The following is a 115,343-nucleotide window of genomic DNA, read 5'->3' as shown; positions in this document are numbered from 1 at the left end:
CTGGTCGTCATTGAGGGTGCGCCGGGGCTGGCCGTTACTCGGGTCGACCGGGACAAAGGGCGAGTAGAGGACCAGAGGACTCCCGCTGCTGTCGAAGAGGAGCAGGAGGTAGTGCACGGGGCGATCGCTGAAGTTCAAGATGCGGAACTGGAGCCGACTTCCGGCAGCCACCACGGGCATGGCAGGCCCCGCTTCGGACAGGGTTTTGGCCGGAGGAAGGGACCAGGGCGATCGCCGCGGTGTCTGCGTGGCCAAGAGCTGCGGTCCCGGCGTCACAATTTCGAGGGACGCCTGCACCCCGAGGCGCGATGAGCCTTCATTGCAGGTCATGCGCAGCAGCTTCGCCGCCAAGAGCGATCGCAGATTGGGCCGCAAGCGCTGGACCGCCGTCTTGACCGCTTCTCCCCCTTCTCCCACCGTGCCGGGGATGGGCACTCGGCCCAGAGACAGCAGGCCGTAGCCGCCCGCTGGCGTAGCGCCCAAGCGGGCTACATCTTTGCTTGCGCTTGGCGGGGGGGCCAGGCAGCCAAACAGGCAATCTGCTGGCTGCTCCCCCGCGTTGACCGAGGTGGTGTGGGGCATGGCCGAAAAGGCGCTGGTGGCGTCTACGCGCTCAATGCGCTCCAGGTTGGCATCCATGGCCACCACCAGGTTGACCTGGCGCGGCAAGACCCGCACGGTTTCGTGAATCATTTGTCCCGCCTGGAGCGGCTGCTCCGAGCGCGCCTCCAGGCAGCGAACTTTTGCCTTAAGGCCGCTGCGGGACTGCACCTGCAAAAGTTGCGACTTGGCTGGCAGCGGCGCCAGAGCGTCCGTCGGCTCCTCAGACACCAGGCTCACAAGAGAGCCTACCCCATAGTGCTCAATCACAGCGCCGGGCACTCCCCCCAACCAAACTTGACCGGCTTTGGCGTCTTCTTCCACCGCGACCACCACGCCATCTGCTCCCGTGGCAGGCTGGGGCGAACCGTAGGGAAGCGGCGCAACGGTGCGATCTTGCTGACCACTGATTTGGAGGGGGGGCGTCTGGCCAAGCCAGTACTCGAGGGTTTCCGCAGTGTGGGCCAGGCTCACTTGGAGCGTCGTGGCGGGCGTGGACCACCACAGTCGCTGGGTCAGCGCATAGGTAAACAGGCCTGCCGAGAAGCCGTCCCACTGACCTTCAAAGGCGATCGCCTGATTCAGCGGGCGGGCGCTCAAAGGACCACTGCTCACCGCCGTGGGGGGACTGGCCGCCGACAGCACCACGCCCGGCAGCTGACCAAATAAACGACGAACGCGGGTTTGGTCCCGCGAAGATTTTAGCTGTGACAGGAGGGAGTCTTGGAAGGCGATCGCCTCTGGACCGAGATAGCCCTGGATCACCTGGGAGCGCGCCCGCACCCGGAAGTTCCCCAGCAGTCCCGACGTATGGGCCCGGTAGCCGGTGTCTAGCACCGTCACCACCTGCTGGGTCGAGAGCGATCGCAGCAGCAGCAGCAGCGTTTCCTCCGTCAAATCATTGACCACCGGCAACGCCGCTGCTGGCAGCAGGCCATCGTAGGGAACCAAGCTCATTTGCAGGCGGCCATCGAGGCCATCGTCAGAGCTCTCCGCCGGGGCGATCGCCTCCGCCAAAGACTCCACCAGCCGCACCTGGCCGCCATAGCCGCTGAAGTGGAAAAGCACCACATCTCCCGGCCGAGCTTGCTCCGTCAAGTGGGACAAAAACGCCGCTTCGATATTGGCGCGGGTCGCCTGCTGATTTGTCAGCGTCAAAACATCCGCCGGCAAAAAGCCGAACCGCGAACACAGCAGATCCTTCTGCATCTCCACATCCGTCAAGCAGCCGCTCAGGGCCGCCTTGGCCACCGAGCGATCGTAGACCTCCGGAGAATACTGATTGATCCCGACCAAAAGCGCCAGCTTCCGGCTGGTGGGCTTCGCCAACACCTCATAGGAGCGCTGCCATCCAGGCACGAGCCCCATCAGGTCACTGGCTCCCAAAACCGCCAGGGCCAAACCCGATCGCCGGAGAAAGCTTCGCCGTTTTAGTCCCACTAAACCTCCTAGGCCTCCACCGTTTCTCGCATAGCTCGAATGAGTTCCGCAGCAACTTCCGGACGAGAGAACTCCGGCGGCGGTAGCTGACCGCTGCGCAGCAGCTCTCGCACCTTTGTGCCGGACAGGTGAATGCGCTCAGCAGGCGAGCTAGGGCTGGTCTTGGTCGTCGCCATTGTCTGGGTGCGCGTGCAGTAGAACGCGTGCTCAAACTTCATCGGCACAATGCCCAGAGCCGCCGGATCAAACTCATCAAACAGATGCTGAGCGTCATAGGTGCCGTAGTAGTCGCCCACGCCCGCGTGGTCGCGGCCCACGATGAAGTGCGTACAGCCATAGTTCTTCCGGATCAGGGCGTGGAAGATCGCCTCCCGAGGACCAGCGTAGCGCATCGCCGAAGGATTAATCGCCAAGATCACGCGGTCTTTGGGGAAGTAGTTCTCCAGCATGATCTCGTAGCAGCGCATCCGCACATCCGCCGGGATGTCGTCACTCTTGGTAGCGCCGACCAAGGGGTGCAGGAACAGGCCATCCACCGTTTCGAGGGCACACTTTTGGATGTACTCGTGGGCTCGGTGAATGGGGTTGCGGGTTTGGAAGCCCACAATGGTCTTCCAGCCTTTTTCCTTGAACAGGGCGCGGGACTGGAGGGGATCCACCTGATAGCTGGGGAACAGAGGATGGGGCTCACGCTCGAGCAGCCAGATGGGGCCTGCCAAGTTGATGGGGCCTTGCTCATAGACGACCTTGACACCGGGGTGCTTCTCTTCGTCGGTGCGGTAGACGTTCGTGGCCTCGTGGACCTTGTTGTACCGGTACTTCTGGGTCAACTCCAGAACCCCGATAAAGCGCCCATTTTGGTCGTCTAGGCGCACCCAGCCGCCCTCTTTGAGCGGTTCTGCGGCTTCTTCGCTGACAGACAGGGTAATGGGGATGCTCCAGGGCAAGCCGTTTGCCAGGTGCATGTCGGTGACGACGGATTCGTAGTCGTCCTGCTCCATGAAGCCGTTGAGCGGGCTAAAGCCGCCAATGGCAATCATGACGAGGTCGGAGGTGGCTCGCTCATCGAGCTGCACTCGGGGCAGGCGATCGGCCTGCTGCAGGAATTCTTGACGCTCAGCGGCAGTGGCAACGCGCTGAACTAGGTGCCCTCCATGGGGAGAGATGCCATCGATGTGTTGACTCAAGGTCGTCCCTCTTTCGCCGTAACTTCAGTGCAAATCAATTCTCAGCCTTCGATCCTACCGTGGGAGGAGGACGCCCTGATAGGCTCGCAGGAGCGAAATTGCGGTCCCGATCGGCGCAAAAGCCTGTCTCTGGGGATTTGGCAAACTTTTGGGCTTAGGGAAATTTTTGTCTGAGATAGGGAGAACCCCGAAGGGCGATCGCCCTTCGGGGGTAGAGAATGTTTCGCAGCGCTTGCCAACCGGCGATCGCGCGCTCTGGTAGACTTGGCAGCCCAGACGCCCCTAAGTCACAGGGCTTTTTTCTTTCAGCTCGATGATGCCGCCGCCCAGGAGAACCTCGCCGTCATACCAAACAGCGGCCTGTCCCGGCGTGATGCTGAACTGGGGCTCATCAAAGACAATTCGGACGCGATCGCCCCCATCAAGAGGAATCACCGTCGCCGGAGTCGGCGGCGTCCGGTAGCGCACCTGCACCTCTGCCCGGATAGGGGCAGTGGGCGCGGTGATCGAGACCCAGTTGACCCGCTGGACGGTGCATTCTGGGTCGTGAGCGCTGGCGCGATCGCCCACGATCACCCGGTTGCGCGCCGGATCGAGAGCGATCACGTACAGGGGCTGCGCCGCCGCCACGCCCAAGCCTTTGCGCTGGCCGATGGTGTAGTGGTGGATGCCTTCGTGCTCTCCGAGCACCCGACCGTCCTGGTCGACGATTTCGCCTTTTTGGGGCGTGATGTACTTGTCCAAGAACGATCGCATGGAGCCGTGGCTCTCAATGAGGCACAAATCCTGGCTTTCGGGCTTTTGGGCCGTTTTTAGGCCAAATTCTGCCGCTAGCTGGCGCGTTTCAGCTTTGGTCAGCTCGCCCAGGGGGAAGCACGTCCCGGCCAAGATTTCCTGGCTGAGGTCGTAGAGAAAATAGGTTTGGTCTTTGCTGCGATCGACGGCTCGGTGCAGCTCTTGGCGGCCCGTTTCGGGGTTGTAGACAATGCGGGCATAGTGGCCTGTGGCGATCGTGTCGATGCCCAGGGTTTCCTTGGCGTAGGTCAGCATCGGGCCAAACTTGACCGCCTTGTTGCACTGAGAGCAGGGCAGCGGCGTCACGCCCGCTTCGTAGCCCGACACCAGATAGTCCACGATGTTGGCCGCAAAGACCTCGCGGGTGTCCACGATGTGGTGAGCCACGCCTAGCTGCTCACAGATAAAGGCCGCGTCCACCATTCCTTCCGAACAGCACTGGCCCTTGCCTTTCATCAACCACAGGGTCATCCCGACCACCTCCCGCCCCTGACGATGGAGCAGGGCCGCGGCCACGGAACTATCAACACCACCCGAGAGACCAACAACGACCTTATTCATGGAGCATTTGACAAAAATTGAACGGAAGCAGGTCTACTCTCGCGCTTCCCGTAGAATGAGCAGCAGAGTGCCCAACATACGGATTAGTCGGAGGCGATCGCCCCTCCTTACCATGGTAAATCAGCGTTCCAGTTTGCCCAGGGTCGGAGTCAACCATGACCCTTGATCAGCGGCCTGCCGTTCGCCGGGTTTTGATTATAACCCTCCTGCTCAACCTGTTTGTGATGGGCCTTAAGGCATTCTTGGGCTGGAAAACTGGCTCTTTGAGCTTGCTGGCTGACGCCCTCCACAGCGTCACCGACAGCGCCAACAATATTTTGGGTCTGCTGACCAGTCGGCTAGCCTCGCCCTATCCCGATCGCGACCATCCCTACGGTCACCAAAAATTTGATGCGGTGGGGGCCTTGGCGATCGCCGCTTTCTTGGGCATTGCCTGCTTCGAAATCCTCCAAAGCGCCATCGGCCGGCTGCTGCGACCGGGCCGACCTGTCCGGCTCGACGGGCCAGAGCTCTGGCTGCTGCTGGTCGTTTTGGGAGTGAATATTTTTGTGGCGTTTTATGAGCGGCGCGAAGGCATCCGCGTGGGCAGCCAAATCCTGATCGCTGACGCCAAGCACACCATGAGCGACATCTGGGTGACGATCCTGGTGCTGGCGGGCCTGATCGGGGTCTGGAGCGGCTGGCAGTGGCTGGATGTGGCGCTGTCATTCCCGGTGGCGCTCTTGGTGTTTGTGAGCGCGTGGTCCGTGCTGCGATCGAATCTACCCTGGCTGGTGGACGAAATGGCGATCGCCCCCGAAGCCATTCACAGCGCAGTCATGGAGGTTCCAGGCGTCCTGAACTGCCACAGCATCGCCTCCCGGGGCCTGATCGGCCGCCAAGTCTTTATTGAAATGCACTTGGTCACCCAGGCCCAGGACGTCGAAACCGCCCACGGGATCACCGAAGCCATCGAGGCCAAACTCCAAGAGCGCTACGGCCCCTCGCGGGTGCTGATCCACGTCGAGCCTCCGGCCTACAAATCCGCTGAAATTAGCTACGGCAGCGAGGATTCTGACGCTTAGGGTCTATTTTGTAAAAAAAATCGGGCGATCGTGCGCAATTTGCCCCCTGGAGCCTGATTTCAAGCACTAGTCCTGCGTCTTGAACGAGTCTCCCCATGTTGGCATCCTGGAAACGGCCCATTCGCAACGCTCTAAAGCACAGCAAGGCCCTGGTCAAGGGCTATCCCTTCTACTACGCGGGCCAGCAAGAGCCCCAGCCCCAGGAGCCCTACCCCCATCTGTGGCACGAGGCGACCACACCGATTCCCGATCGCGGCACCCCCGAGATTCGCCAAAATCGCCTGTGGAATTTGCACCTAGCGGCTCAGAAGCTGGACTATTTGCAGATTCCGCCCGGGCGCATCGTCAGTTTTTGTCATCGCGTCGGCGAGCCGACCCTCCGCAATGGGTTTCGGGCGGGGCCGGTGTTTGTGCAGGGTCAGGTGCGTACCGACGTGGGGGGCGGTCTGTGTCTGCTGGCCACCAGCCTGTTTCAAGCTTTTTTGTGGGCGGGATGGGAGATATTGGAGCGCCACTGCCACAGCATCGACGCCTACGGCGAAGGGCGATTTTATCCCCTGGGTCAGGACGCGGCGGTGGCCTACGGCTACAAAGACCTGATGGTGCGCAATGTCTGGGCAGTGCCGCTCCAGCTGCGTTTGCAGGTTTTGCCAGCCCAGGGGGTCGTGGCCTCGAGCGTGTGGGGGCGATCGCCCTGCCCGGTGGCGGTGAAAGTGGAATCCCAGGTTTTGGCTCGGCTCGCCCCCAGCAGTGAAGCGGGAGTGCCAGGCTGGCAGGTGGAGACGCGGCGGTACCTGCGCGATCGCCTCTCAGAGCGGGAACAGGGCTGGACCCTGGACTACCAAACCACCAGCCTGTACCATCCCTGCGATCGCCCCTAAACGCCCCAGTACTCCCCAGAACGGGCGATCGCCTAGGCGCTGCTGCGCACCCAGACTCCCGGGCTGAGGCTGACGCCACCGAAGGGACTGGGGTACAGTTGCCTTGACGGCCAATCGCAGAAATTTGCCTCTGCCAGCGGCGATCGCGCCCGCAGCCACGCATGTCAGAGAGGGGCGATCGCCCTCGAATTGGCCCCTTGTGCTTCGTTTCGCCTCCGTTTCATGACCCAGCCTCCGATGGCCCAGCCTTCGACTCTTCCTCCCGGCCTCAGCGCGGCCGATGTGATTGCCCAGCGGGCGGCGGGCTTGGGCAACAATGTCCACTTGCCCACCAGCCGCTCCTATCTCCAAATTTTTCAAGAAAATCTTTTTACCTTTATCAATGCGGCGTTTTTCACCCTGAGCTTGGTCATGCTGCTGCTAGGGCGCTATGGCGACAGCATTCTCGTTGTGGTGGTGATTTTCGGCGGGGTGCTGATCAACCTGTACCAGGAAATCTGGGCCAAGCGGAAGCTCGACGAAATCGCCTTGCTGATGCGGCCCAAGGCGACGGTGATTCGGGAGGGGGTCGAGCAGTCGATCGACCCGAGCGAGCTGGTGCTGGGGGATGTGCTGACGGTCCAGGCCGGGGACCAAGTGGTCGTCGATGGGGCCGTGATCGGGCCAGGACGCATCGACGTAGACGAGTCGCTGCTGACGGGCGAGTCCGATCTGATTCCCAAGCAAGCCGGCGATCGGTTGTATTCGGGCAGCTTTTGCGTCAGCGGCCGGGCCTGCTACGTGGCGGAGCAGGTGGGGGCCAGCACCGTTGCTTTTCGGCTGACCACCGGGGCGCGGGCCTTTCGCCAAATCCTGACACCGCTCCAGCGCGAGATTAATTTGGTGATTCGGGTGTTTTTGCTGATCGCCTGCTTCATGTGGATTTTGGTGGGCATCAGCTTTTTGAGTCAGGTCAATTCCCTAAACGAGCTGGTGCAGCGGGCAGCGGTGATCGCGGGGCTGGTGCCAGCGGGGCTGCTGCTGGCGATCACGCTGGCCTACGGCCTGGGGGCCGTGCGCATGGTGGGCCGCAGGGTCTTGATCCAGCAGGCCAACGCGGTGGAGTCCCTGAGCAATGTGAATATCCTGTGCCTGGACAAGACGGGGACGCTGACGACCAACCAGCTCCAGCTTCAGCGGGTGGTGCCCGTGGGAATGTCTGAGGCGGCCCTGCGATCGCGCTTGGGGTGCTACGGAGCGAGCGTGACCAGCGGCACCAAGACCAGCGAGGCGATCGCAGCGGCCTGTCCCGGCGATCCGGTGGCCATCGGGGCAGAGGTGCCTTTCAACTCCGCTCGCAAGTGGAGCGCGATCGCCCTCGAGCCAGCCGAGGATACCGGCGATCGCGACTGTCCGGCCGGAGTCTACGTCTTGGGAGCGCCGGAGGTGCTGGCCGAGGCCCTCCCACTATCGCCGGACATCCAGCAAAGCATCGTGGCAACGGCCAAGCAGGGCCTGCGGGTGGTGCTGTTTGCCTACAGCCCAGACCGCGCGGCCCTGGGAGGCGACACAGACCCCAAGCTGCCGCAGGACCTGGTTTTGCTGGGCGTGCTGCACCTGAGCGATGAGCTGCGCCCCGAGGCGAAGGGAACCCTGGACCGGTTTGCTCGGGCGGGCATCGCGGTGAAAATTATTTCTGGGGATCATCCCGAAACGGTGGCGGCCCTGGCGCGGCAGGCGGGGGTGCGCGACAGCCGGGTGATTTCGGGGAGCGAATTGGCCCAGATGAGCCCGGCTGCCCGAGTCCACGCTGCGCGATCGCACCATGTTTTTGGGCGGGTGACGCCAGAGCAGAAGGCGGAGCTGATCCAGGCGCTGCGCCAGCAGGGGGACTACGTGGCCATGATCGGCGATGGAGTCAACGACGTGCTGTCCCTAAAGCAGGCCAATTTGGCGATCGCCATGGAGAGCGGCAGCAAGGCGACTCGCTCGGTGGCTGACATCGTGCTGCTCAAGGATTCCTTTGGCAGCTTGCCCCGCGCGTTTTTGGAGGGTCAGCGCATCCGCAACGGCATCCAGGACGTGATGAAGCTGTTCATGATTCGCACCTTTTGCGTGACGCTGCTGATTTTCGCGACGGCGATCGCCACCGACTCCTTTCCCATGGCCAACAAGCAAAGCGCCGTGGTCACGCTGCTGGGCGTTGGGTTTCCCAGCATGGCCCTCCCCATCTGGGCCAAACCGGGCGCTCTGCCCCAGCGCAGCCTGATGCGATCGATTTTGCACTTCACGGTCCCCGCCACCTTGACCCTGACCCTGGTGGCGCTGATGGTCTACTTGTTTTATTTGGTGGTGGCGATTTTGGACCTGTCGCCCTACCGGGAGCTAGCGGACGTGGACTACCAGGTTCCCCGCAGCGCCCTGGTGACGATCTTGGTCATGGGCGAGCTGCTGCTGATTCCGTTCCTCAAGCCGCCCACGCGGGCCTGGGTGGGCGGGGAGCCGCTGTGCGGGGACTGGCGCTATACCTGGGTTGCCCTGGGCCTGTTGGGGCTGTATTTCCTGATCGTGGCCCTGCCGCCGGTGGCCAACTTTTTCGAGCTGCTGCCTTTGCCCTGGCCAAACTACGGCTTTATCGGCTTTATTGCCCTGGAGTGGTGCTTTGTTTTACGAGCGATCTGGCGCAGCCGCTTTCTCGATCGCTTTTTGGGCGTGGATTTGAGTTGAGGGGATAGGGGGCCATGGTGGAGCGAGAAAATCGGCGTGGAGCCAGCAAGCTCGATATTCCGGGCGTGAGTCCCTGGGAGGTGATGGCGATCGCCACGGGAGCGGTTGCCATCGTGACCCTGGGCCTGCTCGGGCTCAGCCTCAAGGCCATCACCAACGCCTTCGACCCGACGCGCGCCCAGGCGATCGCCCAAAACCTGGTGGACTACACGATTCCCGGGGGCTCGACCGGCGGCTTCGGCCTCAACCTCGGCGGGATCAAAGTTGCCCTGGTCGGCTCCTCTGCCCTCGTCTCCACCCTCACCGCGCCGGAACAGGTCACCCAGCAGCTCCCAGACGGCGTCATGCTGCGGGTCACCCGGCTCCCCATCGATCGCCTGGCCCGCCCCGAAGACTTCGAAGCGGTCAACTTCTCCAACCATTTCGGGATCACCTTTGCCCACGAAAACCTAGAGATTTACCGCAGCTATCAAGAAGACAAGGTACTGTGCGGTTTCACCGTTCCCATCACCATCCAAACCGGCAGCTTGACCCTCACCGAGGCCGCGCCCGCCACCCCCGCCGTTCAGTACGAAGTCAACCTCACCTTTGGCAACTACCAGCGGCTGTTTGTGATCACCGGTTTCGGGCGGAACGCCCAGGCCGAGGTGGAGCAGGTTTTTCAGTCGCTCCGCTGCAATCGCTAGTCAAAGATTCTTCGCCGCTTGTCGCCCAGCCCATTGCTTAGACCCAGGGAAACACCATGCTTCAGCCAGCTCTCAAGGAATGGGCCGTGACCGTCGAGGCCCTCGCCGCCGGAAACACGATCCTGCTGCTGCGAAAAGGCGGGATTCAAGAAGAAACCGGGAGCTTTGCCCTTCAGCATCAGCAGTTTTGGCTGTATCCGACCTACGAGCACCAAAAACCAGAGTTGCTGAAGCCGGACTATGCCGCCCAGGTGCAGCCCGTCCCCTCAGGCTGGCACCCAGAGACAGTCGAGATCCAGGCGTGGGCAGAGGTCCAGGGGCAGTTTACGTTTCACGATCAGGCCACGCTCGCAGCGGTGACGCCCTTTCACGTCGGCAATGACCGGTTCGCGGCAGAGCGGCTGCGCTGGAAGGCGCGATCGCCCCTCCAGGGGCTGATTCTGCGGGTGTATCGCCTGCCGCGCCCCGAGAGCCTGCCTTACAAGAGCGAGTACGGCGGCTGTCGGTCCTGGCTGACGCTGCCCCTGACGGCGGAAATGGCGCGATCGCACCCCGCCCTGAGCGACGAGGCCTTTGAGCAGCAAGCGGCCCAGCTGCAGCAGGCCCTCCAGTCGGTGGCCCCGGCCTGACGGCCCCATCCCCGAGATGCTTTGGGGGAGATCCCGCCACACCGTAAGATAAGGGGAGTCAATGCTGATGCTGAAATCATTGTGAAAGCAATTACTCTCCTTGGCTCCACAGGCTCGATCGGCACCCAAACCCTCGACATTGTGTCCGAGCACCCCGATCAGTTTCGGGTGGTGGGAATGGCCGCAGGGCGCAACGTCGCGATGCTGGCGCAACAGATTCGGCAATTTCGGCCTGAAATTGTGGCGATTTGGGACAAAGACAAGCTGCCTGAGCTAAAAGCGGCGATCGCCGACCTCGAGCCCCAGCCCATCGTGCTGGCCGGCGAAGAAGGCGTGATCGAGGTGGCCCGCTACGGCGACTCGGAGGCCGTGGTCACAGGGATCGTCGGCTGCGCTGGCTTGCTGCCCACGATCGCCGCCATCGAGGCCGGCAAAGACATTGCCCTCGCCAACAAGGAGACCCTGATTGCGGGTGGTCCGGTGGTTCTGCCGCTGATCGAGAAATACGGCGTCAAACTGCTGCCCGCAGACTCGGAGCACTCGGCGATTTTCCAGTGCTTGCAGGGAGTCCCCCAGGGAGGACTGCGGCGGATCATCCTGACGGCGTCCGGGGGCGCTTTCCGGGACTGGCCCGTCGAGAAGCTGGCTGAGGTGACCGTCGCCGACGCCCTCAAGCACCCCAACTGGTCCATGGGCCGCAAGATCACCGTGGATTCGGCCACGCTGATGAACAAGGGCCTTGAGGTGATCGAAGCCCACTATTTGTTCGGCATGGATTACGACCACATTGATATCGTGATCCATCCCCAAAGCATTATTCACTCGCTGATCGAGCTGCAAGACACGTCGGTTCTTGCCCAGCTCGGCTGGCCCGACATGCGGCTGCCGCTGCTCTACGCCATGTCGTGGCCTGAGCGCATCGCCACGAGCTGGGAGCCGCTAGACCTAGTGAAGGCGGGAGATCTGACCTTCCGGGCGCCGGATCACCAAAAGTATCCCTGTATGCAGCTGGCCTACGCGGCGGGTCGGGCCGCGGGCTCGATGCCGGCGGTGCTAAACGCGGCCAATGAGCAGGCGGTCGCGCTATTTTTAGAGGAGAAAATCCAGTTCCTGGAGATTCCGCGCCTGATCGAGGCGGTCTGCGATCGCCACCAGGCAGACAACCGCCAGCAGCCGACCCTGGACGATATCTTGCAGGCCGATGCTTGGGCTCGCCAAGCGGTGCTCCAGGCCTGCGAACAGCTGCATCAAGGCGATCGCATTGTTTCTTTGCGCTAGCCGCCGAGGGGGCTGGGGGCGATCGCGCCTTGCCAAGGTCAATCAGCACACAATGGAGGATGAGGGATGCCGTTTCAAGAGCTGATCTTGGGTTTGGCAGCCTTGGTAGTAGCGTGGCTGATTTTTACCTGGCTGCTCAAGGTCGTCAAAACCACCCTGAGTACGGCCCTTTTCATCGCTTTGGTGGTGCTGGGTTTGCTGTTTGTGGGCATTGGTCCCCAGGAGCTGCTCCAGCAAGTCCTTCAGATTCCCCAGCAGCTCTGGCAGTGGGGAACTGGCTCTGGTCAGCGCTGAAGTTGGCCAATTTTGTCTCCATTAATCCTGTCTCGTTTTCGCTGAGTTGGTAGCCATGCAAATCCGCCGTCGTCCGCCCGTTTCCAGTGTGACCGTTATCAATTTGACCTACAAAATCAAGACGGACGAGGATCAGCCCAACAACATCCTCGAAGAAATCGTGTGGCACAAGGAAACGGAGGTCGATCAGCTGCGCGATCGCCGGCCCCTCGTTGAGCTAAAGCGCCAGCTAGCCAGCGCGCCCCCGGTCCGCAACTTCGCTGAGGCCCTGCGCCAGAGCAAGACGCAGCCTGCCCTGATCGCGGAGGTCAAGAAAGCCTCTCCCAGCAAGGGCGTGCTGCGCGAAGATTTTGATCCAGTGGCGATCGCCCAGGCCTACGAGCAGGGCGGCGCGACCTGTTTGTCGGTTCTGACCGACCAGCGATTTTTCCAGGGCAGCTTTGAGAACCTCCAGCGGGTTCGCCAAGCGGTGGATCTGCCCCTCCTGTGCAAAGACTTCATTCTGTATCCCTACCAGCTTTATCAGGCGCGGATTCACGGCGCTGATGCGGCTCTGCTGATCGCGGCAATTTTGTCGGATCAAGATTTGCAGTATTTCCTGAAGGTGATCAAAACCCTCGGCATGACTGCCCTGGTGGAGGTGCACACCCTAGAGGAGCTCGACCGGGTGCTGGCCCTCGACGGCGTGGAGCTGATCGGCATCAACAATCGCGATCTGCAAACCTTCAAGGTAGATCTGCAAACGACCTGTGATCTACTGACAGCGCGGCAGCAGCCGCTGAGCGATCGGTCTATCCTAGTGGTCAGTGAGTCGGGTCTGTTTGTGCCGGCGGATCTGCGCCGGGTAGCAGAGGCAGGCGCCGCGGCGGTTTTGGTGGGCGAATCCTTGGTCAAGCAGCCCGATCCCGCCCAGGCGACCGCTGCCCTCTTGAGCGAAGCCTAGAGATTCGCCGGTCCAGCGCTGCCTTTCCCAAAGAGCGCGATCGCCCGTGGCTGTCTAATTTTTGATTTCTGATTAATGAGGTGAGTTTGCTTTCATGGAGCCTATTCCTCTGCCGTCGCACATTCACTACGAGCTGCTTTTGCAGCTTCTAGAGCGCCAAACCCTTTTTGCCGTTGGCCAGCGATCGCCCCAGCGAGAGCAGGTCACTGAGCTGATTATGACGCTGCGCAAGGCTCTCTCCCACCAAAAGCGGCTCGAAGAAAGCTGCGATCGCGCTCATTTACCCGTGGACTACCGCTGGTCCCTCAACGCGAATGCGGGGCCCTCGGCGCCTGACACGCTGATGCCCCCTGAGCGATCGCCGCTGCCCTGATTTTTGGGAGATTCTGGCAGGGCTCGCGGCTGCAACTAGGCTGGGCCAAGGCTGCGACCAGAACTAGCCGGAACAGTCCGCAATTTCCCCGATTGAGCTAAACTGATTGCAACTTCGCAGCAATGCTTATCCAAGTGCTTGCTAGGTCTGGGATTGAGGCAACAGAAAGCCACCAGACCGCAGCACCAGAGGGACGCAACAAATTGCTGCGCCCCCGACTTTGGAAGGTCGCTGTCTCACTTCAGGAGGTCCTGCGTGTCAGAGCTGGATGAATGCCTCAGCCACCAAGAATCCCCCGATGATCGGCAGGGAGGCCTCGAGCCTCTCGGGGAGCAGGCTGCTCTCCCGACGCTGTGGGAGGAAGTACAGGCACTGCGATCGCGCGATCGCCACCAAAACGAGCGCATCCGCCATCTCGAGCAAGCCCTCGACCAGTCGGTCCACTCCATCGGCGAACTGAAACAGCAAATTGCCGATCGCATGTTTCTCGAATCGCTGCTGGCCGCCACCGAGGAGTTTGCCCGCATTCAGCAGCAAGCGATCAACGAGCTCAAGGCTCAGCTGCAAGCCCAGCAAGCGGTCCTCGCCCAGCAGATCAATGAGATTCAGGGGCGCGATCAGGCCGTTCATTCCCTCATCAACGCGACCGAAAGCATCGCTCACGCCCAGCGGGACGAGCTCGAGCGCCTGCGATCGCAAATGGTCCACGAGCAGGCAGAGATGGCCCGCTCCCACGACGCCTTGCAGCAGCAGATCACCGCTCACAAGCAGACCATCACCAGCCAGCAAAATCAGCTCCTGAAGCTAGAGGCTCAGCGCCGCTCGGCCCTCGAAACTACGACCGACCTCGAGCAAAAACTGGCCGACGCAGAGGCCCAGATTGAGGTACGCCAAAAATCCCTAGAGGACTACCTCCAGCTGATCGGCGAATTTGAAGAGCGGCAGGCCAAAGCCGAAGCCACGATCGCCCAGCAGCAGGGTCTGGCCGCCCAGCTACACGACGCCCAAGAGACGGTCAGCCAGCAAAACAGCACCATTGTGGCGCTGCAGCGGGATCTCGCCGTCGCCCACGGCAAACTGGAGGCCCTAGAGACCCAGATCGCCAACCAAACGCGCATCCAGGCCCGACTCCAGCAGAACAAGCAAGAACTGCAAGCCGAGCGCGATCGCCATCTGAACCGCGTCAACGCCCTCGAAAGCCAAGTCACCGAGCTCCAAGAGCAGGTGCTCAAGCAGGCGCGCCAAACCAGCGAGTACGAGGCCGCCATTCAGCACTGGAAGGACCGCTACCAAGAGAACCAGCAGCAGCTAAGCCAGCTCCGAGACATGCTAGAGCAGCTGCCGGAGTGCCCAGAGGAAGTCGTGGATTTGCTGGCGACCCTCACCCCAGCCTCCGACGCCAAGCTCACCGAGAAGGCGGCTGAGGCCGAGGTTCCCCCTGCCCCCCGCTTCACCAAGGGGCTCACCGTCGATCTGCCCACCTTTTTGGCCCGTCGCCGCAGCTATCGGACACAGCAGTCCACTTCGTGACAAACTCCTTCACTGACGCTGATACCTACAGACCGTTGGCACTCATGCCAACACCGTGGATCTTCCAAGCCGCGTGATGTTGTGAGTGCTCAGGTCATCAGAAATAGGGCCGTGGGGCGCACGGTTCTGCAAAATGCTTGTGGAGACGGTCTGACGGGGACGGGCAACCGTCTAGCAAAGAGTCGATGAATCAAGAATCTCCGCCTATACCCGAAGGGTTAGGGGAAGAGCGTCAATGCAAGTTTGACAGTCTGTCTTTTGACAGAGGCTGACATCTGCCTTAAAAGTGCAAACAGCTTCACTGAACCGCTATTTGAGGCCATAGCTGGCATTGATTTAGCAAGACGTGAGCTGGTGTGAGCAGTGTTTTAGCCATCTTTTTCATGAAACGTCTTATTGCGCAGCCTAGCTTCAACTTGACAGTTTGGAGCCTGATTTCAGCTAATTGTCTCCATCCCGCGATCGCCTCTTCTCCCCCTCTCGACGACCTTTCTTCGCCTTTCATCCAGACAGAAAGCTCGTCGCTACCAACGCTTGAATCGAGCAGTCAACTCACTTTCCCCGATGGGCAACGCATCCTACAAGTTGCAGATCTTGCACAATCAGAAACTTCCGAGAACGACGTCATTCGCATCATCGTTGAAGAGAAGAAAGAAGAAGAGAAAGTAGAACCAGCTTCTACGCCTGTTTATACCATCGAGGCAGAAGAAATCCGTCAGCAGGAAGCCGATAGCGTGGCCGAAATTCTGCGGACTTCACCAGGCTTTGCGGTCAATGACGCCGGATTTGGAGCAGACATTCACACCGGAACTTATTACAGAGGAGCGTCCATTAATCAGTCTGTTTTTCTCTTAAACGGCAGACCGATTGGTAGCAACATCAATACCTACCACGGCAGCACTGACCTTAACAGCATCCCGACCGGAGCGATTGAAAAAGTTGAGCTATCTAGCGGCACCTCAGCAACGCTCTATGGCTCAGAAGCATTTGGCGGAGTTGTCAATATTGTTACGAAACAGGGTGAAGATACCCCGACTCGCTTCAATGGCTTAGTTCAATTTGGCTCCTACGATCACTCCAATGTTCAAGGTCAGCTCAGTGGCTCGGTCGGGGATGTAAACTATATTTTCAATTATCAAAACTTTGAAGCTGAAAATAACTACCGAGTCCCCATAGGCGCTGCCAACCGGGGGCCTGATGGTCGTTTATTTAATGGCGATACTGCAGTTACTAACTATTACGGCAAAGTAGGCTTTGACCTCAACGATCGCAACTCACTGAGTCTGGATGTCTCTAAGGTCAGCAGTCGACGGGGATTACTTTACTTCGGGTTTCCGCTACAGCGCGATCGCCTCGACCATGATCTCCTAAACGCTGGGCTATCTTGGCAGGCCAAATTGGGAGAAGGGGATGACTCGACTTTGAATACCACTGTCTCCTTTAACCAAGACTACTTCAGCACCTACGGACCGACCCAACAAACGCGCTATCGCACCGGCAGCCTCGATTCTCGGACCTTCAACGCCAGAGTAGATCATGACTGGCAAACTGGCGCCAACCATAACCTCCGCTGGGGACTGGATCTGCAAAATTCTTTGTTGACGGGGGAAGTGGAGAGTAACGTGCCTCAGCTCGTTGCTTTGAACGGCACCGAAGACCGCGATCGCCTCCATACGGCCCTATTCGCCCTCAACACCTGGAAGCTCAATCAAGACCTACAAGTAGAGCTTGGCCTCCGCCAAAACTTTAATAGTGAATTTGGCAGTTATCTAAATCCCAGCGTGGGCGGGCGCTGGGAGGTTTCGCCCACTGTGGCCATGCGGGGCAGCTGGGTATCGGTGCAGCGCAACCCAGGACTAGACCAGCTATATGTATTTGACACGGTCCACAACTGGCTGCCCAACCCTAACTTGGATCCTGAAACGGGTTCTTCCTGGACTGCCGGAGTGGATTTGCAACTCGCTAGCAACCTCAATGCGCAGATGACTTACTTTGGCAGTCGCCTAGATAATCGCCTGGGAATTCAGGCAGGCCGCTGGGAAAATATCGGCTTAGTCAACACGAACGGCCTAGAAGCTGCGCTCCGGTGGCAAATCACTCCTCAGTGGTCCAGCTTTGTCAACTACACCTACACCGATGCTGAAATCCAGACGGGTCCAGAGCGAGGGCTCCAGTTAGGCCTCATCCCTTATTCCGTTGGTCAACTAGGCATTGGTTATGAGTCCGCAGGTTGGCAAGTCAACTTGTATGCCAACTATTTCAGCGGGGCTCGACGGGCATTATTTAATACTCCCGGCGATTCAAGTGAGGATTTTTCGCCTGATTGGTTACGGCTTGACCTTGGCTTGCGGGTACCTATCACTCGCAATCTAGGGTTCACTGCTTTTCTTGAAAATCTGACTGACCAAACTTACGAAAGAGCCAATCGTATTTATCAGCCCGGTCTGACTGTGCGAGTTGGCTTACAGTCCTACTAGGGATCCTCTGATCGTCCGGAGCATTTCGGCGGGTTGGTAGAGGTTTTGCCTCTTTCAAGCCAAAAGGCGCGGAGGTCCGCGCCTTTTAGCCTTTTAGGCTTTAGCTAGCAGTCTAGAGGGCTCTAGAAGCGAGCGATCGCCTCTGCCCGGCTCACGGAGCCCAGAGCTTCCACCAGGCTTTGGACCGCAGCCACCATGGCGATTTCGCTGTTGAGGCGGTTGATCGCAGAGCCAACGCCAACGCCCGCAGCACCCGCCGCGATCGCCAGGGGAGCCGTCACGCTAGAGATACCCGAAGCGCACAGCACCGGCACCGACACCGCGCGAGAAATCTCGGTCGCGGCGGCCAGAGCAGGCGCAGCCTTCTCGATCAGGCCCAGGGTACCGGGGTGAGCCGGACGGCTGCTGGTGCCGCCCTCGGTTTGGATGATGTCTGCTCCCGCAGTCACGAGGGCTTCAGCCAGAGCCACCTGCTGATCGAGCTCCAGAATGTGAGGCACCGTCACAGATAGCATGATGTCCGGCAGGACTTCGCGGGTCCGGCGGGTCAGGTCGAGGACTTCCGCAGCTTCGAAGCGAATGCCGTGGGCGTAGAACGCGTCAAAGTTACCAATTTCGATCAGATCCGCACCGGCTTTGACGGCTGCGACAAACTTTTCGGGCTCCACCGCCGACACGCAGATCGGCAGAGAGGTGACGGCACGGGCACGCTCGACCAGTCGGGGATCAGCCGCGATGTCTACGAAGGTAGCGCCGCCGCGATCTGCTGCTTTAACGACAGCTTCAACGCGATCGGCGTCGAAGTTCATCAGACCGCTGATAACCTTCAGGACCCGACTTTGGGCGAAGGCTGGCTGAAGTGTGGGATGCATGGTCATGATTCTTCGCAATCAGGTTAAACAATACAAGTCATTTGGAACATTGTTGCACCCCGTGCGGCCTGCGACTAGGGTGTTCCTGCCCGAGATACGCCCAAGGGGCCGATCGCCATAGCCCCAAACGCACGGAGGCAAATTTGGGGAGGTCAGCATAGCTCATCCGCGCTGAGGCGATCGCCCACGAACCCAGCTCAAGGGACTCTCTACACCCTTGGTCACAAGCGACAATTTTTGTGCAGACAAATTGGTGCTCGCAAGCTTGCGTTTAGCCGATGATTGGGCGGCTGGGTGCGTTAACCTATTCATCAAAAACATTAAATAATTATTAACTTTTTATTAATAAAATCGATGTTTTTCCACAGAAAAGCTTTGTTTTCCACAGAAAATCCCGCATTTTCCACAGAGGCCCCCAACAAAAAGTAGCGGAGATCACGCTTGAGGCGATCGCTCCGCTACTCGTTTCAATCTGATTTAAAGGAGCGATCGCCTGAGCAACCAGCCCTTCAAAGGGTTATTCCCACTCGATGGTTCCAGGCGGCTTCGAGGTGATGTCATAGACCACCCGGTTAACCCCCTCAACCTCGTTGACGATGCGGTTGGAAATCGTCTCCAGCAGATCGTAGGGAGCGCGAGACCAGTCCGCCGTCATGCCGTCCTCGCTGCTGACCAGGCGCAGCACAATCGGATAGGCATAGGTGCGGCGATCGCCCATCACGCCGACGCTGCGAATCGGCAGCAGCACCGCAAAGGCCTGCCAGAAATCGTGGTAGATGCCGCGCTGATTGATTTCTTGGCGCACGATCAGGTCCGCATCTCGCAGGATATCCAGCTTCTCCGCCGTCACCTCGCCCAAGATCCGAATCGCTAGACCCGGTCCCGGGAAGGGATGGCGACGCACGATTTCTTCCGGCAAGCCGATCGCCCGGCCGACCTTACGCACCTCGTCCTTGAAGAGTTTGCGCAGGGGCTCCACCAGCTTGAAGCGCAGATCCTTCGGCAGGCCGCCCACGTTGTGATGGCTCTTGATCTTCACAGCGACCCGCTCGCCCGTCTTCGGATCGACATTGGTATCTGCCGACTCGATCACGTCCGGATACAGCGTGCCCTGGGCCAGATAGTCAAAGGGACCCAGGCGCCGAGACTCTTCTTCAAAGACCTGGATGAACTCGTGGCCGATCCGCTTGCGCTTTTCTTCGGGATCGGTGATCCCTTCCAACCTGGCCAAAAAGCGCTCCCGAGCGTTCACGTACTCAACGTGGATGTGGAACTGTTCCTGGAACAGCTTCAGCAGGCGCTCGGGCTCCCCTTTGCGCATGAAGCCCTGGTCGATGAACATGCAGGTGAGGTTATCGCCGATCGCCTTGTGGAGCAAGAAGGCAAGGGTCGAGGAGTCCACACCCCCCGAAAGGGCCAGCAAAACGCGCTTGTCGCCGACTTTGGCCCGCACTTCGCGAATCGCTTCTTCGACAAATGCTTCCGTTGTCCAGGTGGGCTCGCAATCGCAAATGTGGTAGACAAAGTTGCGAATCAGGGCCAAGCCGCCCTGGGAGTGCACCACTTCCGGGTGGAACTGGACGCCATAGAGCTTGCGATCGTGGTGGGCGATCGCCGCGCAGGGGGTATTGTTCGTGTGGGCCAAGAGCTCGAAGCCCTCGGGCATTTGCTTGACCGAGTCTCCGTGGCTCATCCACATCGTGGTGCCATCTTCGACGTTGGTCAGCAGGTCTGTGGGATCGTCGATAAACAGCGATGCTTTGCCGTACTCGCCGCGCTCAGCCCGCTCGACGCCACCGCCGAGCTGCTGCACCATCAGCTGCATGCCGTAGCACACGCCCAGCACCGGCAAGCCCAAGTCCCAGATAGCGGGGTCGCAGTGCGGCGCGTGGGCGTCGTACACCGAGCTGGGACCACCTGAGAAGATGATGCCTTTGGGGTTGAGCTGTTTGAGCTGCTCCGCGGTAGTGCGATAGGACAAGACCTCAGAGTACACCTGGGTCTCGCGAATGCGACGAGCAATCAGCTCGGAGTACTGGGAGCCGAAATCCAGGATGACAATCATCTGGCGATTGATCGGCTCTAGAGACGCGGTTTGAGGCGGTTGTTCAGTCTGTAGAGTCACGGAGAATTCCTGGCACTAATTCAGGGAAACAGAACGAGAACGTTTAAAAAATGAGAGAGAAATAGCAAAACTGGCTTCGTAGCCAGTTCTTAATAAAGCTTTTTAGAAATGCTTTTTGAGCGGATAAATCTAGCGCTGATTCCAGCTAGCTTAACACAATTTAGCGAGGCATTTCTCCCCAAAATCACTGGTTACGATGATTTGGCGCTGGCGATCGAATAGTAGCGAGCCGACAGCAACAGCGCGATCGCTGTGGTGCTGGATATAGCGCTGGGCGCGGGCGTCAATCTGCTGGGCGATCGCCCCGTAGATCTGAGCGGTCCAGGCAGTCTGGCGCTGAGCGTCGAGCTGGCGCAGGCTCTGCAAGGCGGACTCCAGGGTCGGGCTGTCCAGCAGCGTTGCCAAGACTTCGGTGGGCAGCCCCTGCGCTCCGGCGATCGCCGTCAGGATCTCTTGGCGACCATCGGCGACGTGGTGATGGGTGTGGAAAATGCCGCCCGCCAGCTTGATCAGCTTGCCGTGGTAGCCAAACAGCAGCAGGGACGTCACGCCCAGCAAACCGGCCTCCACCAGCAGCGGCCCGATCCAGTTAGCGGTTTTGACGAGACGGGCCTCCGGCACCCCGAGCTGTCGCGCCAGGTCCAGGCCATTTTCGCCCACGCAAAAGACCAGCGTGTCTGAGCCCTGCGCTTTTTGGGTGAGCTCGGCTCGGTAGGCGTCGAGCTGACCGGGGGCACTCAGGGGCTGGGAAATCCCGGTGGTGCCCAGGAGCGAGAGGCCCTCAACAACGCCGAAAGCGGCATTGGAGGTGCGGGTGGCCAGAGCCTGGCCCTCCGGCAGAATGATCGTCACCTGGAGCTTGCGATCGCCCGGTAGATAGGCCGCGAGGTTGTGGCGCAGCAGGCGCTGGGCATACTGATAGATGGCGGCAGGCCCCTGCCCCTGGTCTTGGCGGCCGATTCCTTCGCCGCCCGCGAGGGCGATCGCCTCGGGCTGATCGGATGCCCCCCAGCGCACCCAGGCCCACACCGGCGTGTCGCGGGTCAGGTCCAGGTTGTCGCCGGGATCGCTGCGGGCGATCGCCAAGGCGCTGTCCGCCGACAGCAGAGCGACCTGTTCTAGGGCGATCGTCGCTGGCTGAGGTGGCTCTAGCAGATCAAGGGTGACGGAGGTGGCAGCTGACTGTCCCAGCAGGCGCTGGAGAGCGGCGATCGCCGCCGCGCAGGCAAACACCGGCAGCGTATATCCCGCCCGAGGCAATGCAGTCATCGGTGGGCAACTCTCCGGGCGAAGGGGACACATTCCCAGGGCAACAGGGACGAAAAGTCAATCCACCCTGAAACAGACGACAAAGTCCGTAACATTACTCAAAGATAGAATTCGGTAAACTTTAAGCTTTTGCGTGTAGGAACTGGATAAAGCACAGTCTATTGCTTTTTCATCGCCAATATTCCGTAGATCTAGGGTTGACTCGCGGGGATTGGCTTCCTGGAAATCGTCACGTGCGCGTTCGGAGAACCCTATGGAATCCGCTGCTGACTCTAGGCCTCCTGTTTTTGCCCCAAGCCATTGGGCTAGCTCTGAGCAACAATCCTCTCAACCCTCGGGGATTGTGCTGCAGTTTCAGGGCGTGCTCGACGCTACGACGGCCAGCGATGCGCGGCAGCAGATCGAACAGGCGCTCCACTGCGCAGCCCATGCGGTGATTGTAGACCTACTTTGGGTCTCGGCTGTCACCCAGGAGGGCTTTGAGGCGCTGCAAGCGGGCATTGCGCGATCGCTGGTTTTGAAAAAGTCGCTGTCCTTTGAGTCGGCAGGCTCCACCCTCCAGCAGCAGCTCGACGGCGCCTGGACCGAGCAGCGGCGGCAGACCTTCGGCCCGTGGGAGCACAGCGTCGATCAGGGGTTCGAGTCTTTTTTACAGGATCATCCCCACACGAAATTTCGTCCATCCAAGGCAGACTACACGGTGGGATCCCTCGAGCCGTGGTCGCGGCGGCCCTGCAAATCAACGTCTGCTTGAGATGCTGGCGTGGGAAACTGAGGGCGATCGCCCGCCCCTCCCCGTGATCATCCGCTCTGCCAGAAGCAGGAGGCGATGATCCAAAATAAAGAGTATGAACCCAATCAACTACCTCCGCATCAGCCTGATCGATCGCTGTAACTTCCGCTGTCTTTACTGCATGCCCGAAGAGGCCGAGATCAGCTATGCCTTGCAGGAGCACTGGCTGACCAACGAAGAAATTTTGACGCTGCTGCAAGAGGTTTTTATTCCTCTGGGGTTTTCGCGCTTTCGGTTGACGGGGGGCGAGCCGCTGCTGCGGCCGGGCCTGGTGGATCTGGTGCGGGCGATCGCCCAGCTACCGGGCACCGAGGATTTGGCGATGACCACCAACGGGTTTCATCTGGCAGCAGTTGCCGAAGATCTCTACGCAGCGGGCCTACGGCGGATCAATATCAGCCTAGATTCCCTGGATGCGGCAGTTTTTGACCAGATTATTGGTCATCGCGGGCGATCGCGCTGGCAAGCGGTCTGGCAGGGCATCCAGGCAGCCCATCAAGTCGGCTTTGACCCCCTGAAGCTCAATGTTGTGGTGATTCCGGGGGTGAACGATCACGAAGTGCTGGACTTGGCGGCGCTCACCCGCGATCGCGCTTGGCATGTTCGCTTTATTGAATTTATGCCCATCGGCAACGACGCCCTCTTTTCGGATCGGGGCTGGATCGCCTCGGAGGAGCTGCGCCAGCAAATTCGCGATCGCTGGGGCCTCACCGAAGGCCGCGTCACGGGCAACGGCCCCGCCGATATTTTCCAGATTCCCGGTGCCAAGGGCACGCTGGGCTTTATTAGCCAGATGTCTGAGTGCTTCTGCGATCGCTGCAACCGGATGCGCCTCTCCGCCGACGGCTGGCTCCGGCCCTGCCTGCTGAACGAAACCGGTCAGCTCGACCTGCGCACCGCCCTGCGCACCAGCACACCGCTCGACGAGCTGCGCGATCGCGTGGCCACCCTCTTGAACCTCAAGCCCGAGATCAACTACAAGCTGCGAGAGTCGGGCACCACTGGCCGCTATGCCCGCACCATGTCGCAAATCGGCGGCTAGGCAAAATAAAACCCCCTAGACTGACGGTTCCAGGGGGTTGTATTCGAAATAAATGCCGCGGTGAATAGAGAGAAAACGAAAAATTGGGTTTTCTCGGAGCGTTAGACTTTCCGAGAGTAAAATTCAACGATCAACAGTTCGTTGACCTGAAGCGCAACCCATTCCCGCTCAATCACGCTATTCACCTTGCCTTCCATCTTGTTCTTGTCGAACTCGAGGTGGCTGGGAACGTGGGCGAGACCAGGAGACTGGAGGTTTTGCTCAGCCAATTTGCGGGAGCTTTCCCGATTGCGGATGGCGATCGCGTCGCCGGGGCGGCAGTTGTAGCTAGGAATGCTAACGACTCTGCCGTTGACCATCACGTGGCCGTGGTTGACGAGCTGACGTGCTGCGGGGATGGTGGGAGCCAAGCCCATGCGGAAGATGGTGTTATCCAACCGCATTTCCAGCAGCTGCAGCAGCACCTGACCGGTGGAACCCGAGACGCTCCGTGCTTTGCGCACGTAGCGAACCAGCTGACGCTCGGTGATGCCGTAGTTGTAGCGAAGCTTCTGCTTTTCCTCTAGACGGATGGCGTACTCTGACTTCTTCTTACGGTTTTGACCGTGCTGTCCAGGCGGATAGGCCCGACGAGCTGACTTGCGGGTCAGACCGGGCAGGTCACCCAAACGACGAACAATTCTTAGGCGTGGGCCTCTGTAACGCGACATGGAGTTTCCTCTCTATACAAGCGTGGCAAAGCCATCATTGTACAATAAAAGCCAATATGAAAACAGTTTTATTGCTGCTGATTCGGGGCTATCGCGCCCTGATTTCACCGCTGTTCCCGCCGGTGTGCCGCTTTCATCCGACGTGCTCTCAGTACGCCCTCGAGGCGATCGCCCGCCATGGATCCTTGGGCGGGAGCTGGCTGGCGGTCCGGCGAATTTTTCGCTGCCATCCGTTTTGTGAAGGCGGCTACGATCCGGTACCGATGAATTTGTCGGATTCGCTGCCGTTTCGGCGACCCCGCTCCTAGGGACTGGGCCCAACTCAAATCGGGACGCCCTTCTTGGGAGCCATTTTTGTTGAAACCTTGACGAGCCGAGGCGCTGTGAAACCCTATCAAACGATGCCAATCCGCGAGTGCGGTGAGCCGCTGACGCCGATTCCGGGCGATCGCCTGCGGCTAGTGTCTCCCCATCCCTACCAGGCGCTGGGCGCGCCCTACGGGGAGCGATCGCCGTTTTGGGTGCGGCAGGGGGTGGTCGAAGCGCTGGTTTTGGCCCAAGAGCTCCTAGAACAGCAGCGTCCCGGTTGGCACCTGCAAATTTTTGACGCTTACCGGCCCATCCCGGTCCAGCAATTCATGGTGGACTACGCCTTTGCCGAATTGGCGGCGGCGCGGGGCCTGGTCGTCTCGCAGCTCCAGGCCAGGGAACGGAAGGCCCTCCAAGCGGAAGTCATGCAGTTTTGGGCTGTGCCCAGCGCCGATCCGGCGACGCCGCCGCCCCACAGCACCGGAGCCGCTGTAGACGTGACCCTGCTGGACGCCGAGGGGCAGCCGGTGGACATGGGCTCTCCCATTGACGAGATTTCGCCGCGATCGCTGCCTGACCATTTCGCCCAGGCCTCGGACCCAGCGGGTCGCCAGGCCCACGCCCATCGCCAGCAGCTCTACGGCGTGATGGCCCAGGCCGGGTTTCGGCGGCATCCCAACGAGTGGTGGCACTTTTCCCTCGGGGACCAGTTCTGGGCGTGGCTAGAGCAGGAGGCCACCGGGAAGGCGGCGATCGCCCGCTATGGCCGCGCCGAATAGGCAAACTGGGGGCGAAAATTCCTCAGCGGCAGCGATACAGGCGATAGCGGTACTCGCCCGCCGTGCCGCGATAGTCTGGGTCCGGCAGGCAGTTTTGCTGCTCCGGCTGGACCGGCCCCCGAAAGTCGACCAGCCACAGGTCAAAGGGGCGAGGCAGGGTTTGCAGCGCCTCAGCGAGGACGGCGATCGCCGGACCGTAGCTGCGGGTGGCGTTGTCTCGGCGGGCTAGCAAAAACTGGGGCAGCACTTCGTCAGGCGCAGCTTGGGTGCGCCGCATTTCCCAGGCAATGGACATCAGCCGGCCTGTCTCGCCGTGGTGCTTGTGGGTCGCGGCAACCAGGGCGGGGGCCTGGGTCCCCTGGCGCAAAATCGGCACCAGTAGGTCCGATCGCCGGTTTTCCAGATAGCCCAAGTTGGCCGCCACCACGCCGGCTCCCAGCAGGCCCACCAGGAGCACCCCAACCACGAGCGATCGCCCGGACCCTTGCCAGAACGGCCCAGGCATCATCGCCTTTGGCGCGCGCCAGTGCGTCCAGAGCGCCCCGCTCAGGACCAGCAGCAGCGCCGGAAAGTAGAAGAACTGAAACCGAGCCGCCAGGGTCAAATCCAGGCCCAGGACGTAGGTCAGGCCCAGGCAAAGGGCGATCGCGCTGGCGAGATAGAGCCCCAGGGGCCGAACCACTGCCCGCGTTGCAGGATCGCGCTGGGAGCGGCGCCAGCCCCGCCAGAGCCCCGGCCCAATCCAAAGGGCGATCGCCACGCTCCCGAGGCCAAACAAAATCAGCAGCGGCACCGGCAGGACGGTCGCCGAGCTGGGCAGCAAGAACACCATGCTCAGCAGCCACATGGCAAGGCGCAAGAGGGGCTCTAAAACATCCTCCAGGGGGCTGCCGTCGTAGATCCAGCGGGTGGGCGCGCTGGCGTGGGCCGCCAGCACGATGGGCAGCCAGGGCAGGCCGCTAGCCACCGTCGCCGCAATCACGCCATAGAGCGATCGCCAGGACGGCTGCATCAGAGCCTTGGGGTCTCGGCGGCCCTGACGGTAGGCCTCAGCAACCAAAACCAGGAACTGGGCCGCCAGCACGAGGGCGAAAAAATAGTGGGTGGCAATCCCTATGGCATTGGCCAGAACCCAGGCGATCGCCCTGGGCCAGGGCAGAGGCTGGCGTCGCCGCAGGGCCTGCCACGCCCAGACAAAGGCCACCGTAGACGCCAGCACCAGCAGCATCGTGAGGGTGTAGTGCCGCGCCTGTCGGGCCAAAAAAAGCCCAAAGGGCGACACCGCCATCAGCAGCGCCGACAGATGGGCGATCGCCCGCGAGCGAAACAGCAGCCAGCTCGCCCCAAACATCGCCGGAATCAGCGCCACCCCAAAGATCACCGACAGCGATCGCGCCCCCCAAACCGACACCAGGCCCTCTTGAGACCCAAACAGCTGTAGCCAGCCGTGAGTCAGCAAAAAGTACAGCGGCGGGTGGGTGCTCTCGGTCAGCAGCGTCGCCACCACGTCTTGGGGGCCAGCCTCCGGGCGGACCTGGAGGGGAGACAGCAGCGTCTCAGCGCTGATCACCTGGTCGAGGGGCACCGAGCCGAACCCATTGCCCAAGCTAAAGGCCAAGGTGGCAAATTCATCGGTCCAGGGCGGCAGAGAGCCCAGATTAACCAGGCGCAGGGCTGCCCCCACCACAGTCCACAGCCCCAGAAGGTAGGCGGGATGAATTTCTCGCTGATGCGTCAAGGCGCGATCGCGCTCCAAGGTAGATGGCTGCCGCATGGGAAAAAATTAGATTGTCTATTTTGGGCCTCAGGCCCGGATTTGGTGTTGTTGGATTTGGGTGTGCAGCTGCTCCAGGCTGCGAGCAGGCTCCTGGCAGCTGAGGCCCTGGCACACCAGGCCCACAGCCCCCTCCGGCAGCTCATCCGCCACCTTGTAGACGGCGGTGGGGCAGTAGCGCGCCGCCAGGGTTTGCAAGACGTCCGGCGTGGCGCGAATCAGCAGGTGATTGCGGTAAAGATCCAGGGCGCCAAACATTGACGGGCAGGCCTGAGGCGATCGCGCCATGGGCGCACTAAACGACTGCAGCGCCTTTTCGGCCCGATCGAGATAGCTCAGGTCTTCGGTCAACAAGGCAAGGCGCACCAAATTGGCGATCGCAATGCTGTTGGGCGCAGGGGTCGCGTTGTCCGCGTAGCTGCGCTCTCGGATCACCAGATCCTGACTGCGATCGCGCGCCGCATTGTAGTAGCCGCCTTCCTCAGCTCCCAGCAGCGCATCGAATTCTCTCTGCACCTTCACCGCCTGCTCGATCCAGTCCTCCGCGCCGGGCCGCGCCTGGTCCAGGTCGATCAGCGCCTTGATAAACAGCGCATAGTCCTCGGACTGGGCCAGCACCGACGCCTCTCCGTCGTAGTTCAGCCGATGAAAGCGCCCCTCCACCCACTGATGGGCCAGCAAAAATCGCGCCGCCCCCGCCGCCAGCTGGTAGTACTCTTCGCGCTGCCAGACCGCCGCCGCCCGCGCCAGACCCGAGATCATCAGGCTATTCCAGGCTGCGATCATCTTGGTGTCGGTCACCGGCGGAATCCGGCCCGGCCAGGTCTGGGTCTTGGCCACCTGAGCGCTGGGCGCAGGCGGAAACGTCGGCACCGCCACCGGTGGCGCCCCGTAGCGCACCGCAAAGAGCTTGGCCAGGGCAGCTTCGGCGACTTCGCTCAGGCTGCCTTCGCGCGATCGCTGCAAGACATTGCGCCCCTCGAAGTTCCCCGACGGCGTCACCGTAAATTCCTCTTGCAGGGCCGCCAGTTCTGCTGGAGTCAGCAGCGCCGCCAGCTCATCGTAGCGCCACACATAAAAGTCCCCTTCTTCCGGCTCTAGGGCCTCGGGACTCGTGAAATTATCGGCATCCTGGGCTGCATAAAAATAGCCCTGGGCGTCCGTCATCTCCCGCTTCAGCCAGGTCACCGTCCCGGCGATCGCCCGCTCAAAGGCCGGTTCCGTGACGCCCCGCGCCCACTCATTAGCCAGATACTCCAAGATCTGACCGTTGTCGTAGAGCATTTTCTCGAAGTGGGGGACCGTCCAGGTCGGGTCGACAGTGTAGCGATGGAAGCCACCCGCCACATGGTCGTAGATGCCTCCCAGGGCCAAGTGCTCTCCCCGCTGCTGGCAGATCGTCCCAGCGTCGTAGCGCTCCAGGCTCAGGCGGGTCGCGCGCTGGGCCGCCTCGCCGTAAGGAATCATCGGGAAACTCGGGCCGGGGCCGCGGGCAGACAAGATGCCGGTGCTGTACTCCAGGCTCTTGGCCAGGAGGTCATGGGTCAGATCGGAGCCCTGGCCCGGCTCCAGGCTGCCTGCCTCTTGGAGATGCTCCAGAATCTCTTGCTTGACAGCGCTGACTTTGTCCTTTTCGGTGTCGAAGTGGCGGCGAATCGCCTGCAACACCTGCAAAAAGCCCGGTCGCCCGTAGCGCGGATCCACCGGAAAGTAGGTGCCGCCGTAGAAGGGCACCAAATCATCTGGAGCTAGAAAAACGTTGAGGGGCCAACCGCCTTGACCCACCATCAGCTGTAGCGATTGCATGTAGATGCTGTCGAGGTCGGGTCGCTCTTCCCGATCGACCTTGATGGGAACAAAAAAATCGTTCATGTAAGCGGCGATCGCCCCATTGGAGAAGGCTTCCCCCTCCATCACCGTGCACCAGTGGCAGCTCGAATAGCCAATGGACAAAAAGATGGGTTTATTCTCTTGCCGAGCCTTGGCGATCGCCTCGTCGCACCAAGGCCACCAATCAATGGGGTTTTCTGCGTGTTTGCGCAGGTACAGGCTTTTGGCGTGAGCAAGGCGGTTGGTCATGGGGCTAATGCAAACTCTGTCTGAGAGCGTCTCTCCCCTAGCAGTCTACCGTGCCCCTTTTGGATTCCTGCTTCCCCAGACCAGCAAACTAGCCCCGGTTAAGGTAGCGCAGCCGAATATTAATCTGGGTATTTTGGCCCGCCACCAAAAAAGCGGCTTCCTGGAACTTGGCAGCGCGGGCCTGGAGCGGCGGATTATTAGAAAATCCATAGCCCTCGCGGGGAATCCCTAAGCCGTTGCGGTTGAGCTGGCGATCGCGGTTGCTGTCGTGGTAGGCCGCCACCGCATAGTTGCCAGCCGGCAAGTTATCAAAGGTCACCGTCATCGGCGTTTGGGTGATGGCGTAGCACCTACCCCGGACCGCCTTGGTCGCATCCCCTGGGAATCCCTGGCTGCGGTTAAACACCTGCAAGCAGACATCCCCAGTGGTACTGGCTAGGCCATCAATCTGGACCGTGAGCCGGCCCGTGCGCTGGGCGTTGGCAGCACTCATCAGGACACCGCTCCCGACAAACGTCAGGGCAGCAATCATCAGTCGCGTTTGGAGGTTGAACCGTGGCATAACTCGTCTTGGGTAGTTGGAACGAAAAGACAAACGAGAACAACAGCTCAGGGCTGGCCGAGGCTGAGCAAAACCCAGGCGATCGCCTAGGAGCCGCCAACACCCGTCGTCAGGACACCTGACTCTCTAGTCTCCCCCTTTGTTTCTATGTGTGTAGAAATGATACGGATAGCTTCATAAATTCTTGACCGACGGGCTGCGCTCATCCCCAGGGTGACGGGTGGCAAGTGCCCCCTCACAAAGGCGATCGCCCCTGGAACGCCTCAAGGCGCGATCGCTCCACTTGCAGATGCCGCAGCGGAATCTCCACAATGAACTCCGCCCCCTGGCCCAGTTCCGACAGGCAGTCCAGACGCCCCCCGTGCTGCTGCACCACGATCTGATAGCTAATTGACAGGCCCAGCCCGGTCCCCTGGCCCACCGGCTTGGTGGTGAAGAAGGGGTCAAAGAGCTTGGTCTTGGTGGCAGGCCCCATCCCCTGGCCATTGTCGAGAATGCGGATCGTCACGGCGTCCGGGCGCTCCACATCCGTGCGAATCGTGATCAGGCCGCGGTATTCATGGCGATCTTCTCGGGCAGCGCGACTGTCAATCGAGTCAATGGCATTGCTCAAGATGTTCATAAACACCTGGTTCATCTGGCCGGCGTAGCACTCCACCAGCGGCAGCTCGCCGTAGTCCTTGACCACCCGAATGCCGCTGTGATTGCTTTTGCTCTTGAGGCGATTGTGCAGGATCAGCAGGGTGCTCTCGATGCCTTCATGGATGTCCACCAGCTTCATCTCTGCCTCGTCCAGGCGAGAAAAGTTGCGCAGCGACAGAACAATTTTGTGAATGCGCTCGGCCCCCACCTTCATCGAAAACATCAGCTTGGGCAGATCCTCAGCCAAAAACTCCAGATCAATGTCCTGGATCTTGGCCTGGATGACCGGGGGCGGCTCCACGTGGTGCTGATAGGCCTCGACGAGGGCCAGAAGGTCCTGGACATAGCCGTCGGCGTGGGCGAGGTTGCCGTAGATGAAGTTAATGGGGTTGTTGATTTCGTGGGCGACTCCGGCGACGAGCTGACCTAGGCCCGACATTTTCTCGCTCTGGATGAGCTGGGTTTGGGTTTGGCGAAGCTGCTGGAGGGTGTCGCTGAGCTGCTGGGCCTGGGCTTGGGCCTCGGCCGCGACGGCGATCGACTGGTTGTAGAGATCGGCTTGGTCAATGGCGATCGCCAGCTGAGAGGTGACGGCCTGCAACAGCTCCACTTCTTCGTCGCTCCAGGCGCGCGGCTCGCTGACGGTGCCGCAGCCCACCACGCCGATTTCTCCCTGGTGGGTCTGGAGGGGCAGGGCCAGGATCGCTCGGTGGCGCGATCGCCGGAAAAAGGCCCGCAGCGCTTTTTGGTCGCGGTAGGCCGCCTGCTGGATATCCTCCACCCGCAAGACCTCGAGGTTGCACAGCGTCTCGGCGACCACCCCCAGCCGGTCCGACGGATAGCGGCCAGCCAGACTCACCAGGCCGATCTGCTTGCTTTCTTGGACCACCTCCCAGGTGGGCTGCCCCTCTCCTCGCCGATACCAGATGAAGCAGCAGCGATCGACTTCCAGCAGACCCTGAATCGCCTGCACCGCTGTCCGCAAAATCGTGTCTAGGTCGAGGGAATTGCGAATCTGGTTGGTGAGGCGATGGAGCAAGTCTTGGCGCAGGGCGGCCTCCCGCATCGCTTGCTGACTCAGCTGCACCTGCTCGGCCATCTGGTCAAAGGCAGCCGAAATCTGGGCCAGTTCGTCGGAGCCCCGGAGCTGCGCCCGCACCGCCACGTCCCCCGTCGCCAAGCGGTGGCTGGCGTCCACCAGCTTGGCAGCTCGGGAGGTCAAGGTGCGGTTGAAAAAGACCCACAGGCCCAAGCACAGCAGGCCCATGATGCCCGACAGAGAGAGCGATCGCTGGAGGGCATCCTGAAAGGCCTGATCCTTGGAATCCGAAAGGTCGTAAACCAAGACCAGCACGCCGAGCTGGCGATCGCCGTCTTGCTCGAGGGGCGGCGTGAGGACCGGATAGGCTGCGTACACCGTCCGGCGATCGCCCGACAGCTGCACATTGCCAATGCGCTGCTGAGCCACCCACGCTAGCAGCTGGTCGCCCTCAGTGGCCAAGTGATCAACGGCCCGTTGGCGGACTAGCTCAGCGCTCGTCGACAGCTCGATTTCCTGACGGGCGTTGGTCAACATGGCTAGCTGCAATTTGCTGCTCCCTCCCAGCAGCATATTGATCACCAAGTTGGCCCCCGCCATGTCCTCTTGACGGTAGAGATGGTCCAAAATTACAGCCGTTTTTTGCCCAGCCACCTTGGCTTGACGGTACAGATCCTCTTCGGCTCGGTGGCGTGCCAAATCAACGGCTCGCTGGAAAGACAGCAGACTCAAAGCACTGCCAAAGACCAGCAGAATGAGAGGGACCGAAAAGCGCAGAGAAAAAGGAAAATGCTTCATCAAACCAGGAAAAGTAGAGAGGCAAGCAGCGGCGATCGCCGCCTGTAGAAATCACTGGAGTTAGCACTATGTTTTTTGTGCTTATTGTGACTTTCGTTTTGCTCGAGAGCTTCAGCTCAGTCAGCAGCCTTTCCCTATGGAGATCAGGAATACCGACAGAATTCCCAAAAGATCCTCCGTTATACCCGGAAAACTACGGATGGGCCATTTTGCTAAGAAACCCTCAGCTTGTCGGCGGTCTTCTCAAAGCGGTAAGCTCAGACCTTTAAGCGCTAAGGGAAAAACTGTGTCCACTGCTGAGCATTCCATTGCCGTTGGCTCTTTAACTTGGTTTTATCGAGAGGCGGTCCCCGCCCAGCCGCTGGATCGCCCCCCAGTGGTGCTGCTCCACGGCCTAGTCTCCCAGAGCTACGGCTGGCGAAATATCTTGCCAGCCCTAGCGAATCAGGGCTTTCGAGCGATCGCCCCTGACTGGATCGGAGGCGGGCGATCGGATAAGCCCGATCGGCGAGACTTCGCCTACACGCCCGACGCCTTTGTGGAGGCGATCGCGGCCTGGCTGGATGCCCTCGAGATCCCGACCTGCACGCTGGTTGCCCAGGGCTTTTTGGGCTCAGCCGGAATTCAGTTTGCCCTGCGCCATCGCGATCGCGTCCAGCGCCTAGCCATCCTCAACGCCCCGATCGCCACCGCTGCCCAGCTGCCCTGGCGGATCCGCCAGCTCGGGCTTCCCCTGGCGGGCGACATGTTTACCCAGGATCCCCTCCTAGTCGATCGCACCCTTGAGGGGGGCGGGCGCTACGAGGTCGCCGACGAAGACCTGGACGTCTACCGGCGTCCTTTCCTCAAGAGCTCAGACGCCGGGCGATCGCTCTTGGCCACCGTGCGCAACTTGCAGCTGCCCAAGGTCACTGCCGAAATCGAAGCAGGCCTGGCCGAGTGGTCCCAGCCCGGTCTCTTGATCTGGGGACGCCAAGATCCGTGGCTGCCTCTGGCGATCGCCGAAGCCGCCGTTCAGCGAAACTCCAACCTAGAGCTAGTTTCCCTCGACGAGGTTGGTCACTATCCTCAAGAAGATTGGCACGAAAAGGTGACCGAAGCGCTGCTGCCATTTCTGCGGCGTCAGGATTTCTAGCCCCCTTGAGGCCGGCAATTCGCCCAAAAGTTGCCTTTCAGGCAGGAATTCATTACATTCTGCCGACGCTCTGGTATATGGTTCTTAACAAGGACTGTCCCAAGGGCGTCCTGAATCGCTAGAAATTTGAGGCGCTGAAGACAATAGACGCGGACATGGCCGGATGCAGCCCGACGCAGGGCGATCGCGGGCTTCTCCGCCGCCTTCTAGCGTCCAACCTTGGCCGCCCTTCTAGGGCACGGCCTTTGTGACCCAAAAGCATTGGTGATACGGAGGAGATCTTATGAAAAAGAGTCGATCGATTTTGGCCCTGTTGCTGGCCTGGGTGGCGACCTGCCTAGTCGCCTGTGGCGGCCCTAGCGCGACGCTGCCGCCGCCAACCTACACTCCTGACATGATTGCTCAAATCCAGCGCTTCACGCCTGGTGTGCAGCAAGTGCGCGATCGCCTGCCCGAGCTGGGATCTGCGATCGCTACTCAAAACTGGAGCAATATCAAGAGCCTGCTGCGCGGTCCCTTTGGAGATCTGCGTCGGGGCATGACGCTGATCTCGCGGGGCCTGCTGCCCGCCGACCAGCCCAAGGCCGATGAGCTAGCCCAAGAGGTGTTCCGCCACCTCATCCAGATTGACAAGGCAGTAGACGAGCGCAATCTAGCCCAGGCCCAGCGCAACTATCAGGAAGTCCTGCAAGACTTCGATGCTTTCTTGCAGCTGATTCCGTCTTAGGCCCGCTAGAGCGCGCCTGACCTCCCAAAAAGCCTCCGGGCAACCCGCAAGCCGCCTCTCGCAAGGGAGCGGCTTTGTTGTTGGTGCCGCTGGGAAAGGCGATCGCGCTAAAATCGCTGACGCACGGAGCGGAGACGGCCTATGACTCGGGTGGCGGTGATTGGATGTGGGGTTGTGGGGGCGGCGATCGCCTACGAGCTGAGCCTGGTGCCGGGGCTAAAGGTGAGCGTCCTGGACCGCCAGGCGCCCGCCCAGGCCTCGACGGGGGCAGCTCTGGGGGTCCTCATGGGCATCATCAGCAAAAAAACGAAAGGGCGGGCGTGGCAGCTGCGACGCCAAAGCCTAGAGCGCTACGAAACCTTGATTCCGGAGCTGCGATCGCGCACGGGCCTGGACATTCCCTGGAATCAGCAAGGCATTTTGAAGCTGTGCTTTGATGCTGGGGAGCTGCCCACCTGGCGATCGCTGGCCGAGCAGCGTCAGGCCCAGGGCTGGCCCCTAGAAATCCTCGACGCCCCGGACCTGGCCCGCCAGTATTCCTATCTAGCCCAGCAGGACGTCGCCGCGGCCATCTACTCCCCCCGCGATCGCCAAATCCAGCCCGTCGCCCTCACCCAGGCCCTGGTTGCCGCCGCCCAGCAAAACGGCGTGACCTTCCAGTTCGATCAGGCCGTGGAATCGCTGACTATTGCGTCTGAGAGGAGCGAGGCAGGCGGCCCGCAGGTTTGCCAAGCGCTCCGGACTGGCGCGGGGGCGATCGCTGCGGATTGGTTTGTGATCGCCGCGGGCCTGGGGTCCACGCCGCTCACCGCCCACCTGCACACCCCAATCCCTCTAGGAGGCATCCTGGGGCAGGCAGTGCGGCTGCGCCTCCCTGCACCCCTCGCTCAGACGCCTCAGCCCGTTGTGACCGGCGATGACGTCCACCTGGTCCCCCTCAGCGATGCGGAGTACTGGCTCGGGGCCACGGTAGAGTTTCCGGCGGATGCCGAGCACGACCCGATTCCTGAAGGCGATCGCCTCCAATCGGTCATCCAGCGAGCCACCGAATTTTGTCCGGCCCTAGCAAAGGCTGAGATCCTGCAAACCTGGTCTGGCCTGCGGCCTAGGCCGAGCGATCGCCCCGCCCCCGTCATTGGCCCTCTAGCTGGCTACCAAAACGTTCTGCTCGCCACCGGCCACTACCGCAACGGCGTTTTGCTCGCGCCCGCCACCGCTTTGGCCATCCGAGCGGCGATCGCTCCCCTCTAGCCGCCTCAACCTTTTCGTCACAAAAAAAGGGGGCCTCAACCGAGACCCCCAAATCACTCAATACGTTATATCCAATTAGACACTAGCGGTCTTCTTGCTGACCTGAGTGAGTTCGCCCTTCTTGTACTTCACGGCGAACAGTTCGCAAGATTCTTGCTTGATCTTGCTTGCGTTGCCAGCGGTGCCGAACTGCTGATAGCGGTCCGCGCAAACCTTCTGCATGTACTTGATAGAAGGCTTGAGGAAGTGACGGGGGTCAAACTCCTTGGAGTTCTTCGCCAAAGCTTCCCGCACAGCAGCGGTGATAGCCAGACGGTTGTCGGTGTCGATGTTCACTTTACGAACACCGCTCTTGATACCCTTTTGGATCTCTTCAACGGGCACGCCGTAGGTCTCGGGGATGGTGCCACCGAACTCGTTGATCAGGGCGATCAGGTCCTCAGGAACCGAAGAAGAACCGTGCATCACCAGGTGGGTGTTGGGCAGACGGCTGTGGATCTCTTCGATGCGGCTGATGGCCAGGATTTCGCCGGTCGGCTTGCGGGTGAACTTGTAGGCGCCGTGGCTGGTGCCGATAGCCACTGCCAGAGCGTCCACTTGGGTGCGCTCAACGAAGTCAACGGCTTGGTCAGGATCAGTCAGCAGCTGGGAGTGGTCAAGCTTGCCCTCAAAGCCGTGGCCGTCTTCAGCTTCGCCCATGCCGGTCTCCAGGGAGCCCAGGCAGCCCAGCTCACCCTCAACGGAAGCGCCGATCGCGTGAGCGACCTTCACCACTTCGCTGGTCACAGCCACGTTGTACTCGTAGCTAGCGGGGGTCTTGGCGTCAGCTTCCAGGGAGCCGTCCATCATGACGCTGGTAAACCCGTTCTTGATTGCTGAGTAGCAGGTAGCGGGCTCGTTACCGTGATCTTGGTGCATCACGATGGGGATGTGGGGGTAGGTCTCAACCGCAGCCAAAACCAGGTGACGGAGGAAGTTTTCCCCAGCGTAGTTACGAGCACCGCGGGAAGCTTGCAGGATCACGGGGCTGTCGGTTTCATGGGCAGCCTGCATGATCGCTTGGATCTGCTCCATGTTGTTGACGTTAAAGGCGGGAATCCCGTAACCGTGTTCCGCTGCGTGGTCTAGCAGCAGTCGCATGGGTACAAGCGCCATAAGGGTCCTCCTAGGTGTTCTTAAGCTGTCAGCTAACTAAAATTTGACGTTGTCAATTCTTACGTCAATATTAAAATACTTCGTAACCTCGCGCGAACAAATAAACCAGAGTCGTTTATAAACTCTGGTTATCTTCTCTATCAAAGAGGTTGATGACTTGTTCGTCGCATGGGTCGCCCGGGATTCGAACCCGGGACCAATCGGTTAAAAGCCGAGTGCTCTACCGCTGAGCTAGCGACCCGTTTTTCGTGCGCTGGGCACGGTTAATAACATTAGCACAACGAACTTGAAAGTCAACACTTTTTTCTAATTTTCTCAAGATTGGGTGGAGCGGGCCGTCAATCGCACTTCGGTGGTGAGGGGAATGGCGGGCTCGAGGTGCAGCAGGCGATCGCCCGTCACCAGGGCATAGCGCGGCGCGGTCCAGGGCTCCACACAGCAAAAATCCTTGCCCTGCTGGGTCCAGAAAACAAACACCGAGTAGTTTGGGTCCGCTTCCATCGTGATCTCGAGCTGGCGCTGGGGGTCTGTCATGGAAGCGCGCTGGCCCAATAGCTCCGGAAAGGCCACATCGATTTCGGGCATCGAGAAGTCAAAGCGCCCCTCGAAGGGCTCGGTGTACCAGGTGATCTGGTTAATGAGGCTCTTGGCCGGAATATCGAAGGTCAGGGCTGATTTGTCTGCGACCTGGAAGTAGGGATGGAGCCCGGTGGAAAAGGGCATGGGGTCGCCGGACTGGTTGAGATAGCGCTGGCGAATCGTCAGGGTGTCTCCCCGGAGGATGTAGGTAAAGTCCAGCCGGAAGTCGAAGGGATAGACAGCTCGGGTGGCTTCGCTGCTCACAAGGGTGAGGGTGAGGCTGGCGCCGTCCTCGGTGCTGCGATCGCTCACTTGCCAGGGCAGATCGCGGGCAAACCCGTGCTGCTTGAGGGTGTAGGTTTGGCCGTTGAGGGTGTAGGTGTTATCCGGCAGGTTGCCGCAGATGGGAAACAGGATCGGGATGCCGCCGCGGACAGAGAGCTCGGGGTTGGCGAAGCGATCGCTGTCTAGGTACAGCACCTCCTGGCCTCGGACCTGCCAGCGAGTGACAATGCCGCCCCGCTCCGGCACGATTTCCAGGCAGCTCGCGTGGCCCTCATCGCGCAAAACATAGGTCTTGTACTGTCGTTGTTCTTCGGCGATCGCAAACACAGGCACCTCTCCAGAAAAATCTTGGCTCATCATGATGACTAATCCATGAGCCGTGTTTGCCTAGAGCCTAGCAGCGATCGCCCCTAACGCGCGATCCGCACCAGCAGCAGCCCCCCAGCCCCCAAGCCAAAGAACGTCGGCAGCCACGCCGCCATAAACGGCGACAGCGCTCCCAAAATCCCCAGAGAGCTGCAAATGAAGCCCGCCAGGTAGTACAGAAAAATAATCAAAATACTGATACCAAAGCCCGTCGCCTTACTCGTGCGGCGTTGGGGCCTCGTTCCCAAAGTCGCCCCCACCAAGCCAAACACCACGCACACAAAGGGGAACGAATACTTCTGCTGAATCCTCACCTTCAGCTTGCGAATCTTTTGCTCATCTCCGCTGCTCTCAATCAGCTTTAGCTGCTCCTGAGCCTGGACAATATTCATCTCCCCGTAGTCCCGCCCCCGTTCCGCCAAATCGAGCGGCGTCCGAGGCAGCGACAGCTTCTGCTGCTCAAAGCGCGCAATGCTGCGGTAGGAGCCCGCCGGGTCGACCACATACACCGTCCCGTCAAAAAAGTCCCAGGTGCTCTCTTGGGGATTCCACGTCGCCGCCTGAGCCGTCACAATCTGGTTCAGGCCCTCCTGGGAAAAATCCAAAATCGTCAGCCCGCGCATTTGCTGCCCGTCGAACTGACGCGCATAGAACAGCCGCGAGAGGCGATCGACTTTGCGGCCATCGATCATTTCATCCTGAAACTCTTGGTACAGGATATTCTCTTGTCGAAATGTCGGTCGCTCTCGATTGAGCGCCTTTTCCAGGGTGATGGCGGCCCGGTAGTTCGCCGCTGGCACCACCAGCTCATTGAACACAAAAGTAATCCCCGTCACCAGCAGGCTACAGAGCACCGCCGGCACCACCAGTCGGTAAATGCTCACCCCACAGCTGCGCAGAGCCGTCAGCTCACTGTCGCTAGAAAAGCGGCTGTAGGCCATCAGAGTCGCCAGCAGCGTGGACATGGGCAGCGCCAGCGAAATGAAGTACGGCAGCTGTAGGGCAAACACTTCCGCCGCGATCGAAAAGGGCAACCCCGACTCCGTGACCCGGCGCACCAGCTCAAACAGCGCGCCCACCGCAATGCCCACCGACGAAAATGCCCCCACCCCAAACAGGAAAGGCATAATCATCTCGGCCACTAGATAGCGGTCCATGACCGACATCCAGCCAGCCAGCAAGTGCCAAAGATTGAATTTGGGCCTGAGGGTATCTGGGAAAGTAGATCGCATGGTAGTCGTATGCGTTGGGCTACGAACGGTGGCGCTGCGAGGGGCGCAGGCGTACAGGGACCCCAGCCAATGGCCTAGAGGCAGACCTCTCCACCCGCTTTGACACCTCCAGTGTAGGGTCCTCAGGGAACCCTAGCATCCCACCGAGCATTTTCTGGGCTGAACTGGCAGGGCTCTCTGCCAGTTCAACCACACCAGAAGTGAGTCACAGATTCCGATTGCGGGCAGGCGATCGGCCTGTAGACTTCCCTAGCGCTGCTCTGGGCCAGAGCGTATTGCTTGACCGCGAGCCTAGACTTGGAAGTTGTCGCCCAGGTAATACTGGCGCACCAGGGGGTTGCCGTAGAGCTCCTCTGTGCTCCCTGCCGCCAAAATCTGGCCGTCGCGCATGATGTAAGCCCGGTCCGTGATGGCCAGGGTTTCTCGCACGTTGTGGTCGGTGATCAAGATGCCCATGCCGCGATCGCGCAAATTCGCAATGATCTCCTGAATTTCGGCCACCGCGATCGGGTCCACCCCCGCAAAGGGCTCATCTAGCAGCAAAAATTTGGGGCCTTCTACCCCCGAGGCCAGGGCGCGGGCCAGCTCGGTGCGCCGCCGCTCTCCCCCCGATACCTGAATGCCCAGGGTGTTGACGACCTTTTCCAGCCGGAATTCTTTGATCAGGGTGCGCAGGCGCTGATTCCACTCTCGGCGGGGGACATTGGTCTGCTCCAGCACCAGCATGATGTTGTCCCGGACGCTCAGGTTGCGAAACACGCTCGGCTCCTGGGCCAGATAGCCAATGCCAAGGCGCGCACGCTTGTGCATCGACAGGGAGGTTATATCCAGCTCATCGAGCCATACTTTGCCCGTGTCGGGTTTCTCAAGGCCCGTGGTGATGTAAAAAGTCGTGGTCTTGCCGGCACCGTTAGGCCCGAGGAGCCCCACTACCTCGCCTTGGGCAACGGAGAGGCTGACGCGGCTAACAATTTCTCGCTTCCCGTAGGATTTATGAATATTTTCGAGCGCAATCTTCAAAGCCTAGCTCCCACTGATGCTGCACCGATGCGTTGGTTTGGGTTGATAGCTGCGATCGCCCCCTGGATTTTCTAGAGATCCCTGGGGGAGCGTCGGTCCAGTTCATCGGTTGGTCGAGGTCGCTCCGCTCGGCGCAAACACCGGGTCTGGGCTAAACACTGGGGGCGGCGCTTGGACTTCGGGTGGGGGCGCGCTGGGGCCTGGGTCGACCTCCAGGTTGGCGTCGTTGACCAAATAAATGGACTCTACCTGGCGGCTCTGATCGGGCAGCGCCACAAAGCGGCCTTCGTCGATCAGGTAGGTCACGGTCTCGCCGCGCAGGCTGTTGCCCTCTTGGAGGATGTAGACATTCCCGCTCAGGACGATGCGCCGCTCCCGACTAAAGTACTGCGCCTGGGAAGCGGTCGCCTGAATTTGGCGGGCAGGGTAGTCGATTTGGACATTGCCCCGGGCGGTCACGACGCCGGTTTTGGCGTTGGCCTCCTGAATGTCCGAGCGGAGAGTGAGCGATCGCTGGGGTCCGGCGGCTTGGGCAATGGCGCGATCGGTCGTGCTGGGGAGGGTGATCAGGGCAGACAGAGCCGCAGGCAGCAAAAGAGCCAGTCCAGTCGGTCGCATGATGCGGGAAAGTAGAGTCGAGGAGAGCAGCATGGATAACGGGCTCGAGGGTAAAAGTGAAACAGCGCTGGGGGAGGGCGACAGTATAAGAAGGTTTGATCCAAGGCTAGTGTACCCCGTCTCCCTGAGGCGCAAACGTGGCAAAACAGCCTGGAAACCCCTGTCTCCCGAGTTCCAAGACCCGAGGATTTTGTAAAAAGTTTCCTGCTTGCCTAGACCCCTGATCCAGCCGAATGCTCCGAAAATCAGGAACGAGCCTTTTGGATTATCAGGAGTCTCTCCGCAGGACCGAAAATGAGGCCGCGATCGCCTGGGAGAGTCCCGCGCATTTGGGGAATCCTGAAATAGCAGGCGACATCCACCCTAGTGATCGATATCACTGGCTGACTAATTTCTCTAGGGCAATTTGATTAGGGACCGGGCAGTGCGATAGGGTAGCTGCCAGGGTCACAAAGTTCACTCGTTACCCAGGCGCACCTCAGGGCGTTCTGTCGCGCGGTACCTTGCTAGCATCTACCTTCCAAGCCTTTGCCAGCATCTGCCGCCCTCAAAGCTTTCAGGGTTATTTCACGCTCTATCAGGCCGCAATACAAAAGGCGATCGCCCGCTGAGCCAGAGAAGGTCCAAGTTCCCTGGTCTGCACGATCGCCCCTTGTAAGGCATCTGTTCGTTTTGGTCGTCTACCGCTCTGTCTGACGCAGACAGAGATGACCCAGGGGAACCACCAAGGAGTCGCAAACCTTTTGGTGATTTTCCCAAACGCTTCTATTGCCGCGTATTACCAACGGCTTCTTGTGAGGAGCAGTATTCCGAAAAGTCTGAGCGCGCTCTGGCAGAGCGTGCCTAGACCAATGGCGATCGCCCGAAACGCAGTCGCCATTCCCTAACCCGTCGGTCAATCCGGAGAAAGACGCAATTGGTCTCGCACGGAGATACTTTACTACCCAGGGTTTTTACGGAAGCACTACCAGTGTACAGACCGAAAATTGCCATGACAAGGACTGTGTCTGAACTTTAAACAGTCTTGATGGATCTGTATATTTACTTAATTTTGTAACGCGAGACCTTTGCTGCTTGCTCCGGGGCCATGGACCAGCAGCGGTGGCCGGGGACAGCCGGGCGCGATCGCCTGCTGATACCCCACCCAGAGTTCGGAACGGGACCGAGCCTCCTTCACCGCTGCGCTTTTCTTGACCCGCTACGGAGGTTTATTTCCATGAGTCTTGCTGACTTAGGCGTTACCCAAGCATTTTTCAACGAAGCCTACTACCTGGCCCAAAACCCCGATGTGCAGTCAGCCGTGAGCAGCGGCGCTTTCCAAAGCGGCTACCAGCACTTTTTGGCCTTTGGGGTCCGCGAAGGGCGCAACCCCAGCGCAGGCTTTGACGCCGCCTACTACCTGCTGCGCAATCCGGATGTGGCCCAAGCCGTCCAGATGGGCAGTTTTGAAGGTCCTTTTGCTCACTTTGCCCTGTTTGGGGTGGAGGAGGGCCGCAGCCCAGCCCCTGAGCTGGAGGGCACCAATCTGTCGCAGGTGTTTGAGGGGGGATGGGTCGATCGCAGCTACCGAAACTTGGTGCTGCTGCGGCAGCTCGACAGCTTGGTGGGAGAAGTGGGCACTAGCGTGACGGTCCCGACAGCCCCAGAGCCAGCACCGGTCTTGGTTGCGGCACCCGTGCCCCAGGAAACCGGCGCTGCCGCCGTGCCCCCTCCACCGCCCCTAGCTCAGTTCGCAGAAAGCACGCTGCGGCAGTTTTTTGATGAGGGGAGCTACCTGGCAGCCAATGGCGATGTGGCAGCCGCCGTGCAGAGCGGGACGTTCCAAAATGGTCTTCAGCATTTTCTGCTGTTTGGGGCGCGAGAAGGCCGCGACCCAGGACCCGCTTTTGACAATGCCTACTACCTCGCCCGCAATCCGGATGTGGCGGCCGCCATTCGCCAGAAAGCCTTTGAGAGTCCGCTGGAGCATTTCTTGCTGTTTGGGCGCTTTGAAGGGCGATCGCCCCTGCCGCCCCTGACCAACCCCGGCACGACCGCTCCCGTCGAGCCCGTTGTGCCGCCCATCAGCGGCCCCACACCCGTGCCCAGCAGCTTGGGCGCTCTGGCCGGCACTCGCACTCTGCGCGAGTCTGTGGGAGACAGCGCGCCCCAAGATGCCTACCAGTTCACCCTGGCCAGCGCCAGCAAGGTGAGCCTGGTCCTCGATGGCCTCAGCGCCAATGCCCGGGTGCAAATCCTCAACGGCAGCGGCGCTGTGGTGGCCACGTCGGATCAGCCGGGCAGCCTGGCCGAGGGGATCAATCAGCGGCTAGGCGCAGGGGCCTATCAAGTGCTGGTCTCCCAAGCAGCGGCTGGCCAGAACACAGGCTATAACCTGGTGATTTCGGGGGTGGCGGAGACGACCGGAGCCCTGACCAATCTGGAAGTGACAACGGCGACCTATCTGGGCACAGCGGGAACCGACAGCGCCAGCGCCGTGGAGATCTCGCCCAACCGCGAAATCATTGTGGCGGGGAATTTTAATGGGGTCGCTCAGCTACAGCGCCTGTCCCTGAGTGGTCAGCAGGTGCTGGCGACGGTGCCTCTGGGCGGCACGATGAATGATATGGACCTCAACCGCAGCAATGGCCAAATCGTGGCGGCGGGGAGCTTGGGGGTGAAAATCTACGACGATCGGGCCAATACCTTGGTGCGATCGCTCGCCATCGGGGCCGTGGATCGGGTGGCAGTGGCCAACAACGGCAACTTCGCAACCCTGAGCGATCGCACCATTACGCTGTGGAGCGCGGCGGGACAGGCGATCGCCCAAACCACCCTCGCTTCGCGCACCGACATCGCTGACATCGCCATCAGCCTGAACGGCACCCAGGTCTACGCCACCGGCTACACCCAGAAGTCCGCCGACCTTCAGGTTCCCTTTGTCACCGCCTTTGATGCGTCCCTCAAGCCCCTCTGGAACCAGTGGGACTACGGCGCTACCACCGCCCTCAACGGTGGCAAAGCAGCGGATTCGCGCGGCGTGCGCATCAGCATTGGCCAAGACGGCGGGCTGTACTTCTTGGGCCGCACCGACGGCGGCAATAGCGTGTTCACCTGGAACGGCTCTAGCACCAGCGCCCTGGGCAGTGGCCAGCTGATCCAAACCGACGCCTACAACACGCCCTACAACCTCCCGGGGGCGATCACGATGATCTATTACGCTCGCCTCGATCCCCTGAGCGGAGCGGTGGTGAAAAGCCAGTTTGCTCTGACCCGCAAAGGCAGCGGCGAAGGGAACAGTTTTGGGGGTGACTCCATCACGGCGGATACGGCGGGCAACGTCTACATTGGCGGCTACGCCTATGCCACGATCGCCAACCGAGACAGCACCGCCATCGCAGGCCAAACGGTGGGCAGCTACAGCGCCAATGAACCCGCCGTGCTGTCGGTCTCGGCAGACTTCAGCACGCGTCGATACTGGAACACGTTCAATGAAAGCGGCGCGAGCGGCACGGTCAACGGCTTTGCGGTGGGCTATGGCCGCGCCGCCGCCTTTGGCACTGTGAAAACGGGCGCCGTGATCACCACCGCCAGCGCGCCTAATCCGTCTGCGCTTGGCGGTCAGGATGCCTTCTTGGCCACCTGGTCCACCCTGTAGGCGATCGCCCTCTAGGATCTTTCGGGGAGCTGCGGTTCCCCGAAAGCCCTAGGGAGGCTTAGACCTGGTCGGTACAGGCTACCGATCAAGCTACTGACAAAGAAAAACTTGCTGCCGATCCTGGGCGTCCCCAAAAATTGCTGGCACACTGGGGATACCGCCACGGCCCGTTTTGGGGGCGGGCGATCGCTCGAAGTTTCGGGGCAGAGCCCGTGTCAACCCAACTTTCCCGCAGCTTCCTTCGGAGACTGGGCCACTGGCGCGAAGAAGTGGCCCAAGCGTGGCTTGCGATCGCGCCGGAGCTCTCGGAAGCGCAGCTGCGTCAAGGCGTGACCCGCTGGATTCAGCGACGGCTGTTTTTGGCCTTGGCCTATCGGCAGGGCTGGGAGACTGCGCCCGATCGGCTGAGACCTTGGCTGACGGAGGGACTGCCGATCCCAGAGCAGTTTGACCCCTTTTTCGACGAGCGATCGCTCTCTGCCTGGCTACAAACGGTGCCAGTGAGCAATCTTCCTTCGCCAGAAGCCTCGGCTGAGTGGCTGGGCTGGGTTTACGAGGCGAGTTTGCGCTATTGCCTGGTGCGAGAGGGCGATCGGGTGCGCGGGCAGCTGCGCGCCACCCACGGCGATCGCCAGCTTCGGGGGGCTTTTTACACGCCCCGAGAAACCGCAGACTACATGGCAGCCGCCGCCATCAATGCAGTCCAGAGCGCTACAGACTCGGTTTTGCCGCGGGTTCTCGATCCCGCCTGCGGCGCGGGGTCGCTGCTGCTGGCGGCCTATCGCCATCTGCGATCGCGCTTTGCCAAGCCTTTTCCCCCCGCCGATCCCCTGGCCTATCTGCAAGCGCTCCACGGCGTCGATCTCGATCCGGGCGCTGTCGAAACGACCCGTCTGGCGCTCATTCTGGAGGCGATCGCGGCAACGGGCGATCGCGGGTTGCGGGACTGGTGGCCCCTGTGGCAGCAGGCGGAGCAGCAAATTCACTGGGGCAACGCCCTGCGGCATCCTGCCGACACCAGCCCGTCCTGGCCGAGTTTTCCGGATTTTTCGTGGCAGCAAGCCTATCAGGAGGCGATCGCCAGCGGCGGATTCGAGGTGGTGCTGGGCAATCCGCCCTTTCTGGGCGCTGAGCACCTGAGCCTCCACCAGCCCACCTGGCGGCAGTACTGTACCCAGCATTATCAAACGGCCACCGGCAACTGGGACTTGTTCTGCATCTTTCTGGAGCAGGGGCTCAACCTGTGTCGAACAGGCGGCATCACCAGCCTGATCGTTCCCAACAAGCTGGGTTCTGCGGAGTACGCCGCCTCAGCCCGTCAATTGCTGACCCAGCAAAACCGCCTTTTGGTGCTGCGGGACTACGCCCACGCTTCGCCCTTTTCGGTTTCGATTTATCCGTGGGTGTATGTGGCGCAGAAAATTTCCCCCGCCGCCGCCCACAGCGTCCAGTACGAGCGCCTCGAGCGATCGCCCACCGGATCGCCCCGCCTCGTTCGCCAAACCCTCGACTATCAGGCCTGTTTCGGCAATCCCCAGCGGCCCTGGCTGGTGGGCATTCAGCAGTCGGCCCTGGCCCTAGCGGAGCGGCTGCAAGCCAGCAGCGCCCCCCTCCAGGCGATCGCCCAAATCTGGGGGGCCGCCACCGTCGCCGAGGCCTATCAGCTCCAGCCGCTCCTTCAGGAAATTCCGACGCCCCAGTCCGGCGATCTGCGCGTCATCAATAGCGGCACCATTGATCCTTACCGCTGCTGCTGGGGCGAAAAGCCCCTGCGCTACCTCGGCCAAACCTATACCCATCCCGGCATCGCCCAGTCCCGGGTGGCCCTGCTGCCGCCCAAGCGCCGTCAGCAGGCCTGCACCCCGAAGTTAGTTGTTGCCAGCATGACCCGGGCCCTCGAATGCGTAGCCGATTTTCAGGGCGACATCCTGGCGGGCAAGTCCACCACCATCGTGCTTCCCCGCGAAGACCTCCGCTATGGCCTGGCCCTGCTCAACAGCAAGCTTATGAACTTTTATGTCCAGCAGGTCTACGGCAGCAGCGGTCTGCGGGGCGGCTATCTGCGCCTAGGGCCGCCCCAGCTGCGCACCCTGCCCGTCCCAGGACTCAGTCGGGCGGGCGATCGCGCCCTCCAGCAGGCCGTGATTCGCCAGGTCGGCCAGTCTTTGGCAGGTTTGGCGATCGCCGACAGCTCCGTCCGCTCAGCCATCGACACCCTGGTCTATCAGCTCTACGGCCTCAGCGCCGACGATATTTCCCTGATCGAAGAGCACACTCGCAGCGTATCCTAGGGCGATCGCCTCCAAGCACTAGACCTTTCGACTCAAGGCATTGCAATGCTGTTACAAACTGCCTGAAATTGGGTACTTTATGGAGCAGCAACCTGATTGTTTTAGCAATACGCTTGACTCGGTGAAGAGTTTCCTTGGCGATCGCCCCATCGCTCCGGATGCTTTCCAAAGTGGCTCAACAGAGACCTATCCTAGACAATGGCGATCGCGTCTTTGCTGTTAGACACCACCACGCAAGCTATTCACCTCACACTGGAGCATCGCATGAGCCGGGAAGACAGGAGCAAGCTCAGATTAATGGTCGTAGATGATGAGCTGCACAACCTGGATCTGCTGTACCGAACCTTTCGCCGAGAGTTTCAGGTCTATAAAGCCAGCAGCGGCGTCGAGGCGCTGCAAGTCCTCGACGAAGTTGGTGAAATGGCCATCATCATCTCCGACCAGCGCATGCCCGGAATGAACGGCACCGAGCTACTCAGCAAAACCGTTGCCCAGTATCCCGACACCATCCGCATCGTGCTGACAGGCTACACCGACGTCGAAGACCTCGTCGAAGCCATCAACTCCGGCAAAGTCTTCAAGTACATCACCAAGCCTTGGGACTCCGACCAGCTCAAGATGACGGTGCAGCAAGCCGCCGAGACCTATCAGGTGATCAAGCAGCGCACCGACGAACTGCGGCGATCGCTGCGGCGAGAATCCATCTTCAACGCCGTCAACACGGCCATCCGGGAGTCCCTCGACTACCACAACATGCTGCAAACCATCGTCGAGACCCTCGGGCGGATCTTCGAAGCCGAGCAAGGCATCCTCTACCCCGTCGAAGACGATCACTTTGTCTCGCCCACCTACAGCTTCCCCAGTCAGCCCCCCGAGTCCGCCGATCCCCCTCCTGGCCGCGAGCCAGGGGCGATCGCCCAAAAAGTTCTCGAAACCCAAACCACCCACCGCTTTACCCAAACCGAAACCAGCACCCAGGACCAGCTCGCCGTCCCCCTGATCTACCAGCAGGCCCTGCTCGCCGTTCTGGTTCTCGGTCATCAAGGCGATCGCGTCTGGTCCGACGAAGACCTTCAGCTCCTCGAAGAAGTCGCCGGCCAAGCCGCCCTCGCCATCTCCCAAGCCATCCTCTACCGCCGGACCCAAGAACAAACCCAGCAAATGCGAGCCGAGCTCGCCGTCGCCCGCCAAATTCAGAGCAACCTTCTGCGCCAAAGCTGGCCCGACCTCGACAGCGTCAACATCCAAGCCTCCTGCTACCCCGCCCGCGAAGTCGGCGGCGACTTCTTCGAAGTCTATATCCATCCCCAAGGCGACATCTGGCTAGCCGTCGGCGACGTCTCCGGCAAAGGCGTCCCGGCCGCCCTCTTTATGGCCAGCAGCATCTCCGTCATGCGGCGAGAACTCGCCCAAGAAATCTCGCCCGAGCCAGACCTTGTCATGCAAAACCTCAACAGCATCCTCTCCGAGGATCTGGTGAGCAACAACTGCTTTATCACCATGGTGCTGGCACGCTACACCCCCGAAACTCGGCAGCTGGTGTACGCCAACGCTGGCCACATCTATCCCATGGTCTGGTCTCACAAGACCGTCATCCAACAACGGAGTGCCGGCGAAATCACAGTCGAGCCAAACTACCTTAAGGTTCGGGGTGTCCCCCTTGGAATTTTGCCCCTTTGGAAGGCACCCTCCGGCAGCCTTGTTCTCAGTCAAGGAGAGATTCTTTTGCTAATCAGTGATGGCATCACGGAAGTTACCGTGAACAATAGCAACGGACGTAGCAACCAGCCCCACGGCACCATGCTGCAGCAGGCTGGACTCTGGCACCTCCTAACCCAAGAAGAGAGTCCCTTTGAGCTGAACCACCTGCTATCTCGGATTCGAGAGCACAACCAAATCCAAGAGGATGACCAGACCATTCTTTCGCTGGAGGTTTTATAAGTCGATGAGGACTGAGCTACACATCCCGAGTGATCTCAAGTTTTTGTCAATCGTCGAGAACTGGCTGTTAGGAGCTTTGGAACTCGAACTGGGTGACCACGTGGACTGGCCTCGGCAGTCTAATCGACTTCGTTTAGCCCTGGTAGAAGCCTATTCCAACGTGGTTCGCCACGCCCATCGTGATAAACCCAATCTTCCTGTCTTGCTGCGCCTAGAGCTCAAAGATCGAGACATCGCGCTGGAGATTTGGGATCACGGTAAAGGGTTTGACCTATCAACCTACTTGCCTCCAGAGCCCGGAGACAAGCAAGAAGGCGGCTACGGCTGGCTCATCATGAACCGCCTCATGGATCGCGTCGAGTATCGTCTCCAGGTCAACGGCCTCAACTGTCTCAAACTAGAGGCCAGTTTGCCAGATGACTCCAAGGCAGCCCAGGCTCCATCGGCCTCTCCTGCCAGCAATTGACTCCAAATGAACGACCCCAGCCTAAGAGGCATGGGGTTTCTGTCGCTTCTTCGCCCCAAGTTGCCGCATACTTCCGCCCGCGGTAGCGCTTGGCGACGCCACAACGAAAGAGGCACGTTCCTTACCCGTGGCCCAAGCCAAGTTGACTGGGGCCGCGTTAACCTCCCGATTCTCAACGTCAAAGGGGACTGATGCGTGCATCAGTCCCCTTTTTGCTTTCGAGCTTGGAGTTTCCAGGTTGTTTTTTGCTTGCTAGCAAAAGCGCCTCTGAGGACTCAGAGGCGCGGAAAACGTCAACGGTTATTTGGACCAGTCAGCGTTGGCAGACTGCCGAGCACTAGCTCAGAGAAGCAGCGCTGCGGCCGTACATTGCCCGGAAAGTGGGATGCACTTTGCCCTGAATCCGGTTCCAGTAGTTCGAGATGCTTTCGCTGAGGCCAACTTCATTCGCAGAGCGGCTCAAGAGGGCCTGTTGGCGGTTCTTGATTTGGCGCTGCTGCTTCATCATCAGGGCGCGAGACCGATCAACAGCCGTAGCCAGAGCGGGCGCGGGTGCTGCGGTGGGCGCTACAGCGGGCTCAGCGACAGGTGCTTGGGCTGCTTCGCCGGGGCGGTAGGCGACGCCGCGATAGCGCAGCTCAAGGGTCGCTGGCATCACCATTGCTTTTTTGGGGTTGCGGAAACGCCAGTCTAGGCCGCGATATTTGCCGGTGCCGACGATTTCGCTGTTTTCGAAGGAAACTTCGGGGGGGGTGTATTCGTAGCTGGTGCCACGGTAAGTGAGTTTCATGTATCGCCTCCAATCGTTGGTTTTGAGGTGGTTGATAGAGGCGCGTTCCTTCGGGGTAATTCCCTACTTCCGTCCCTTACGGAGAAACTGACTTAGGTTTACGGATTTTCTCTAAAGGGATGAACGATTTGTTTCTGTATACATTGTTACGGTTAGGATGATTTTTTGTCAAATGCGGGAGTCGATTCTCAAAAAGGCTGAAGCTCTTTCCTGGCAAGTGTTTCATGATTTTTGTTCATGACGAACAATTGCTTTATTAACAAAACTTAACAAAATAGCCGATTTATGGGCGCAGGGAAAAGGTGCGGACGGGATGCCAGCGGCGATCGCGATGGAGGAGGAGGGTAAGGTGCTGGGCGGTGAACTGGTGGTTGAAGGGGCGATCGCGGAATTGGGGCCACGCAGCCTGAAACTGGTCGGGACGCAGGTCTTTGTAGGCGAGGGTGAGGTGGGGGGCGAAGGGTCGGGTTGAGGGGTCGGCGATCGCCAGCGTGGTTTCGAGGTGCGATCGCAGCGATCGCTGCAAGGCCAAAAGAGGCTCGCTCCGGTGGACGTGGAGATAGATCACTCGGGGCGGAAAAGCCCCAAAACCGCTGAGCTGAATCTCCAGGGGTGCTTGCTGGGCCGCAAAGTCCTGGAGCGTCGTTTCGAGGGTGGGGGCCTGGTCGGCTGGCCACTGAAAGGGCGGCTGCAGGGTGATGTGGGGCGGAGACTTGAGGGCGGCGCGGCTGTCGTAGTGGGCCGCGAAATGCTCTTTGAAGGCAGTCGCCTCGGCCTGGAGGGGTTCTGGAGGCAGCAGGGCGATGAAGTACAGCTGGGACGTTGGGCTCATGGTGCTCGAGCAAAAGGCGATCGCCCCTAGTTTAGCCAGACAGGCGATCACAGCTTGCGAGGCGATCGCCACCAAATTGCTAGAGTGGGAAATCGATACCTCCTGCCAGCCCTGCAAAGGCCTAGCGAGATCCAGACTCTAGAGATTTCCCTACAAAAAATCCATGCCTTGGTTTGTGAAAATCGAAACCGGAATTGTCGAGAAGTCAGTTTTTGACCAGTATGTGCCTGCACACAAGGTCTATGTGCAGCAGCTGATTGACCAGGGCCACGAGGCCAAAACGGGCTACTGGAAGGAGCGCGGCGGCGGTATGCTGCTTTTTCGCGCCGAGTCTCTAGAGCAGGCGCGCCAGATCGTGAAGCACGACCCGCTGGTCAAACATCAGTGCGTTTGCTACGAGCTGCACGAGTGGTGTATTGCACTCGGAGAGTGAGGGCGATCGCCTCTGATCGCGCTAGAAGCCGGAAATTCTCGATAAGCTAGACTCTAGGGCGCTCAAATGCCCTTCTTGATTGGTGAGCCGCACCCAACGTTTTATGGCCAAAGAAGACGACGGATACAAAGTTGTAAGCGACAATCGACAAGCTCGCTATCAATACGAAATTTTGGAGACCTACGAAGCGGGCATCCAGCTTCAGGGGACTGAGGTGAAGTCAATTCGGGAAGGCAGGGCCAATCTGCGCGACGGCTTCGCTCTGGTGCGCGGTGGCGAGGCCTGGCTGATGAATGTCCACGTGTCGCCCCACGAAAGCGCTGGGCAGTTTTTTCAGCACGATCCGCGCCGCAACCGCAAGCTGCTACTGCACCGCAAAGAAATCAACAAGCTGATCGGCAAGCTGGAGCAGCAGGGCCTGACCCTGGTACCCCTCAAGCTCTATCTCAAGCGTGGCAAGGTCAAGGTCAGTCTGGGCCTGGGACGCGGTAAGAAGCTCTACGACAAGCGGGAGACCCTAAAAGGCCGTCAGGCCAAGCGGGAAATCGAGCGGGCGCTCAAGCAGTACTAGAGAGGCTCACAAAACAGATTCACGCCGACTGCGCGGGCAGTTCGGCGTGAATTTGCGTTTATTGGCAAGTAGTGGAAGGGGGAAGCGGGATTCGCCCTCGCCGGTTGGTGCCCAGAGGCCTCAATCCGGCCCCCTGGACGCCAAAGCGGCCTCAGAGAGAACTTTCTGGCGTCTCATCGGCCATCCGAGAGCGAGGCAGGTAGAAGCTGGCGAGCAGGGCCAGGCAGAACCACCAGAGCGTGTTGACCTGGGGACGGTACCAGACGGTGTCTACCAGACCGTGAGCCAGCAGACCGGCGATCGCAGCGATCGCAGCGACCAGCCACAGCCCATCGCGATCGCCCACCAGTCGCAGCCGCTGAATGCTAGACCAGCCCTGATTAAACGCAACAAACAGCAGGCCCAAGAAGCTTGCCAAGCCCAAAAGACCCGCCTCAACCGTGACCTCCAGAAACACCGAGTAGGCGCTGAGGGCGCTAAAGCGAGGCCGCTGATAGGCCGGATAAATCAAGTTGAAGGCATCATTGCCGGGACCGATGCCCAGAATGGGGCGATCGCGGATCATCTCCAGCACCGACATCCACACGTTGATCCGGAAGTTATTGCTGCTGTCCTCGCGGCCGGCAAAAATGCTGAGCACTCGCTGCTGTAGCGGCTCAACAAACAGGACCGCCAGCACGCCCACGCTCACCATCGCGCCTAGCAGCACCGGCAGCGCCCACACCCGCCAGAACGGCGAAAAGCGAATACTCCACCATTGCACCATCAGCACCGACAGCACAAAGGCTAAAGCCAAAAAGCCAATCCAGCCCCCACGGCTATAGGTCAAAATCAGACACGCCGTGTTGAGGCCAAACATGGTAACCGCCAGCAGTTTGGGTACCCAGCCGCGCCAGTGAAAAATCGCCACGGCGCTTAGGGCGATCGCCGGCAGCAGGTACGCCGCCAGCAAATTGGGGTTGCCCAAAAAGCTGTAGACCCGGATCGTGTTGGACAGTGGCGACTCCGGGTCGACCCAGGTCGCCAGCGCCGTCGCCCCAAAAAAGCGCTGACGAATTCCGTATACGCTCACGATCAGCGACGCGTGGAGGTACACCGTGATCAGCCAAGAGCGCCAGCGGGGCGATCGCAGCACCCGAGCCATTAGCAAAAAAAGCAGCACGTAGAGCGTCAGCTTCGTCCAGCCCTCAAACGCTGCTCGGCGCACCAGCGACAGCCCCATCGCCAGGGTCATCACGCCCCAAAAGAGCGTCACCATCCCGTGAATCGGCGTCAGGCCGCCCACTTCGCGATCGTCCGAGAGCGTCACAATCAACCAAAAAGCCCCGCAGGCCAGCAGCAGCAAGCCAATCAGCGCGTTCGTTACAAAAGGCGCAAGGCCAAAAACCGCGCTCAGCAGCCCAAAGCCAAGCGGCTCAGACCACTGCAAAAGCCAGCTACCCTGTCGCCAGCTGCGCAGCAGCCCCGCAAAGCGACCGACATAGCTGTACTGAAACCACTGGGTCAACACTGAGCCAGAAAGCGTCAGCTGTTGCCAAATTGAAGTCATCGAATTCCTCCGAGAGACCCTATCCGCCGAGCGGGGGAGAGACAAAAGCAGCGAGATCAGCAAGACTCGACGCCCCGAAAACAGACCTGTCCCAGCGCCAGATTAAATCATTGCGATTGGGAGACTATCTGTTTTGGCTCTTGCCATTATCCGCAAAAACGCCGCCAACGGAAGGGACCTCATCCGCGCAAAAATTCAGGAAATATCCAGCAAGTCTTCGCGCGAAGGCAGCTCAATGACGTAGCGATAGCCGGACTCCGGTGTCCCCTGCAAGGAAATTTGGCCGCCGTGAAGTTCGGTCAAATAGCAGCTCAGCAGCAGGCGAAGATTTTCGCGATCGTCCGTTTTCAGGTCCGCATTCGGTTCCTTGATCGCCTCAGGAGGCGTGCTGAGAGCCGTCACCGTCGTCTGACCGGCGATCGCCCCACTCGCCAAGCCGCCATTCTCAAACGCACTGCTCAAATTCGCCAGAGCGGCTGCCTCATTGATATACAGCTCACCATAGGGCAGCCCCTCCCCAAGCCACGGGTGAGTCACCCAAATTGCAATGTTCAGGCGATCGGCCTTGCGCGAGACGTGCACCCGGATGATGCTGCCCGCATTGGCCGCTTGGATCACGCTAAACAGCAGGTGATAAAGCACTTGCCGAACTTTTTCCTTGTCCAGAACCCAAATGCGATTGCCCGGCTCGATGGACAAGCTGACCTGCAATTCCTGGCGCTGAGCCGCCTGGGCCAAGCTGTTGATCGCCTGCTGGCACAGCATCTCAATATCCACCGACGTCAGGCTGAGGGGATGGCTGCCCTCACCCAGATTGCCCAGCTCCAAAATCTCATTCACCAAGGACAGCAGGTACTGGCCGCTGCAGTGAATAACATTCAGGTATTCCTTTTGCTTGCTGGTCAATGGGCCATAAATTTCCCGGTTGAGCACGCTGGTCATGCCCAAAACCGACGTCAGGGGTGTGCGCAGCTCCTGGGTCAGCTGATTGAGCAGCTGCACTTTGACCAGATTGGGGGAATGGGTGAGGGCGACGGGCTGGAGCGATCGCTCCAGATCACCGGCTAGCGATCGCTCTAGGGCCGGCGTCACGCGAGGGGGCCGACTTGTCTGGGCTGCATAGCGGCTGCGCTCGTACTCGCTCACGCTCCAGCGAGCGATCAGCTCCAAGCACTCCGCGTCGCGGCTGGTGAAAGTGCGGGGCGACAGATCAAAAATCGCCAACGTCCCCAGACAGTGTCCCGAGGAACTCATCAGCGGCGCTCCCAGGTAGGAGCGAATGCCATACTGCTGGACCAGCAAGCTCCGGGCGATCGCCCCATTGCTCAGGGTGTCATCGATCGCCAAAACCTGGTGACTGTCCACCACGTAGGTACACAAAGAATCTTCACGCAGCAGCTGCCGCGAGGTCGCCAGCTCATTCATCAAGCCCAGGTGAGACAGCCCCACCGCTGCGCGAAACCACTGATACTTCTGATCAATAATGCTCAGAACACAAATAGAAGCTTCAAGAAAACGTGCGGCGGTCTGAGTAGCCTCTTCAAAAATGGGGATACTGCCGGCTTCCGTAAGTTCCAGCTCAGTCAAGCGGGCGAGGCGCTGCTGCTCCCGGGCGGCGACCGTGAGGCCATCCAAGCGGCAAAATAATCTATTTTCTGGGCTTACCATTGCCTACCCTAACTCCAGTACAAACAGACCGTGCAATCAGCTCAATTCATCAACGAGATCTTGAAGGGTAGCTGACTATTCCCAGCATTCCCGGTCAAATCAGCGGATGAACACCTTAGATTACCGAAGTGTTGAATTTCGAACGATTGACGACTAAGTACTATTACGGTTGACGGCCAAATTCAAGAATTAATCTACTACCTGAGCTAGATGCGGTACCAGCTCAGAGGATTTTTGCTTCTCACAAAGAAGCAGGCCGAGGGGCGCTAGATTTTGGCGCTTACTGGCGAAAAAGTGAATGTTTCAAGGGCGATCGCCTCCAAAAAGCCAAAAATTTAGGCTAAGGCTCCTTTTTCTCCAGAAGCCATTTAGCCTATACGCCCTTTGAGGCTGTTTTAAAGATTACCTTTGTCTACGTAAAAATGCTTAAAGTTGAGGGTTTAGCCTAGGGCTGTCCCTCTGGCGAATTCAGCGCCGAGGCCCGCAAAAAATCGATGGCAGCCTCCAGACGCGAGGGATAGCGCTCAGCAAACTGGTTGAACCACAGTCCATCTGCCGACAGCGGATCGAGCTTGGACAGCCAGTCTTGGGCTTGCTGAGCGAAGGCAGCACGCTCTGCCGCCTCTTGCTCGCGCTGGCGCTGTCGCTCTGCGGCGAGGGCCTGCTGGCGATCGCGCTCTGCCGCTGCCTCTTGCTGCTGATACGTCGTCTTGAGCGAGCCCAGGAGCTCGTCTAGCCCCGGATCGCGCGGCGGCGTCAGGGGCGGTAAGGGGTCGGGCGTGGGCGGCGTGGGCGATCGCCCGCTTGGGGAGGCGATCGGCTGCGGAGTGCCCTGGATCTGGCCCAGCAGCTGATCCAGCGAAGCCTGACCAGAGCGACTCTCCGGCGGGGTCGGACTCGGAGTTGCTGGGGGCTTCGGCGGGGGCACGCTCTCCGCCTGCACCTCCGCTAGGAGCTTGTCAATGGGGTCGTTGGGGTCAAGGGGAAGCATGGGGCGATCGCAGTCAAGGGCAAACAGCAGCCAGCACCAGAGCACTTTTTCAGTCAGCGAGCCACGAACCTAGTCCAGGCCTAGTCCAGGCCTAGTCCAGACTTAGTCATTGATCGCGTTGATCAGCACCTCTGCCAAACTCAGCTCCTCCATATCGCCCAGGGTGATGGTGTCGCAGATATCGAACTTCGCGCCCACCGCCTGGAGCTGATCATCGAGAGCCTGGAGAAAACGGGTTGCCTGGGGGTCATTGCCCACCTGGATAAACGAAACCGCCAGCTCCTCGTCGCGCTCCAACTTCCGCGACGCAGTGACGATCACCTCCATCACCGCCTTGCGATCGTCCGGTTCACCGTCGGTCACCACCAGGATCGTCTCGCCCTCGGTGGCAGTCTGACCGGCTCCCTTGCGCTGGAAGTAGGAATTGAAAGCGTCCTGGAGCACCGCTGCCAGGTTCGTCGTGCCAACGGGGTCGTTTTCTAGGAAAATCTGCTCGACCTTGGCCGAGGTGACATTGTCGTAGCGCTTGAAGCGACCCGAAAACACGTAGACCGTGATGCCATCGGGATCAAACTCTTCACACTTGCGGGCCAAGGCCAGGGTCGACTCCTGGGCTTCTTGCCAGCGGCTGCGGCCGCCGCGCTGATCTTTGGTAGACATGCTGCCACTTTTGTCGAGGATCAGCGTATAGTCGCGATTTTGCAAGGGGCCTCCTTTCGGATCGAATCAGATCTGAACGTTAGATCAAACAACTCCAGCAGCTTGAGGCTGCTTTCAGACTAGGCGCGGGGCCTGCAATGCGCAGCGCCGCAACGGAAAGGGCGATCGCCCTTAATCCTGAATCGCGTTCGTCAGAACCTCCGCCAGACTCAGATCCTCCATATCGCCCAGGCTAATGGTGTCGCACAGATCGAACTTCGCGCCGACGCCCTGGAGCTGCTCGTCGAGAGCCTGGAGAAAGCGGGTTGCCTGGGGGTCATTGCCCACCTGAATAAACGACACCGCCAGCTCCTCGTCGCGCTCCATCTTCCGCGACGCATTAACGATCACCTCCATCACCGCCTTGCGATCGTCCGGTTCGCCATCGGTCACCACCAGGATCGTCTCGCCTTCAGAGGCAGTCTGGCCGGCCCCCTTGCGCTGGAAGTAGGAGTTAAAAGCGTCCTGGAGCACGGCCGCTAGGTTCGTCGTGCCCACGGGGTCGTTTTCCAGGAAAATTTGCTCGACCTTGGCCGCAGTGACGTTGTCGTAGCGCTTGAAGCGGCCCGAGAACACGTAGACCGTGATGCCATTGGGGTCAAACTGCTCGCACTTGCGAGCTAGGGCCAAGGTGGATTCCTGGACTTCTTGCCAGCGGCTGCGGCCAGCAGGCTGATCGGTTGTGGACATGCTGCCACTTTTGTCGAGGATCAGCGTGTAATCACGATTTTGCAAGGGGGGCCTCCTGTTGAGTTGAGGGGAGTTGATTTCAGTCTAGGCACGTCCTAGGGGAAGGGCCTGAAATATCTGCCTTCCTTTAACCTTGCCCTAAGGGGTTGGGCGATGGCTCATCACGGCCTGGCGCAGGTTGCCCTGGTGCTGCTCGAGCAAAACCTTTCCGGCGTGGCGATCGAGGCCAGTCCAGTGCATGAGCAGGGCCAGCTTGACGGAGCGATCGCTCTTTTCGAGCAGCAGAGCGCACTCTTCACGGCTCAGCTCCGTCAGATCTCGCAAAATCCGCAGGGCGCGATCGTGCAGTTTGCGGTTGGTCACGGCCACGTCGACCATGCGGTTGCCGTAGACCTTGCCCAGGCGGACCATCACGCTGGTAGAGAGGATATTCAGGGCCAGCTTGGTGACGGTGCCGGCCTTGAGGCGAGTCGAGCCAGCCAAAATCTCGGGGCCGACCAGCAGACGAATGTCGACATCGGCCTGGACGCCCACCTGATCGGCTGGCACGCAGGCAATGAAGACCGTCGTGGCGCCGCGCTGACGGGCGGCGTGAAGGGCACCGTGGACGTAGGGGGTGGTGCCGCCAGCGGTGATGCCCACCACGACATCAAGATCGTGAATTTGCCGGTGGGCGATCGCCTCTGCCCCGTCCTCTGCCCGATCTTCGAGATCTTCCGAGCTGCGAATCAGGGCACCCGCACCCCCGGCAATGATGCCCTGCACCAGCTCCGGCGGGGTGCAGAAGGTGGGCGGACACTCCGCCGCATCCAGCACGCCCAGGCGACCGCTGGTCCCCGCCCCCACATAAAACAAGCGTCCGCCCCGGCGCAGCGCTTCGGCAGCTCGGTCGATGGCTTCGGCCAGGGGCTTGCGGGCCTGGGCGATCGCGGCGAGAACCCGCTCATCTTCCCGATTAAACAGGTCCACTAGCTCCAGGGAAGACAGCTCATCGAGGTTTTGGCTGGCCGGATTGGCTTGCTCGGTCAGCAGGTGCCCACGCTCATGGGGCGCTTCAAACGAAACCTTTTCCACGCTGCTCACAGTAATCCTTCTAGGCGACGGCGAATTCGTTCAATCTCGTCCGATGACAGATCTGCTCCTGACTCGGCGGGAGCGCTGGTCGGGCCTTCTGGGCTCCAGTCTGTTTGGTCGACGTTGCTCTCGGGCGGCACCGCCAGCATTCCTTCGGACACCAGCTGGCAGTCGTAGCCAGCGCTCTCACAAAACTCCCGCACTTCTTGCTCGTCGATGCTCTCGACCGTTGCCGTCGGGAAATCCTGGGCTTCGAGCAACAGCCCAAAGCGCATTGCGTCGTCCTCCGATTCAAACATGAGGACCGTGTTGCGATCGCCCACTTTTAGGGTATGAATTCCCTCGTTTTCCTGGCGGGCATTAAAGAGCAAGACAAATACTTGCATGGGTTCAGAAGTCGGTTCAACCAATATTCTTTTTTATTGTAGGGGGTGGGCTAGGCGAGCCCTGGGTTAGGCCGCCTGCCCGTGGGCACTCGAGGTTGCCTGTGGTTCAATGGAGGGGAATTTTCGCGCTGCTCCCAGGCAAGTTTTTGTTCCCATGCACCTATTTGTTTACGGATGAAACAAAATTTTTGGGGCGATCGCCTTTAAGATCACGTTGTCTCCTGAGGTTTCATCGCCGACCTCTGTCGCGCGGTCAGCAGTCAAGGCCGTCACTGTTTGACCCCTCCGGGACAGCTCCTAAGACCCTGATCAGGCACAGCCTCAAAACTTTGTGTCAAAGTTCAAGGAAATTCAAGACTGTTGAACTTGTTAAACCTGCTGAATTTGTCGATTGAATCCAGTTCATCTTGTTGTGCTGGCGGAATGATCAATCCCCGTTCAACCTAGCGTTTCTGACCAAGGGCGATCGCCTTTGGCAGGGCACACCGTGATCGGAACCGTCGTCGTGCAGTAGGCCCACCCAGAACGCTGAGCGCCACAAGCGCCAGCCCTCTGGCTCCTGAGTCCTCACCGACGACTTGCTAAATGGGCGCTCCTCACACACCGCCGTTTTGGCCCTCACATTGTTGCCTTGGGTGTTTGGTCATCCTTAGAAACCGATGACAACTTCTCCGACTCCGCCACCACCTCCCAATCCCACTCCCAATCAACGCCTGTGGCTGCTGCTGCTGGGCCGAACCGGGATTGCTCTGGTTTTGATCTTGCTGACGGCGATCGCCGCTGGGGCTTGGTGGACCTGGCTCTTTATCCAGAACGAGCTAGCGCCCACCGTCGCCAAAGCCCTCTCTGAGACCCTCGATCGCCCCGTCGAAATCGGCGCTCTCGAAAGCGTGTCCTTTAGCGGATTGCGCTTCGGCTCTGCCTCGATCCCGCCCACCGCTACCGACCCCAACCAGGTGACCGTTGAGGCGGTCGATGTCGGCTTTAACCTGCTGTCGGTGCTGTGGAATCGGACGCTGCCTCTCGAGGTCACCCTGGTGCGTCCGACCGCCTATCTGGAGCAGACCGCCACGGGCCAGTGGGTCGACTTTTCGCTGGATACGGAGCAGCGCGAGCAGCAGATCAAGATCGAGCTCAAGACCCTGCAAATTGAGGACGCTACGATCACCGCGGTGTCTCGGCCAGCGCGCGATCGCGCCGTCTCGATTTTGTTTCCCCAAGTTGATGGTCAGGTGGACTTTCTCGACAACGCCCAGCGACTGCGCTTCAGCGTCGACGGGAAGCTCGCCACCCAGGGCCAAGTCAGCGTTCAGGGCGAGGCCCTGCTGCCCCAACAAGCCTACAACCTCGCCATCCAAGGCCAAAATCTGCGGGCCGTTGACGTCAGCAACCTGATCAAAGGCACCCTGAATCTGCCCATCGCCTTCCAGGCTGGGCAGGTCGGCGGTAACTTGGCCATCGAGCTGCGCCCCAACGCCCCCGTAAATCTCCTGGGAGACGCCCAGCTGCGCAACGTCACCGCCCAGGTCCAGCAGGTTCCCAAACCTTTTACGGCAGCCAACGGCCCCGTTCGCTTCCAAGGCCAAACCATCAGCCTCGAAAACGTGCGAGCTGTTTATGGCCAAGTGCCGCTCCAGGCCAAGGGCACCATTAACGTCGAGAAAGGCTTCAACGTGGTCGCCCAAGTCCCGGCACTAGACGCCGAAAAAATTCTCTCGACACTAGAAATCGAGGTTCCCTTCGAAACCGCTGGCGAAGTCCGGGGCGATCTCCAGCTCACTGGAGCGCTAGAGCGTCCAATTTTGACTGGGTCTGTAGAAACCACGACCCAGGCGCAGGTGGATCGGGTGGACTTTCGCAAGATCACGGCCGACTTCCGGATGGATGTGCCCAATCTCACGATTAGCAACATTCGCGGGGTGCCGGTGGCGGGGGGCCTGGTGACGGGCTCCGGCCAGATCAATGTCAGCGAAGACGGGGGCATTGTGCTGGATCTGCTGGCCCAGGATATCCCTGGGGACAGCATTGGGCGGCTCTACGGCTTCAATGCGGAGGCGATCGCCATTGGTCCGGTCTCGGCGCGCGCTCAGATCTTTGGTCCCTCGGCGGACCTGCAAACGGTGGTGCAGTGGGAAGCGCCCCGGGCGACCTATCCAGGCCGGGGCGAGGTGGTCGTCGCGGGGGAAAACGTGATCTTCCGCAACACCCAGCTGATGGTGGAAGGCGGCACCGTGCGCGGCCAGGGACAGATCGTGGGCGATCGCTGGCAGGCGGTGGTGCAGGGAGAGGGCGTCCAGCTCAACCGCTTTTCGCCGGACCTGCGGGGCCTCTTTAGCGGCAACTTGAACCTTGCTGGCACCCTGGACAACCTCAAGCCCGCAGGGGTGCGGGCCGAGGGCCAAGTGCGCTTCTCCCAAGGTCTCGCGCTGGTCGAGGACCCCCTGACCGCCCAGGTCCGCTGGGACGGCGAAAAAATCATTGTGGATCAGGCCAGCGCTCCGGGCTTTAGCGCGGACGGCTTTGTCTACGCTCAGCTCGAAGGGGAAGGGGCTCCCGCCATTAGCCGTCTGGATTTGAATGTGGCGGCTACCAACTACGAGCTCGCGAGCCTGCCCTTCCCGATTCCTGAGGCTCTCCAGCTTGCGGGTCTGGCCAATTTTGAGGGCCGCCTGGAGGGATCGCCCCTTTCGCCCCAGGTCCAGGGAAATCTGGAGCTGCTGCGCTTTGCCCTCAATGGCGTGCCCTTTGAGCCTCTGCTGACCGGTCGCCTCAGCGTGATCGGCGATCGCGGTCTGAGCGTTGACGTGAGTGGCGGCGAAGATGCGATCGCCCTGGTGCTGGGACCGACCTTTACCCCAGAGTCCTTTGATGTGCGGCGCGGAGAGGCGATCGCCACCGGCCGCGCCACCGGCCCCAACCAGCTGGCCGTCAACGTCGCTAACTTCCCCCTGACCGCCCTCAACCTCCAGCCCGCTCCCCAGCTTGGGCTCGGTGCCGTCACCGGCCTGATCTCCGGCGACCTCAGCGTCGATCTGGCCGCCGTTGCCGCCGCGGGCACCGTGACCATCGAGCAGCCCGGCCTGGGTCAGATCCTGGCCGATCGCTTCTCAGGCTCCTTCCGCTATGCCGACGGCGTCGCCACTCTCCAGGATGGTCGCCTGCTCCAGGGCGAGAGCACCTACCTGGCCAGCGGCACCTTTACCCAGGGGCCAGACCCCACCTTCGACGGCGAGATCGAAGCGATCAACGGTCGCGTCCAAGACATCCTGCTGGCCCTGCAATGGTTTGACATCGAGGATGTGGGTCGCGGCCTGCAAGCCCCCGACTTCCCCAACGAGCTCGCCCAGTCCCTGCTGGTGCCGGTGCCGGTCGGCCTACCCGACGCCAAGCTGATTACCCAGCTGCGGCGCTACTCCGAAATTGAGCAGCTCCTCAGCCAGCAGATTGCCCAGCGAGAAGCCGCTTCGCCCCTGCCAGAGCTGGGCGAGCTGGCCGGCACCTTCAACGGCAAAGTGGACGTGTCGGGCTCTCTTCAGCAAGGCGTCGCTCTAGATTTTGATTTCCGGGGCGAGGACTGGGTTTGGGGCCCCTACGAAGCCAATCAGGTGATCGTCGCGGGTAATTTCCGCGACGGCGCCCTGACGCTGCTGCCGCTGCGCATCGAGTCTGACCAAACCTTGCTGACCTTTGCTGGGCAGGTGGGCGGAGAGCAGCAGTCTGGTCAGCTGCGCATGGAGAAAGTCCCGGCGACGCTCCTGTCGGAGTTTGTGGCCCTGCCGGTGGACATCACCGGCGACCTGAGCGCCACCGCGACCCTGGCCGGCAACCTGGCTAATCCCGAGGCGCGGGGCGAGGTGCTGCTGGAAAATGGCACCCTCAATCAAACCCCCGTCCAAACGGCTCGCGGCAGCTTTAACTATGCCGACGCGCGGCTTCGCTTTGGCAGCACGATTGTGGTGACAGAGCCGGAGCCGGTGCGGATTCGCAATGGCAGCATTCCCTACAAGCTGCCCTTCGCGTCGGTGGAGCCAGACAGTAACGCCATCAGCCTGGACATCAATGTCAAAAATGAAGGCTTGGCGCTGCTGGATCTGCTGACGCGGCAGCAGGTGAGCTGGCAGGGCGGCGAGGGCGAGGTGAATGTGGCGGTGCGAGGCACCCTGACGCAGCCAGAAATCCAGGGGGCAGCAACGCTGACCAACGCCACGGTGACCGCCCAGGCCCTGCCCGAGCCGCTGACCAACTTGAACGGGACAATTCGGTTTGCCCAAGACCGCATCCTGGTGGAGGATGTGCGAGGCCAGTTTAGCCGCGGCCAGGTGACGGCCCAGGGGGTGCTGCCGATTGCGCGGCCCCTCGGGTTTGACGATCCGGATCTAGAGAACCCGCTGACGCTCAACCTGGATCAGCTGTCGCTGAACCTGACGGGCATCTATCGCGGGGGCGCTGACGGCCGGATCACGCTGACGGGCTACGCTCTGAGTCCGCGCATCGGCGGGGAAATCACGCTGTCCGATGGCCGGGTGTTTTTGCCCGAAAATCAGGCGGCGATCGCCCCTGCCGCAGCGCCTGACACCGGCGGATTGAGCTTTGCACCGCCGATTTTCAGCAACTTGATCCTGACCCTGGGCGATCGCGTCCAGATTATCAGTGAGCCGATTTTGAGCTTTGTAGCGACCGGCGACCTGACCCTCAACGGCACCCTCGAGGACCTCAAGCCCGACGGCACGATTCGCCTCCGCAGCGGTCAGGTGAACCTGTTCACCACCCAGTTCAACCTGGCGCGGGGCTATCCCCAAACCGCTGAGTTTACGCCCCAGCGCGGCACCGACCCGGTGCTGGATATTCGGCTGATTGCTTCGGTGACCGAGGTGACGCGCAATCGTCTACCCTACTTTGGCGTCACCGGGTCCGAGATCGAGGACGGCCCTGCGACCAACCTGGGCGCGCTGCAAACTGTGCGCATTCAGGCCCAAGTCGAAGGCCCAGCCAGCCAGATTTTCGAAAATCTGGAGCTCACGAGCAGCCCCTCGCGCAATCGCTCTGAGATTATTGCGCTGCTGGGCGGCAGCTTTATCGATACCCTGGGCCGGGGCGACGGCACCTTGGCGATCGCCAACCTAGCCGGATCGGCGCTGCTATCGAATATCCAAAATGCCATCGGTAACGCCCTCGGCCTCAGCGAGTTTCGCCTTTTCCCCACGACGGTGATCTCCGATGATGCTCGGACGTCGACCTTGGCCCTCGGCGCCGAAGCGGGCATCGACATCACCGATCGCCTCTCTTTCTCGGTTCTGCAAATTCTCACTGCGTCCCAGCCCACCCAGTACAACATTCGCTATCGCCTGAGCGATGAGCTGCTGCTGCGGGGCGGGACGGATTTCTCGGGCGATACGCGAGCCGTGATCGAGTTTGGCACTCGCTTCTAGGCGATCGCCTCCCCTACGTCCATCGCTCATTGACCCCCTATCTGAGTAACCAAGCCGTGAACTTTTTCTCCAACCGCATTCCTCCCGGTCCCGGCCAAGAGTCCGTTTGGGACTATCCCCGCCCGCCGCGCCTCGAAGCTTCGAGCGCCCACATTCGGGTGATTTTCAATCAGGTGGTGATCGCCGAAACCCAGCGATCGCAGCGGGTGCTCGAAACCAGCCATCCGCCGGTGTACTACATCCCGCCCGAGGACATCCTGCCGGGCTGCCTACACCCGACACCGCGCGGCAGCTGGTGCGAGTGGAAAGGCCAAGCGGGCTACTACACGGTGCGCGTGGGCGATCGCGAAGCGCCCAACGCCGCCTGGTTCTACGCCAATCCGACTCCCGCCTTTGAGGGCATTGCCCACTATGTCGCTTTCTACCCGCACCTGATGGACGCCTGCTGGGTCGACGAGGAAGCGGTCCAGGCCCAGGCCGGGGATTTTTATGGCGGCTGGATCACGTCCAATATCGTGGGGCCTTTTAAGGGAGGCCCTGGCACCTGGGGGTGGTAGGGAAAGCCTTCAGGAGCAGAATTCCAAAAATCTTTAGAATCACCCAGCTTACGTAACCAAAACTTAACCTCATCGCAAACTGCTGATTAAGTTTTCTTTACGTCGTGGCACTACTTTGAGGGTGAATTATGACAGAGTTGGACTGATTAAGTCTGTATGCTCCATTACTCCCCCCTTGAGGTCACCCTCCAACGCGATCTTCGAGATCTTCTCGAGGAACTGTACCAGGAGAAAACTCTGCATCCCTTTCGCGCAGGCCAGCCGATTCCTCTACAGGACAATCAGGTTTGGATTGTGTGTCGGGGAGTCGTACAGCTCAATACGTTCTACGCCAACGGCGAAGAAGCCCTTTTGGGGCTAGCGAGTCCCTCGATGCCTTTTGGCTTGCCGCTGACGCTGATTCACCCCTATCAGGCGATCGCCCTTTCAGACGTTGACCTAATGCCCTTGGCGATCGCCGAAATCGAGCAGTCCCCCGTCCTGAGCCAGAGCATCTTTCGGCAGCTCAACCGGCGTCTGCGCCAAACCGAAGCCCTCCTGGCCTTGGCGGGACACCGCCGCGTCGAGGAGCGCCTCCGGCAGCTGCTGCTGCTGCTCCAAGAAGAAGTCGGGCAGCCAGTTCCCCAGGGAACTCGCCTCGGCGTGCGCCTGACGCACCAGCACCTCGCCAGCGCCATCGGCACGACCCGCGTGACCGTGACCCGGCTTTTGGGCCAGTTTCGGCAAGACGGCTGGCTCACCATCGATCGCAGCCGTCACCTTGTTTTGACCTCTAAGCCAGTTGCTTAGCCAAAGCAGCAAAAGCCTCACGCCATCATCTTTGATTTGGCGTTGAGATGAATGCGAGCGAGCGAACGACACTCCTCTGACCTATGCCGCAGGCGCGAGGAGGGGAGAGGGAGGAAACGAGCAAACCTCTCATGATACAAAACGGGTGCGATACACTCAGGCTAAGGGTTTGAGCTAATCACCGCCCTGAAACTTGAACCTTGACAACCTGGAATATGGGGTTCTGCCTGGAAACAGACGATGCGTCGTCGCATCTGTGGGCAGGTAAAATTCCAGCAGTACAAAGGAGAGAACAACACTCTTTGTATTGTTCCGGTGCGGTGGGGCATCCCGTATCGTCAATAAAGCTCAGGAAACGCCCGATGGGATACCAGGGGTCACTGAGAAGCCTACGCTGCATACGTCAGTATCAGCGTAGGAGTATGTCACGGCGCGTTGAGAGCCACCCGGCGATCGCCTGGGTTCCCAGAAATGACTTGCCCCTCCTGGATCGGACCGGAGGGGCGCATGATCACGGCTTCGATGGGCACAACACCCGTTTTCTCGCTGTCAATGCGGCGGGCCGCCTCACGGGACAAATCCAGGGTGCGATTTTCAAAGTAGGGGCCGCGATCGTTGATGCGGACAATCACCGAATAGCCGTTTTTGAGATTCTTGACCTTGAGGTAGGTATCAAAGGGCAAGGAAGGATGGGCCGCCGTTAATTCACTCTGGTCAAAGATTTCCCCGGTGGCGGTCAAACGCCCATGAAAATAGGGACCATACACAAGATGCGATGCCTTCGATCTTGTTGGTGGTTTCTTCTAGGGCGTAGAGATGCTGCTGAGCTTCGACAAAGGACAGCGGGGTTCCTCCCAGAGCAATGCGCAGGTTGTTCACCCACTGGATGAGCAACACTTCGACGTCTTCTTGCAGACGCTGGGCCACAGCGGGCTCCACTTCAAACAAAACGCGATCGCCCACCTTGCCGACATAGCGATCGCTCACCAGCGCTGGCACCAGCTGAGCCGCGTCCAGCTTTGTGTTGCGCAAAAACAGATCCAGCCGGTCGCCCAGCGCCTTGGCTTCGGCCATCTCCGGGAAGGTAGCCACCAGACACCCCCGTACCCACACCTGAAATTCTTTGCGGCGGTGCTGGCCACCGATCAAGTTTTCGGTAAAGGGCATGGAGAATTTTTTGCGCTCTGGCAGCGTGCACTGGCCCAGGGGCGTGAAGGGGCGATCGCCCGGTGCCAAGTACTGCGTCCGAATACTCACCTCAGAAGCGCCCGCCTTACTGCTCTGGGCTACACCGGGCGTCCAGCGAAACACCGTCTGGATCAAGTGACTCACGCCCCGAGGCACGGTCGGCTCGACTGCCGCATCTCCCAAAACCACGGGCACAATGGCCGGAGGTTTCTCAGCCGCTGCTGCGGGCGCAGCCCACAGCGCGAGCTTTGGCAGGTCTGGCAGCGGCGAGTGCAAAGCCTCATTGAGCAGCCAGGAGCCCCTGAACACGAGGGCCTTGGGCAAGCGAGCCGAAGCGTCGCTGGCGGCGGCGATGGGCGAAAGGGGGGCGATCGCCGACAGGGGGCGTTTGCGGCTCCGCTGGCCTCGCTGGTGGAGGCTAGAGCCCGATCGCTGCAAGGGGATACTGAGGGCCGAAAGCACCTTCTGGGGAAGGGGCTGCGTAGGAAAGTAGGACGGCTTCAGGGAATGATGATGCAGTGAGACTAGGCATCCCAAGCAGGATGCAGCCCACATAATTCCGGAAAAAGTCATGTAGTTGCTTCAGAAAGATGCACAACAGACGCAGCAAACTGTGAGCAAGTATACCAACCAATAAAAAAATTAAATCTGCCTTAGGTTGGGTCGTAGCCGCTGTAGCTGCGGTTTGATGCTGGTTCAGTCTGAATCACCGTGCGATCGCACCGACGCTGATCCCTCGGCTCTGAGAGTCGCTTTGAGCGACTGATGCACTACCCTTTAGACTAAATTTAGTAGGCTGGGAAAAATCCCGCAAGACTTTATCTTTGCGCCAAAATACCCATGACCGGCCTTCCTTATTACGTTGTTGATGTCTTTGCTGAGACTAAGTATGCTGGCAATCCCTTAGCGGTTTTCGTGCTGAACAGGGCGCTAGACCCCTCGCAAATGCAGCAAATTGCTAAGGAAATCAACTATTCTGAAACGACGTTCATTACCCATACTCACCCACGTCAGGGTGGGTATGATGTGAGAATTTTTACGCCAGCTCAGGAGCTACCCTTTGCGGGACACCCAGCGCTGGGAACGGCCTATATTTTGCAACAAAAGGTTGTGGATCAGCCGGTAGCGCAGATCACCCTCAACTTAGCGGTTGGCCAGATTCCGGTGACGCTGAACTATGGGAATGGTGGGGATGGAGCCCCTGAGTACCTGTGGATGGAGCAAAAAGCGCCAACCTTTGGGCGATCGCTCTCCGTTGAAGCCGTGGCGGACGTGCTGGGGCTAGACCCCGAAGCGTTTGACGCCAGATTTCCCCTGGAGGAGGTGTCCACCGGCGTCCCCTTCCTCATGGCTCCGCTAAGAACATTGGCCGCGCTTCAGCAAATTCAGGTCAACCGCGATCGCTACTTCCAGCTGATTGAAAATCTCGATGCCAAAGCGATTCTGGCCTTTTGCCCAGAGACGCGATCCGCCGACAATCAGCTCAGCGCGCGGATGTTTGGGGAGGCCCTCGGGGTAATCGAGGACCCGGCCACGGGCAGCGCCAACGGCTGTCTGGCTGGCTACTTGGTGAAGCACCGCTACTTTGGGGGCGATCGCATTTCGGTGCGGGTGGAGCAGGGCTACGAAATCGGTCGTCCGTCTCTGCTGCTGCTGGAGGCCGAGGGCGGTGCTGACCCAATTCGAGTGTCGGTCGGGGGCAGGGTGATTTTGGTCGCCCGGGGGGAGTTTCTCTAGAGGCCAAGGCTGTGGCAACCGTGGACGTCGCGCTCAAAGACCGCTTGCAAGGACATCTAGCCGAGGTTGCGCGGGAGCGCGACCCCTACTTTGCGGCGGCGGGGCACCTCTACGTGGAAACCTATGTGCGCCAGCAGCTGGAGCAGTGGGGCACCGTGAGCGCCCATCGGTTTCGGGCCAATGGGCGAGAGCATCGCAACTGGGTCCTGGATTTGCCGGGGCGGGACTCCGGGCGATCGCCCATTTTGGTCGGCGCTCACTACGACGGCGTGCCCGGCTCCCCGGCGGCGGACGACAACGCTACCGGGGTTGCGGCTCTGCTGGAAATCGGCCGGGCGATCGCCCACCATCCGGCCCGGCATCCGGTCCGCTGCGTGGCCTTTGACCTGGAGGAGATGGGCCTAGTGGGCAGCGAGCAGTACGCCACGGCCCTTCGCGCTGACAAAGTCTCTTTGCGGCTGATGATTTCCCTGGAGATGCTGGGATACTGCGATCGCGCACCCGGTTCCCAGCGGTATCCCAGCATTTTGGACCGTTTTTATCCCAGTCAAGGCGACTTTATTGGTCTGATTGGCAATGTCGCCACCCTGGGCGATCTGCTGCACTTCCATCGCGCCATGCAGCGCGTCGGCGCTCGCAGCGAGTGGCTGCCAGCGGGACGCCGGGGCCTGATGGTTCCCCAGACGCGCCAGAGCGACCACGCCCCCTTTTGGGACCGGGGCTACCGCGCCCTGATGGTGACGGACACCGCTTTCTTGCGCAATCCGCACTACCACCAGCCCAGCGATCGCCTGGAAACCCTTGACCTGGATTTTCTGACGCTGGTGTGCCAGGGAATGATTTTGGGCCTGCAAACGCTGTAGCGACGACTCGCCCGCAGTAGGATTGCCAGCAAACCCAGAGACCCCAACTTCTGTGAACCAACGCCGCCAAAAAACGCTTTTATAGTGGTTTTTGCAATGCATTGGCACGGAGGCAACGGGCATGGCCAGCAATCTCGCGCAAGGGCAGTGGCGGTTTTGGATTGACCGGGGAGGGACGTTCACCGACATCGTGGCTCAGGGGCCTGACGGCCAGATTCGCCTGCACAAGCTGCTGTCCGAAAATCCTGAACGCTACAGCGACGCGCCGATTCAGGGAATCCGGGAGCTGATGGACCTGGGCAAAGAGGCCGCCCTGCCGGGGGAGGCGATCGCGGAGATCCGCATGGGCACCACCGTGGCCACCAATGCCTTGCTGGAGCGCAAAGGCGATCCGACGCTGCTGCTGATCACAGAAGGCTTTCGCGACGCCCTGCGCATCGGCTACCAAAATCGCCCAGACATCTTCGCGCGGCAGATCCTGCTGCCAGAGATGCTCTACGAGCGGGTGATCGAGGTGCGGGAGCGCCACAGCGCCCAGGGAGAAGTGCTGGTGGCCCTGAGCGAGGCGGAGGGCGATCGCCTGGGGCAGGCACTCCAGCAGGCCTACGACGAGGGATTTCGAGCCTGCGCGATCGCGTTTCTCCACGGCTACCGATATCCGGCTCACGAACAGGCGATCGCGGCGATCGCCCGCCAGGTCGGCTTTACCCAGGTTTCGACCTCCCACGAAGTCAGCCCTTTGATCAAGCTGGTCGGGCGCGGGGACACCACTGTTGTCGATGCCTATCTGTCGCCGATTTTGCGGCGCTACGTCGACCGGGTGGTGGGGCAGGTCGGCCAGACGCGCCTGCTGTTTATGCAGTCCAATGGCGGGCTGACGGACGCTCACTTTTTCCAGGGCAAAGACAGCATCCTGTCGGGGCCAGCGGGCGGTATCGTGGGAGCGGTGCAAAGCAGCCTGGCGGCGGACTTTGACAAGATTATTACCTTTGACATGGGGGGCACCTCGACGGACGTCGCCCACTACAGCGGCGAGTACGAGCGCACCTTCGAAGCGGAGGTGGCCGGTGTGCGGATGCGCGTGCCCATGATGGCCATTCACACCGTGGCGGCGGGGGGCGGCTCGGTGCTGTTCTTTGATGGGGCGCGCTACCGCGTGGGGCCGGAGTCGGCGGGGGCCAATCCAGGGCCTGCCTGCTATCGGCGCGGCGGACCCCTGGCGGTTACTGACTGCAATGTCATGCTGGGCAAAATTCAGCCAGACTTTTTCCCCCAAGTCTTCGGGCCGGAGGGCAATCTGCCCATTGATGGGGAGGTTGTGCGTCAGCGCTTTAGCGACCTCGCCGCCGAAATTCGTCAGGCCACGGGGGACGGGCGATCGCCAGAAGAAGTGGCTCAGGGCTTTTTGGCGATCGCCGTGGACAACATGGCCAACGCAATCCAAAAAATCTCGACCCAGCGGGGCTACGACGTATCGGAGTACACGCTGTGCTGCTTTGGGGCGGCGGGGGGTCAGCACGCGTGCCTGATCGCCGAGGCGCTGGGGATGGAGCGGGTGTTTGTGCATCCCTACGCGGGGGTCCTGTCGGCCTATGGGATGGGTTTAGCGGACGTGCGATCGCTGCGCGAGCAGTCGATCGAGGCGGAGCTCACCGCCGAGCTGCTGCCCCAGCTCACGGAGCAGCTCGCGGCGCTGGGCCAGGCGGCCCAAACCGAACTGATCGCCCAAGGCGTCCCCGAAACCCGCGAGATCCGCCTAGAGCAGCGCGTTCACCTGCGCTACGTGGGCACCGACTCGTCGCTGGTGGTGGCGTTTGGGGACTTGGCTACGATGCGCGAACGTTTTGAGCAGGCCCACCAGCAGCGCTACGGCTTCTTTACGCCCGAGAAGGCGCTGGTGGTGGCGGCCATTGCGGTGGAGGCGATCGCCCCGACCCAAGCCCCCGCGCCAGCCAGTTTGCCCGCTACGGCCAAGCCCCCAGTTCCCCTGCGATCGGTTGCCATGTACAGTCGAGCCGCCTGGCACGAAACGCCGGTGTACGCGCGATCTAGCCTGGGGGCGGGCGATCGCCTGGTGGGACCGGCCATCATTGTCGAGGCGACGGGCACAACGGTGCTGGAGGTCGGCTGGGAAGCTGCGGTCACGGGCCGGGGAGAGCTGCTGTTGACGCGATCGCGGGTGGCGGGGCAGCCAGCTAGCGACGCGCGCACCACTGACCTGACAAAAGCCGATCCGGTGCTGCTGGAAATTTTTAATAACCTGTTCATGGCGATCGCCGAGCAGATGGGCGTCACGCTGCAAAACACCAGCTACTCGGTCAACATTAAGGAGCGGCTGGATTTTTCCTGCGCTATCTTCGATCGCTGGGGCCAGCTAGTGGCCAACGCGCCCCACATTCCGGTGCACCTGGGCTCCATGGGCGAGAGTGTCCAAACCCTGATCGCCCAGGTCGGCGAAGCGTTGCAGCCAGGAGACGTCTACGTTCTCAACAATCCCTACAACGGCGGCACTCACCTGCCCGACGTGACGGTGATTACGCCCGTGTTTGCCACTGAGACAAGGAGCGATCGCCCTGAGATCCTGTTCTATGTCGCCTCGCGGGGCCACCACGCCGACATCGGCGGCATCACTCCCGGCTCCATGCCCCCCACCAGCACCTCGATTCACGACGAGGGCATTTTAATTGACTGCTTCCAGCTGGTCGATCGGGGTGAATTTCAGGAGGCCGCCATCACGGAGCTGCTCACTAGCGGTCCCTACCCCGCCCGCAACCCGGTACAAAACATCGCGGATCTGAAGGCCCAGATTGCTGCCAACGAGAAAGGAGTCCAGGAGCTACACCGGATGGTCGAGCATTTCTCGCTGCCGGTGGTGGCGGCCTATATGCAGCACGTCCAGGACAATGCCGAGGCGGCGGTGCGGCGGGCGATCGCCGCGCTGGCTCGCACCCAGGGCCATCAGCGCCGGACCTTTGTCCATCCCCTCGACAACGGCAGCCAGATCCAGGTGGCGGTCACCCTTGACGGCGATCGCCAAACCGCCCAGGTCGACTTCAGCGGCACCTCGGCCCAGCAGCCCAGCAACTTCAATGCGCCTGTTTCGGTCTGCAAGGCCGCCGTCCTCTACGTTTTCCGGACCCTCGTCGATGACAATATCCCGCTGAATGCTGGCTGCCTGAAGCCCATCGAGATCCGCATTCCCGAGGGGTGCCTGCTCCATCCCCAAGCGCCTGCCGCCGTCGTGGCCGGGAATGTCGAGGTGTCCCAGGCCGTCACCGACGCGCTGTACAGCGCCCTCGGCGTCCTCGCTTCTTCCCAGGGCACCATGAACAATTTCACCTTCGGCAACGATCGCTATGCCTACTACGAGACCATTTGCGGTGGATCGGGAGCCGGGGCCACCTTCGACGGCACCGACGCCGTGCACACCCACATGACCAACTCCCGCCTCACCGACCCCGAGGTGCTGGAGTGGCGATTCCCGGTTCTTGTCGATCGCTTCGAGATTCGGGCGGGCAGCGGCGGCCCCGGCCAGCATCGCGGCGGTCACGGGGTGGTGCGGCGCATCCGGTTCCGGGAGGCCATGACCGCCGCAATTCTTTCCAGTCATCGGGCGATCGGGCCGAATGGTCTCCAGGGCGGACACCCCGGCACCCCCGGACGCAACTGGATTCAGCGGGCGGACGGCGCTGAGGAATCCCTCGGCGGCACGGCGATCGCCCAGCTCCAGCCCGGCGATCTCTTCATCATCGAGACGCCGGGGGGCGGCGGCTTCGGGGCTCCAGAGGCCTAGCGGCAGCCCAGGGATTCGCGGGTCGACAGGCCAGTGACGGGGTTCACTCCTTCGGCCCGCTGACACAGGGCCTTGATCTGGGCACCATCGAGGATCGCATCGCTAAAGTCTGCACCGGCGATCGCCGTCTCCGCGAAGGTCGAGCCCAATAAAATGGCCTCGCTCAAAATCGCCCCGCGCAAATCCGCCCGCGTTAGATTCGCCTGATCCATCAAGGCATTGGTCAGGTTTGCACCCTGCAAGTTGGCGTCGGTGAGGACCGAGGCGCTGAAGACGCCACCCCGCACGTCGGCTCCCTCAAAGTTGGCGCGCTCCAGGTTCGCATTGGAAAACTCGAAGGCCTGGAGGGTCTGGCCCGAGAAATCCCGCCCGGTCAGCTCGGCGTTGCTGTAGGACATGGGGTGTTGCCAGTCGGCCTGGGCCGGGGCCGCAGCCAGCCAGAACAAGGCCGCAATCAGGGCGATCGCGGCCCCTTTGGGCAGTAGGGGCTCAAAAATGGAGCTTTGGAGCGCTGGGGAGAGAAAACGGCGGAAAAATCGCGAAAGCAGCCGAGAAAGCATGATCAATGGCCAAAAACAACGAGGGCAGCATCCGGATCAGGCCAAACACCACCGCTTTCAGTATCGATCAGGGCCGAGAATCTAGCCGCGATCGCCTTCTGAGACACCCCCCAGTACAATCGGAGCAGTCGCTCGGGGGCCTAGCTTCCGGCGCTTTTGATCCAACTGTTATCAAAACCGATTGCTATGCCACGATTTTTGATTACCTGGCTGCTGACGGCGATCGCCTTTATGATCACCGCCTACATCGTGCCCGGCTTTGAGGTCAGCGGCCTGGTCGCGGGGGCGATCGCTGCTGTCATCCTCGGCTTGGTAAACGCCGTTGTGCGTCCTTTGCTAGTCATCTTGACCTTGCCGCTGACCATTCTGACCTTGGGCCTGTTTTTGCTGGTGGTCAACGCCCTCAGCCTGCTGATCGCCAGTGCCCTGACCCCCGGCCTCAATATCAACGGGCTCGTCCCCGCGATCTTGGGCTCGATTGTCCTCACCCTGGTCACCAGCGTCCTGAACCAGCTCGTCGGCACCGACGAAGCCTAGAGTCGCCCACCCCTAGGACACCTGATCGGGATCAAAACCCAAGTAGCCGCGAGGGGTAATGAACCACCCCTCGTAGGTGCGTCCGCTGCTGTTGCCAATCAGAACCACCGTCAGCATGTCGATGGTCTGCTCTAGCATCTGGCCCAGGGTCGTCAGAGTGACGCGCTCCTCGGGGCGATAGGCCGACTGCACCAGGGCCACCGGAGTTTCTGGGCTGCGGTGGGCTAAGAAAATCTGCTGAGCCTGGACAATTTGGTCGGTGCGGGTGCGCGATCGCGGGTTGTAGAGCGCCGTCACAAAGTCTGCCGCCGCCGCCGCCCCCAGACGCTTTTCGATCACGGGCCAAGGCGTCAGCAGGTCACTCAGGCTGATGGCGCAGAAATCGTGCATCAGCGGGGCACCCACCCGAGAGGCCGCCGCTTGCAGGGCCGTCACTCCCGGAAACACCTGCACTCTGGGCGTTTGGCCGTCCCAGCCCCCCGCCCGCAGCTCCTCCAGGACCAGGCCCGCCATGCCATAGATGCCGCAGTCGCCCGACGAAATCACGGCGACGGTCAGCCCCCACTGCGCCAGGGCGATCGCCCGCTGGGCGCGCTGCTTTTCCTGGGTGATCGGCAGGGCCTCGACAATTTGGCCGGTGCGCAGCAGGGGCCGCACCAGGTCAACGTAGAGGGAATAGCCAATCACCACATCCGCCTGGGTAATGGCCGTTTGGGCAGCAGGGGTGATCTGATCCAGGCTGCCTGGACCCGTGCCCACTAGCCACAGCTGGCCGCGTCGCCCGGTCATCTCCAGGGCTGACTCGGCGATCGCCACGGTCACCGCCCCCAGCACCCCCTCAGCCCGCACGATCTGTTTGGTGACCCGCAGCTGCGGCTCCGGCAGGTCCGGCAACCAGGCCTGGGCTTGGCGGGCCGCCACTAGGGCCGCCGCCTCCGCCACGCTGGGCGTCCCCACCTCCGCCGCCACTACCTCCGACGGCGTCGGCACCGGCACCCCCCGCAGCTCCTCCGCCGAGAAGCAGCGCAGGGGCCAAGGGCGATCGCGGCTCAGCTCCACCAAGCCCACCTCATCGGCTTTCAGGTCCAGGGTCGCCAAACCGGCGATCGCCCCTTCTGCTAGTCCGTGCTCTGCGCAGGTTTGGCTCACTGCCTGCTCAATCAGCGATCGCGGCGTTCCCCGCTCGCAGCCCACACCCACCCACAGCACCCGCGGATGCCACCAGGCCTCTGGCCGGTCGGCTGGGGTGGGTGCGGCTGCTGTGATTCGCAGCCGCGCTTCTGGCGCATCTCCCTCGGCGGCTGAACCTGGAGCCGAGACCAACTCTAGGCCGTGGCCCTCCGGCAAGTGGGCCTGCCAGAGCGTCGAGCCTGCCTGCTGAATCACCTGGACCCGCGCCTGACGGGCGATCGCGCTGCTGACCCCCGTCCAGTCCCCGGGGCCACGCCCCCAACCAAAGGGCTGTCCCAGCACATCCGCTCCGGGCAGCCCCCAGTAGTTGGAGGCTCCCGTCAAGATGGGCGTCGCACCCAGCTGGCGCGCCAGGGCCTGAGCCAGGCGATCGCCTCCGCCCTGGTGCCCGCCGCACAGGCTGATCACGTACTGACCCGCCTCATCCACCACCACCACCGCCGGATCGGTGGCCTTGTCCCGCAGCAACGGCGCAATCAGGCGCACCACCGCCCCCACTGCCAAACAAAACACAAAGCTTCGCTGGTGGGGCCACAGGGCCGCCACGTGGTCCTTGAGAGCGCCCGTATAAGTCTGGGTGTTGGCAAGGGAGACCGATGCAGGGACCCAGCACGGCTCTTCCAAAGCCGCGATCGCCTGCAAACGCCGGGCACCGTGGGGAGTCGTAGCGATCGCCGCCAGGGGTTGAAAATCAGAAAACAAAACTTTTGGCCGAAAACAACAGCATCACAGAACGGACAAAAACGCCTGACCGATACAGTCAGGCGCTTCCAGAACACGCAAAGAATTGGGCTAGGCGCAACCTCGACGCCTCATCCCCGCCGGGGCTGTAGCAAGCGTCGAGTCGCTCTAGCCAGCGAGATTAGCCATCGATCGGGCTGAGGGTCGGAGCGACCAGCGCCTGGATAACCGGCTCGGCCTCAGGCTCCGGCTGAGTCACAGCAGCAGTCTGAAACAGCGCCGTCCGGGTGATCGAATCGTTGGCCAAAGTGAAGAGGGGATTGGACAAGATGCCCGCCAGGGAGGTAGCCACCAAGGACAGCACTAGGCCCACTTGCAGCGGTCTTGCGCCGGGCAGGTTCCAGCGAATCTCTGGGTAGTTACGCACCACCTCAGACATTTCCTGGGGCTCCTTGACCACCATCATCTTCACCACGCGGATGTAGTAGTAGATGGAGACCACGCTGGTCACCAGACCCAGCAAGACCAAGCCGTAAAGGCCTGCTTGCCAACCGGCCCAGAACAGGTAGATTTTGCCAAAGAAGCCAGCCAGAGGCGGAATGCCGCCCAAAGAGAGCAGGCAGATGCTCAGGCCCAGGGTGAGCAGCGGATCTTTCTGATAGAGGCCCGCATACTCGCTGATTTGGTCCGTCCCGGTGCGCAGCGAGAACAGAATCACGCAGGTGAAACCGCCCAGGTTCATAAACAGGTAAACCAGCAGATAGAAAATCATGCTGGCGTAGCCCGCCTCAGTCCCAGTGATCAAGCCAATCATCACAAAGCCCGCTTGGGCAATGGAGGAGTAGGCCAGCATTCGCTTCATGCTGGTCTGGGCCAAGGCCACCACGTTGCCGAGCACCATGCTGAGGATGGCCAGCACCGTGAAGACGAAGTGCCACTGATCGGCCAGCAAGGGGAAAGAGGTGATCAGCAAGCGCAGGGCCAAGGCGAATCCTGCCGCCTTAGAGCCAACGGACAAAAAGGCCACCACCGGGGTGGGAGAGCCTTCGTAAACGTCGGGCGTCCACTGGTGGAAGGGCACCGCCGAGATTTTGAAGGAGATACCGGCGATCGCAAAGACCAAGGCAATCAGCAGGCCAATGGGCTGACCGAGTTCAGAGATCTTCTGCGCGATCAAGTCAAGCTGGGTTTCCCCGCCGGACAGGCCGTAGAGCAGTGAAATTCCATATAGGAAAATCGCCGAACTCGCCGCTCCGATCAGCAAGTACTTGAGGGCTGCCTCGTTGGAGCGCGGGTCCCGCTTCATGTAGCCCGTCAACAGGTAGGACGAGATACTGAGCGTCTCCAGGGACACAAAGATCATGACCAGTTCGTTGGCCGCGGACAAAAACATGCCGCCCACCGTAGCAGACAGCAAAATTGCGATGAATTCGGCCAGGGAGGTACCAGACTGCTCCACGTAGCGAATTGACATCAAAATCGTGACTGCCGCTGACAGTGCGATGATGCCGCGAAACACCACACTCAGGGCGTCTCCATTAAAGCTGCCCAGAAACGCCAGGGGTTCGACGACATTCCACTGGTAAACCAGCGCCGCCACAGAGCCAGCAAGGCCTGCAATGGCCAGATAGGGTGTCCAGCGGGCCGATCCTCTGCCCGCAATCAGATCCCCAACCAGCACCGCCAGCAGTGTGATGATGACGATGCCTTCCGGCAAAATATTTCCGGCGTTAAGCTGGGCTGCAAGATTTGCAAAGTCCATAACGTTCTCGGGTTGAACTGCTTTCTCAGCACACATTGGGAGACCGTCGCTCCCGAAACCGTCTTGTCTAAAGGCAAGGGATATTCGAGGAAGCGCAGGCGATCGCCATAATCAGCTTGACACTTTTTCTCGCTGCGAATGACTGGAATTTCCAATCTTTCACATCAAGCGTCGCTACAATCTCCCGAGTTTTGGCCTTTTTGCCCAAAAGTCTCGGGAATTTCGCGTCGTTTTGGGAGTGGTGTCAGCAAGTGTGCGTGGCGTCTTGGGGCCAGTGCACACCGGTTCTAGACTTGCCCAAGCTGGGCGATCGACGGGGGCTACCAAGAGCAATCCTACCGGAATTTTGGGGATCGTCGCGCATCTGGCTGCCCCAAACGCTTCAGGAAAAGGAGGAGTGGCTCGTGGGCGAGCCAAAAATGGCACTTTAGCTAAAGCAGCAGAAGCCCCACGCCATCATCCTTGGCTTGGCGTGAGATGAATGCGAGTGAGATGACGACGCTCCCCTGACCTATGCCCCAGGCGCGGGAAGGGAAGGGGGAGGAAACGAGCAAATCGTTCATGGCACAAAGTAGGGGTGATATAGTCAGGGCAAGGGTTTGAGCTAATCGCCGCCCTGAAATCTGAACCACAACAACTCAAAGTATGCGGTTGCATCCAGTCATAGCGAATTCGTGTTTCTGTGGATGCGTAAAACTTTGACAGTACAGAGGTTGAACATACTTTGGTCCTTGTTCAAAGTCTGCGGTAGGGCATTCCGTGGACTCAAAATAAAGCTCAGGATACGCCCGATGGGTTACCAGGGGTCACTGAGAAGCCTACGCTGTATGCGTCAGTATCCGCGTAGGAGTATGTCACGGTCAGCGATCGCCCCATAAGGGGAGAGGTCGCTGGAGGATCCCTGAGCGATCGCTCGAAGCACCATTTCTCCGCATTTTCTGGGAGATTCTATAGCGATTTGTAACGAGCGGCGAAGAGCCGCCCCCCAACAGTTACCAGCCGAAAAGGCGTGTAGGCTAGGCAGCATCACGATCAGGGGCGATCGCCATCCAAGATTTTTTCCTTCTCGAACCAAAGAGCCATTTGGAAATTTCTAGCCAAACTCGCTATCTAAGTTATAGAGTGCGGGTCAGTCTTCTTCGCTGGATCGTACCTACCAATACCCCCCGCAGAGACCAAGTTCTAGTCCCCAAGCGTCCCCCTTTGCGGTTGTCTTCTCAGCGAATCCGCTATAAGAGAGAGTAAAGCTTGATCACCCCAGCGGATTCGGTTGCTATCCTGAGGCCAGCGGCCCAGGGCAGTGTGAACTGGGATTTTGGTTGCTCCTGTCCTGGCCCAGCCCGAGCCAATCACCCTAATTTTGAGGCTTTGGCGCTGGGCGATCGCACCTTCGCCCCATTCCAAGGATTTTTCGGCCATCCCGCTGTCTCGTACACTCAGCATTGCTTGACATTTTCGGGGTTTCTTGAAAAACCTCTCTTTAAAACCTCGCCTTTAGCGACTGCTTAACGCTCACTGGGACATCTCAGACTTTTCTTCACGCCCTAAGTATCCCCATGTCAACTCTGGTCATTGTCGAATCTCCCACCAAGGCGCGTACCATTCGGAACTACTTACCCCAGGGCTACCGGGTTGAGGCATCCATGGGGCACGTACGCGACCTGCCACAGTCCGCAAGCGAAATTCCAGGCGAGATCAAGGGAGAGCGATGGGCCCAGCTGGGGGTCAATGTAGACGGCGACTTTGAGCCGATCTATGTGGTGCCCAAGGACAAAAAGAAAGTCGTTAAAGAGCTCAAAGATGCTCTAAAAGGCGTTGATGAACTGATCCTGGCAACGGACGAAGACCGCGAAGGAGAGAGCATTAGTTGGCACTTGCTCCAGATTCTCAACCCCAAGGTGCCGATCAAGCGGATGGTCTTCCACGAAATCACCGAAGACGCCATCCGGGCCGCCCTCAAGAACTGCCGGACGGTGAACGATCAGCTAGTGAGAGCCCAAGAGACCCGGCGCATCCTCGATCGCCTGGTAGGCTACACCCTGTCGCCTTTGCTGTGGAAAAAGATCGCCTGGGGGCTTTCAGCGGGGCGCGTTCAGTCGGTGGCCGTGCGCCTGCTGGTCCGCCGGGAGCGGCAGCGACGCGCCTTCCGCAAGGGGGCTTACTGGGATCTCAAGGCCACGCTGGCCAAGGCCAAAAATGCTTTTGAAGCCAAGCTTGTGAGCCTGGGCGGAACGCGACTGGCGACGGGCAGCGATTTTGATCCGGATACGGGCCAGATTTTGGCAGGTCGCGAGGTCGTCTTGCTCAATGAAACCGAGGCGATCGCCCTGCGGGAGCGGCTCCAGGACAAGCCCTGGACCGTAGCCAGCATTGACGAGCGGCCCTCCACTCGCAAGCCTTCTCCGCCGTTTACGACCTCCACGCTGCAGCAGGAGGCAAACCGCAAGCTGCGCTTGTCCGCCCAGGAAACCATGCGGACGGCCCAAAGCCTCTACGAGCAGGGCTATATCACCTACATGCGGACAGACTCGGTGCACCTGTCGCAGCAGGCGATCGCCGCGGCTCGCGACTGCGTTGAGCACAAGTACGGCCCCGAGTACCTCAGCCCCGAGCCCCGGCAGTACGCCACCAAGAGCAAGGGCGCCCAAGAAGCCCACGAAGCCATTCGCCCAGCGGGCAGTCGCTTCCGCACGCCCCAGGAAACCGGTCTCAGCGGCCGCGAGCTCTCTCTCTACGACCTGATCTGGAAGCGGACCGTCGCCACCCAGATGGCCGAGGCTCGCCAAACGCACATCACCGTCAACATCGAAGTCGAAGACGCCGTGTTTCGCGCGTCAGGCAAGCGAATTGACTTTCCCGGCTTTTTCCGGGCCTACGTGGAAGGCTCCGACGATCCAGATGCGGCGATCGAAGATCAAGAAGTGATTTTGCCCAACCTCAAAAAGGGCGACCAGCCAACCTGCAAGGCCCTAGAGGCGATCGCCCACGAAACCCAGCCGCCCGCACGCTACACCGAAGCCTCCCTCGTCAAAACCCTCGAAAGCGAAGGCATCGGCCGCCCCAGCACCTACGCCAGCATCATCAGCACCATCATCGATCGCGGCTATGCGCAGCTCGTGAGCAACGCCCTCGTGCCCACCTTCACGGCCTTTGCCGTCACCTCGCTCCTCGAAAAAAGCTTCCCCGATCTCGTGGACACCAGCTTCACAGCCCGGATGGAGCGGACCCTCGACGAAATCTCCATGGGGGACGTAGAATGGCTGCCTTACCTGCGCCAGTTCTACTGCGGCGATTCGGGCCTCGAAAACCAGGTCAAGACCCGCGAAGACCAGATCGACCCCAACGAAGCGCGCACCGTCGAGCTCGACAACATTACCGACGCCAAAATCCGCATCGGGCGCTTCGGGCCCTACATCGAGGCCGAGAACGGCGATGGCATGGTCAAAGCCTCCATTCCCAAGGATTTGACCCCGGCTGACCTAGACCGGGAGCAAATCGAAGTCTTGCTGCGCCAGAAAACCGAAGGCCCTGACAAAGTCGGGCTCCATCCAGAAACCGGCGAGCCGATCTATCTATTAATTGGCTCTTATGGACCCTACGTCCAGCTTGGAGACGCCACCGAAGAGCAGCCCAAGCCCAAGCGAGCCTCTTTGCCCAAGGGGGTCAGTCCCGAGCAGGTCACTCTGGAGATGGCCGTGGGCCTGCTGTCCTTGCCGCGCACCTTGGGGACTCACCCTGAGACCGGCGCTCGAATCCAGGCCGGCCTGGGCCGCTTTGGTCCCTACGTGGTGCACGATCAGGGCAAAGAGGGCAAGGACTATCGCTCCCTCAAAGCCGGTGATGATGTCTTGAGCGTGACCCTAGAGCGCGCCATTGAGCTGCTGGCAGAGCCCAAGCGAGGACGCGGCAGCCGCAGCAGCCGGTCCAAAGCACCGCTTCGAGAACTCGGCGCTCATCCCGAGGACGGGGAAGCCATCAATGTTTATGAGGGTCCCTACGGCCACTACATCAAGCACGGCAAAACTAACGCGGGAATTCCCGAAGGCGAAACCGTCGAGTCGATCACCCTAGAGAAAGCCCTCGAGCTCCTAGCGGCCAAGGAAGGCACGAAGAAAAAGGGTACTCGCAAGAGCAGCAGCACCAAGACTGCTGGGCAGAAGACCACCAAAACTGCCGCCAAAAAAGAGTCGTCGAAGACCGGGACTAAGACCAGCACCCGGTCTTCGACCAAATCCACCCGCAAGAAGTCCTCGTCCACTAGCTAGGCGATCGCCCCCAGACCCGCTGGACCCAGCCTAAGCGGCCAAGTCCGGAAAAACTTGCTGGAGCGCTGGATGCATCAGCCGATAGTTCTTCACGTTTAGGCCACCAGCGAGGGCTTTGTCCGTAGACAGAGCGCCCAGCCCCTGATTGGCCAGCTTCAAAACGTAGGGGAACGTGCTGTTGTTGAGCGCCTGGGTCGCAGTCCAGGGCACAGCGCCAGGCATATTGGGAACGCCGTAGTGAACGACCCCTTCCTCGACGTAGGTTGGCTCCGTGTGGGACGTGGGGCGCAGGGTCTCCACGCAGCCGCCCTGGTCCACGGCAACGTCGACAATGACAGACCCCGGCCGCATCCGGCGAACGAGCGATCGCGGCACCAAAGTGGGCGGGCGGCGGGCCGGCAGCAGCACTGCCCCAATCAGCAGATCCGCATCGGCTGTGGCTGCCTCAATTTGCGCAGAATTGCTGTAGAGCAGATCCACCCGCGAACCAAACAGCGTTTCCAAATAGGTCAGTCGGTCCACATTGATGTCGACGATCTGCACGTGAGCCCCCATGCCTACGGCAATTCGGGCCGCCTCCGTCCCCACAACGCCACCCCCCAAGACCAGCACATTGGCCGGGCGAACCCCTGGCACACCGCCCAGCAGTACGCCTCGGCCACCTTCTTGGCGCTCTAGGAATCGCGCGCCAAACTGCACAGCCAAGCGGCCTGCAATCACGCTCATGGGCATCAGCAGAGGCAGGCGCCCATCGGGAAGCTCGACAGTTTCATAGGCGATCGCCGTTATCCCCGACGTTAGCAGCGCTTCTGTCAGGCGGCGATCGGCTGCCAGGTGCAAGTAGGTAAACAGCAGTTGATTGGGCTTGAGAAATTCATACTCTGCGGGCAGCGGCTCCTTTACTTTGACCACCATTTCGTGGTCCCAGGCCGCCCTAGCATCCTCAACAATTTGAGCACCCGCCTGTTTGTACTCCCCATCCGAAAAGCCCGATCCCACTCCGGCACCAGTCTGTACAAAAACTTGGTGATTGTTTTCAACCAGGACCCGCACACTCACCGGGCTCAAGCCCACTCGAAACTCTTGATCCTTAATTTCTTTGGGAACGCCGATTTCCATGCAGCACCTCTTCAATCTCTGCTTTGTGAATCTGTCATCCCTGCACTTCAGCTCTGAAACCGACCTAAGGCACTGATCCCAATAGGTTTACAGCACGTTTCAGTTGGCGGCTTTTCTCCAGAATAAACATTCTTTTTTCGAGTGTCTGGCCTTGAATACAGACTCTTTAAAATCCTTACAACTCTCTTGCTTCAAGAATTTTCAGCATAATTTTGCCCTAGTAAGTCTTGGGTTTATCCTCGACAAAAGGGCTGTTTTTTGCCTTTGACAGGTTTACTATGGCTTACTTTTTTGCTGATGTACTGTAATCAGCATGACGATTCTGGAGGGCGATCGCCATCAACTTTTAGAGCGAAACTTCTTGGCTCCAAAAACTTCTCAGACGCGTTACGCCTTTTAGCTCGGGAGTCGTCCGCCATTTTCTGGCGATCGCAACACCAGAGACGTCAATCGAATCTTCTCTTCCGGTCAAAGGCGATCGCCAAACTTTCACTCCGTGGTTTTACGCAAATTTCTACCGCAGGCGGGAAGCAGAGGATTTTCTCCAGTAGGCAGCGAGAAAACGCCAGAAATGCAGATCCTCTGAGAACACTGAAAAGCGCGATCGTGCCTGTTCATCAGCTTTACAGCCTGTAAAGTTTTGTAAAACTGCGCTAGAGTTGGACTATGAGACCATCGTCTTCCCAGTAGGGATGATCGAAAGACCATCCGGTCAGTCGAGGTCTTACACGCATCGTCAACTCTGCAGAAGCACAAGGTTCAAAATCATGACACAGCCTCAACCGACAACCACCCCCAAGTTTGAAGATCCCAAGTTCGGCTTCAGTGAATATGCTGAGCGTCTCAATGGCCGGGCAGCCATGATCGGTTTTGTGTTGACCCTCATCATTGAGTACGTCAGCGGTCAAGGCCTGCTCTCCTGGCTCGGTCTCGGCTAAACTGTCCCGCTTCCTTTTCCGCTGTTTTTAGTTCTATGGGAGAGTGCTCAGCCAGCCTTCAGCCTGTCTGGGGTTGGCTGGACGCTCTTCTGAGTGACCTAAAGCGATCGTAAACCTATGGGAAGAAATTCCCAGTCTGGGTTAGCCTAGGAGAGAGATGGGAGAAGGTAATTTCTCCTGTACACTGAAGGGCGAATGTTCCTTTGGGAACCTCTTCAGAACAATCCCTACGATATGAATGCCGTGTTGCCTCGCATCATCAAGTCTGCTTATCGAAGAGAGCCGGTTTTTTGCTTCGCAGTCACTATTGGATGTGTTGATGCTTTCATTGGCGGATTCGGAGAAAGTACTTCTCTTACGCTGTTTGGATTAGGAACCATTGGCTTGGCGTTGGCATATCGTTGGTGGCAGTTCCAACAGTACGAGCCAGAAGAAAGCGAGCCTGTGCCCCAGCGGTACCTACCGCCCAACTCCTCTCAGGCGCCGCTGCCCATCATGAATCCCACCCCCCGCCATCCGCGCTAGGCCCCTCGCTCAGCTCAAAGATTGCTGAGAGGATTAGTCTTGCCTGCCGAATCGCCCCACGAAATTTCTAAAACAAAAGGGAGAGAACTTGTTCGATTCTCTCCCTTTTGTTTGTTTGATTTTTTGTTGGGTCTGTGGGGTGTGGAGGCGAAGCGCTGTCTGGTGAAGCATCCCCTTCTTTTTGCAGGCGTTTGCGCAGTTGCTGTTCACGCTTTTTCAGCTGGCGCTGACGCGCAGAGCCCCCTCGTCCTTTGTCGTTGCGACCCTCTTTGCGGGGCGACTCCCAACGCTTGAGATACCGAGCCATAGGTTACCCGTGAGTTCGTCTTTGAGAACTACACAGAGGACTTTGACGTTTTCGAAAAATGGGCGGAGAGAGACTCGAACTCTCACGGCCGAAGCCGTCACATTTTGAGTGTGATGCGTCTACCAATTTCGCCATCCGCCCTTGGATGAAGCTTCCCCATTATAGGGCATGGAACGCTTTTGTAAAAGGGATTGGTAAAGTTGGCTCGTAGCCCAGCGATCGATTTCTTTGGCCCGCAGCACCGGCACGGGATGGGTCAAGTTGGTCGCGTGGGCCTGCTTGAGGAGTTGGCCCAGCTGGGTGTGGCTGAGGTCTTCATAGGAGCGAGCCTGGGCTAGAAAAGCGTCCACATTCAGCTTGGAGACAAGGCTAGGCGAGCCGCCCGTGAGCTTCATGAGCAACGATGCCACAATCTTGGGATCCTGGACCACCAGCAGGGCTGCGCGATCGCACGTAAACTCGGCACACCGGAGCCATTCCATCATTTGGGCCTGGAGGCTTTGGGCGATCGCCGCTCCCCAGCTCGGCAACTGCCCCGCCGCCAGCACCAATAAATTGGCCAGCGTCAGGTACACCCCGTGGTCACACTTGAGATGGCCCAGTTCGTGAGCCATGACCGCCTGGATTTCTGGAGGATTGAGCAACTCCAAAAGCGACGTATGAATCACCATAAACGGCTGCCGACCCCGCATGGCAAACGTGTACGCGTTGGGCACCGGATGCTGTCGCAAATACAGCTCTGGCGGCTCTAGATCCAAAATCGCAGCGGCTTCAAGCAGCAAATGGTGCAAGTCTGGCAACTGATCTTTGCCCACCCGAATACTCGAAGCAATATTGTCTAGGTAGAAAAACTGCTCTGCCACAGGCCCAAGCAGGCTCCGGATCGCCAAATCAAGTCCTGGAAGCTGCTGAAGCGCCCGGGTTGCTTCCAAATCCAGAGGGTGGCGAAACTGATTCGCCGTCAAACCCACGAGTGCTTGTCTTGGGAACGTCATGATGATTTCTACCCTGGGACCCAAAATGAGGGGAGCCTAGACCCCCATAGCAAAAGCTCTAACCCCCAGTATAGCGATCGCGGGGTTAGAGCTTTGGGAGGGAGCGATCGCTCCCTCGGTTCATTGACCTAGCTTTAGAGCGTTTCCAGCGCCGTCGATGGAGAAACCACCACTTCACTCGCGTCCATCGGGACTCGCTGAAGCCGCGCACCCAGCTTCTGGAGCTTCACCTCCAGGTGCTCATAGCCGCGATCGAGATGGTTGAGGCCCTGAATCACCGTCTTGCCCTCAGCCGCCAGACCCGCCACCACCAGCGCCGCCGAAGCCCGGAGGTCCGTCGCCACCACAGGGGCACCCGACAACATCGGCACACCCCGAATAATCGCGTGGGTGCCTTTTACGCGGATATCTGCCCCCATCCGGTTGAGCTCAGCCACGTGACGCAGGCGGTTCTCGAACACCGTCTCCGTGATCACACTGTCACCCTCCGCCAAGGTCAGCAAGCTCATAAACTGAGCCTGCATGTCGGTGGGAAATCCTGGATAAGGCAGCGTCTCAATGTCCGTTGCTCGCAGGGTTTGGCCACCGATGAGGCGAATCCGGTTCGGCGCTTCCACAATCACTTGGGAGCCGATTTCCTTGAGCTTCGCAATCACCGCTGTGAGGTGATCGGGAATGATGGGGGACAGGCTAATGTCCGAGTGGGTGATTGCCCCAGCCACCAAGAAGGTCCCAGCTTCGATGCGATCGGGGATGATGCTGTAATCCGTTGTGTGCAGGCTAGGAACCCCAGCAATCGTGATGGTATTGGTCCCAGCGCCGCGGATCCGAGCGCCCATTGCTCGGCAGAAGTTGGCCAGATCCACCACTTCGGGCTCTTGGGCCGCATTCTCCAAAATGGTTTCGCCATCCGCCAAGGTCGCCGCCATCATCAGGGTTTCGGTCGCACCGACACTGGGATAGTCCAGATAGATGCGAGCTCCTTTGAGGCGACGGCTCGGGCCAGTGACGTAGGCATGGACCATGCCGTGGTCAATCTGGACATCCGCACCCATGGCCTGGAGGCCGCGGACGTGGAGATCCACAGGGCGAGCACCGATTGCGCAGCCACCCGGCAGCGGCACTCGGGCGACGCCGAGGCGGGCCAGGAGGGGACCAATCACAAAAAAGCTGGCGCGCAGCTGACTCACCAGGTCGTAGGGAGCCTGGGAGTGTCCCAGATCGCTCGCGTTGATATCTAGTGCATCACCGTTGCGCTGAATGCGAACCCCAAGAGCAGCCAGGATCTGCTCCATGCGGTTGACGTCTGCCAGGGACGGGACATTGCGCAGGCGGCAGTCTTGGGGGCAGAGCAATGAGCCAGCCATCAGCACCAGTGCCGAGTTCTTGGCTCCGCTGATGGTGACGTGGCCCTTCAGAGGAGTCCGTCCCCAGATGTGCAGCGCTTCTTGGCCTGCTTCGGGAGACAGTGACGAGTTCGACGAGCTGAGAGAAGAAGTAATTGGCCTGACCTCCAAGACTTAGGGAGTGTGTTAGCAGACTTTGAATTTTGGTTTAGATTTTACCGGAAAGATTTCAGATGTCTAGGGTTGATTCTAGGGAATCATTTTCGTTCGCCAAGGCAGCTGGAAAAAATTTTCAGCTACCCCCTTGACTCGTCCGGTTTTTTAAGTAACTATATGTAATCGCGGCGCAAACAGCGCCACAAGCGGAACTGGCGGAATTGGTAGACGCGCTAGATTCAGGTTCTAGTGTCTGCAAAGACTTCCGGGTTCAAGTCCCGGGTTCCGCATCGGAAGTTCACCTGCTCTGGTGAACGGCAAGCCAGTAAGATGTGGCCTCGACCAACGTTAGGAAGCTGATGTTTGTCGGGGCCATACGCTTTTGGATCTTTCGCAGTGCAAGTCTCTAGCTTTTGACTGCTGGGGCGATCGCCCCTCAAATTCTGTCTTCATCGGTCTATGCTGACGAGTCTCCAAAATCCCCTGGTCAAGCAGCTCCGCAAGCTACAGCGGACAAAGGAACGGCATCAGCAACAGCAGATTTTGCTGGAGGGGACTCATCTGCTGGAGGAGGCGATCGCGGCGGGCTATCCCTTGCTGACGGTGTGCTTCACCGAGAGCTGGCAGGCCCGCTATCCCCAGCTGTGGCCCGTGGTGGCCCAAAGAACGGACCGGATGGAGCTGGTGAGTCCTGCCGTGCTGGCGGCGATCGCCACCACTGTCAATCCAGACGGAGTTGTGGCCACCATCGCCCGGCAGCTGCCGAGCCCGCCTGATCTGCCAGTGCAGCTCGGCTTGGTCCTGGAGACGGTCCAAGACCCGGGCAACTTGGGAACCATCATTCGCACCGCTGCCGCTGCCGGCGTTGACGGCCTGTGGGTCAGCGAAGACAGCGTCGATCTGGACCATCCGAAAGTGTTGCGGGCAACGGCGGGCCAGTGGTTCCGGTTGCCGATGGGGGTGAGCGATCGGCTACCAGAACTGATTGAGGCGGCGCGGGCTGAGGGAATTCAAACCATTGCAACGGTGCCCAGCGCTCGCCTGAGCTACTGGGAGCTGGATTTTCGGCAGCCCAGTCTGTTGCTAGTGGGCAACGAGGGAGCAGGACTGTCTGAGGACTTGATGGCCCTAGCGGACCATCAGGTGCAGATTCCCCTAAGCGCTGGGGTGGAGTCTTTGAACGTGGCGATCGCCACTTCCTTAGTCCTTTATGAGGCCAAGCGCCAGCGCGAACATCCCTAGACGTCTGAGTTTTTCTGGCGAGACTCCATAAACTGCTCAATATCAGCTGCGGCTGCTTCCAAATCCGCCAGGTCAAAGGCTTTTTTGGCTTTAGGCGGAGCCGGTTTTGGGACGGTGGGCTCTGGAGGCGTCTCAGGCTGCTCGTTGAGGGTTTTGCTCAGGTGGTCGAGGGACTGCGCAAACGCTTCAGCCGCGGCGCGACGTAACTCCTGCTGACGCTGATTCATAACGCTTGACTCCCTCATCAAAACAAATGTTTTAGTCGTTGCTACAGTCGGCAGACTGGCTTTTCGGATTTGACTTGAGCCAGTAACACCGATGCTGCATCCCTCTCCCAGCAACAGGCTGGCTTGGAACAGACTTTGGCTCTGACCTCATATTTTTAAGGATGCCCCAGCCCTAGATGAATACATCAGCGCGATCGCTGTGGTAAGGACAACTCGGACTCAAATCAAGTGGGTTTCGTTGAGAGCTCTAGTCCCCAAGCCCTTGACTTGCTAGGCGAAGGGCGATCGCACAAACAGGGCTATGAGCGTATTTCACCATGGTTCAGAGCGATTGAAATCACGAGCATTACCCAAATTTGTCATCAAAAACTGTGACTTTTCAGCCCCCGTTAGCCGATCGAGTGGGAGATCTGGGATCTTTGACAGGTTCCGCCGAAAACGCCTAATTGTGCACGCAGGAGAGAATACAGGGTGTCCGGGGAAGTGTTGTCTAAAGCCCCCTCGGCAGTCGAGAATAGGAGAATTGTGTGCCAGGAGGGTGAAGTGAGTCAGTCTTTCGATTACGACCTCATCATCATTGGAGCGGGAGTCGGCGGCCATGGGGCGGCCCTCCACGCTGTGAGCTGTGGTCTGAAAACTGCAATTATCGAAGCAGCGGAAATGGGCGGCACCTGCGTCAACCGCGGATGCATTCCCTCAAAGGCGCTGCTAGCCGCCTCGGGCCGAGTGCGGGAATTGCGGGATACTCATCACCTCAAAGCACTGGGTATTCAGGTTGGCAATGTGGTGTTTGACCGGCAGGCGATCGCCGATCACGCCATCAACTTGGTCACCAAGATCCGGGGCGACCTGACGAATAGCCTCAAGCGTCTGGGCGTGGACACCATCCAGGGCTGGGGGCGCGTTTCGGGCGCCCAGCAGGTCACAGTCACCACCGAAAGCGGCGACAAGACCTACAGCGCCAAAGACATCATTATTGCCGTGGGCTCTATTCCCTTCGTGCCCCCCGGCATCGAGGTCGATCACAAGACGGTCTTCACCAGCGATGAAGGTATCAAGCTGGAAACCGTGCCGCCCTGGGTAGCCATTATCGGCAGCGGCTACATCGGCCTAGAGTTTTCGGATGTGTATACGGCTCTGGGCGCAGAAGTGACGATGATCGAGGCCCTCGATCAGCTGATGCCGGGCTTTGATCCAGACATGGCCAAGCTGGCTCAGCGGATCTTGATCGCGACGCGCGATATCGAGACCAAGGTTGGGCTGATTGCGCGGAAGGTGATTCCTGGTTCGCCGGTAGTGATCGAGCTGGCCGATCCGAAGACGAAGGAACTGGTGGAAGTGCTGGAAGTGGACGCCTGCCTAGTGGCTACGGGCCGCATTCCGGCAACGAAGGACCTGGGGCTAGAGACGATCGCCGTGGAAACCGATCGCCGCGGATTTATTCCGGTGGACGACTCGATGGCCGTTTTGGCGAATGATCAAGCGGTGCCGAACGTGTGGGCGATCGGGGACGCGACCGGCAAGATGATGCTGGCCCACGCGGCATCCGCCCAGGGCATCGCTGTGGTGGAAACCATTTGTGGCCGTCCGCGCCAGGTGGACTACCGAAGCGTCCCAGCAGCGACGTTCACCCACCCAGAGATCAGCTTTGTGGGTCTCACGGAGCCTGCGGCCCGCGAGCTGGGCAGCGCTGAAGGGTTTGAGGTGAATGTGGTGCGATCGCACTTCAAGGGCAACTCCAAGGCGATCGCGGAAGGCGAAGCCGAGGGGATGGCGAAGGTCATCTATCGCCAAGACACCGGCGAAGTCCTCGGCGTGCACATCATCGGTCCCCACGCCGCTGACTTGATCCATGAGGCGGCCAACGCGATCGCCCAGCGCCAGTCTGTCAGCGATTTGGCCTTCTTGGTGCACACTCATCCAACCCTCTCTGAGGTCCTCGACGAAGCGTACAAGCGCGCTTTGCCGACCCTGCAAGCGGTCTAGGCCTCGCTTGTAGCCTGAACTGAGCACCATCAGCTTGTAGCAAGCGCGCCGCCCGAAAATCATTCAGGGCGGCGCGCTTGGCTTGTATTCACTTGTATTCAAGCGTGGTTAAATGCGCTAGAAAGCTTTGCCAGCCAAGCGCGTCAGTGCAGTTTCCACCGTCGCCGGCAAACGACGCAGAATTTTGCCTTTTTCCCGATCGACTGCCACCAGAGTCACCTGAGCAGTCGTGTAGAGCACCTGACCATCGGGGGCCTGAATTTGATATTCCCAAGGAATGCGAACCCCAGACACTTCTAGCATTCGGGCTCGCACCAAGGCTTGAGCGCCCATCTGCAATTGCCGGTGATAGCGAATGGATATTTCTACCACTGGCAAATCACATCCCAGAGCCACCAGTTCTTCAAAGTCCACGCCCAGGGATCGGAGACACTCTACTCGCGCTGCTTCCATCCAGGTGAGATAGGTGCCATGCCAAACGCCGCCTGAATAGTCTGTGTGATGAGGCTGCACCCGCACAGGATAGTCAAACCAAGGCTGCTCGGCCTGAAGCGTGGACGGAATAATTTCAGTACCAGACACAGTCACGCTATTCCTTGCAATATCAATGCTTTCATTTCGCTTTCCCTGGCATTTTCCCACAGGCTCGGACTGGGTGAGAACTTGGCTGGGGGAGTGACTTGAAAGATCGTCCGCGATCGCCTTTTTGATCGATTTACGTCTCCAAGACATCCCTGCAAACTGCATCCTGTTGGTAGGCTGAAGCCAAGACGCAAGCGGTGGGGATAACGCAGTCATGGCGATGACGACCGAAGTACGCTGGTTTTACCACGGCCCAATCACGCCATCGATTCAAAATTGGTTTCAGCAGGACCCATTGGGGCGCAATATCACGCCGCTGGAGTCTCGCAGCGATCGCTACTTGCCGATTCCGGGCCTAGAGGCAGTCAATCTCAAGCTGCGCCAGGGACACCTCGAGCTCAAGCTGCGTCAGGCCGAGCTGCCCAAGCTCACAACAGCGGCGGGGTGGTCTGGAAAACCGGAGCAGTGGCTGAAATGGCAGGTGGGCAGCCCGATTTTGAAGGCGGTGATTGCGCCCCAGATTCTGCGCAAAGGGCCGTGGCTGCGCGTTGACAAGCGGCGATCGCAGCGCTTTTATACCCTGAGTGCAGCCCATGAGGTAGAGCCGGTTCAGCGGGGGCGGCGGGTGGCTTGCGGCTGCGGCGTCGAGATCACCGAGCTCAAGGTGCAAAAGGCAGCATGGTGGAGCCTGGGTCTAGAAGCCTTTGGGGAGGCGGCTCAGCAAGGGGACATGCTTCAGGCGATCGCCCAGTGGATCAGCGATCGCGCGCCCAATGACCTTTGTCCCCAAGGGACCGATTCTTTTGGCTATCCCCACTGGCTCCTGTACGAGCTAGACTCAGACGCCTAGTTCCTAGGCGTCTGAGTCTGCAATCATTGCACCTCGCCGCACCAAGTCCCGGGCCTGCTCAGGGCTCAGCCCCAGATCCGTCCCGAGGTGGCACCCCTGCACCTGCGCTTGATGCCACACCGTTTCGGCGAGGGTCGCGCCTCGCAAATCGGCCCGCCGCAAATCCGCTCCCGAAAAATCAGCAAACAGCAAATCTGCCCGGCCCAGGCGAGCGCCCTGCAAATTCGCTCCCTGGAGGTTGCCGCGAATCCAGTTCACGCCCTCTAGGGCCGCACCCGGCAGCTCCACACCCTGAAGCTGGGGAAACTTCACGCGGCTCGGCTGGGCCAAAAAGCGGCTCAGACAGCGCAAATTAGCGTCGGTCGCGGGCAGCGAGACCAAAAAGTCGTAGCGGCCCAAGCCCAACTGGCGCAACGCTTGGCGGCGATCGCCTGCGGAGGCCAGCAAGAAATCTCGGCAGGCCTGGGCGAGGGCCGGGGGCAAGTCTTCGGGCAGGGTCAAGGAGGAGAAAGGGGCGATCGCCATCGGTCGAGTGGGAAACAGCTACTTGAAATAAATCAGCAAATTGAGGCCGGGAATCGTGCGCGACAGCGTCCACAGCAGCAGGGAGATGTACAGCAACCCCAGGCTCCACTGATACCAGGCCAAAGTCGAGATCGGCCCTGGCATCTGCTCGTCGCGCAGGCGAATGTCATTAAAGCCGAATTTCAGCAGGTTATTGAGACTGAAATCGTAGTAGTTGAGCCAGTTCCAGCGGCGATCCCAGAGCAGCGGCATATAGCGATCGCGAAAGAAGCCGTAGCGCGGCATCACCGGCAAGCGGCCAATCAGCAGGCGGAGCTGCCGCAAGCTGCCGTCTTCTACAAAGTAGCTGACCTGGCTCAAATCGTGGCAGCGGCCCAGACCGTAGAGCCAGGCCAGCAGCACCACCGGCAGCGGCACCGCAATAATGGCCAAGCTCAGCAGCGTGAGCCACGGATCGCTGGCCGTGCGAAAAATCGCCAGCAGCCCTGCCAACGCCTGCACCAGCACGCTACCCAGAGTCCACGCAACCTCGTCCCAGGTGGGGCGCACCGGCGGCTGACCCCAGCGCCGAACCCGATCCACCAGCCAAAACAGCAGGCTAAAGTAGGCGATCGCCAGCAGCCCCGTGCCAAACACCAGCCAAAAATTCGTGCCGTACTGGCTCAGCAGCAGCAGCAGGCTCAGGCCCAGCCAGTTGAGCGCCTGGAGCAGCCAGCTCCCCCAGGACAGCGGATCTCCCGCCACTACCTGATCCCGCAGCTTCACATAGGTCGCCAGATCAATGCCCTCCACCCCCAGCAGCTCCGTACTGTTGCGAAAGAGCTGCTGCTCTCGGCGACGGGCGATCGCCGCTGCCTGGGCCGCTGACAGCCCCAGGTCTTGAAGCTGCTCCGGGGTTGCAATGTTCAAGTTCAGCCCCAGCAGCCGCTGCCCCAGCTCCCGCAGCCGCAGTCGCTCCGTCGTGTACTCCACCTGATTGGCGTCAGGAATCTGCTCCAGCCGCCGAAAGTTGCGCACCAGGTTCCGCAGCACCGTTTCGTTTCCCTGGAGCGACGGCACCGAGAGCAGCTGCCCAATGCGGCCCGGATCGCCCAAAATCTTCGCTTCATCGGCGTCAAACTTGAGGCCCGCCAGATTTAAGTAAGCGCCCTGGGCAAAGGCCGCATCGCTAAAGTCCACCTGATCGAGGATGGTCGCCCCCCGCAAGTTGACCGGCCGCCGGAAAAGCACCTCGCGAAACGTGGCGAATTTCTCAAAAATCGCCTCATTAAAAAAGCAGCTTTCCAAGAACCTAGACTTGTTGAACTGCACCTGGTCCAGCCATTGAGTTTGAGCCAGGTCCGCATTTTGCTGCCACTGGATCCGGCTAAAGTTTGCGCTTCTCTCAAACAGCGCCTGGTTGAAGTTGGCCGTCTCCTGAAACTCGCTTCCCTGGAAGCTCACAGGCCCTTGAAAACGAGCCTGATTGAAGCGGACCCGATCAAAAAAGATCGTGTTGCGGAAGCGGCTCGCCTGCTGGAAGCTGACGCTGGCGAAGTTGGAAAGCTGGCTAAAGCGCGCCTCCGACCAGTCCACATCTTGACCAAAGGTCGCGCCTTGAGCCTCGACGCGATCGAGGAAAAACGTATTGCTGAAGTTGGCAAAGCCGCTGAACCGGGCCTGGGTCAGGTTGAGCGGGCCTCGAAAAACCGAGATTTGGGCCGGGGGCGTGGTGCCCAGGCTATTTTCGAACAGGAGGGACTGAGAGAGCTGCTGGAGCTGGCTCAGGCGGCGGCGATCGCGCTGAAGCTGGGTCTGCTCCTCGGGGGTCAGCAGGGGCGAGAGGGCCTGGCCATAGCGCGGCACCCGCAGGCCCAGTTGGCTAATGCGGAACTCTCCCTGCACCAGGGAATAGCTCAAATCGAGACCCAGGGGAGAGGAGCCCGAGCGCTGAAGCTGGGCTTGCAAGCGCCGGTAAAACTGCTCTCGAAATTCGGCATTTTCGGGCCGCAGATCGATGGTGAGCTGCCGCAGATCCAGAACTTTCAGGCCGTCGCGATCGAGGGGCGATCGCAGCCTTTCTTGCAGAAGCTCCAGGGTCAAGAGCTGGCGATCGGGCTGACGCTTCGATGCGTCATCGCCAAAGGGAGCCGCCCCAGCCGGCATCAGCCAGCAGCACCACAGCGCCGCAAGCAGCAGTATTACCCCCAAGATCTGGGCTCCAGCCCTACGCCACTCGACCCACGCCCCGGGCGATCGCCTCATTCAGCATCCGGAATCAGCACAATTTTGCCCACAGTTTGGCCCGTCGCCAGCTGGCGATGGGCCGCTGCCGCTTCTGCCAAAGGAAACGTTTGGCCGACGTGAATCCGCAGCTGCCCGCCGTCAATCCAGCGAGCGCACTCCTCTAGAATCTGCGCCTGCTGTTGCTGAGCCTCGGTCAACCCTTGAAGCATCGGTGTCAGCATCAGCTCCAGGCTAAAGCGCAAGTTGCGATCGCGGGCCGTCTTCCAGTCAGTCTGGGCGTCCGGCGCCAAGATCGTCACCACATCGCCGTAGACCCGAGTCGCCGCGAAGGTTTGGGAGAGCACTGCACCCCCCACCGTATCGAAGCCGATGTCCACCCCTTCGCCGCCGGTCCAGCTCAGGGCCGACGCCACAAAATCTTCTTTTTGATAAAAAATAGCGTGATCAGCGCCCAGCTGCCGCACGAAGTCAGCCTTTTCTTCGCTGCTGACCGTCGTGGCCACTTGCGCCCCTCTTAGCTTGGCTAGCTGGATGGCCACATGCCCCACGCCCCCGGCCCCAGCATGAACCAGCACTCGCTGGCCGCCGTCGAGGCGAGCGCGATCGTAGAGCGCTTCCCAGGCCGTGATGAGCACGAGGGGAGCCGCCGCCGCCGTCACAAAGTCCACAGAGACCGGCTTGTGGGCCGCAAAGCGCTCATCCACGGTGGCGTACTCCGCGTAGGTGCCCGGATGTCCTCCCAGGCCGCCGTTGCAGAAGTACACCGCATCTCCCACCCGAAAGCGCTGCACCCCAGGGCCTACTGCTTCCACGATGCCCGCCCCGTCACAGCCGAGAATGGCAGGCATTTGATCGGGGTAGAAGGTCCCCCGCTGCCGCAGCTTGGTGTCGATGGGATTGACACCGGCGGCCTTGAGCCGCACCAGCAAGGCGCGATCGCTCGGTTCGGGCTTGGCCACCTCCGCCAGTTGGAGAACCTCAGGATCTCCCGGTGCGGTCATTCGCACTGCTTTCATGCCTGCCATCCTTTAGTTGTCGGTTGGGCGATTGCCTAGAGCGTCAGGGAGTGGGTGTTGTTTTCGATCAGGTCGGCCAGATCCTTGAGGAAAGCCGCTGCGTGCGCTCCATAGATGATCCGGTGATCGCAGGTGATATTGACCTGCATTTGCTTCTGGATCGAGAAGCCATTCCCCGTGGCCACCACCTGGGACTTCGCAGCGCCGATCGCCAAGATCGAACCCTGGCCCGGCGGCAAGATCGCGTCAAAGGTATCGACGCCAAACATGCCCAGGTTGGAAATTGTGAAGGTGCCCGAGTTGTACTCTTGGGGCTGTAGCTGCTTGACCCGAGCCCGCTGCACCAGGTCTTTCCAGGTGCGCGAGAGGGAGTAGAGATCCACCTGGTCAGCGTTTTGCAGGACCGGGGTGATCAGGCCGCCGTCGTCCATGGCCACCGCCACCGCCACGTTGATGGCGCTGTTGTAGTGCGTGCCTTGATCCGTGTAGGCGGCGTAGAGCAGGGGATGCTTTTGCAGGGTCAGAGCGACGGCCTTGGCCAGCAGGGCAGACATCGTCACGCCCTTGGACTTCACCTGCTTGTAGAGCTGGTCGAGCTTGTCGGTGCCGATGCTGTAGCTGACCCGGAAAACAGGAACCTGGAGGCTGGCCACCATGCCCTGGACCACAGCCTTCTGGAGGGTGTTGAAGGGGGTGACTTCGCCGGGGACCACTGGGGCCGGAGCGGGAGCCGCAGCAGCGGGCGCGCTGGCGACGACCGGCGCAGCCGCAGTAAGGCTGGCAGCCTGGACGGTCGGCGCGCTGGCGGGACGTCCAGCGGCCGCTTCGACGTCTTCGGCGACGATGCGGCCGTGGGGGCCGCTGCCGCGCAGAGTAGACAGGTCAACTTTCAGTTCTTTGGCAAGCTTGCGGGCGCGAGGCGAGACAATGAGGCGGCCTTCGCGGGCGGCGGGGCTAGCCGAGGCGCCGTTGCTGGCGGCGCTGGGAGCTTCGGCGGCAGGGGCGGCAGCAGACGGGGCGGGCGCGGCGGGTGCAGCGGCAGGGGCGCTCTGGGTGCTGGCGCGCTGCTGGGCCTGCTCGATTTCGGCTTCGGTCTCAGCAATCAGGGCGATCGCGTTTCCGACCGGTGCGGAGCCGCCCGCATCCACGATGATGGTGGCCAGGTAGCCTTCGTAGAAGGACTCGACGTCCATATCGGCCTTGTCGGATTCCACGACAACGACGGTTTCACCTTTTTCCACCTTGTCACCCGGCGATTTGACCCAGGAAACGATTTTCCCCTCGGTCATCGTGGAGCTCAGAGCGGGCATGAAAACTTCGTGAATCATGGAGGTTCCGACTATGAATAAACGCTGTTTAGACCACAAGGCATTGTATCTCGACTGGCGGTGCCAGAACGAGATAACGTCCACAAACCGTGGAAGGCAAAAGGGAGTCGAGGGCAGGCACGCGCCTTTGCGCAGCACCTGGCAGCCGCTAGGAGCGCGGAGACTCGAAAACGAGATAGTTTTGACCCGCTAAGGGCGATCGCTCTTCGAGCTTTTCATTCCCGAGAGCAGTTCCCTAAGAGCCGCCGAAGGCGATCGCCCACCAAAACGCTAAAGCCTAAATATCGCCGCGAATGTCTTCTACGATGCCATCGCGCAGCAACACTTCCACCTGCATTTTTTGAATCAGGTTGTCCCCTTTTTCAACGCGGAAGAAGCCTTCGATTTGACCCTGATTGACCTCTTGTTCTAGCTCTAGCAGTTGGACCTGCTGCAGCTGCTGAAGAATTTGATTTTTCTGTTCGAGCAGTTCGCTTTTGCGCTGATTGAGCTGCGTTTGAACAGAGTCAATCTGCTGCGCAGATTGGGGGTTTTGCTTCTGAATTTCTGTGATCATCCGCTGAGCCTGCATCTCCAACTGCTGGAGCTGGCGGTCTAGCTGATTGATCTGGCCTTGGAGCTGCTGCTGTGCTTCTTCTTTCCACCGGGAAGTTACAACAACCTTCACGTTGATAGCTCGCTTTAGAAGCAGTTGGGAATTCGAAACTTCCATAGATTTGCGTGACCGAAGATCGTTGAGGGGGTGGATCAGGAAAACATCTCGTCAATCATACCCTGGTAGCGTTCCATGACGACAGGGCGACGAATTTTTAGCGTTTGGGTCATCATGCCGTTTTCGACGGAGAAAGGTTCGGCCATGAGCCGGAAGGGACCGATGCGATCGTCGGGGCGATAGCCGGGGCGATCGCGCACTTCGCGGTTGAGTTCTTGGCGGATGAGCTCCTGGACTTTGGGATGCTGGAGGTCAGGGGAGGCATCGGGTGAGCTGGTGATGCCAGCGCCCAAGGCCCACTGCTGGAGCGCTTCGAGGTTGGGGACGATCAGGGCGCCCAGGCTCTTTTGGTCCTGGCCGACGAGCATGATTTGGTCGATGTAGGCGCTGCGCAGGCAGGCGTCTTCGATGGGCTGAGGCTCGATGTTTTCGCCGTTGGTGAGGACGATGGTGTCCTTGGCGCGGCCCGTCAGCACCAGATCGTAGTTGGGGGTCATCCAGCCCAGGTCTCCGGTGTCGAACCAGCCTTCTGGGTCGATGGCTTTGGCGGTGGCGGTGGGGTTGCGGAAGTAGCCGCCCATGATCTGAGGCCCCTGGGCCAAGACCAAGCCGCGATCGCCAAAAGCCAGGGGCTGGCGGGTTTCCGGGTCGACGATCTTGAGGGCGGTGCCAGGAATCGGGCGGCCAGAGGAGCCGCGCAGGTTGTGCCAGGAGCGGCGAGCGCTCAGGACAGGCGAGGTTTCGGTCAGGCCGTAGCCGACCAGCACGTCAACCCCGACAATTTCAAAGAACATTTCTAGGTGCATGGCCAGGGAGCCGCCGCCGCTGATCACGCAGGTCAGCTCGCCGCCGGTCGCTTCTCGGACTTTGCGATAGACCAGGCGCTCGCCGAGCTGGTGCAGGGGCCAAAAGGCAGCAGCTTTGAGGGAGGCGATCGCCTTTGCGAGGCCCCCGGGCTGCTCCGCCGACAGCAACAGGCCCTGGGCCACGCGCTTGGCTTCGACATACTGGCGACTGAAGTCAAGGAGCGTATTAATCAGCTTTTGGCGGCTTTCGGGCTGTTCGCGGAACTGTTTTTGCACCCCTTCATAGATGGACTCCCAGAGGCGAGGGACACCCACCATAAACTGGGGCTTGTGCTTGCGAAAGTCGGCTTTGACGTGGCGAATGCTGGTGTAGATCTGGGTGCAGCCCTGGGCCAGCAGGAAGTATTCGCCGACGCGGCCAAAGCTATGCCAGGTCGGCAGCAGGGTCAAAACGCGATCGCCCGGTTTGGGCTGGACCACCACGCCCAGGGTCGTGATCTGGTGCAGCAGGTTGCCATGGGTCAGCATCACGCCCTTGGGCTTGCCGGTGGTGCCTGAGGTGTAAATGAGGGTAGCCAAGACGTCTTTTCGCCACTGGATGGGCTCTGGCGATCGATCGCGCCCTAGCTCCATCACCTGGGAAAAGTTCGCGACCGGCACCCCGGCGATCGCCTCGCTGGTCTCATCAGACAGCAGAATAATTTGCTTGAGGGGCAGGTTGCCCAGGCCGGCCTGGAGCTTCTTCAGGGTGGCCACATTTTCGACAATCAGCGTCCGGGCACCGCTATCTTCCAGAATGAACAGCAGCTCGTCGCGGTCGGCCTGGGAGCTGCGCACCACATCCGCCGTGCCCGCCATCATGGAGCCTTGGTCGGCGATCAGCCAGCGGGGGCTGTCGTCTGCGAAGAGGGCTACTCGGGGCGGCAGGTCCTCGGACTCCCAGGGCTCTGCGTGGACCTGGAGGGCCTGCAAGCCTGCGGCAAATTGGCCGATCTGCTGACTGAGCTGGCTGTAGGTGAGGCTCACCACCGGCTGGGCGTGGGGGTCAATGAGCGCCGTGATCTGCCCAAAGCGCTGGGACACCTCCGCCCACACCTCTGGCACACCCTTGAGAGTGTCGTGGCGCAGGAGCTGTTTGCGACTGTCTTGTTCGCGGGGCGTGGGTTGATAGGGAGGGGCGATCGCAGGGCGTTTCATAGGCCAGTCAGCTACGAAAAAGTGGAATGAATATCTAGGAGCCAAATATCTGCCAACAGAATACAGCGGTTCTCGGACGAAAAACGCGATCGCTGTGCGGCAGACCTCGGAACGTTTCCACCCTATCCCGCTACAGTGGAAGGAAAGCCCAGCCGAGGACAGGAATTTGTCTGTCCACTCCTGGCTGGTCCCTGGCAGTTCAGGGGTATTTTCTTAGGAGAAACAGCAATGGCCCGCGCAGTTTGGAACGGTACTGTTTTAGCCGAAAGCGATCAGTTTGAGCTGGTGGAAGGCAATGTCTACTTCCCGCCCAGCGCGATTCATTCCGAATATTTCAAAGAAAGCAGCACCCACACCACCTGCTCATGGAAAGGGGTCGCGAGCTACTACACCCTGAGCGTCAACGGCCAGGAAAATCCGGATGCCGCCTGGTACTACCCTGAGCCCAAGGACGCCGCAAAAAACATCCAAGGCTATATTGCTTTTTGGAAAGGGGTCAAAGTCGAAAAATAGGCGATCGCCCCTAGATTTTTTGCGAATTAGCTCCAACTAATCAATCATCAACAAATTAAAAAAAGCACGGTGAGAGCAGCGTTCTGCACCGTGCTTTTGTGTGTTGAGCGCGATAGCTAAGAGCAATCGCGGGGGCACGAAAAAACTTCTTAGCGATCGCTGTCGCTGCTAGAGAGTTTCTCAAGCACCTGCTTCGCGCCGCTCATCAGGCCGCCTTCTTCAGGATGCTCTTCGAGATAGGCTTCTTCGTTTTCTTCGTATTCTTTTTCAATGCCATTGCGGCTGTTGACCGTTTCCTTGGCGCTTTCGTAGGCGTCTAGGCGATTTTCGTCCACTTGCTGGACGTCTTGTTCAATAGCGGCTTTGTAAGCATTCGGGGCAGCAAAACTAGGCGCCGTCGCCGGAGTAAAGGAGAGCGAAACGCTGGCAAATACAGCAAGAAAAACGACCCAAAAACCTTTTGCCAAGTATTTTGCGAAGCGGTCAAAATTGAGTTTCATAGAGCTTTCCTAATGGTCTAGGGTTGATCAAAGGGTTTGGGAATAAAAGCGTCAATTCGTGAGTTTTTTGACCAAAACCAAACCAATCCTAGAAAATCCGCGGATTCACTCCTTCCCTCTAGAGATACATTTCATTTTTGAGCAAAATTGGGGCGATCGCCCCTAGGAAATAGTTCGAAAATTTTGCGCCTAAACTCTATCTGATTTAGCAAGAATTAGGACGATTGACGATTGTCGCCCCGCCACCACGATCGCACGAGGCGAATTTCATCGTGGGTGTAGGCTTCGCCCAGGTGCTGACGCAGGACCAGCAGAGCCGCGTCTCCGTGGGCTGCGATCGCCTCCAAAATGGCGTTTTGGCGCTCCGGCGGCACCAGGCGATCGATATCGACCCGCTGCCCTGCCTCCAGCAGCAGGGCCAGATGATCCACGATCGTGCCCAGGCGATAGCCCCGCTGCTGGGCAATGTCGCTGGCCGACGCGCCTTCCTGGTGGAGGGCCAGGGTCGCAAAGTGGGTGTTGGACAGGGCGCCGCGCGATCGCGATCGTGCGGGCGAGGCTAGGGAGCGCGACTCCGAAGCCACGGTCAGTCCCTGCTCCTCGCAGTAGTCGCGGATCTCCGCAATGAAGCGATCGCCGTAGAGAGCCAGCTTGTGGCTGCCCACCCCCGAGATACCGGCAAACTGCTGCAAAGTCGTGGGGCGCTGCTGGGCCATCAGGCGCAGGCTCGAATCCGCAAACACCATGTAGGGGGCGATCGCCTGCTCGTCCGCCAGCTGCTTGCGCAGCGATCGCAGCCGCTCAAACAGCATTTCCGCCTCGATCTGGGCCTCTGCTCGCGCCTCAAGCACCGGCTCGGCCGGCAGGGCCGCCACCAGCACCGTGCGCTGTTTGCGCATCACTTCCCAGCTCGCCGCATTCAGCTTGAGGACCGAAAATCCATCGCTCGTTTCGTCCACCAGGCCCTGATGAATCAGGGTGCGGGCCAGCGATCGCCACGCATCCACGCTGCGATCGCGCCCAATGCCGTAGGTCGACAGCGCCTGGTGGCCATTGCTCAGGACCTTTTTGTTTTTGGAGCCCCGCAGCACATCAATGATGTAGTTCACGCCAAAGCGTTCCCGACAGCGGGCCACGCAGGAGAGAAACTTCTGCGCCTCAATGGTCCAATCTTCTAGGGGCTTGGGATGCAGGCAGTTGTCGCAATTTTGGCAATTGCCCGGAAACTCCTCGCCAAAGTAGCTGAGCTGGATCGTGCGGCGGCACACCGTACTCTCGGCATAGTCGATTACCTGGCGCAGCTGCTGCCGCGCAATGCGCTGCTCCTGCTCCAGCGGCTCCCCCGTCACCGGGTGCACCTTCTGGTCAATGATCCAGTCGAGGCTTTTGATGTCCCCCGGCCCGTAAAACAGCAGGCACTGGGCCGTCTCCCCGTCCCGGCCCGCGCGCCCCGACTCCTGGTAGTAGGCCTCGATGTTGCGCGGCAGATCGTAGTGCATCACCAGGCGCACATCCGGCTTGTTGATGCCCATCCCAAAGGCGATCGTCGCCACGATCACCCGCACATCATCCCGAATGAAGCGCGTCTGGTTCTCGGTTCGCACGTCATCGGAAAGCCCCGCATGGTAGGGCAGCGCCTCGATGCCCTCCTGCTGCAATCGCGTTGTCAGCTCGTTGACCCGCCGCCGACTAAGGCAGTAGACGATGCAAGATCCCTCGACATGCCGAATCTTTTGCAGCAGCTCGTCATAGCTGTTTTTGCCCTTCGGCCGGACCTCGTAGTACAGATTGGGCCGGTTGAAGCTGGCGATGTGCACGTAGGGCTGCCGCAGGGCCAGCTGCTCCCCCATGTCCTGGCGCACCCGGTCTGTCGCCGTCGCCGTCAGGGCCATCACCGGCACCTCCGGGAAGCGCTGGCGAATTTGCAGCAGCTGGCGGTACTCTGGCCGAAAATCGTGGCCCCACTCCGAAACGCAGTGGGCCTCATCGATCACAAAGGTGGAGAGCCCAACCTGCTGGCGCACGTCGTTGAGCCACAGCAAAAATTGTTCATTGAGCAGCCGCTCGGGGGCGACATAGAGCAGCTTGATCCGGCCATCGAGAATCTCGTTTTGGCGCGATCGCACCTCTTCTCCGCTGATGCTGCTGTTGAGAAAGGTTGCTCCCACGCCGTTTTTCTGGAGGGAGGCGACCTGGTCCTGCATCAGAGCAATCAGGGGCGACACCACGACGCTCACCCCAGAATTTAGGAGGGCTGGCAGCTGAAAGCACAGGGATTTGCCGCCGCCGGTGGGCATGATGACCATGACATCGCGGCGATCGAGGGCTGCCTCGACAATTTCGCGCTGCCCCGGCCGAAAAGACTCGTAGCCAAAAAAGTGCTTGAGAGCGTCTTCTAGGGTGTCAAATTTTGAAGCGTAGGGGGAAAGCTTGGTTGCCATGCACCACGGCTCAGCGCCAGAGAACTAGTTCCATCTTCCCAGAGGCCCGCAGGATCAGAAAGCCGCGAGAGGAAAGCTCGGTTAGCTATCTTAGCGAAACCCAGCGGCTTTGGGCAGCCTGGACGGTGTGGGAAGGCAGCGTTGGGGAAATCCACCAGAAATTACGCAGGGCGATCGCCCTTTGGCGAAACCAGCACCCCCAGACTTTACGTCGGCTTCACGCAGTCTCTCCAAGGTTTATTGAAGCTTTGCCTATTGCCCAGAGGCTCGCCACTAAGCTTGGAAATATCAGCAATAACACGTAGATTCCAACGCATCACCAGCGGTTCAGGGCCGCAGGAATTGGCGGTTCAGCCCTTCAGAGAGCCGCCCGGACCCTTCAGGGACTCAGACGATAGCTACCCGACTCACCGGCTACGCTCCAGGTGAGATTTTGAGCCTTTCAGTTCCCCCGTGTTGGCGCTGAGTGATCCAAGAATTTGAGGGATTTAACAATGACATCTCGCATTCGTTGGGCGATCGCCGCCAGCGGTGCCGCTCTAGCCTGGACAGCCCTTGCCGTCCCCGGCGCTCAGGCCGCTCAGCTCATCAACAACGGCAGCCAAGGCTACTACAACAGCAGCCTCGGGGACCTCTATCCCGGTAACCCCGGTGACCCTCTGGCCGCCTACTTTCCCGGCCCCAACGTCTCCACCGGCGATCCCACCGCAACCTTCGCCGTAGCGCCAGACCTCAGCGGCGTGGCGGCTCTGGGGAGCTGGCTGAGCGATCCGGTCAACGCCCTCACCAATGTCGCGTGGAGCGGTTTGCAGAGCATTCCGCTGACCTGGGCCGTCAACAGCGAGACCGCCATCCTCTACGAGATCGACGGCGGCCCGAAGGGCATCGACAATCTCATCGGTCGCTTTGGGGTCGACAACGGTATTTTCGTTTGGGTGAATGGCGTGTACAAGTTTGGCGCTACGGCCGCAGGGGGCGCCCCGGTGGGCGAATATGCCCCCATTGCCCTCGGCAGCCTGGGCGCGGGCAAAAACTACATTCAAATTCTGCGGGCTGACCACGGCGGCGGGACGGGCTACGACGTGAGTATTACCGGAGATTTGCGGCCGGTGCCAGAGCCGGGAACCCTGGGGGCGCTTGCTGTGGCGGGAGGCCTGGGCCTGCTGGCCAGCAAAAAGCGATCGGCCGATCGCCCCATCTAGGTTTGGTTGAGCTTGATCTCCATCTCAGCGGGTCAACCTGTCGCCAAGGCGGCAGGTTTTCTTGATCGGGGGGACTTTAGGGGCGCGCAGTTCGTCGCAGCCTCTAGGGCTGGGCCACGCTGCCAGCGGCGCGCTCTGCGGTAGTCTAGTGCCAGTGCACCGTGCACGGTTAGGCAAAAAATATCGATGAAGCTACTCTGTCTCAGTAACGGCCACGGCGAAGATATCATTGCAGTGCGGATTTTGCAGGCGCTGCAGGCCCAGGACAATCCGCCAGAGATTGCGGCGCTCCCGATCGTCGGGGAAGGCCACGCCTACACGGCTTGCCAGATTCCTCTGGCAGGCCCCGTCAAGCGCATGCCGTCGGGGGGCTTCATTTATATGGATGGGCGGCAGCTGGCCCGCGATGTCCAGGGGGGACTGGTGCAGCTGACCCTGGCCCAACTCCGGACAGTGAAGGCCTGGGCCAAGGAAGGGGGCGTGGTGCTGGCGGTGGGGGATATCGTGCCGCTGCTGTTTGCGTGGCTCAGCGGGGCGCCTTACGCGTTCGTGGGGACGGCGAAGTCGGAGTATTACCTGCGAGATGAGGCGGGGTGGCTGCCGCGCCGCTCGTGGTTTGAGAAGATGGAAGGCTGGGCGGGGTCGGTCTATTTGCCGTGGGAGCGCTGGCTGATGAGCCGCGATCGCGCTCGGGCAGTGTTTCCCCGCGATTCGCTGACGACGGATTCCCTGCAACAGTGGAAGATCCCGGCATTTGATCTGGGCAATCCGATGATGGATGGCCTAGCGCCGACGGGGCGATCGCGCTATTACGAGACCGAGGCGGAGGCCGCAGTGGCACCGCTGATCGTGACGCTCATCCCCGGATCGCGGCCTCCCGAGGCCTACAACAACTGGCAGCTGATTTTGCAGGCGGTGGCGGGCCTGACGGAGCGCTTTTCTCGGCGATCGCTGCGGTTCTTGGGGGCGATCGCGCCGGGTCTGGAGCTGGAGCCGTTGCGGGCCATGCTGGCCGATCGGGGCTGGCAATCGGTCACCGACGGCTCCCTGGCCAATCCCCTGCCGGACCCCGACACGCAAGTGTTTCGCCAGGGCAAGGCGGCTTTATTTTTATCTCAGAAATCCTTTAATGACTGTCTGCACCAGGCAGACTTTGCCATCGCCATGGCCGGGACGGCCACCGAGCAGTTTGTTGGTCTCGGCAAACCGGCCCTGACCCTGGCGGGCGGCGGTCCCCAGTTTACCCCTGCCTTCGCCGAGGCCCAGACCCGTCTGCTGGGCTGTTCGGTGATTTTGGCAGCGGAGCCCAGCAAGGTCATCACTACGCTGGAGGCGCTGCTCCAGGACCCCGATCGCCTGCAAATCATTGCGGAGAATGGCCGCCGCCGCATGGGCGCCCCCGGCGCAGCGGATCGGATTGCGGCCTGTCTGCGCGATCGCCTGCTGAGCTAGGGGCGCGATCGCTGGCAGTTGTCGCAGTGGCCGCAGCGAAAATCAGTTGCCTCTTGGTCAAAGCCAAAACCCTGGAGCAGCGATCGCCAGCGGCACTGGCGGCTTTTCAAATAAACCGTCATATCTTGGGCCGAGGCAGGCGGCGTCAGGGCTTTGGCTGTGCCGTGGAGGGTGTACTCGAAGGGCGATCGCCAGCGCAGCAGACCGGCGCTGTGGAGCAGGGCCAGGGCGATCGCCCCGTCGGGAAAGCGTTTGGACACCTCCTCGACCCGGCCCTGGCGGGGAATCTGGCTCAGCAGCGCCTGGGCCGAGCGATAGCGCTCCTGGATCTGCCCAGCAAAAAATGCCTGCCGCTGGCGATCACTGGGGTCGAGCCAGCCCGTGGGCTCGCTCACCAGCGTCAGGGCCTGGGCCGGTTGGCCATCGCGCCCCGCCCGCCCGATCTCCTGCACATACTCAGACAGGAGCTGGGGCCGCTGAAAATGGGCCACCCAGCGGACATTGGGCTTGTTGACCCCCATACCAAAGGCGTTGGTGCACACTACGAACCGGAGGCGATCGCCCTGCCAGTCCGCCTCGATTTGGCGGCGATCGCCTGCGCCGAGGCCCGCATGGTAAGCCGCCGTCGCGAAGCCCTGGGACCGCAGGGTTTGGGATAGTTCTTCGCTGTCGCGGCGCGTGCGCACGTACACCAAGCCCGCCCCCGGATGGGCCTGCACAAAACGCACCAGCTTCTGGCGGCGATCGCGGGGGCTCCAGGCCACCTGCACCCGCGGGCTCAGGTTCGCTCGGTAGGGGTTGAGACGAAAAATAGCAGGCTGACGCAGGCCGAGCACCTCCCGCAAAATGCGCTGGGCCGCCGGGTCCGCCGTCGCCGTAAAAGCCGCGATCGCTAGACGCGCTCCCGGCGGCTTGGTCGCCAACAGGGCCGATCGCACCGCCCCCAGCCGCCGGTAGGCAGGCCGAAAGGTTTCTCCCCACTGCACCAGGCAGTGAGCCTCATCCAAAATCAAGCCATTGATCCCGATCTCCGGGCGGCACAGCCGCTCCCACACCGGCGGACTCAGCAGGGTTTCGGGAGACAGGTACAGCAGCCGCAGAGACTGGCCCTCTAGCGCCCGCAGCACCTGCTTGCGCTCTAGGCCCGATCGCTCGCTGTGGAGCAGAGCCGCCGGCAGCTGGCGATCGCGCAGCTCCTGGACCTGGTTCTCCATCAGGGCCACCAGCGGCGACACTACCAGGGTCAGACCCCGCTGCATCAGGGCGGGCAGCTGAAAACAAATCGATTTGCCGCCGCCGGTGGGCATGACCACTAGGGCGTCCCGACCCGCCAGCAGCGATCGCACAATGTCTCCCTGGGGCGGCCGAAAGTCTGGGTAGCCCCAGATCGCCTGGAAGGCCGCCCGAACCTGCTCCCACTCCGGCGTTTCGGCTTGATGCATGGCTGATCTCCTGAGTCTTTAAATTAAAGGTTCCCTCAGGAGAAAAATCTGCACACAGGATTAACGATGTTGGGCCGCGATCCCCGGGTCACAATTCGTCGCGATCGCGCCGATATCCGCGATCGCCGTCAGACCAGCGTCGCTACACACCGCCTGGAGCGGCTTGTCCCACGGATCGGCAGGCAGCTCCGACACATGGGCAAAGGAAAAGACAATCCCCACCGTCGGGACCTGCTGCCAGTCTGGGTGGCTCAGGAGGCGATCGTAGAAGCCGCCGCCATAGCCCAGGCGATAGCCCCGGCGATCGCACGCCACCGCCGGCACCAGCAGCAAGTCCACCTCTTCTGGCCGCACCGTCGGTGCCGACGCGTGGGGCTCTCGAATCCCAAAGGAGCCCAGGGACCAGGCCTCGCCTAGCGACCAGTGATGCCACACCAGGGCAGAGCCCACGCAGCGGGGAAAGCCCCACACCTTGGGATAGGCGTACAGGGGCAGCAAATCCGGCTCTTGGCGAAAACTAAAGTAGCTCAGCACCGTCCGGGCCTGCTGAAAGGGCTCCCAGCGGCTGAGATGCCCACAAATCGCTACGCTTTGGGTTTGCCAAGCCTGGGACGAGAGCGATCGCCGCTGGGCCAAGAGCGATCGGCGCAACTGGGTTTTGTCCACCGTTTTCTGAGGAGTCATTCAGGGTGAGTGAAAAAAATCTGGGGGTCAGCGATCGCCTACTGGGCGTGCTGACGATACCAGGCAATCGTGTTTCGCAGGCCTTGTTCAAAGGACACCTGAGCCTCGAAGCCAAAGGCCTGCTTGGCGCGCTCCGTATCGAGGCAGCGGCGGGGCTGGCCGTTGGGCTGGTCCGTCTGCCAGAGAATCTCGCCGTCAAAGCCCATCAGCTCACAAATCAGCGTCACCAAATCTTTGATCGAAATTTCCTGGCCCGTGCCCAGATTCACCGGCTCCTCGCCGCTGTAGCGCTGGGAAGCCATCACAATGCCCCGCGCCGCGTCCTCTGAGTAGAGAAACTCCCGCGTCGGGCTCCCGTCTCCCCACACCGGCAGCTGGCGATCGCCCCGAACCTGGGCCTCATAGACCTTGCGGATCAGCGCCGGAATCACGTGGGAACTGCGCGGATCAAAATTATCCTCCGGCCCGTAGAGATTCACCGGCAGTAGATAAATCCCGTCAAAACCGTACTGCTGGCGATAGGCCTGGAGCTGCACCAGCAGCGCTTTTTTGGCGATGCCGTAGGGCGCGTTGGTCTCTTCGGGGTAGCCATTCCACAGGTCGTCTTCCCGGAACGGCACCGGCGTAAATTTCGGGTAGGCGCAAATGGTGCCCACGCAGACAAATTTCTGGACGCCCCCCTGATAGGCCGCGTGGATCAGCTGGGTGCCCATCATCAAGTTGTCGTAAAACAGCTCCGCAGGCTTCTCGCGATTGAGGCCGATGCCGCCCACGTGGGCCGCTAGGTGCACCACGACATCCTGCTGATCGACGGCCCGCTGGCAGTTTTCCCAGACGCGCAGATCGCACTCGCGCGATCGCGGCGTCGTGATTTTCGCCGGATCAGCTCCCGCAGCCACCAGCTGGGCTACGACCTGACGGCCCAAAAAGCCAGCGCCCCCAGTCACCAGAATTCGCTTGTCGGTCAGGTCTAATGCCGTTGTCATGGTTAGAGTGGTTGGAAAAATACAGCGCGGAGGACCGACAGGTTGAGCAGGGGGCGATTCTCCGCCGGTGTATCCCGCTCAACCCATCTGACCCAAGCCCAGAGCCCAAGCCCTAGGACATGAGACTACCAACATCTTGACGAATAAAAGCATTCTCACGAATTACCGACAGCGCCTTGCCATTGGGCGTCGTCAGCCCCAGGGCCTGCAAGTCCGCTTCGACCATCAGCGCCACCAGCTCCTCGAAGGTGACCGAGGGCTCCCAGCCCAGTTTTTCCTTCGCCTTGGTCGGATCGCCAATCAGCAGATCAACCTCTGCTGGCCGCAGATAGCGCTCGTCAAACTCAACGTAATCTTGCCAGTTTAGATTCACATACTGGAAGGCTACCTGCAAGAATTCTTCGACCGAGTGGGTTTCACCGGTTGCCACCACGTAGTCGTCGGGCTCGTCTTGCTGGAGCATCAGCCACATTGCCCGCACGTAGTCCTTGGCGTAGCCCCAGTCGCGCTTGGCGTCGAGGTTACCCAGATAAATTTTGTTCTGCTTGCCGGCCACGATGCGGGCGATCGCCCGCGTGATCTTCCGCGTCACGAAGGTCTCGCCCCGGCGCGGCGACTCGTGGTTAAACAAAATGCCATTGCAGGCAAACATCCCGTAGGACTCACGGTAGTTCACCGTTTGCCAGTGGGCGTAGACCTTGGCGCAGGCGTAGGGGCTGCGGGGATAAAAAGGCGTCGTTTCCCGCTGAGGCACATCCTGCACCTTGCCAAACATCTCCGAGGAGCCCGCCTGATAAAAGCGCACCTCGATCCCCGTGCGGTGCCGATAGTCTCGGATCGCCTCGAGCAGCCGCAGAGTCCCCATACCCACCGCGTCGGCGGTGTACTCCGGCGAGTCAAAGCTCACTCGCACATGGGACTGCGCCCCCAGATTGTAAATTTCGACCGGCTGCACTTCCTCCAAGATTCGTCGGAGCGTCGTGCCGTCGGTCAGGTCACCATAGTGCAGAAATAGACGGGCATCTTCGTTGTGGGGGTCAACATAAATGTGATCAATGCGATCGGTGTTGAAGGTAGAAGTTCGCCGGATGATGCCATGAACTTCGTAGCCTTTTTCGAGCAGCAGCTCACTGAGATAGGACCCGTCTTGGCCGGTGATACCTGTGATTAGCGCTCGTTTCCGTTGCGTCATTCTCTGACCTTTCCTATTTCAACTGAACTTGGGCAAATGAGTCACCTCAGACCTCACCGCAGCGTGAGGTTGGGACGGGTTGGGGCGATCGCAGTCTTGCTGAGGCTTTAGAAAGCCGATTGTCCGCATCAGTCGCTGCGCCAAGGCTAGGGTTCCCCAGCCGCCCACCAAAATTGAGATCGAGTCAGCACGATTATTCCCGCTTTTTTCTCACAAGCTATCTGGGCTGCTCCTGTGGGGATCCTTGCCGAGCAGCAGTCGCCGCACCCCATCCCCGCTGAAGCTTGAGGGATGGCGGCGATCGCCGCAGCAGAGGGGTCTGCCCCCCAAAAATACAAAAGGGCAAGCCAAGCTTACCCTTTTTAGCAGCACTATCGAGCGGGCAATCGCCCTTTGAGCTGACGCTGTTCGGCGATCGCCCCACATTTGCGGACAGGCTGCTAGTACGCCCCGTTATTTTTCGGGAAGACCACAATGCCAATGGTTTTGACAATGATCCAGCAGTCCAGCACCAGCGTTCTAAAGTTGACGTAATACAGATCAATCTGGACCCGGCGGTGGTAAGGAATATCATTGCGCCCCGACACCTGCCACAGCCCCGTAATACCTGGCCGCGCCTTCAAAATGCGATCGATATAGCGGCCATAGCGCGGCAGCTCCTCCGGCACCAGCGGCCGCGGTCCCACCACGCTCATATCGCCCTTGAGCACATTCCAGAACTGAGGAAATTCATCCAGGCTCGTCAAGCGCAAAAAGCGTCCAATCCAGGTAATTCGAGGATCCCGCTTGAGCTTGAAATTGGCTTCAAACTCTTGGCGCAGCTCGGGAGAAGCATCCAGCAGCTCTTGCAAGATCGTATCGGCATTGACCACCATCGTGCGGAACTTGAGGCAGTGAAAGCGCCGGTGGTCGCGGCCAACCCGCTCTTGCACATAAAAAATCGGGCCTGGAGAGCTAATTGCAATCAGCAAAATCAAAATCAAATACAAAGGAGAAAAAAGCAGCAGAATCGTAGCGGCAAAAGCGATATCAAAGGCTCGCTTTAGCCAATCACTATCAATGCTCAAATCCCCGATTTTGCTGGACTTCCCACGAAGCGACGTCGCTGCAAAACCTCGCTTCATGAATGCCCTTATCCCCTTGCCGGAAACAATTTGGCTTTGGGCAGTCATTTTACTCCTTGGACATCACACCACACACGTCCTCATCATAAGGCCAGAAATTTATAACACCAGGGACCCTGTCTCTAGGATGAATGTTTCCTAGAAAACAACCAGTAGTGAAAACTACGGTGAGCTAGTTTGGCGATTTTGAAACTCCTGGTAGCATGCCTCGACAAAGTCAAGGTAGCGCTGGGCGAAAACCTCGGGGGAAAAGGCGATCGCGTTGAGACGGGCCTGCTCGGGCTGGAACTGGATCTGAAGCGCTTCAAAGGCCTCCACCGCTTTTATCAAGGACTGGGGAGTCTGCTCCGGAAAAAAGAGTCCCGTTCCTGTTTCGGGATGCTGCTGCAAATCGCGCACCGTCTCCAGAGCACCCCCCGCGCCGTAGGCGAGCACTGGCGTTCCGCAGGCCTGGGCCTCCACCGGCGCAATGCCAAAGTCTTCGCAGGCCGCGTAGACAAAGGCTTTGGCCCGGGCCATGTAGTCTTCGACCACCGCGTCCGGCTGGGGACCGAGGATCTGGACATTGGGCCGCGCTATTTGTCGCAGCTGCTCCAGCTCAGGGCCGCCGCCAATCACTACCAGCGATCGCCCCGACTGATTGAACGCCTGCACAATCAGAGACACCTTCTTGTAGCTGACCAGCCGCGACACCGTGAGATAAAAGTCTTCTTTGTCCGCCCGAAAGGGAAAACGCTTCACCTGCACCGGTGGGTAGATCACCTCGGCCCGGCGGCGGTAGCAGCGCCAGATTCGGCGAGCAGTGTGCCGCGAGTTGGCAATGAAATAGTCCACCCGATTGGCCGAAATCACGTCCCACTGGCGCAGGCGGTGCAGCAGATAGCGGGTCGGAGCGCTGATCCAGCCTCGTCCGAGGCGGCTGCTGCGCAGATAGTCAAAGGTGAGGTCCCAGGCGTAGCGCATGGGCGTGTGGCAGTAGCACACGTGCAGCTGGCTGGGGCCAGTGATCACGCCCTTGGCGACCGCGTGGGAGGACGACAAGATCACGTCATAGCCCTGCAAGTCGAGCTGCTCGATCGCCAGGGGCAGCAGGGGCAAATACTTCTGAACACCTGCGCGCGCTCCGGGAAACCGCTGCAAAAAAGTCGTGCCAATGGCGCGGCGATACAGGTAGCTCTCGGGATTGGTGGACTCAAAGTCAATTAGAGCGTAGAGATCCGCGTCGATGTGCTGCAAAATTTCTCGCACAACCAGCTCTGAGCCCCCGGTTGCCTTGGGGGTAAGCCATTCATGGACGAGGGCGTACTTTAGGGTCACAGGACAAGAAAGCGTGGGCCAATCAGGACAATCACGGCCCTGAGCCTACCACACCTAGCCTAGAGGGCAGGCGGCTCAGGGCATCACGAGCTTGAGCTTGGTTAGGGTAAAGGCTGCCAGAAACAGACCAAACTGCACCAGCACAATGCTCGGACCCGAGGCCAGGCTGAATTCGGCGGAGACTCCCATGCCCAGCAGGCTGCTGAGGGCGCCCAGCCCCACAGACAGCCACAAAAAACGGCCAAATTGGTGGCTCAGCAGCTTAGCGCTGGAGGCAGGGATGACGAGAAAGGCATTCACCAGCAGGACGCCGACGGCTTTGATGGAGACGGCGATCGCCAGGGAGAGCAGGACCACAAAACAATAGCGATGGAACCCCACCGCAATGCCCTGGACCTGAGCCACAGCCGGGTTGAGAGTGAGCAGGACTTGCTGGCGCAGGGTCGGCAACAGATACAGCAAGCTGGCCAGCAGCAGCAGCCCCATTAGCGTCAGGTCGAGGCCATCGATCGCCAGAATGTCTCCGAACAGCACAGACATCAGGTTGCCGCGATAGCCCTTGATGAGCCCGGTCAGGATCACGCCGATGGCTAGGGCCGCTGAGACGGCAATGCTAAAAATGTTGTCGCTCCACAGGTCTGTGTGGTCGATCAGGTACAGCACCCCGACCCCAAAGGCCAACGTAAAGGGCAGCAGCATCCAGGTCGGGTTGATCTGGAGCAAGATGCCCAGCACGATGCCCGCCAGCGCCGCGTGACCGACCGCATGACTGAAAAACGAGAGCTGACGCAGGGTGACAAAGCTGCCGAGAAAGCCGCCGAGCACGCCCATCAGGACGCCACCCGCGATCGCCCGCTGCATGAAGGGAAACTGCATCAGATCCAGCAGGTTGCTGGTCTGGGCCAAGACGGCCCAGTCATTCAACACAAAGGGTAAGGCCATGGGCGATCGCGCAGGGACAACAACAAGGGCGCCTAGACCAGCATCTTAGCCCCAGCCGTGGGAGTGGGGATACTGCTGAAACGCAGGACCGTAGGTCGCCAACAGATTTTGGGAAGAAAAGGCTGTCTGGGGCGCGTCGTGGCACACCAGGCGGCGGTTGAGACACAGCACGCGATCGCAGTGGCGGTTCACCATATCGATGTCGTGGGACACCTGCAAAATCGCCCAATTTTGCTCCTGCTGCAGCTCATGGAGCAGCCCATAAAAGTCAGCCTCTCCCGACACATCCAGCCCCGCAAAGGCTTCGTCAAGGACCAGCAGCCGCCGCGGCGACACCAGACAGTAGGCCAGGAGCACCCGCTTGAGCTCGCCGCCGCTGAGGGTGCCGATGGGCTGCTGGCGCAGATGGTCGGCGTCGACGCGCCGCAGGGCCTGGGCGATCGCCGCCTCGCGGGCCGGATCGCGCTGCCAGGGCCAGCGCCACGCCGCAGACCGGGGCGCCCAGCCCAGCCCCACCAGTTCCGTTACCGCCAAGGGAAATCCCCGATCAAACAAAAAGTTTTGGGGCACATAGCCAATCTCTCGCCCCAAAGCCCCTAGGCGCTTCAGCGGACGCCCCAGGATCTCGATGCGGGCCGCCGTGTAGGGAATCAAGCCCAAAATCGCCTGGACTAGCGTGCTTTTGCCGGCGCCGTTGGGGCCGACCACCGCCGTGTTGGTCCCAGGCAGTAGGGAAAATGAGACATCCTCCAGGGCGGTGAAGGTGCCCCGCTGAACCGTCAAGCGCTCAACCGACAGCACAGGCGCGGGAGTCTCAGGGGAAGCATCCAAAGGCGACACAAAACCGTTCATTGATAACTCAAGGGGCACAGAAGAAAGAGTGCAACGTGGTTGCAAGGCCAAAATGGGTTGATCAGGGAAGGGAAAATTGGTGAGAGAAGGCAGATCGGGGTGAAGGGCGATCGCCTCGAGCAGGGATTTATATAGACACTCTCAGGCTACTGGCAGGCCGCTTCCAGGGTTTGCAGATTTTGCGCCATGGTCGTGAGGTAGTGCTGAGGGTCGAGCGGCCCCGACTCCAGCGGGTCAACTTCGCGCAGCGTGAGCTTGAGGTCTTGGGACAAGCTGGCCAGCAGCTTATTATCCACGCCGGGCTCTCCCAAGAGAGCTTTTGCATCGTAGCGTTTCACCGCATCGATCGTTGTCTGAATATCGCCAGGGGAGAGGCTATCTTCAGGAATTTGGACCACGGCCACTTGCTGGAGCTGATAGCGATTGGCCAGATAGGGATAGGCGTCATGGAAGGTGACAAAGGTGCAGCCCTGAAGCGGCTTGAGGCGCGTCTCGTAGGTTTGATGGAGCTGCTGAACCTGCTGCAAGTAAGCAGCGGCGTTGGTCTCGTAGGTGCTGCGATTGGCGGGGTCCGCCGCGATCAGGCCGTCCCGAATCTGGGTGATCTGCTGCTGAGCCAAGACCGGATCAATCCAGAC

General features: G+C 60.2%; 93 protein-coding genes, 3 tRNA genes and 1 riboswitch (2 of these 97 cut by a window edge). Of the genes, 41 read left to right on the top strand and 55 right to left on the bottom strand.

Annotated elements, in window-relative coordinates:
- The 3 genes from GEI7407_RS06400 to mnmA all read right to left on the bottom strand — a co-directional run.
- Positions 1-2,040: the 5' portion of a caspase family protein gene (locus GEI7407_RS06400; RefSeq protein WP_015171320.1), read on the bottom strand. The gene continues 333 nt to the left of window position 1, outside the view; 2,040 of the gene's 2,373 nt are visible here — the first part of the coding sequence; the start codon lies at positions 2,038-2,040; the stop codon falls past the left edge of the window.
- 8 nt (positions 2,041-2,048) lie between these two features.
- Positions 2,049-3,227: a sulfate adenylyltransferase gene (gene sat, locus GEI7407_RS06395; RefSeq protein ID WP_015171319.1), complete on the bottom strand. Its 1,179-nt coding sequence runs from the start codon at positions 3,225-3,227 to the stop codon at positions 2,049-2,051.
- Between the two features lie 282 nt (positions 3,228-3,509).
- Entirely contained in the window at positions 3,510-4,583 is a 1,074-nt protein-coding gene (gene mnmA / locus GEI7407_RS06390; protein ID WP_015171318.1) for a tRNA 2-thiouridine(34) synthase MnmA, read from the bottom strand.
- Positions 4,584-4,738: 155 nt separating this feature from the next.
- Here mnmA and GEI7407_RS06385 point away from each other — a divergent pair, with 155 nt between their 5' ends.
- The 11 genes from GEI7407_RS06385 to GEI7407_RS06335 all read left to right on the top strand — a co-directional run bounded on the left by GEI7407_RS06385 (position 4,739) and on the right by GEI7407_RS06335 (position 17,444).
- Positions 4,739-5,647 (top strand): cation diffusion facilitator family transporter, encoded by a 909-nt coding sequence (locus tag GEI7407_RS06385; protein ID WP_015171317.1) that lies wholly within the window; start codon positions 4,739-4,741, stop codon positions 5,645-5,647.
- A gap of 95 nt (positions 5,648-5,742) precedes the next feature.
- Positions 5,743-6,528 carry a VanW family protein gene (locus GEI7407_RS06380; RefSeq protein WP_015171316.1) on the top strand — a complete coding sequence of 262 codons (786 nt, stop codon included), beginning with the start codon at positions 5,743-5,745 and terminating at the stop codon, positions 6,526-6,528.
- Positions 6,529-6,750: 222 nt separating this feature from the next.
- The gene (locus GEI7407_RS06375) at positions 6,751-9,234 is read left to right on the top strand and encodes an HAD-IC family P-type ATPase (RefSeq protein WP_015171315.1); all 2,484 of its coding nucleotides are present in this window, start codon (positions 6,751-6,753) and stop codon (positions 9,232-9,234) included.
- 14 nt (positions 9,235-9,248) lie between these two features.
- Positions 9,249-9,920, top strand: coding sequence for a hypothetical protein (locus GEI7407_RS06370; protein ID WP_015171314.1), 672 nt, complete (start codon positions 9,249-9,251; stop codon positions 9,918-9,920).
- Positions 9,921-9,976: 56 nt separating this feature from the next.
- The gene (locus GEI7407_RS06365) at positions 9,977-10,549 is read left to right on the top strand and encodes a DUF1802 family protein (protein WP_015171313.1); all 573 of its coding nucleotides are present in this window, start codon (positions 9,977-9,979) and stop codon (positions 10,547-10,549) included.
- A gap of 81 nt (positions 10,550-10,630) precedes the next feature.
- The gene (gene dxr / locus GEI7407_RS06360) at positions 10,631-11,827 is read left to right on the top strand and encodes a 1-deoxy-D-xylulose-5-phosphate reductoisomerase (protein ID WP_015171312.1); all 1,197 of its coding nucleotides are present in this window, start codon (positions 10,631-10,633) and stop codon (positions 11,825-11,827) included.
- A gap of 66 nt (positions 11,828-11,893) precedes the next feature.
- The gene (locus tag GEI7407_RS06355) at positions 11,894-12,121 is read left to right on the top strand and encodes a hypothetical protein (RefSeq protein WP_015171311.1); all 228 of its coding nucleotides are present in this window, start codon (positions 11,894-11,896) and stop codon (positions 12,119-12,121) included.
- 55 nt (positions 12,122-12,176) lie between these two features.
- Complete coding sequence (trpC, locus tag GEI7407_RS06350) at positions 12,177-13,064, top strand: indole-3-glycerol phosphate synthase TrpC (RefSeq protein WP_015171310.1); 888 nt, start codon at positions 12,177-12,179, stop codon at positions 13,062-13,064.
- Positions 13,065-13,158: 94 nt separating this feature from the next.
- Entirely contained in the window at positions 13,159-13,437 is a 279-nt protein-coding gene (locus tag GEI7407_RS06345) for a DUF5340 domain-containing protein (protein ID WP_015171309.1), read from the top strand.
- A gap of 255 nt (positions 13,438-13,692) precedes the next feature.
- Positions 13,693-14,967, top strand: coding sequence for a hypothetical protein (locus GEI7407_RS06340; RefSeq protein WP_015171308.1), 1,275 nt, complete (start codon positions 13,693-13,695; stop codon positions 14,965-14,967).
- A 383-nt stretch (positions 14,968-15,350) separates the two neighbouring features.
- Positions 15,351-17,444 carry a TonB-dependent siderophore receptor gene (locus GEI7407_RS06335; RefSeq protein WP_015171307.1) on the top strand — a complete coding sequence of 698 codons (2,094 nt, stop codon included), beginning with the start codon at positions 15,351-15,353 and terminating at the stop codon, positions 17,442-17,444.
- A gap of 122 nt (positions 17,445-17,566) precedes the next feature.
- Here the strand turns inward: GEI7407_RS06335 and GEI7407_RS06330 are convergent, their stop codons facing one another.
- The 3 genes from GEI7407_RS06330 to cbiD all read right to left on the bottom strand — a co-directional run bounded on the left by GEI7407_RS06330 (position 17,567) and on the right by cbiD (position 21,710).
- Positions 17,567-18,322, bottom strand: a complete 756-nt coding sequence (locus tag GEI7407_RS06330) for a DUF561 domain-containing protein (RefSeq protein WP_015171306.1) — start codon at positions 18,320-18,322, stop codon at positions 17,567-17,569.
- Positions 18,323-18,833: 511 nt separating this feature from the next.
- On the bottom strand, positions 18,834-20,441 hold the full coding sequence (guaA, locus tag GEI7407_RS06325) for a glutamine-hydrolyzing GMP synthase (protein WP_015171305.1): 1,608 nt from the start codon (positions 20,439-20,441) through the stop codon (positions 18,834-18,836).
- Between the two features lie 150 nt (positions 20,442-20,591).
- A complete protein-coding gene (gene cbiD / locus GEI7407_RS06320; RefSeq protein WP_015171304.1) occupies positions 20,592-21,710 on the bottom strand; it encodes a cobalt-precorrin-5B (C(1))-methyltransferase CbiD in 1,119 nt (372 codons plus the stop codon).
- A 343-nt stretch (positions 21,711-22,053) separates the two neighbouring features.
- Here cbiD and GEI7407_RS06315 point away from each other — a divergent pair, with 343 nt between their 5' ends.
- Together GEI7407_RS06315 and moaA are read left to right on the top strand one after the other, a co-directional pair.
- Positions 22,054-22,464: a hypothetical protein gene (locus tag GEI7407_RS06315; protein ID WP_041268298.1), complete on the top strand. Its 411-nt coding sequence runs from the start codon at positions 22,054-22,056 to the stop codon at positions 22,462-22,464.
- A 94-nt stretch (positions 22,465-22,558) separates the two neighbouring features.
- On the top strand, positions 22,559-23,545 hold the full coding sequence (moaA, locus tag GEI7407_RS06310; protein WP_015171302.1) for a GTP 3',8-cyclase MoaA: 987 nt from the start codon (positions 22,559-22,561) through the stop codon (positions 23,543-23,545).
- Between the two features lie 101 nt (positions 23,546-23,646).
- Here the strand turns inward: moaA and rpsD are convergent, their stop codons facing one another.
- Positions 23,647-24,255, bottom strand: a complete 609-nt coding sequence (rpsD, locus tag GEI7407_RS06305) for a 30S ribosomal protein S4 (RefSeq protein ID WP_015171301.1) — start codon at positions 24,253-24,255, stop codon at positions 23,647-23,649.
- A 56-nt stretch (positions 24,256-24,311) separates the two neighbouring features.
- Here rpsD and yidD point away from each other — a divergent pair, with 56 nt between their 5' ends.
- Positions 24,312-24,563: a membrane protein insertion efficiency factor YidD gene (yidD, locus tag GEI7407_RS06300; RefSeq protein ID WP_015171300.1), complete on the top strand. Its 252-nt coding sequence runs from the start codon at positions 24,312-24,314 to the stop codon at positions 24,561-24,563.
- Between the two features lie 75 nt (positions 24,564-24,638).
- Complete coding sequence (locus GEI7407_RS06295; protein WP_015171299.1) at positions 24,639-25,343, top strand: M15 family metallopeptidase; 705 nt, start codon at positions 24,639-24,641, stop codon at positions 25,341-25,343.
- A gap of 22 nt (positions 25,344-25,365) precedes the next feature.
- Here the strand turns inward: GEI7407_RS06295 and GEI7407_RS06290 are convergent, their stop codons facing one another.
- From GEI7407_RS06290 to GEI7407_RS19375, 4 genes are all read right to left on the bottom strand, one after another.
- The gene (locus tag GEI7407_RS06290; protein WP_015171298.1) at positions 25,366-27,117 is read right to left on the bottom strand and encodes a glycosyltransferase family 39 protein; all 1,752 of its coding nucleotides are present in this window, start codon (positions 27,115-27,117) and stop codon (positions 25,366-25,368) included.
- A gap of 30 nt (positions 27,118-27,147) precedes the next feature.
- Complete coding sequence (locus GEI7407_RS06285) at positions 27,148-29,196, bottom strand: thioredoxin domain-containing protein (protein ID WP_015171297.1); 2,049 nt, start codon at positions 29,194-29,196, stop codon at positions 27,148-27,150.
- 88 nt (positions 29,197-29,284) lie between these two features.
- Positions 29,285-29,758 (bottom strand): DUF2141 domain-containing protein, encoded by a 474-nt coding sequence (locus GEI7407_RS06280; protein WP_015171296.1) that lies wholly within the window; start codon positions 29,756-29,758, stop codon positions 29,285-29,287.
- Between the two features lie 235 nt (positions 29,759-29,993).
- Positions 29,994-32,237 carry an ATP-binding protein gene (locus GEI7407_RS19375; RefSeq protein ID WP_015171295.1) on the bottom strand — a complete coding sequence of 748 codons (2,244 nt, stop codon included), beginning with the start codon at positions 32,235-32,237 and terminating at the stop codon, positions 29,994-29,996.
- Between the two features lie 286 nt (positions 32,238-32,523).
- Here GEI7407_RS19375 and GEI7407_RS06270 point away from each other — a divergent pair, with 286 nt between their 5' ends.
- From GEI7407_RS06270 to GEI7407_RS06260, 3 genes are all read left to right on the top strand, one after another.
- The gene (locus tag GEI7407_RS06270; protein WP_041268297.1) at positions 32,524-33,372 is read left to right on the top strand and encodes an alpha/beta fold hydrolase; all 849 of its coding nucleotides are present in this window, start codon (positions 32,524-32,526) and stop codon (positions 33,370-33,372) included.
- 283 nt (positions 33,373-33,655) lie between these two features.
- The gene (gene psbQ, locus GEI7407_RS06265; protein WP_015171293.1) at positions 33,656-34,099 is read left to right on the top strand and encodes a photosystem II protein PsbQ; all 444 of its coding nucleotides are present in this window, start codon (positions 33,656-33,658) and stop codon (positions 34,097-34,099) included.
- A 141-nt stretch (positions 34,100-34,240) separates the two neighbouring features.
- Positions 34,241-35,350, top strand: coding sequence for an FAD-binding oxidoreductase (locus GEI7407_RS06260; protein WP_015171292.1), 1,110 nt, complete (start codon positions 34,241-34,243; stop codon positions 35,348-35,350).
- A 75-nt stretch (positions 35,351-35,425) separates the two neighbouring features.
- Here the strand turns inward: GEI7407_RS06260 and fba are convergent, their stop codons facing one another.
- From fba to GEI7407_RS06230, 6 genes are all read right to left on the bottom strand, one after another.
- Positions 35,426-36,505: a class II fructose-bisphosphate aldolase gene (gene fba / locus GEI7407_RS06255; protein ID WP_015171291.1), complete on the bottom strand. Its 1,080-nt coding sequence runs from the start codon at positions 36,503-36,505 to the stop codon at positions 35,426-35,428.
- Positions 36,506-36,674: 169 nt separating this feature from the next.
- Positions 36,675-36,746 (bottom strand) — tRNA-Lys (locus tag GEI7407_RS06250).
- Positions 36,747-36,820: 74 nt separating this feature from the next.
- Entirely contained in the window at positions 36,821-37,729 is a 909-nt protein-coding gene (locus tag GEI7407_RS06245) for an aldose 1-epimerase (protein ID WP_015171290.1), read from the bottom strand.
- Positions 37,730-37,779: 50 nt separating this feature from the next.
- Positions 37,780-38,967, bottom strand: coding sequence for an LptF/LptG family permease (locus tag GEI7407_RS06240; RefSeq protein WP_015171289.1), 1,188 nt, complete (start codon positions 38,965-38,967; stop codon positions 37,780-37,782).
- Between the two features lie 291 nt (positions 38,968-39,258).
- Positions 39,259-39,987, bottom strand: coding sequence for an LPS export ABC transporter ATP-binding protein (lptB, locus tag GEI7407_RS06235; protein WP_015171288.1), 729 nt, complete (start codon positions 39,985-39,987; stop codon positions 39,259-39,261).
- Between the two features lie 102 nt (positions 39,988-40,089).
- Positions 40,090-40,638, bottom strand: coding sequence for an LptA/OstA family protein (locus GEI7407_RS06230; RefSeq protein WP_015171287.1), 549 nt, complete (start codon positions 40,636-40,638; stop codon positions 40,090-40,092).
- A gap of 1,183 nt (positions 40,639-41,821) precedes the next feature.
- On the opposite strand from GEI7407_RS06230, the gene GEI7407_RS19370 reads away from it, so the two are divergent.
- The 4 genes from GEI7407_RS19370 (at position 41,822) to GEI7407_RS06210 (ending at position 48,940) form a co-directional block, all read left to right on the top strand.
- Complete coding sequence (locus GEI7407_RS19370; protein ID WP_015171286.1) at positions 41,822-44,242, top strand: WD40 repeat domain-containing protein; 2,421 nt, start codon at positions 41,822-41,824, stop codon at positions 44,240-44,242.
- A 212-nt stretch (positions 44,243-44,454) separates the two neighbouring features.
- The gene (locus tag GEI7407_RS06220) at positions 44,455-46,533 is read left to right on the top strand and encodes an Eco57I restriction-modification methylase domain-containing protein (protein ID WP_015171285.1); all 2,079 of its coding nucleotides are present in this window, start codon (positions 44,455-44,457) and stop codon (positions 46,531-46,533) included.
- Positions 46,534-46,797: 264 nt separating this feature from the next.
- Positions 46,798-48,474 carry a SpoIIE family protein phosphatase gene (locus tag GEI7407_RS06215; protein WP_041268755.1) on the top strand — a complete coding sequence of 559 codons (1,677 nt, stop codon included), beginning with the start codon at positions 46,798-46,800 and terminating at the stop codon, positions 48,472-48,474.
- A 4-nt stretch (positions 48,475-48,478) separates the two neighbouring features.
- Positions 48,479-48,940, top strand: a complete 462-nt coding sequence (locus tag GEI7407_RS06210; RefSeq protein ID WP_015171283.1) for an anti-sigma regulatory factor — start codon at positions 48,479-48,481, stop codon at positions 48,938-48,940.
- A gap of 337 nt (positions 48,941-49,277) precedes the next feature.
- On the opposite strand, the gene GEI7407_RS21910 is transcribed toward GEI7407_RS06210, so the two are convergent.
- Positions 49,278-49,730 carry a DUF4278 domain-containing protein gene (locus tag GEI7407_RS21910; protein ID WP_015171282.1) on the bottom strand — a complete coding sequence of 151 codons (453 nt, stop codon included), beginning with the start codon at positions 49,728-49,730 and terminating at the stop codon, positions 49,278-49,280.
- A 39-nt stretch (positions 49,731-49,769) separates the two neighbouring features.
- Positions 49,770-49,858: riboswitch (Glutamine riboswitch) on the bottom strand.
- Positions 49,859-50,013: 155 nt separating this feature from the next.
- The gene (locus tag GEI7407_RS06200) at positions 50,014-50,562 is read right to left on the bottom strand and encodes a 2'-5' RNA ligase family protein (RefSeq protein ID WP_041268754.1); all 549 of its coding nucleotides are present in this window, start codon (positions 50,560-50,562) and stop codon (positions 50,014-50,016) included.
- A gap of 163 nt (positions 50,563-50,725) precedes the next feature.
- Here GEI7407_RS06200 and GEI7407_RS06195 point away from each other — a divergent pair, with 163 nt between their 5' ends.
- The gene (locus GEI7407_RS06195; RefSeq protein WP_015171280.1) at positions 50,726-50,995 is read left to right on the top strand and encodes a YciI family protein; all 270 of its coding nucleotides are present in this window, start codon (positions 50,726-50,728) and stop codon (positions 50,993-50,995) included.
- A 103-nt stretch (positions 50,996-51,098) separates the two neighbouring features.
- Complete coding sequence (smpB, locus tag GEI7407_RS06190; protein WP_015171279.1) at positions 51,099-51,566, top strand: SsrA-binding protein SmpB; 468 nt, start codon at positions 51,099-51,101, stop codon at positions 51,564-51,566.
- A gap of 151 nt (positions 51,567-51,717) precedes the next feature.
- On the opposite strand, the gene GEI7407_RS06185 is transcribed toward smpB, so the two are convergent.
- From GEI7407_RS06185 to GEI7407_RS06155, 7 genes are all read right to left on the bottom strand, one after another.
- A complete protein-coding gene (locus tag GEI7407_RS06185) occupies positions 51,718-53,115 on the bottom strand; it encodes an IctB family putative bicarbonate transporter (RefSeq protein WP_015171278.1) in 1,398 nt (465 codons plus the stop codon).
- A gap of 195 nt (positions 53,116-53,310) precedes the next feature.
- A complete protein-coding gene (locus GEI7407_RS06180) occupies positions 53,311-54,783 on the bottom strand; it encodes a GAF domain-containing sensor histidine kinase (RefSeq protein ID WP_015171277.1) in 1,473 nt (490 codons plus the stop codon).
- A 445-nt stretch (positions 54,784-55,228) separates the two neighbouring features.
- Positions 55,229-55,774, bottom strand: a complete 546-nt coding sequence (locus GEI7407_RS06175) for a salt stress protein, Slr1339 family (protein WP_015171276.1) — start codon at positions 55,772-55,774, stop codon at positions 55,229-55,231.
- Between the two features lie 102 nt (positions 55,775-55,876).
- The gene (locus GEI7407_RS06170) at positions 55,877-56,479 is read right to left on the bottom strand and encodes a VWA domain-containing protein (RefSeq protein ID WP_015171275.1); all 603 of its coding nucleotides are present in this window, start codon (positions 56,477-56,479) and stop codon (positions 55,877-55,879) included.
- Positions 56,480-56,605: 126 nt separating this feature from the next.
- Entirely contained in the window at positions 56,606-57,208 is a 603-nt protein-coding gene (locus GEI7407_RS06165; protein ID WP_015171274.1) for a VWA domain-containing protein, read from the bottom strand.
- A gap of 93 nt (positions 57,209-57,301) precedes the next feature.
- Positions 57,302-58,246 (bottom strand): N-acetylmuramic acid 6-phosphate etherase, encoded by a 945-nt coding sequence (gene murQ / locus GEI7407_RS06160; protein WP_015171273.1) that lies wholly within the window; start codon positions 58,244-58,246, stop codon positions 57,302-57,304.
- Positions 58,243-58,623 (bottom strand): DUF3110 domain-containing protein, encoded by a 381-nt coding sequence (locus tag GEI7407_RS06155; RefSeq protein ID WP_015171272.1) that lies wholly within the window; start codon positions 58,621-58,623, stop codon positions 58,243-58,245. The genes murQ and GEI7407_RS06155 overlap by 4 nt, the downstream gene beginning before the upstream one ends.
- 659 nt (positions 58,624-59,282) lie before the next feature.
- Here GEI7407_RS06155 and GEI7407_RS06150 point away from each other — a divergent pair.
- The 3 genes from GEI7407_RS06150 to GEI7407_RS06140 all read left to right on the top strand — a co-directional run bounded on the left by GEI7407_RS06150 (position 59,283) and on the right by GEI7407_RS06140 (position 65,398).
- Positions 59,283-64,052, top strand: coding sequence for a translocation/assembly module TamB domain-containing protein (locus GEI7407_RS06150; RefSeq protein ID WP_015171271.1), 4,770 nt, complete (start codon positions 59,283-59,285; stop codon positions 64,050-64,052).
- A 56-nt stretch (positions 64,053-64,108) separates the two neighbouring features.
- On the top strand, positions 64,109-64,609 hold the full coding sequence (locus GEI7407_RS06145; protein ID WP_015171270.1) for a DUF427 domain-containing protein: 501 nt from the start codon (positions 64,109-64,111) through the stop codon (positions 64,607-64,609).
- Positions 64,610-64,765: 156 nt separating this feature from the next.
- Positions 64,766-65,398, top strand: a complete 633-nt coding sequence (locus GEI7407_RS06140; RefSeq protein WP_015171269.1) for a Crp/Fnr family transcriptional regulator — start codon at positions 64,766-64,768, stop codon at positions 65,396-65,398.
- Between the two features lie 425 nt (positions 65,399-65,823).
- Here GEI7407_RS06140 and GEI7407_RS21565 read toward each other — a convergent pair whose 3' ends face one another.
- Positions 65,824-66,138 carry a septal ring lytic transglycosylase RlpA family protein gene (locus tag GEI7407_RS21565; protein ID WP_071880806.1) on the bottom strand — a complete coding sequence of 105 codons (315 nt, stop codon included), beginning with the start codon at positions 66,136-66,138 and terminating at the stop codon, positions 65,824-65,826.
- On the bottom strand, positions 66,113-67,159 hold the full coding sequence (locus GEI7407_RS21560; protein ID WP_223294490.1) for a hypothetical protein: 1,047 nt from the start codon (positions 67,157-67,159) through the stop codon (positions 66,113-66,115). Before GEI7407_RS21560 ends, GEI7407_RS21565 begins: the two co-directional genes overlap by 26 nt.
- A gap of 267 nt (positions 67,160-67,426) precedes the next feature.
- Here GEI7407_RS21560 and GEI7407_RS06130 point away from each other — a divergent pair, with 267 nt between their 5' ends.
- The 3 genes from GEI7407_RS06130 (at position 67,427) to GEI7407_RS06120 (ending at position 72,979) form a co-directional block, all read left to right on the top strand.
- Positions 67,427-68,323, top strand: coding sequence for a PhzF family phenazine biosynthesis protein (locus GEI7407_RS06130; protein WP_015171268.1), 897 nt, complete (start codon positions 67,427-67,429; stop codon positions 68,321-68,323).
- Between the two features lie 11 nt (positions 68,324-68,334).
- Entirely contained in the window at positions 68,335-69,186 is an 852-nt protein-coding gene (locus GEI7407_RS06125; protein WP_015171267.1) for a M28 family peptidase, read from the top strand.
- 121 nt (positions 69,187-69,307) lie between these two features.
- Positions 69,308-72,979 (top strand): hydantoinase B/oxoprolinase family protein, encoded by a 3,672-nt coding sequence (locus GEI7407_RS06120; RefSeq protein ID WP_015171266.1) that lies wholly within the window; start codon positions 69,308-69,310, stop codon positions 72,977-72,979.
- Here GEI7407_RS06120 and GEI7407_RS06115 read toward each other — a convergent pair.
- Complete coding sequence (locus GEI7407_RS06115; protein ID WP_015171265.1) at positions 72,976-73,539, bottom strand: pentapeptide repeat-containing protein; 564 nt, start codon at positions 73,537-73,539, stop codon at positions 72,976-72,978. The genes GEI7407_RS06120 and GEI7407_RS06115 overlap by 4 nt on opposite strands.
- Positions 73,540-73,725: 186 nt before the next feature.
- Here GEI7407_RS06115 and GEI7407_RS06110 point away from each other — a divergent pair, with 186 nt between their 5' ends.
- Entirely contained in the window at positions 73,726-74,076 is a 351-nt protein-coding gene (locus tag GEI7407_RS06110) for a phage holin family protein (RefSeq protein ID WP_015171264.1), read from the top strand.
- 12 nt (positions 74,077-74,088) lie between these two features.
- Here GEI7407_RS06110 and cobJ read toward each other — a convergent pair whose 3' ends face one another.
- Together cobJ and GEI7407_RS06100 are read right to left on the bottom strand one after the other, a co-directional pair.
- Positions 74,089-75,969: a precorrin-3B C(17)-methyltransferase gene (cobJ, locus tag GEI7407_RS06105; protein WP_015171263.1), complete on the bottom strand. Its 1,881-nt coding sequence runs from the start codon at positions 75,967-75,969 to the stop codon at positions 74,089-74,091.
- A gap of 160 nt (positions 75,970-76,129) precedes the next feature.
- Entirely contained in the window at positions 76,130-77,710 is a 1,581-nt protein-coding gene (locus GEI7407_RS06100; protein ID WP_015171262.1) for an NAD(P)H-quinone oxidoreductase subunit N, read from the bottom strand.
- 1,556 nt (positions 77,711-79,266) lie between these two features.
- Here GEI7407_RS06100 and topA point away from each other — a divergent pair.
- Positions 79,267-81,975, top strand: coding sequence for a type I DNA topoisomerase (gene topA / locus GEI7407_RS06085; RefSeq protein WP_015171261.1), 2,709 nt, complete (start codon positions 79,267-79,269; stop codon positions 81,973-81,975).
- A 30-nt stretch (positions 81,976-82,005) separates the two neighbouring features.
- Here topA and ald read toward each other — a convergent pair whose 3' ends face one another.
- On the bottom strand, positions 82,006-83,094 hold the full coding sequence (gene ald, locus GEI7407_RS06080) for an alanine dehydrogenase (protein ID WP_015171260.1): 1,089 nt from the start codon (positions 83,092-83,094) through the stop codon (positions 82,006-82,008).
- Between the two features lie 767 nt (positions 83,095-83,861).
- Between ald and GEI7407_RS21320 the strand changes: the two genes are divergently transcribed.
- Positions 83,862-84,032, top strand: a complete 171-nt coding sequence (locus tag GEI7407_RS21320; RefSeq protein ID WP_015171259.1) for a hypothetical protein — start codon at positions 83,862-83,864, stop codon at positions 84,030-84,032.
- Positions 84,033-84,416: 384 nt separating this feature from the next.
- Positions 84,417-84,557, top strand: a complete 141-nt coding sequence (locus GEI7407_RS21905) for a hypothetical protein (protein ID WP_315863839.1) — start codon at positions 84,417-84,419, stop codon at positions 84,555-84,557.
- Positions 84,558-84,624: 67 nt separating this feature from the next.
- Here the strand turns inward: GEI7407_RS21905 and GEI7407_RS19920 are convergent, their stop codons facing one another.
- The 4 genes from GEI7407_RS19920 to murA all read right to left on the bottom strand — a co-directional run bounded on the left by GEI7407_RS19920 (position 84,625) and on the right by murA (position 87,376).
- Positions 84,625-84,864 carry a hypothetical protein gene (locus GEI7407_RS19920; protein WP_041268291.1) on the bottom strand — a complete coding sequence of 80 codons (240 nt, stop codon included), beginning with the start codon at positions 84,862-84,864 and terminating at the stop codon, positions 84,625-84,627.
- A 59-nt stretch (positions 84,865-84,923) separates the two neighbouring features.
- Positions 84,924-85,005, bottom strand: a tRNA-Leu gene (locus GEI7407_RS06065).
- Positions 84,984-85,859, bottom strand: coding sequence for a M48 family metallopeptidase (locus GEI7407_RS19915; protein WP_015171257.1), 876 nt, complete (start codon positions 85,857-85,859; stop codon positions 84,984-84,986). The genes GEI7407_RS06065 and GEI7407_RS19915 overlap by 22 nt, the downstream gene beginning before the upstream one ends.
- A gap of 134 nt (positions 85,860-85,993) precedes the next feature.
- Positions 85,994-87,376: a UDP-N-acetylglucosamine 1-carboxyvinyltransferase gene (murA, locus tag GEI7407_RS06060; RefSeq protein ID WP_015171256.1), complete on the bottom strand. Its 1,383-nt coding sequence runs from the start codon at positions 87,374-87,376 to the stop codon at positions 85,994-85,996.
- A gap of 191 nt (positions 87,377-87,567) precedes the next feature.
- On the opposite strand from murA, the gene GEI7407_RS06055 reads away from it, so the two are divergent.
- Together GEI7407_RS06055 and GEI7407_RS06050 are read left to right on the top strand one after the other, a co-directional pair.
- Positions 87,568-87,651 (top strand) — tRNA-Leu (locus GEI7407_RS06055).
- 169 nt (positions 87,652-87,820) lie between these two features.
- Positions 87,821-88,603 carry an RNA methyltransferase gene (locus tag GEI7407_RS06050; RefSeq protein WP_015171255.1) on the top strand — a complete coding sequence of 261 codons (783 nt, stop codon included), beginning with the start codon at positions 87,821-87,823 and terminating at the stop codon, positions 88,601-88,603.
- Here the strand turns inward: GEI7407_RS06050 and GEI7407_RS06045 are convergent.
- The gene (locus GEI7407_RS06045; RefSeq protein ID WP_015171254.1) at positions 88,600-88,830 is read right to left on the bottom strand and encodes a hypothetical protein; all 231 of its coding nucleotides are present in this window, start codon (positions 88,828-88,830) and stop codon (positions 88,600-88,602) included. The genes GEI7407_RS06050 and GEI7407_RS06045 overlap by 4 nt on opposite strands.
- A 543-nt stretch (positions 88,831-89,373) precedes the next feature.
- Here GEI7407_RS06045 and lpdA point away from each other — a divergent pair.
- Positions 89,374-90,816: a dihydrolipoyl dehydrogenase gene (gene lpdA, locus GEI7407_RS06040; RefSeq protein ID WP_041268749.1), complete on the top strand. Its 1,443-nt coding sequence runs from the start codon at positions 89,374-89,376 to the stop codon at positions 90,814-90,816.
- 117 nt (positions 90,817-90,933) lie between these two features.
- On the opposite strand, the gene GEI7407_RS06035 is transcribed toward lpdA, so the two are convergent.
- Positions 90,934-91,398, bottom strand: a complete 465-nt coding sequence (locus tag GEI7407_RS06035) for a thioesterase family protein (RefSeq protein ID WP_223294489.1) — start codon at positions 91,396-91,398, stop codon at positions 90,934-90,936.
- 214 nt (positions 91,399-91,612) lie between these two features.
- Between GEI7407_RS06035 and GEI7407_RS06030 the strand changes: the two genes are divergently transcribed.
- Positions 91,613-92,248, top strand: a complete 636-nt coding sequence (locus GEI7407_RS06030) for a hypothetical protein (RefSeq protein ID WP_015171251.1) — start codon at positions 91,613-91,615, stop codon at positions 92,246-92,248.
- Between the two features lie 3 nt (positions 92,249-92,251).
- On the opposite strand, the gene GEI7407_RS06025 is transcribed toward GEI7407_RS06030, so the two are convergent.
- The 6 genes from GEI7407_RS06025 to GEI7407_RS05995 all read right to left on the bottom strand — a co-directional run bounded on the left by GEI7407_RS06025 (position 92,252) and on the right by GEI7407_RS05995 (position 100,058).
- Positions 92,252-92,773 carry a pentapeptide repeat-containing protein gene (locus GEI7407_RS06025; protein WP_015171250.1) on the bottom strand — a complete coding sequence of 174 codons (522 nt, stop codon included), beginning with the start codon at positions 92,771-92,773 and terminating at the stop codon, positions 92,252-92,254.
- Between the two features lie 18 nt (positions 92,774-92,791).
- Positions 92,792-94,963: a pentapeptide repeat-containing protein gene (locus tag GEI7407_RS06020; RefSeq protein ID WP_223294488.1), complete on the bottom strand. Its 2,172-nt coding sequence runs from the start codon at positions 94,961-94,963 to the stop codon at positions 92,792-92,794.
- Between the two features lie 50 nt (positions 94,964-95,013).
- Entirely contained in the window at positions 95,014-96,015 is a 1,002-nt protein-coding gene (locus GEI7407_RS06015; protein ID WP_015171248.1) for a zinc-dependent alcohol dehydrogenase family protein, read from the bottom strand.
- A gap of 35 nt (positions 96,016-96,050) precedes the next feature.
- Positions 96,051-97,343: a dihydrolipoamide acetyltransferase family protein gene (locus tag GEI7407_RS06010; RefSeq protein WP_015171247.1), complete on the bottom strand. Its 1,293-nt coding sequence runs from the start codon at positions 97,341-97,343 to the stop codon at positions 96,051-96,053.
- A gap of 277 nt (positions 97,344-97,620) precedes the next feature.
- Positions 97,621-98,055 carry a YlqD family protein gene (locus tag GEI7407_RS06000; RefSeq protein ID WP_015171246.1) on the bottom strand — a complete coding sequence of 145 codons (435 nt, stop codon included), beginning with the start codon at positions 98,053-98,055 and terminating at the stop codon, positions 97,621-97,623.
- 35 nt (positions 98,056-98,090) lie between these two features.
- Positions 98,091-100,058 carry an AMP-binding protein gene (locus GEI7407_RS05995; RefSeq protein WP_015171245.1) on the bottom strand — a complete coding sequence of 656 codons (1,968 nt, stop codon included), beginning with the start codon at positions 100,056-100,058 and terminating at the stop codon, positions 98,091-98,093.
- Positions 100,059-100,286: 228 nt separating this feature from the next.
- Here GEI7407_RS05995 and GEI7407_RS05990 point away from each other — a divergent pair, with 228 nt between their 5' ends.
- A complete protein-coding gene (locus tag GEI7407_RS05990; protein ID WP_015171244.1) occupies positions 100,287-100,571 on the top strand; it encodes a DUF427 domain-containing protein in 285 nt (94 codons plus the stop codon).
- Positions 100,572-100,720: 149 nt separating this feature from the next.
- Here the strand turns inward: GEI7407_RS05990 and GEI7407_RS05985 are convergent, their stop codons facing one another.
- Both GEI7407_RS05985 and recQ read right to left on the bottom strand, forming a co-directional pair.
- Positions 100,721-101,071 carry a hypothetical protein gene (locus tag GEI7407_RS05985; protein WP_015171243.1) on the bottom strand — a complete coding sequence of 117 codons (351 nt, stop codon included), beginning with the start codon at positions 101,069-101,071 and terminating at the stop codon, positions 100,721-100,723.
- Positions 101,072-101,286: 215 nt separating this feature from the next.
- Positions 101,287-103,512 carry a DNA helicase RecQ gene (gene recQ, locus GEI7407_RS05980; RefSeq protein WP_015171242.1) on the bottom strand — a complete coding sequence of 742 codons (2,226 nt, stop codon included), beginning with the start codon at positions 103,510-103,512 and terminating at the stop codon, positions 101,287-101,289.
- Between the two features lie 494 nt (positions 103,513-104,006).
- Between recQ and GEI7407_RS05975 the strand changes: the two genes are divergently transcribed.
- Together GEI7407_RS05975 and GEI7407_RS05970 are read left to right on the top strand one after the other, a co-directional pair.
- A complete protein-coding gene (locus GEI7407_RS05975) occupies positions 104,007-104,714 on the top strand; it encodes a PEP-CTERM sorting domain-containing protein (RefSeq protein WP_015171241.1) in 708 nt (235 codons plus the stop codon).
- 186 nt (positions 104,715-104,900) lie between these two features.
- The gene (locus GEI7407_RS05970) at positions 104,901-106,166 is read left to right on the top strand and encodes a lipid-A-disaccharide synthase-related protein (RefSeq protein ID WP_015171240.1); all 1,266 of its coding nucleotides are present in this window, start codon (positions 104,901-104,903) and stop codon (positions 106,164-106,166) included.
- Here GEI7407_RS05970 and GEI7407_RS05965 read toward each other — a convergent pair.
- From GEI7407_RS05965 to GEI7407_RS05925, 9 genes are all read right to left on the bottom strand, one after another.
- Positions 106,163-107,608, bottom strand: coding sequence for an ATP-dependent DNA helicase RecQ (locus tag GEI7407_RS05965; protein WP_015171239.1), 1,446 nt, complete (start codon positions 107,606-107,608; stop codon positions 106,163-106,165). The two genes, GEI7407_RS05970 and GEI7407_RS05965, sit on opposite strands and share 4 nt — an antisense overlap.
- Before the next feature lie 60 nt (positions 107,609-107,668).
- On the bottom strand, positions 107,669-108,292 hold the full coding sequence (locus tag GEI7407_RS05960; RefSeq protein WP_015171238.1) for a 5-formyltetrahydrofolate cyclo-ligase: 624 nt from the start codon (positions 108,290-108,292) through the stop codon (positions 107,669-107,671).
- A gap of 38 nt (positions 108,293-108,330) precedes the next feature.
- On the bottom strand, positions 108,331-109,278 hold the full coding sequence (locus tag GEI7407_RS05955; protein ID WP_015171237.1) for a GDP-L-fucose synthase: 948 nt from the start codon (positions 109,276-109,278) through the stop codon (positions 108,331-108,333).
- 112 nt (positions 109,279-109,390) lie between these two features.
- The gene (gmd, locus tag GEI7407_RS05950) at positions 109,391-110,470 is read right to left on the bottom strand and encodes a GDP-mannose 4,6-dehydratase (protein WP_015171236.1); all 1,080 of its coding nucleotides are present in this window, start codon (positions 110,468-110,470) and stop codon (positions 109,391-109,393) included.
- A 440-nt stretch (positions 110,471-110,910) separates the two neighbouring features.
- On the bottom strand, positions 110,911-111,642 hold the full coding sequence (locus tag GEI7407_RS05945) for a sugar transferase (RefSeq protein WP_015171235.1): 732 nt from the start codon (positions 111,640-111,642) through the stop codon (positions 110,911-110,913).
- A 114-nt stretch (positions 111,643-111,756) separates the two neighbouring features.
- Positions 111,757-112,911: a glycosyltransferase gene (locus GEI7407_RS05940; RefSeq protein WP_015171234.1), complete on the bottom strand. Its 1,155-nt coding sequence runs from the start codon at positions 112,909-112,911 to the stop codon at positions 111,757-111,759.
- A 75-nt stretch (positions 112,912-112,986) separates the two neighbouring features.
- Complete coding sequence (locus GEI7407_RS05935) at positions 112,987-113,853, bottom strand: metal ABC transporter permease (RefSeq protein WP_015171233.1); 867 nt, start codon at positions 113,851-113,853, stop codon at positions 112,987-112,989.
- Positions 113,854-113,898: 45 nt separating this feature from the next.
- Positions 113,899-114,705, bottom strand: a complete 807-nt coding sequence (locus GEI7407_RS05930; protein WP_015171232.1) for a metal ABC transporter ATP-binding protein — start codon at positions 114,703-114,705, stop codon at positions 113,899-113,901.
- 146 nt (positions 114,706-114,851) lie between these two features.
- Positions 114,852-115,343: the 3' end of a metal ABC transporter solute-binding protein, Zn/Mn family gene (locus GEI7407_RS05925; RefSeq protein WP_015171231.1), read on the bottom strand. It continues 522 nt past the right edge of the window; only the last 492 of its 1,014 coding nucleotides appear in the window; its start codon lies beyond the right edge, outside the window; the stop codon is at positions 114,852-114,854.

Source organism: Geitlerinema sp. PCC 7407 (assembly GCF_000317045.1).
GTDB lineage: Bacteria > Cyanobacteriota > Cyanobacteriia > PCC-7407 > PCC-7407 > PCC-7407.
Note: the sequence above shows the minus strand (reverse complement) of the source record. Positions and strands in the feature narration are given on the sequence as shown.

What these genes read in the sequence shown, in the direction of transcription:
- mnmA (WP_015171318.1), bottom strand. Translation starts at nt 4,583, where the DNA reads ATGAATAAGGTCGTTGTTGGTCTCTCGGGTGGTGTTGATAGTTCCGTG.
- GEI7407_RS06385 (WP_015171317.1), top strand. Translation starts at nt 4,739, where the DNA reads ATGACCCTTGATCAGCGGCCTGCCGTTCGCCGGGTTTTGATTATAACC.
- GEI7407_RS06380 (WP_015171316.1), top strand. Translation starts at nt 5,743, where the DNA reads ATGTTGGCATCCTGGAAACGGCCCATTCGCAACGCTCTAAAGCACAGC.
- GEI7407_RS06375 (WP_015171315.1), top strand. Translation starts at nt 6,751, where the DNA reads ATGACCCAGCCTCCGATGGCCCAGCCTTCGACTCTTCCTCCCGGCCTC.
- GEI7407_RS06370 (WP_015171314.1), top strand. Translation starts at nt 9,249, where the DNA reads ATGGTGGAGCGAGAAAATCGGCGTGGAGCCAGCAAGCTCGATATTCCG.
- GEI7407_RS06365 (WP_015171313.1), top strand. Translation starts at nt 9,977, where the DNA reads ATGCTTCAGCCAGCTCTCAAGGAATGGGCCGTGACCGTCGAGGCCCTC.
- GEI7407_RS06355 (WP_015171311.1), top strand. Translation starts at nt 11,894, where the DNA reads ATGCCGTTTCAAGAGCTGATCTTGGGTTTGGCAGCCTTGGTAGTAGCG.
- trpC (WP_015171310.1), top strand. Translation starts at nt 12,177, where the DNA reads ATGCAAATCCGCCGTCGTCCGCCCGTTTCCAGTGTGACCGTTATCAAT.
- GEI7407_RS06345 (WP_015171309.1), top strand. Translation starts at nt 13,159, where the DNA reads ATGGAGCCTATTCCTCTGCCGTCGCACATTCACTACGAGCTGCTTTTG.
- GEI7407_RS06335 (WP_015171307.1), top strand. Translation starts at nt 15,351, where the DNA reads ATGAAACGTCTTATTGCGCAGCCTAGCTTCAACTTGACAGTTTGGAGC.
- GEI7407_RS06330 (WP_015171306.1), bottom strand. Translation starts at nt 18,322, where the DNA reads ATGACCATGCATCCCACACTTCAGCCAGCCTTCGCCCAAAGTCGGGTC.
- cbiD (WP_015171304.1), bottom strand. Translation starts at nt 21,710, where the DNA reads ATGACTGCATTGCCTCGGGCGGGATATACGCTGCCGGTGTTTGCCTGC.
- moaA (WP_015171302.1), top strand. Translation starts at nt 22,559, where the DNA reads ATGAACCCAATCAACTACCTCCGCATCAGCCTGATCGATCGCTGTAAC.
- rpsD (WP_015171301.1), bottom strand. Translation starts at nt 24,255, where the DNA reads ATGTCGCGTTACAGAGGCCCACGCCTAAGAATTGTTCGTCGTTTGGGT.
- yidD (WP_015171300.1), top strand. Translation starts at nt 24,312, where the DNA reads ATGAAAACAGTTTTATTGCTGCTGATTCGGGGCTATCGCGCCCTGATT.
- GEI7407_RS06290 (WP_015171298.1), bottom strand. Translation starts at nt 27,117, where the DNA reads ATGCGGCAGCCATCTACCTTGGAGCGCGATCGCGCCTTGACGCATCAG.
- GEI7407_RS06285 (WP_015171297.1), bottom strand. Translation starts at nt 29,196, where the DNA reads ATGACCAACCGCCTTGCTCACGCCAAAAGCCTGTACCTGCGCAAACAC.
- GEI7407_RS06280 (WP_015171296.1), bottom strand. Translation starts at nt 29,758, where the DNA reads ATGCCACGGTTCAACCTCCAAACGCGACTGATGATTGCTGCCCTGACG.
- GEI7407_RS19375 (WP_015171295.1), bottom strand. Translation starts at nt 32,237, where the DNA reads ATGAAGCATTTTCCTTTTTCTCTGCGCTTTTCGGTCCCTCTCATTCTG.
- psbQ (WP_015171293.1), top strand. Translation starts at nt 33,656, where the DNA reads ATGAAAAAGAGTCGATCGATTTTGGCCCTGTTGCTGGCCTGGGTGGCG.
- GEI7407_RS06260 (WP_015171292.1), top strand. Translation starts at nt 34,241, where the DNA reads ATGACTCGGGTGGCGGTGATTGGATGTGGGGTTGTGGGGGCGGCGATC.
- fba (WP_015171291.1), bottom strand. Translation starts at nt 36,505, where the DNA reads ATGGCGCTTGTACCCATGCGACTGCTGCTAGACCACGCAGCGGAACAC.
- GEI7407_RS06245 (WP_015171290.1), bottom strand. Translation starts at nt 37,729, where the DNA reads ATGATGAGCCAAGATTTTTCTGGAGAGGTGCCTGTGTTTGCGATCGCC.
- GEI7407_RS06240 (WP_015171289.1), bottom strand. Translation starts at nt 38,967, where the DNA reads ATGCGATCTACTTTCCCAGATACCCTCAGGCCCAAATTCAATCTTTGG.
- GEI7407_RS06230 (WP_015171287.1), bottom strand. Translation starts at nt 40,638, where the DNA reads ATGCTGCTCTCCTCGACTCTACTTTCCCGCATCATGCGACCGACTGGA.
- GEI7407_RS19370 (WP_015171286.1), top strand. Translation starts at nt 41,822, where the DNA reads ATGAGTCTTGCTGACTTAGGCGTTACCCAAGCATTTTTCAACGAAGCC.
- GEI7407_RS06215 (WP_041268755.1), top strand. Translation starts at nt 46,798, where the DNA reads ATGAGCCGGGAAGACAGGAGCAAGCTCAGATTAATGGTCGTAGATGAT.
- GEI7407_RS06210 (WP_015171283.1), top strand. Translation starts at nt 48,479, where the DNA reads ATGAGGACTGAGCTACACATCCCGAGTGATCTCAAGTTTTTGTCAATC.
- GEI7407_RS21910 (WP_015171282.1), bottom strand. Translation starts at nt 49,730, where the DNA reads ATGAAACTCACTTACCGTGGCACCAGCTACGAATACACCCCCCCCGAA.
- GEI7407_RS06200 (WP_041268754.1), bottom strand. Translation starts at nt 50,562, where the DNA reads ATGAGCCCAACGTCCCAGCTGTACTTCATCGCCCTGCTGCCTCCAGAA.
- GEI7407_RS06195 (WP_015171280.1), top strand. Translation starts at nt 50,726, where the DNA reads ATGCCTTGGTTTGTGAAAATCGAAACCGGAATTGTCGAGAAGTCAGTT.
- smpB (WP_015171279.1), top strand. Translation starts at nt 51,099, where the DNA reads ATGGCCAAAGAAGACGACGGATACAAAGTTGTAAGCGACAATCGACAA.
- GEI7407_RS06185 (WP_015171278.1), bottom strand. Translation starts at nt 53,115, where the DNA reads ATGACTTCAATTTGGCAACAGCTGACGCTTTCTGGCTCAGTGTTGACC.
- GEI7407_RS06180 (WP_015171277.1), bottom strand. Translation starts at nt 54,783, where the DNA reads ATGGTAAGCCCAGAAAATAGATTATTTTGCCGCTTGGATGGCCTCACG.
- GEI7407_RS06175 (WP_015171276.1), bottom strand. Translation starts at nt 55,774, where the DNA reads ATGCTTCCCCTTGACCCCAACGACCCCATTGACAAGCTCCTAGCGGAG.
- GEI7407_RS06155 (WP_015171272.1), bottom strand. Translation starts at nt 58,623, where the DNA reads ATGCAAGTATTTGTCTTGCTCTTTAATGCCCGCCAGGAAAACGAGGGA.
- GEI7407_RS06150 (WP_015171271.1), top strand. Translation starts at nt 59,283, where the DNA reads ATGACAACTTCTCCGACTCCGCCACCACCTCCCAATCCCACTCCCAAT.
- GEI7407_RS06140 (WP_015171269.1), top strand. Translation starts at nt 64,766, where the DNA reads ATGCTCCATTACTCCCCCCTTGAGGTCACCCTCCAACGCGATCTTCGA.
- GEI7407_RS21560 (WP_223294490.1), bottom strand. Translation starts at nt 67,159, where the DNA reads ATGACTTTTTCCGGAATTATGTGGGCTGCATCCTGCTTGGGATGCCTA.
- GEI7407_RS06130 (WP_015171268.1), top strand. Translation starts at nt 67,427, where the DNA reads ATGACCGGCCTTCCTTATTACGTTGTTGATGTCTTTGCTGAGACTAAG.
- GEI7407_RS06120 (WP_015171266.1), top strand. Translation starts at nt 69,308, where the DNA reads ATGGCCAGCAATCTCGCGCAAGGGCAGTGGCGGTTTTGGATTGACCGG.
- GEI7407_RS06115 (WP_015171265.1), bottom strand. Translation starts at nt 73,539, where the DNA reads ATGCTTTCTCGGCTGCTTTCGCGATTTTTCCGCCGTTTTCTCTCCCCA.
- GEI7407_RS06110 (WP_015171264.1), top strand. Translation starts at nt 73,726, where the DNA reads ATGCCACGATTTTTGATTACCTGGCTGCTGACGGCGATCGCCTTTATG.
- GEI7407_RS06100 (WP_015171262.1), bottom strand. Translation starts at nt 77,710, where the DNA reads ATGGACTTTGCAAATCTTGCAGCCCAGCTTAACGCCGGAAATATTTTG.
- topA (WP_015171261.1), top strand. Translation starts at nt 79,267, where the DNA reads ATGTCAACTCTGGTCATTGTCGAATCTCCCACCAAGGCGCGTACCATT.
- ald (WP_015171260.1), bottom strand. Translation starts at nt 83,094, where the DNA reads ATGGAAATCGGCGTTCCCAAAGAAATTAAGGATCAAGAGTTTCGAGTG.
- GEI7407_RS21320 (WP_015171259.1), top strand. Translation starts at nt 83,862, where the DNA reads ATGACACAGCCTCAACCGACAACCACCCCCAAGTTTGAAGATCCCAAG.
- GEI7407_RS19920 (WP_041268291.1), bottom strand. Translation starts at nt 84,864, where the DNA reads ATGGCTCGGTATCTCAAGCGTTGGGAGTCGCCCCGCAAAGAGGGTCGC.
- GEI7407_RS19915 (WP_015171257.1), bottom strand. Translation starts at nt 85,859, where the DNA reads ATGACGTTCCCAAGACAAGCACTCGTGGGTTTGACGGCGAATCAGTTT.
- GEI7407_RS06050 (WP_015171255.1), top strand. Translation starts at nt 87,821, where the DNA reads ATGCTGACGAGTCTCCAAAATCCCCTGGTCAAGCAGCTCCGCAAGCTA.
- GEI7407_RS06045 (WP_015171254.1), bottom strand. Translation starts at nt 88,830, where the DNA reads ATGAATCAGCGTCAGCAGGAGTTACGTCGCGCCGCGGCTGAAGCGTTT.
- GEI7407_RS06030 (WP_015171251.1), top strand. Translation starts at nt 91,613, where the DNA reads ATGGCGATGACGACCGAAGTACGCTGGTTTTACCACGGCCCAATCACG.
- GEI7407_RS06025 (WP_015171250.1), bottom strand. Translation starts at nt 92,773, where the DNA reads ATGGCGATCGCCCCTTTCTCCTCCTTGACCCTGCCCGAAGACTTGCCC.
- GEI7407_RS06015 (WP_015171248.1), bottom strand. Translation starts at nt 96,015, where the DNA reads ATGAAAGCAGTGCGAATGACCGCACCGGGAGATCCTGAGGTTCTCCAA.
- GEI7407_RS06010 (WP_015171247.1), bottom strand. Translation starts at nt 97,343, where the DNA reads ATGATTCACGAAGTTTTCATGCCCGCTCTGAGCTCCACGATGACCGAG.
- GEI7407_RS06000 (WP_015171246.1), bottom strand. Translation starts at nt 98,055, where the DNA reads ATGGAAGTTTCGAATTCCCAACTGCTTCTAAAGCGAGCTATCAACGTG.
- GEI7407_RS05995 (WP_015171245.1), bottom strand. Translation starts at nt 100,058, where the DNA reads ATGAAACGCCCTGCGATCGCCCCTCCCTATCAACCCACGCCCCGCGAA.
- GEI7407_RS05990 (WP_015171244.1), top strand. Translation starts at nt 100,287, where the DNA reads ATGGCCCGCGCAGTTTGGAACGGTACTGTTTTAGCCGAAAGCGATCAG.
- GEI7407_RS05985 (WP_015171243.1), bottom strand. Translation starts at nt 101,071, where the DNA reads ATGAAACTCAATTTTGACCGCTTCGCAAAATACTTGGCAAAAGGTTTT.
- recQ (WP_015171242.1), bottom strand. Translation starts at nt 103,512, where the DNA reads ATGGCAACCAAGCTTTCCCCCTACGCTTCAAAATTTGACACCCTAGAA.
- GEI7407_RS05975 (WP_015171241.1), top strand. Translation starts at nt 104,007, where the DNA reads ATGACATCTCGCATTCGTTGGGCGATCGCCGCCAGCGGTGCCGCTCTA.
- GEI7407_RS05970 (WP_015171240.1), top strand. Translation starts at nt 104,901, where the DNA reads ATGAAGCTACTCTGTCTCAGTAACGGCCACGGCGAAGATATCATTGCA.
- GEI7407_RS05965 (WP_015171239.1), bottom strand. Translation starts at nt 107,608, where the DNA reads ATGCATCAAGCCGAAACGCCGGAGTGGGAGCAGGTTCGGGCGGCCTTC.
- GEI7407_RS05960 (WP_015171238.1), bottom strand. Translation starts at nt 108,292, where the DNA reads ATGACTCCTCAGAAAACGGTGGACAAAACCCAGTTGCGCCGATCGCTC.
- GEI7407_RS05955 (WP_015171237.1), bottom strand. Translation starts at nt 109,278, where the DNA reads ATGACAACGGCATTAGACCTGACCGACAAGCGAATTCTGGTGACTGGG.
- gmd (WP_015171236.1), bottom strand. Translation starts at nt 110,470, where the DNA reads ATGACGCAACGGAAACGAGCGCTAATCACAGGTATCACCGGCCAAGAC.
- GEI7407_RS05945 (WP_015171235.1), bottom strand. Translation starts at nt 111,642, where the DNA reads ATGACTGCCCAAAGCCAAATTGTTTCCGGCAAGGGGATAAGGGCATTC.
- GEI7407_RS05935 (WP_015171233.1), bottom strand. Translation starts at nt 113,853, where the DNA reads ATGGCCTTACCCTTTGTGTTGAATGACTGGGCCGTCTTGGCCCAGACC.
- GEI7407_RS05930 (WP_015171232.1), bottom strand. Translation starts at nt 114,705, where the DNA reads ATGAACGGTTTTGTGTCGCCTTTGGATGCTTCCCCTGAGACTCCCGCG.